The sequence below is a fragment of the Pseudomonas sp. GW821-FHT09C08 genome (assembly GCF_059418125.1).
In genome coordinates this window covers 332,573-447,915 of record NZ_JBWKPG010000005.1, presented here as the reverse complement: position 1 = coordinate 447,915, position 115,343 = coordinate 332,573, and the positions used below count along the sequence as shown (strand labels likewise).

At 60.3% G+C, this 115,343-nt stretch carries 92 protein-coding genes, 2 tRNA genes and 4 pseudogenes (2 of these 98 running past the window's edge); 55 read left to right on the top strand and 43 right to left on the bottom strand.

Annotation, left to right across the window (positions count from 1 at the left end; genetic code table 11):
• The 6 genes in view from AC07OJ_RS19975 to pelG are tightly spaced (at most 26 nt apart) and all read left to right on the top strand, a layout consistent with a single transcriptional unit that may run on beyond the window.
• Positions 1 to 1,535: the end of a tetratricopeptide repeat protein gene (locus AC07OJ_RS19975; RefSeq protein ID WP_495095030.1), read on the top strand. Its footprint begins 2,074 nt before the window's first position; only the last 1,535 of its 3,609 coding nucleotides appear in the window; its start codon lies beyond the left edge, outside the window; it ends in the stop codon at positions 1,533 to 1,535.
• Between the two features lie 26 nt (positions 1,536 to 1,561).
• Positions 1,562 to 2,080 carry a penicillin-binding protein activator LpoB gene (locus tag AC07OJ_RS19970; RefSeq protein WP_065899648.1) on the top strand — a complete coding sequence of 173 codons (519 nt, stop codon included), beginning with the start codon at positions 1,562 to 1,564 and terminating at the stop codon, positions 2,078 to 2,080.
• 5 nt (positions 2,081 to 2,085) lie between these two features.
• A complete protein-coding gene (locus AC07OJ_RS19965) occupies positions 2,086 to 3,453 on the top strand; it encodes a PelD GGDEF domain-containing protein (RefSeq protein ID WP_065899653.1) in 1,368 nt (455 codons plus the stop codon).
• Positions 3,431 to 4,426, top strand: coding sequence for a HEAT repeat domain-containing protein (locus AC07OJ_RS19960; RefSeq protein WP_065899654.1), 996 nt, complete (start codon positions 3,431 to 3,433; stop codon positions 4,424 to 4,426). Before AC07OJ_RS19965 ends, AC07OJ_RS19960 begins: the two co-directional genes overlap by 23 nt.
• The gene (pelF, locus tag AC07OJ_RS19955; RefSeq protein WP_065899655.1) at positions 4,416 to 5,930 is read left to right on the top strand and encodes a GT4 family glycosyltransferase PelF; all 1,515 of its coding nucleotides are present in this window, start codon (positions 4,416 to 4,418) and stop codon (positions 5,928 to 5,930) included. The genes AC07OJ_RS19960 and pelF overlap by 11 nt, the downstream gene beginning before the upstream one ends.
• Entirely contained in the window at positions 5,931 to 7,301 is a 1,371-nt protein-coding gene (pelG, locus tag AC07OJ_RS19950; protein ID WP_065899656.1) for an exopolysaccharide Pel transporter PelG, read from the top strand.
• A 161-nt stretch (positions 7,302 to 7,462) separates the two neighbouring features.
• Here the strand turns inward: pelG and AC07OJ_RS19945 are convergent, their stop codons facing one another.
• The 6 genes and pseudogenes from AC07OJ_RS19945 to AC07OJ_RS19920 all read right to left on the bottom strand — a co-directional run bounded on the left by AC07OJ_RS19945 (position 7,463) and on the right by AC07OJ_RS19920 (position 20,113).
• Entirely contained in the window at positions 7,463 to 9,772 is a 2,310-nt protein-coding gene (locus tag AC07OJ_RS19945) for a TonB-dependent siderophore receptor (protein ID WP_495095029.1), read from the bottom strand.
• A 190-nt stretch (positions 9,773 to 9,962) separates the two neighbouring features.
• Positions 9,963 to 10,184 (bottom strand): hypothetical protein, encoded by a 222-nt coding sequence (locus AC07OJ_RS19940; RefSeq protein ID WP_495095028.1) that lies wholly within the window; start codon positions 10,182 to 10,184, stop codon positions 9,963 to 9,965.
• 6 nt (positions 10,185 to 10,190) lie between these two features.
• A complete protein-coding gene (locus tag AC07OJ_RS19935; RefSeq protein ID WP_495095027.1) occupies positions 10,191 to 10,598 on the bottom strand; it encodes a FecR domain-containing protein in 408 nt (135 codons plus the stop codon).
• 555 nt (positions 10,599 to 11,153) lie between these two features.
• A complete protein-coding gene (locus AC07OJ_RS19930) occupies positions 11,154 to 18,191 on the bottom strand; it encodes a toprim domain-containing protein (protein ID WP_495095093.1) in 7,038 nt (2,345 codons plus the stop codon).
• A gap of 171 nt (positions 18,192 to 18,362) precedes the next feature.
• Positions 18,363 to 18,626 (bottom strand): annotated as a pseudogene (locus AC07OJ_RS19925) (CHC2 zinc finger domain-containing protein); the annotation flags it as partial.
• 508 nt (positions 18,627 to 19,134) lie between these two features.
• Positions 19,135 to 20,113: pseudogene (locus AC07OJ_RS19920) on the bottom strand (site-specific integrase).
• An 876-nt stretch (positions 20,114 to 20,989) separates the two neighbouring features.
• On the opposite strand from AC07OJ_RS19920, the gene AC07OJ_RS19915 reads away from it, so the two are divergent.
• Positions 20,990 to 21,631 (top strand): BRCT domain-containing protein, encoded by a 642-nt coding sequence (locus AC07OJ_RS19915; RefSeq protein ID WP_495095026.1) that lies wholly within the window; start codon positions 20,990 to 20,992, stop codon positions 21,629 to 21,631.
• Between the two features lie 272 nt (positions 21,632 to 21,903).
• Here the strand turns inward: AC07OJ_RS19915 and AC07OJ_RS19910 are convergent.
• Positions 21,904 to 21,979 (bottom strand) — tRNA-Thr (locus AC07OJ_RS19910).
• 418 nt (positions 21,980 to 22,397) lie between these two features.
• Between AC07OJ_RS19910 and bcsQ the strand changes: the two genes are divergently transcribed.
• Positions 22,398 to 23,333: a cellulose biosynthesis protein BcsQ gene (bcsQ, locus tag AC07OJ_RS19905; RefSeq protein WP_201143357.1), complete on the top strand. Its 936-nt coding sequence runs from the start codon at positions 22,398 to 22,400 to the stop codon at positions 23,331 to 23,333.
• A 241-nt stretch (positions 23,334 to 23,574) separates the two neighbouring features.
• Here the strand turns inward: bcsQ and AC07OJ_RS19900 are convergent, their stop codons facing one another.
• The 5 genes from AC07OJ_RS19900 to AC07OJ_RS19880 form a co-directional block, all read right to left on the bottom strand.
• Positions 23,575 to 24,762 (bottom strand): methyltransferase, encoded by a 1,188-nt coding sequence (locus AC07OJ_RS19900; protein ID WP_495095025.1) that lies wholly within the window; start codon positions 24,760 to 24,762, stop codon positions 23,575 to 23,577.
• The gene (locus AC07OJ_RS19895) at positions 24,743 to 25,432 is read right to left on the bottom strand and encodes an ABC transporter permease (RefSeq protein WP_058422651.1); all 690 of its coding nucleotides are present in this window, start codon (positions 25,430 to 25,432) and stop codon (positions 24,743 to 24,745) included. Before AC07OJ_RS19895 ends, AC07OJ_RS19900 begins: the two co-directional genes overlap by 20 nt.
• Positions 25,433 to 25,470: 38 nt before the next feature.
• Positions 25,471 to 26,166, bottom strand: coding sequence for an ABC transporter permease (locus tag AC07OJ_RS19890; protein ID WP_053253867.1), 696 nt, complete (start codon positions 26,164 to 26,166; stop codon positions 25,471 to 25,473).
• Between the two features lie 74 nt (positions 26,167 to 26,240).
• Positions 26,241 to 26,993 carry an ABC transporter substrate-binding protein gene (locus tag AC07OJ_RS19885; protein ID WP_065899767.1) on the bottom strand — a complete coding sequence of 251 codons (753 nt, stop codon included), beginning with the start codon at positions 26,991 to 26,993 and terminating at the stop codon, positions 26,241 to 26,243.
• Between the two features lie 13 nt (positions 26,994 to 27,006).
• Positions 27,007 to 27,780: an ABC transporter ATP-binding protein gene (locus AC07OJ_RS19880; RefSeq protein ID WP_017138656.1), complete on the bottom strand. Its 774-nt coding sequence runs from the start codon at positions 27,778 to 27,780 to the stop codon at positions 27,007 to 27,009.
• A 554-nt stretch (positions 27,781 to 28,334) separates the two neighbouring features.
• Between AC07OJ_RS19880 and gabP the strand changes: the two genes are divergently transcribed.
• Positions 28,335 to 29,726, top strand: coding sequence for a GABA permease (gene gabP, locus AC07OJ_RS19875; protein ID WP_065899768.1), 1,392 nt, complete (start codon positions 28,335 to 28,337; stop codon positions 29,724 to 29,726).
• 83 nt (positions 29,727 to 29,809) lie between these two features.
• Here gabP and AC07OJ_RS19870 read toward each other — a convergent pair whose 3' ends face one another.
• Together AC07OJ_RS19870 and AC07OJ_RS19865 are read right to left on the bottom strand one after the other, a co-directional pair.
• Positions 29,810 to 30,217: a hypothetical protein gene (locus AC07OJ_RS19870; RefSeq protein WP_495095024.1), complete on the bottom strand. Its 408-nt coding sequence runs from the start codon at positions 30,215 to 30,217 to the stop codon at positions 29,810 to 29,812.
• Between the two features lie 4 nt (positions 30,218 to 30,221).
• Complete coding sequence (locus AC07OJ_RS19865; protein ID WP_106805408.1) at positions 30,222 to 31,169, bottom strand: alpha/beta hydrolase family protein; 948 nt, start codon at positions 31,167 to 31,169, stop codon at positions 30,222 to 30,224.
• Between the two features lie 170 nt (positions 31,170 to 31,339).
• Here AC07OJ_RS19865 and AC07OJ_RS19860 point away from each other — a divergent pair, with 170 nt between their 5' ends.
• Both AC07OJ_RS19860 and AC07OJ_RS19855 read left to right on the top strand, forming a co-directional pair.
• Positions 31,340 to 32,305, top strand: a complete 966-nt coding sequence (locus AC07OJ_RS19860; protein ID WP_495095023.1) for an arsenic resistance protein — start codon at positions 31,340 to 31,342, stop codon at positions 32,303 to 32,305.
• An 87-nt stretch (positions 32,306 to 32,392) separates the two neighbouring features.
• Positions 32,393 to 33,997 carry an ArnT family glycosyltransferase gene (locus AC07OJ_RS19855; RefSeq protein WP_495095022.1) on the top strand — a complete coding sequence of 535 codons (1,605 nt, stop codon included), beginning with the start codon at positions 32,393 to 32,395 and terminating at the stop codon, positions 33,995 to 33,997.
• Positions 33,998 to 34,204: 207 nt separating this feature from the next.
• Here AC07OJ_RS19855 and AC07OJ_RS19850 read toward each other — a convergent pair.
• From AC07OJ_RS19850 to AC07OJ_RS19835, 4 genes are all read right to left on the bottom strand, one after another.
• Positions 34,205 to 34,280: transfer RNA gene (locus AC07OJ_RS19850), tRNA-Phe, on the bottom strand.
• A 103-nt stretch (positions 34,281 to 34,383) separates the two neighbouring features.
• Complete coding sequence (locus AC07OJ_RS19845) at positions 34,384 to 34,656, bottom strand: oxidative damage protection protein (protein ID WP_065899778.1); 273 nt, start codon at positions 34,654 to 34,656, stop codon at positions 34,384 to 34,386.
• Positions 34,653 to 35,720 carry an A/G-specific adenine glycosylase gene (gene mutY, locus AC07OJ_RS19840; protein ID WP_065899780.1) on the bottom strand — a complete coding sequence of 356 codons (1,068 nt, stop codon included), beginning with the start codon at positions 35,718 to 35,720 and terminating at the stop codon, positions 34,653 to 34,655. The genes AC07OJ_RS19845 and mutY overlap by 4 nt, the downstream gene beginning before the upstream one ends.
• Positions 35,717 to 37,927, bottom strand: coding sequence for an AsmA family protein (locus AC07OJ_RS19835; RefSeq protein ID WP_065899782.1), 2,211 nt, complete (start codon positions 37,925 to 37,927; stop codon positions 35,717 to 35,719). Before AC07OJ_RS19835 ends, mutY begins: the two co-directional genes overlap by 4 nt.
• Before the next feature lie 326 nt (positions 37,928 to 38,253).
• Between AC07OJ_RS19835 and AC07OJ_RS19830 the strand changes: the two genes are divergently transcribed.
• Complete coding sequence (locus tag AC07OJ_RS19830; protein ID WP_065899784.1) at positions 38,254 to 39,915, top strand: OFA family MFS transporter; 1,662 nt, start codon at positions 38,254 to 38,256, stop codon at positions 39,913 to 39,915.
• Between the two features lie 59 nt (positions 39,916 to 39,974).
• Here the strand turns inward: AC07OJ_RS19830 and AC07OJ_RS19825 are convergent, their stop codons facing one another.
• Together AC07OJ_RS19825 and AC07OJ_RS19820 are read right to left on the bottom strand one after the other, a co-directional pair.
• Positions 39,975 to 41,312: an HdeD family acid-resistance protein gene (locus AC07OJ_RS19825; protein ID WP_065899786.1), complete on the bottom strand. Its 1,338-nt coding sequence runs from the start codon at positions 41,310 to 41,312 to the stop codon at positions 39,975 to 39,977.
• A 45-nt stretch (positions 41,313 to 41,357) separates the two neighbouring features.
• Positions 41,358 to 42,572, bottom strand: coding sequence for an MASE1 domain-containing protein (locus AC07OJ_RS19820; protein WP_157955107.1), 1,215 nt, complete (start codon positions 42,570 to 42,572; stop codon positions 41,358 to 41,360).
• A 261-nt stretch (positions 42,573 to 42,833) separates the two neighbouring features.
• Here AC07OJ_RS19820 and hisB point away from each other — a divergent pair, with 261 nt between their 5' ends.
• The 6 genes from hisB to AC07OJ_RS19790 all read left to right on the top strand — a co-directional run bounded on the left by hisB (position 42,834) and on the right by AC07OJ_RS19790 (position 46,840).
• Positions 42,834 to 43,427: an imidazoleglycerol-phosphate dehydratase HisB gene (gene hisB, locus AC07OJ_RS19815; RefSeq protein WP_017849940.1), complete on the top strand. Its 594-nt coding sequence runs from the start codon at positions 42,834 to 42,836 to the stop codon at positions 43,425 to 43,427.
• Positions 43,427 to 44,065, top strand: coding sequence for an imidazole glycerol phosphate synthase subunit HisH (gene hisH, locus AC07OJ_RS19810; RefSeq protein ID WP_065899790.1), 639 nt, complete (start codon positions 43,427 to 43,429; stop codon positions 44,063 to 44,065). The genes hisB and hisH overlap by 1 nt, the downstream gene beginning before the upstream one ends.
• Positions 44,066 to 44,326 carry a DUF2164 domain-containing protein gene (locus tag AC07OJ_RS19805; RefSeq protein WP_065899797.1) on the top strand — a complete coding sequence of 87 codons (261 nt, stop codon included), beginning with the start codon at positions 44,066 to 44,068 and terminating at the stop codon, positions 44,324 to 44,326. It abuts the gene before it with no gap.
• A 92-nt stretch (positions 44,327 to 44,418) separates the two neighbouring features.
• Entirely contained in the window at positions 44,419 to 45,168 is a 750-nt protein-coding gene (hisA, locus tag AC07OJ_RS19800) for a 1-(5-phosphoribosyl)-5-[(5-phosphoribosylamino)methylideneamino]imidazole-4-carboxamide isomerase (RefSeq protein WP_065899799.1), read from the top strand.
• Between the two features lie 79 nt (positions 45,169 to 45,247).
• Positions 45,248 to 46,018, top strand: a complete 771-nt coding sequence (gene hisF / locus AC07OJ_RS19795; RefSeq protein WP_065899801.1) for an imidazole glycerol phosphate synthase subunit HisF — start codon at positions 45,248 to 45,250, stop codon at positions 46,016 to 46,018.
• A 66-nt stretch (positions 46,019 to 46,084) separates the two neighbouring features.
• Positions 46,085 to 46,840, top strand: coding sequence for a substrate-binding periplasmic protein (locus AC07OJ_RS19790; RefSeq protein WP_106805404.1), 756 nt, complete (start codon positions 46,085 to 46,087; stop codon positions 46,838 to 46,840).
• Positions 46,841 to 47,417: 577 nt separating this feature from the next.
• Here AC07OJ_RS19790 and AC07OJ_RS19785 read toward each other — a convergent pair.
• The 4 genes from AC07OJ_RS19785 to gpmI all read right to left on the bottom strand — a co-directional run bounded on the left by AC07OJ_RS19785 (position 47,418) and on the right by gpmI (position 52,622).
• Positions 47,418 to 48,191, bottom strand: coding sequence for a divergent polysaccharide deacetylase family protein (locus AC07OJ_RS19785; RefSeq protein ID WP_495095021.1), 774 nt, complete (start codon positions 48,189 to 48,191; stop codon positions 47,418 to 47,420).
• Position 48,192: 1 nt separating this feature from the next.
• Complete coding sequence (locus tag AC07OJ_RS19780; RefSeq protein ID WP_065899807.1) at positions 48,193 to 49,509, bottom strand: S41 family peptidase; 1,317 nt, start codon at positions 49,507 to 49,509, stop codon at positions 48,193 to 48,195.
• 31 nt (positions 49,510 to 49,540) lie between these two features.
• Positions 49,541 to 50,836, bottom strand: a complete 1,296-nt coding sequence (locus AC07OJ_RS19775) for a murein hydrolase activator EnvC family protein (protein WP_495095020.1) — start codon at positions 50,834 to 50,836, stop codon at positions 49,541 to 49,543.
• A gap of 259 nt (positions 50,837 to 51,095) precedes the next feature.
• A complete protein-coding gene (gene gpmI / locus AC07OJ_RS19770; protein WP_106805400.1) occupies positions 51,096 to 52,622 on the bottom strand; it encodes a 2,3-bisphosphoglycerate-independent phosphoglycerate mutase in 1,527 nt (508 codons plus the stop codon).
• Between the two features lie 151 nt (positions 52,623 to 52,773).
• Here gpmI and AC07OJ_RS19765 point away from each other — a divergent pair, with 151 nt between their 5' ends.
• From AC07OJ_RS19765 to secB, 3 genes are read left to right on the top strand one after another with little or no spacing between them, the layout of a single operon-like run.
• Positions 52,774 to 53,187: a rhodanese-like domain-containing protein gene (locus AC07OJ_RS19765; protein ID WP_065899812.1), complete on the top strand. Its 414-nt coding sequence runs from the start codon at positions 52,774 to 52,776 to the stop codon at positions 53,185 to 53,187.
• Between the two features lies 1 nt (position 53,188).
• Entirely contained in the window at positions 53,189 to 53,443 is a 255-nt protein-coding gene (gene grxC / locus AC07OJ_RS19760; RefSeq protein WP_065899814.1) for a glutaredoxin 3, read from the top strand.
• Between the two features lie 39 nt (positions 53,444 to 53,482).
• Positions 53,483 to 53,962: a protein-export chaperone SecB gene (gene secB / locus AC07OJ_RS19755; RefSeq protein ID WP_065899817.1), complete on the top strand. Its 480-nt coding sequence runs from the start codon at positions 53,483 to 53,485 to the stop codon at positions 53,960 to 53,962.
• A 131-nt stretch (positions 53,963 to 54,093) separates the two neighbouring features.
• On the opposite strand, the gene AC07OJ_RS19750 is transcribed toward secB, so the two are convergent.
• The gene (locus AC07OJ_RS19750; RefSeq protein WP_010563141.1) at positions 54,094 to 54,549 is read right to left on the bottom strand and encodes a tRNA (cytidine(34)-2'-O)-methyltransferase; all 456 of its coding nucleotides are present in this window, start codon (positions 54,547 to 54,549) and stop codon (positions 54,094 to 54,096) included.
• Between AC07OJ_RS19750 and AC07OJ_RS19745 the strand changes: the two genes are divergently transcribed.
• Positions 54,548 to 54,988, top strand: a complete 441-nt coding sequence (locus tag AC07OJ_RS19745) for a hypothetical protein (protein ID WP_213550275.1) — start codon at positions 54,548 to 54,550, stop codon at positions 54,986 to 54,988. The genes AC07OJ_RS19750 and AC07OJ_RS19745 overlap by 2 nt on opposite strands.
• A 625-nt stretch (positions 54,989 to 55,613) precedes the next feature.
• On the opposite strand, the gene ntrC is transcribed toward AC07OJ_RS19745, so the two are convergent.
• From ntrC to glnA, 4 genes are all read right to left on the bottom strand, one after another.
• On the bottom strand, positions 55,614 to 57,050 hold the full coding sequence (gene ntrC / locus AC07OJ_RS19740) for a nitrogen regulation protein NR(I) (protein ID WP_008435682.1): 1,437 nt from the start codon (positions 57,048 to 57,050) through the stop codon (positions 55,614 to 55,616).
• A complete protein-coding gene (glnL, locus tag AC07OJ_RS19735; RefSeq protein WP_016979130.1) occupies positions 57,047 to 58,132 on the bottom strand; it encodes a nitrogen regulation protein NR(II) in 1,086 nt (361 codons plus the stop codon). The genes ntrC and glnL overlap by 4 nt, the downstream gene beginning before the upstream one ends.
• Positions 58,133 to 58,496: 364 nt before the next feature.
• On the bottom strand, positions 58,497 to 59,033 hold the full coding sequence (locus tag AC07OJ_RS19730; RefSeq protein ID WP_315412204.1) for a chorismate mutase: 537 nt from the start codon (positions 59,031 to 59,033) through the stop codon (positions 58,497 to 58,499).
• A gap of 179 nt (positions 59,034 to 59,212) precedes the next feature.
• Positions 59,213 to 60,619, bottom strand: coding sequence for a type I glutamate--ammonia ligase (glnA, locus tag AC07OJ_RS19725; RefSeq protein ID WP_065899824.1), 1,407 nt, complete (start codon positions 60,617 to 60,619; stop codon positions 59,213 to 59,215).
• A gap of 334 nt (positions 60,620 to 60,953) precedes the next feature.
• Between glnA and thiI the strand changes: the two genes are divergently transcribed.
• Both thiI and typA read left to right on the top strand, forming a co-directional pair.
• On the top strand, positions 60,954 to 62,408 hold the full coding sequence (gene thiI / locus AC07OJ_RS19720) for a tRNA uracil 4-sulfurtransferase ThiI (protein ID WP_106805397.1): 1,455 nt from the start codon (positions 60,954 to 60,956) through the stop codon (positions 62,406 to 62,408).
• 139 nt (positions 62,409 to 62,547) lie between these two features.
• Positions 62,548 to 64,368 (top strand): translational GTPase TypA, encoded by a 1,821-nt coding sequence (gene typA / locus AC07OJ_RS19715; RefSeq protein ID WP_058423717.1) that lies wholly within the window; start codon positions 62,548 to 62,550, stop codon positions 64,366 to 64,368.
• Positions 64,369 to 64,642: 274 nt separating this feature from the next.
• Here the strand turns inward: typA and AC07OJ_RS19710 are convergent, their stop codons facing one another.
• Positions 64,643 to 65,077, bottom strand: a complete 435-nt coding sequence (locus AC07OJ_RS19710; protein ID WP_017529542.1) for a YkgJ family cysteine cluster protein — start codon at positions 65,075 to 65,077, stop codon at positions 64,643 to 64,645.
• 237 nt (positions 65,078 to 65,314) lie between these two features.
• On the opposite strand from AC07OJ_RS19710, the gene AC07OJ_RS19705 reads away from it, so the two are divergent.
• From AC07OJ_RS19705 to AC07OJ_RS19680, 6 genes are all read left to right on the top strand, one after another.
• On the top strand, positions 65,315 to 67,765 hold the full coding sequence (locus AC07OJ_RS19705; protein ID WP_065899830.1) for a glycogen/starch/alpha-glucan phosphorylase: 2,451 nt from the start codon (positions 65,315 to 65,317) through the stop codon (positions 67,763 to 67,765).
• A gap of 200 nt (positions 67,766 to 67,965) precedes the next feature.
• Positions 67,966 to 71,490, top strand: coding sequence for a DUF2339 domain-containing protein (locus tag AC07OJ_RS19700; protein WP_495095019.1), 3,525 nt, complete (start codon positions 67,966 to 67,968; stop codon positions 71,488 to 71,490).
• A complete protein-coding gene (locus AC07OJ_RS19695) occupies positions 71,490 to 72,842 on the top strand; it encodes a DUF3999 domain-containing protein (protein WP_495095092.1) in 1,353 nt (450 codons plus the stop codon). The genes AC07OJ_RS19700 and AC07OJ_RS19695 overlap by 1 nt, the downstream gene beginning before the upstream one ends.
• A gap of 109 nt (positions 72,843 to 72,951) precedes the next feature.
• Positions 72,952 to 73,962, top strand: a complete 1,011-nt coding sequence (locus AC07OJ_RS19690; RefSeq protein ID WP_065899834.1) for a class 1 fructose-bisphosphatase — start codon at positions 72,952 to 72,954, stop codon at positions 73,960 to 73,962.
• Between the two features lie 176 nt (positions 73,963 to 74,138).
• On the top strand, positions 74,139 to 74,393 hold the full coding sequence (locus AC07OJ_RS19685) for a hypothetical protein (protein ID WP_017849914.1): 255 nt from the start codon (positions 74,139 to 74,141) through the stop codon (positions 74,391 to 74,393).
• A gap of 30 nt (positions 74,394 to 74,423) precedes the next feature.
• Positions 74,424 to 74,993: a lipocalin family protein gene (locus AC07OJ_RS19680; protein WP_106805393.1), complete on the top strand. Its 570-nt coding sequence runs from the start codon at positions 74,424 to 74,426 to the stop codon at positions 74,991 to 74,993.
• Between the two features lie 66 nt (positions 74,994 to 75,059).
• On the opposite strand, the gene AC07OJ_RS19675 is transcribed toward AC07OJ_RS19680, so the two are convergent.
• Positions 75,060 to 76,424: a formimidoylglutamate deiminase gene (locus AC07OJ_RS19675; RefSeq protein WP_495095018.1), complete on the bottom strand. Its 1,365-nt coding sequence runs from the start codon at positions 76,422 to 76,424 to the stop codon at positions 75,060 to 75,062.
• Positions 76,425 to 76,571: 147 nt separating this feature from the next.
• Between AC07OJ_RS19675 and hutC the strand changes: the two genes are divergently transcribed.
• The 22 genes and pseudogenes from hutC to AC07OJ_RS19565 all read left to right on the top strand — a co-directional run bounded on the left by hutC (position 76,572) and on the right by AC07OJ_RS19565 (position 103,301).
• Positions 76,572 to 77,282 (top strand): histidine utilization transcriptional repressor HutC, encoded by a 711-nt coding sequence (gene hutC / locus AC07OJ_RS19670; protein ID WP_017738808.1) that lies wholly within the window; start codon positions 76,572 to 76,574, stop codon positions 77,280 to 77,282.
• On the top strand, positions 77,279 to 77,839 hold the full coding sequence (locus AC07OJ_RS19665) for a HutD/Ves family protein (protein ID WP_495095017.1): 561 nt from the start codon (positions 77,279 to 77,281) through the stop codon (positions 77,837 to 77,839). The genes hutC and AC07OJ_RS19665 overlap by 4 nt, the downstream gene beginning before the upstream one ends.
• Positions 77,840 to 78,241: 402 nt before the next feature.
• Positions 78,242 to 79,927 (top strand): urocanate hydratase, encoded by a 1,686-nt coding sequence (hutU, locus tag AC07OJ_RS19660; RefSeq protein WP_495095016.1) that lies wholly within the window; start codon positions 78,242 to 78,244, stop codon positions 79,925 to 79,927.
• A gap of 145 nt (positions 79,928 to 80,072) precedes the next feature.
• Positions 80,073 to 81,533, top strand: coding sequence for a purine-cytosine permease family protein (locus AC07OJ_RS19655; RefSeq protein WP_065899840.1), 1,461 nt, complete (start codon positions 80,073 to 80,075; stop codon positions 81,531 to 81,533).
• 69 nt (positions 81,534 to 81,602) lie between these two features.
• Positions 81,603 to 82,568 (top strand): ABC transporter substrate-binding protein, encoded by a 966-nt coding sequence (locus tag AC07OJ_RS19650; protein WP_065899842.1) that lies wholly within the window; start codon positions 81,603 to 81,605, stop codon positions 82,566 to 82,568.
• Between the two features lie 71 nt (positions 82,569 to 82,639).
• Positions 82,640 to 83,491: an ABC transporter permease gene (locus tag AC07OJ_RS19645; RefSeq protein ID WP_012721776.1), complete on the top strand. Its 852-nt coding sequence runs from the start codon at positions 82,640 to 82,642 to the stop codon at positions 83,489 to 83,491.
• Entirely contained in the window at positions 83,488 to 84,312 is an 825-nt protein-coding gene (locus AC07OJ_RS19640) for a quaternary amine ABC transporter ATP-binding protein (RefSeq protein WP_065899844.1), read from the top strand. The genes AC07OJ_RS19645 and AC07OJ_RS19640 overlap by 4 nt, the downstream gene beginning before the upstream one ends.
• A 132-nt stretch (positions 84,313 to 84,444) precedes the next feature.
• Complete coding sequence (locus AC07OJ_RS19635) at positions 84,445 to 85,968, top strand: HAL/PAL/TAL family ammonia-lyase (RefSeq protein ID WP_106805390.1); 1,524 nt, start codon at positions 84,445 to 84,447, stop codon at positions 85,966 to 85,968.
• Positions 85,969 to 85,986: 18 nt separating this feature from the next.
• On the top strand, positions 85,987 to 87,525 hold the full coding sequence (hutH, locus tag AC07OJ_RS19630) for a histidine ammonia-lyase (protein ID WP_495095015.1): 1,539 nt from the start codon (positions 85,987 to 85,989) through the stop codon (positions 87,523 to 87,525).
• Between the two features lie 146 nt (positions 87,526 to 87,671).
• Positions 87,672 to 89,081, top strand: coding sequence for an amino acid permease (locus tag AC07OJ_RS19625; RefSeq protein WP_495095014.1), 1,410 nt, complete (start codon positions 87,672 to 87,674; stop codon positions 89,079 to 89,081).
• A 15-nt stretch (positions 89,082 to 89,096) separates the two neighbouring features.
• Positions 89,097 to 90,302, top strand: coding sequence for an imidazolonepropionase (gene hutI, locus AC07OJ_RS19620; RefSeq protein WP_495095013.1), 1,206 nt, complete (start codon positions 89,097 to 89,099; stop codon positions 90,300 to 90,302).
• An 11-nt stretch (positions 90,303 to 90,313) separates the two neighbouring features.
• Positions 90,314 to 91,114 (top strand): N-formylglutamate deformylase, encoded by an 801-nt coding sequence (gene hutG, locus AC07OJ_RS19615; protein ID WP_065899855.1) that lies wholly within the window; start codon positions 90,314 to 90,316, stop codon positions 91,112 to 91,114.
• A 242-nt stretch (positions 91,115 to 91,356) separates the two neighbouring features.
• Complete coding sequence (gene choX / locus AC07OJ_RS19610; RefSeq protein WP_065899857.1) at positions 91,357 to 92,304, top strand: choline ABC transporter substrate-binding protein; 948 nt, start codon at positions 91,357 to 91,359, stop codon at positions 92,302 to 92,304.
• Between the two features lie 155 nt (positions 92,305 to 92,459).
• Positions 92,460 to 93,389, top strand: coding sequence for an alpha/beta hydrolase (locus AC07OJ_RS19605; protein WP_495095012.1), 930 nt, complete (start codon positions 92,460 to 92,462; stop codon positions 93,387 to 93,389).
• Positions 93,390 to 93,492: 103 nt separating this feature from the next.
• A complete protein-coding gene (pip, locus tag AC07OJ_RS19600; RefSeq protein ID WP_065899862.1) occupies positions 93,493 to 94,464 on the top strand; it encodes a prolyl aminopeptidase in 972 nt (323 codons plus the stop codon).
• Entirely contained in the window at positions 94,461 to 94,898 is a 438-nt protein-coding gene (dtd, locus tag AC07OJ_RS19595) for a D-aminoacyl-tRNA deacylase (protein WP_106805386.1), read from the top strand. The genes pip and dtd overlap by 4 nt, the downstream gene beginning before the upstream one ends.
• A 323-nt stretch (positions 94,899 to 95,221) precedes the next feature.
• A complete protein-coding gene (locus AC07OJ_RS19590) occupies positions 95,222 to 96,901 on the top strand; it encodes a glucan biosynthesis protein G (RefSeq protein WP_207200698.1) in 1,680 nt (559 codons plus the stop codon).
• Positions 96,894 to 99,466: pseudogene (mdoH, locus tag AC07OJ_RS19585) on the top strand (glucans biosynthesis glucosyltransferase MdoH); the annotation flags it as partial. The gene AC07OJ_RS19590 and the pseudogene mdoH, both read left to right, overlap by 8 nt.
• Positions 99,467 to 99,649: 183 nt before the next feature.
• On the top strand, positions 99,650 to 100,450 hold the full coding sequence (locus AC07OJ_RS19580; RefSeq protein WP_495095011.1) for a transporter substrate-binding domain-containing protein: 801 nt from the start codon (positions 99,650 to 99,652) through the stop codon (positions 100,448 to 100,450).
• 219 nt (positions 100,451 to 100,669) lie between these two features.
• A complete protein-coding gene (locus AC07OJ_RS19575; protein ID WP_065899930.1) occupies positions 100,670 to 101,467 on the top strand; it encodes a transporter substrate-binding domain-containing protein in 798 nt (265 codons plus the stop codon).
• A gap of 147 nt (positions 101,468 to 101,614) precedes the next feature.
• Positions 101,615 to 102,574, top strand: coding sequence for an amino acid ABC transporter permease (locus tag AC07OJ_RS19570; RefSeq protein ID WP_065899870.1), 960 nt, complete (start codon positions 101,615 to 101,617; stop codon positions 102,572 to 102,574).
• Positions 102,567 to 103,301 carry an amino acid ABC transporter ATP-binding protein gene (locus AC07OJ_RS19565; protein WP_058423697.1) on the top strand — a complete coding sequence of 245 codons (735 nt, stop codon included), beginning with the start codon at positions 102,567 to 102,569 and terminating at the stop codon, positions 103,299 to 103,301. Before AC07OJ_RS19570 ends, AC07OJ_RS19565 begins: the two co-directional genes overlap by 8 nt.
• A 14-nt stretch (positions 103,302 to 103,315) precedes the next feature.
• On the opposite strand, the gene AC07OJ_RS19560 is transcribed toward AC07OJ_RS19565, so the two are convergent.
• The 12 genes and pseudogenes from AC07OJ_RS19560 to ubiE form a co-directional block, all read right to left on the bottom strand.
• Entirely contained in the window at positions 103,316 to 105,223 is a 1,908-nt protein-coding gene (locus AC07OJ_RS19560) for a methyl-accepting chemotaxis protein (protein WP_495095010.1), read from the bottom strand.
• A 165-nt stretch (positions 105,224 to 105,388) separates the two neighbouring features.
• Positions 105,389 to 106,093 carry a methyl-accepting chemotaxis protein gene (locus tag AC07OJ_RS19555; protein WP_371920716.1) on the bottom strand — a complete coding sequence of 235 codons (705 nt, stop codon included), beginning with the start codon at positions 106,091 to 106,093 and terminating at the stop codon, positions 105,389 to 105,391.
• 201 nt (positions 106,094 to 106,294) lie between these two features.
• Positions 106,295 to 107,305 (bottom strand): annotated as a pseudogene (locus AC07OJ_RS19550) (methyl-accepting chemotaxis protein); the annotation flags it as partial.
• Between the two features lie 307 nt (positions 107,306 to 107,612).
• Positions 107,613 to 108,320 carry a 16S rRNA (uracil(1498)-N(3))-methyltransferase gene (locus tag AC07OJ_RS19545; protein ID WP_495095009.1) on the bottom strand — a complete coding sequence of 236 codons (708 nt, stop codon included), beginning with the start codon at positions 108,318 to 108,320 and terminating at the stop codon, positions 107,613 to 107,615.
• Positions 108,317 to 109,108, bottom strand: a complete 792-nt coding sequence (tatC, locus tag AC07OJ_RS19540) for a twin-arginine translocase subunit TatC (RefSeq protein WP_065899881.1) — start codon at positions 109,106 to 109,108, stop codon at positions 108,317 to 108,319. The genes AC07OJ_RS19545 and tatC overlap by 4 nt, the downstream gene beginning before the upstream one ends.
• Positions 109,105 to 109,536 (bottom strand): Sec-independent protein translocase protein TatB, encoded by a 432-nt coding sequence (tatB, locus tag AC07OJ_RS19535; RefSeq protein WP_106805383.1) that lies wholly within the window; start codon positions 109,534 to 109,536, stop codon positions 109,105 to 109,107. Before tatB ends, tatC begins: the two co-directional genes overlap by 4 nt.
• A gap of 10 nt (positions 109,537 to 109,546) precedes the next feature.
• On the bottom strand, positions 109,547 to 109,825 hold the full coding sequence (locus tag AC07OJ_RS19530; RefSeq protein ID WP_012721795.1) for a twin-arginine translocase TatA/TatE family subunit: 279 nt from the start codon (positions 109,823 to 109,825) through the stop codon (positions 109,547 to 109,549).
• A gap of 25 nt (positions 109,826 to 109,850) precedes the next feature.
• A complete protein-coding gene (locus AC07OJ_RS19525) occupies positions 109,851 to 110,183 on the bottom strand; it encodes a phosphoribosyl-ATP diphosphatase (RefSeq protein WP_065899885.1) in 333 nt (110 codons plus the stop codon).
• A gap of 2 nt (positions 110,184 to 110,185) precedes the next feature.
• Positions 110,186 to 110,578: a phosphoribosyl-AMP cyclohydrolase gene (gene hisI / locus AC07OJ_RS19520; RefSeq protein WP_065899886.1), complete on the bottom strand. Its 393-nt coding sequence runs from the start codon at positions 110,576 to 110,578 to the stop codon at positions 110,186 to 110,188.
• Between the two features lie 41 nt (positions 110,579 to 110,619).
• Positions 110,620 to 112,224: a ubiquinone biosynthesis regulatory protein kinase UbiB gene (gene ubiB / locus AC07OJ_RS19515; RefSeq protein WP_065899888.1), complete on the bottom strand. Its 1,605-nt coding sequence runs from the start codon at positions 112,222 to 112,224 to the stop codon at positions 110,620 to 110,622.
• Entirely contained in the window at positions 112,221 to 112,844 is a 624-nt protein-coding gene (locus AC07OJ_RS19510; RefSeq protein ID WP_201143378.1) for a ubiquinone biosynthesis accessory factor UbiJ, read from the bottom strand. Before AC07OJ_RS19510 ends, ubiB begins: the two co-directional genes overlap by 4 nt.
• A complete protein-coding gene (ubiE, locus tag AC07OJ_RS19505; protein ID WP_003171186.1) occupies positions 112,844 to 113,614 on the bottom strand; it encodes a bifunctional demethylmenaquinone methyltransferase/2-methoxy-6-polyprenyl-1,4-benzoquinol methylase UbiE in 771 nt (256 codons plus the stop codon). The genes AC07OJ_RS19510 and ubiE overlap by 1 nt, the downstream gene beginning before the upstream one ends.
• Positions 113,615 to 113,758: 144 nt before the next feature.
• On the opposite strand from ubiE, the gene AC07OJ_RS19500 reads away from it, so the two are divergent.
• From AC07OJ_RS19500 to AC07OJ_RS19490, 3 genes are all read left to right on the top strand, one after another.
• Positions 113,759 to 114,034 (top strand): polyhydroxyalkanoic acid system family protein, encoded by a 276-nt coding sequence (locus AC07OJ_RS19500; protein WP_065899890.1) that lies wholly within the window; start codon positions 113,759 to 113,761, stop codon positions 114,032 to 114,034.
• A 105-nt stretch (positions 114,035 to 114,139) separates the two neighbouring features.
• Entirely contained in the window at positions 114,140 to 114,562 is a 423-nt protein-coding gene (locus AC07OJ_RS19495; protein WP_065899891.1) for a phasin family protein, read from the top strand.
• Positions 114,563 to 114,574: 12 nt separating this feature from the next.
• A protein-coding gene (locus tag AC07OJ_RS19490) for a phasin family protein (RefSeq protein ID WP_120447436.1) crosses the window boundary here: on the top strand, positions 114,575 to 115,343 show its 5' portion. It continues 254 nt past the right edge of the window; 769 of the gene's 1,023 nt are visible here — the first part of the coding sequence; the start codon lies at positions 114,575 to 114,577; its stop codon lies beyond the right edge, outside the window.

The window sequence follows — 115,343 nt, the reverse complement described above, 5'->3', positions numbered from 1 at the left end:
CCTACGCCGACGCACTGGACACCGCCGGTTACCAGGACGCCGCCCAGCGCCTGCGCTTGAAGCTGCTGCGTAACCCTGAGGCCGACAACCTGCAACCCTCGTCCCAGCGTTATGCGATCTGGCTGCGGTTGATGTCCAGCAGCTACTCGCCTCGCAAGGCGCAGCAGGAATTGTTGAAGTGGAAGGACGGTTCGCCGTCGATGAAGCAGATGTGGTTCGAGCGTCTGCTGGCCCGCCTGGACGCGACCAACCAGGAAGCGCAGAAAGACCAGTGGTTGGAGTGGGCGCGCAGCCAAGGCTTGAAAGTCGATCGCTACGAGCAGATCCAGGAAGCCCTGCGCAGCCGCAACAAGGCCCAGGTTGAAACCCTGCTGGCCAGCAGCGACTTGAACCCGGCCCAGCGCTCCCAAGCGCTGAGCCGTCTGGGGCGCACCAACGAAGCCCTGGACACGAGCCTGTCCGCCCTCGGCGACGACCAGCCGTCTTCAGTGAACGAGCAACTGCGTCGCCAGGCCGTGGAAATTCACGAAAGCACCCCGCAAGGCGCGTTGCTGTCCTATCAGAAGCAGGATTTCGGTGGCCTGTCGTTTGACTCGCCGCGCCTGGAAATCGCGCATAACCTGGGCGACAACTGGTACGCCGACCTTGAAGCCGAGCACGGTAACTACAAGGGCGACGACATCATCTCGTCCCGGATCGGTGATGAGAGCAATGCCGCCCTGACCCTGGTTCGCTCGGTGGAAAACGGCAGTTGGAAGCTCTTCGCCGACACCAGCCAGCGCAAGGACGATGACCGTAACGGCCTGGGCCTGTCGCGTATGTGGCAATTGGGTAACAGCCACCAGATCGAGACCGGCCTGGACTGGCATCGCAAGAGTGACGACAGCGGCCTGATGCGTGCTTTCGGCCAGCAGGACCGCGCCTGGGTGGGTGGCCGTCACGGCCTGACCGCACGCGATCAGTTGAGCTGGGAAGTGGCGCAGCGGTCGTTCTCGACCCGCGCGGGTGACTCGCTGGGGACTGGTCAGGCGTTGAAGCTGGAACTCAACCACACGCTGGAATTCGCCGGGCCTAACTGGACGGTGCGCAGCGGCCTGGATTACCAGAAAAACAACGTGAAGGATCGCAACCTGGACTACCTGTCCAGCCGCAATGGCGGCGCCGTCAAGATCACGCCTCAGTCGACCGACCCTGACACCGGCCAGCTTGATCCTCTCGATGTCGACACCGTGACCGGCGCCGACCTGCTGCAAAGCCGCTATGGCCAGCTCTACGTCGGCACTTCGTGGCGTCGTGGCATACCCGGCGCACTGGTGCGCAGCAAGCCGCAGTACACCTGGCTGGTGGACATGACGGCGGGCTGGCAATGGACCGATCAGACTTTCAACTACGGCATCAACACGGGCATCGGGTTTGAAGTGCTGGGTGATGACGAACTGGCCCTGACCTTCGGTTACCAATCTGCCCCACAGGGCGGGGATGGCAAGTCCGGCGGCACACTGGGCATGAGCTACGGCGTGCGTTTCGGGCGCTGATTACAGAATCTACGGGAGAAAAACCTATGCAAGCAATTCGTACACTGAGCCTGGCCCTGACAGTACTGTTCGTCGCCGGTTGCTCGAGCTTCACCAGTGAAAACAGCCCGAACCTGTCGCGCAGTGCGAAATGGGGCATCGTGCCGATGGTCAACTATTCCCAGACCCCGCAAGCCGGTGAGCGCAGCGAGCAGATCCTGCTCAGCGTCCTCAGCAGCCACGGTCTGCAGCCTCGCGTTTATCCGACCACTACCCAGGGTGAACAAGCGCTGATGGATGACAACGAGCGCCTCACCGGCGCCCTCGAGTGGGCCCGCGACCAGAAGCTCGACTACGTCGTTGCAGGCAGCGTCGAAGAGTGGCAATACAAGAACGGCCTGGACGGCGAGCCAGCGGTCGGCATCAGCCTGCGCGTGCTGGACGCCAAGGACGGTACCGTGCTCTGGAGCAAGAGCGGCGCGCGCGCCGGCTGGTCCCGTGAAAGCCTGGCGGGCAATGCTCAGACGGTAATCGACAAACTTGTTGGCGCCCTTCGGTTCGAGTGAACGCAATGAATTCTCCACACATGGATTACAGCCTGGCGCCCCGCGCCAGCGGGCCGGTGTCTTGGCTGGAAACGCTGATAGTGACGGGTGCCGCGATTGGCCTCGGCCTCTGGCTGACTCCCGAAGACCCGTTGCAGATGCACGGTGGTTTCCCTTGGGTAATCCTGGCGCCGCTGCTGTTAGGTGTGCGTTACGGTTTTGTACGCGGCTTGTTCAGCGCAGGTCTGCTGGTGGTGGCGTTGTTTGTGCTGCGCTACACCGGGCATGCAGGCTACACCGAGCTTGAGCCGTCGTTTATCGTCGGCGTGCTGGTGTGCGGGATGCTCGTGGGTGAAGTTCGCGACCTGTGGGTGCGCCGCCTGGAGCGTCTGCAGATGGCCAACGAGTACCGTCAGTACCGTCTTGATGAGTTCACCCGCGCTCACCAGATCCTGCGGGTTTCCCATGACTTGCTGGAGCAGCGCGTCGCTGGCAGCGATCAGAGCCTGCGCAGTTCTTTGCTGGGCCTGCGCGAGAAGCTGCGCAGCATGCCGATCGAAGGCGATGCCTTGAGCGACCTGGCCGAGCCGATCGTGGCGATGCTGGGCCAGTACGGTGCCCTGCGCGTTGCCGGGCTGTACCGTGTCGATGAAAGCGAAAAAAATGTGCTGCCCGAGGCCTTGGCCATGATCGGCGTGATGGGCCCGTTGGGCACCGACGACGGTCTGATCACCCTGTGCCTGGAGCGTGGCGAGCTGGTCAGCGTGCGTCAGGACCTGATCGACTCCGGCAACTCCGCGCAGTTCTCATCGCTGCAGGCATGCATCCCGCTGATCGACGCCGAAGGTCGCCTGCTGGCGATCCTGGCGGTCCGGCAGATGCCGTTCTTCGCGTTCCAGGACCGCACGCTGAGCCTCCTGTCGTTGCTCGCCGGCCACATCGCTGACCTGTTGCGCCGCGATCCGCAAGTGCTGCGCCTGCCCGATGCCGACGCGCAGCAATTCACCTTGCAGCTCAAGCGCTCGCTGGTGGATGCGGAGCAGCACACGTTGCCGGCCGGCCTGTTCGCGTTTGAAATGACGCGCCCCAACGACGAGTTGACGCGTTTGATGGAGCGCAGCCAGCGTGGTCTCGACCTGCACCTGCCGGTTCGCAACAACCGCGATCATCCTTTGCTGTTGGTCCTGTTGCCGCTGACCAGCCCGGAAGGCACCCAAGGCTACCTGGCGCGTATCGGCCTGTTGCTGCACGAGCACTTCGGCATCGACACCGATTTTGACAGCCTGGGTGTGCGGGTAATGCCTTTCAACCTGGAGCCTGGCTGTGACCGCAACGGGCTGCGTAACTTTCTTCACAACGAGTGTGGCCTGAATGATCAGCAAGTGGCTGTTTAGCGGAGCCTTGTTGTTAGAGGCGGGCAGCTGGGCCAGTTTGTGGCTCAATGCGCCGGAGTTGCATCAACTGCTGGTGTTTATCTTCAGCCACGGCCTCGCCTGCCTGATGCTGTGCGCTGCCGTGTGGCGGATGCTGCCGGCGCGCTACCGTGCACCGCTTCCCTGGAGCCCGCTGTTCATTTTCTGCCTGGCATTCTTCGTGCCGGTCATCGGTACCCTGGGCGTGGTGGCGGCAATCTTCCCGGCGCTGTACCTGCCGCGCAAACGCGACCGTCAGGCCTGGCAGGCTGTCGGCATTCCGGGCCTGCCGTTCCGTGCGCAGGCACAGACACGCACGCCGATTTTTGCCGATGGCGGCCTGCAGGATGTGTTGCGTCACGCGCCCGACCCGGACCAGCGCCTGGCAGCCTTGCTGGCGACGCGGCGCATGCCCGGCAAGGACGCGGTGCCCATCCTCAAATTGGCCCTGGGGGATCCGAGTGACGACGTGCGCCTGCTGGCGTACTCGATGCTCGACAAGCAGGAAAGCGACATCAACCTGCACATCCAGATGGCCCTGGAGCAATTGGCCGGCGTGAGCCCACGCATGGCAGGCCCGGTGCACAGCATGCTGGCGCGCTGGTATTGGGAGCTGGCCTACCTCGGCCTGGCCCAGGGCAGTGTGCTCGAACACGTCCTCAATCAAGCCAGCGAACACGCCGAGCAAGGTTTGGCCGCGGGCGAGGGCGGCGAGCTGCTGCTGTTGGCGGGACGTATTGCGTTGGAGCGCGGCGAGAACGAGCGGGCTGAAGCGCTGTTGCACGAGGCCGAGCGAAATGGCCTGGGCGCCGCGCAATTGCTGCCGTTTCATGCTGAGCTGGCGTTCGAAGCCGGTCGTTATCACGAAATCCCTGGGTTGCTCGCCAGCCTTCCCGAGAAAACCCGCCAGCGTCCACCGTTCGCTGAGCTGGTGAGGAGCTGGAATGAATCATAAGGAAGCGACACCCACCGCTGATATCTGTCTGTTGCTGGAAGGCACCTGGCCGTACGTGCGCGGCGGGGTATCGAGCTGGATTCACCAGATGATCCTCGGCCTGCCGGAGCTGACCTTTTCGGTCATGTTCATCGGCGGCCAGCGCTCGGCGTACTCCTCGCGACGCTATGAAGTGCCGACAAACGTGGTGCACATCGAAGAAGTCTTCCTTGAGGATGCCACCCATCCCGCCAACCAGCGCGGTAAGCCGCGCGAGGCCGACCCGCAGCAGTTGGCCGACCTGTATCGCTTCTTGCACCACCCGGACGCGCCCCCGCGCGAGCTGGGCGAGCGCATGCTCAATTGCATCGCCGAAGGGCACATGACCCTCGACGATGTACTGCGCAGCCGCGCCAGTTGGGAGACCCTCAGCGAAGGCTATCGCCAGCATTGCGCCGACCCCTCCTTCGTCAATTATTTCTGGACCCTGCGCTCCCTGCAGTCGCCGTTGCTGATGCTCGCCGAAGCTTCGCGCAAGATGCCGCGTGCACGGGTGCTGCACTCGATCTCCACCGGTTACGCAGGGCTCCTGGGCTGCATCCTCAAGCATCGCTGGGGATGTCCTTACCTGCTCAGCGAGCACGGCATCTACACCAAGGAGCGCAAGATCGACCTGGCCCAGGCCACGTGGATCGCCGAAAGCTCCGGCCAGGCGCTCAACCGCAGCCTCGATGGCGGCTCGGGGTATATCCGCACGCTGTGGGTACGCTATTTCGAACGCATCGGCCAGTTGGCCTACAACAGCGCCGACAACATCATTGCCTTGTATGACGGCAACCGTCAGCGCCAGATCAAGGACGGCGCCGACCCGAGCCGCACGCAGTTGATCGCCAATGGCATCGACCTGTCGCAGTGGGCAAAGGCCTTGGAATCCCGCGAGCCGGGCATTGCGCCGGTGGTGGGGCTGATTGGGCGGGTGGTCCCGATCAAGGACGTCAAGACCTTCCTGCGGGCCATGCGCGGTGTGATCAGCGCCATGCCACAGGCCGAGGGCTGGATTGTCGGCCCTGAAGAGGAAGACCCCGAGTACGTCAGCGAATGCCGCAGTTTGATGGCCAGTCTGGGGCTTGAAGGCAAGGTGCACTTCCTGGGCTTCCAGCGCATCCAGGACATCCTGCCCAAACTGGGCCTGATGGTGCTGACTTCGATCAGCGAGGCCCAGCCGTTGGTGATCCTCGAAGCCTGGGCCGCCGGCACACCGGTGATCAGCAGCGACGTCGGTTCGTGTCGAGAATTGATCGAAGGCGGCAGCGCCGAAGACCGTGACCTTGGCCTCGCCGGCAAAGTGGTGGCGATCGCCGACCCACAAGCCACCTCGGCGGCGATCCTCGAACTGCTGCGCAGCCCGGAACGCTGGAAGGCCGCACAGGCCAGCGGGCTCTTGCGGGTCCACCGTTACTACACCGAAGCCTTGATGCTGCAGCGCTACCGCGACCTGTACCAGGCAGCCATGGAGAACAATTAAATGGCCGGTATTGGCTTCGAACTGCGCAAGATTCTTTCGCGCGACTCATACACCGCAACCCTGCACGCCTACGTGTATGCGGGCTTGATCAGCTCCGGGCCGTGGGTGTTGTCGATCATCAGCGTGATGCTGGTGGGGATCATCAGCCTCGGCCTGTTATTGCCCAACTCACTGGTCGGGCAGTTCCTGGTGACGGTGACCTACCTGATGGCCAGCTCGCTGATCCTCACGGGTGGGCTGCAGTTGTTCTTCACCCGCTTTGTGTCCGACCAATTGTTCGAGCAACGCTACGAGCAAATCCTGCCGAACCTGTTGGGCATCCTGTTGATGGTCACCGTCGGCGCCGGCGTACTGGGTGTCATCGTGCTGGCGCTGCTGTTCGATCAGCCCCTGATCTACCGCGTGCTGGTACTGTCGAACTTCGTGGTGCTGTGCAACCTGTGGCTGGTGATCATCTTCCTCTCGGGGATGAAAAAATATAACCGCATCCTGTTGGTGATGGTGGTGGGTTACGCGCTGATGGTGGCGAGTGCCTGGTTGCTGAGCTTCCTGAAGATGCCCGGCCTGTTGCTGGCGTTGTTGATCGGGCACGGCAGCCTGCTGTTCCTGTACCTCTACGACATCCTGCGCGAATACCGTGCCGAGAAAATGATTGCCTTCGATTTCCTCAATCGTCGCAACGTGTTCCTCAGCCTGCTGGTCACCGGGTTCTTCTACAACTTCGGCATCTGGGTCGACAAGATCCTGTTCTGGTTCAACCCCGGCACTTCCAACGCCGTCATCGGCCCGCTGCGCGCCTCGATCCTGTATGACATGCCGATTTTCATCGCGTACCTGGCGATCATCCCTGGCATGGCGGTTTTCCTTGTGCGCATCGAAACCGACTTCGCCGAATGGTACGACCGGCTATTCCGCGCCATCCGCGACGGCGAGACCTTGCAGCACATCGGTTCGCTGAAAACCGAAATGACCCTGTCCATTCGCCAGGGCCTGCTGGAAATCTGCAAGGTCCAGGGCCTCACCGTGGTCCTGCTGTTTCTCTTCGCGCCGCGCTTGCTCGAGTGGATCGGCATCTCCAGCTACTACCTGCCGCTGTTCTACATCGACCTGATCGGTGTGAGCATCCAGGTGGTGTTCATGGCGCTGCTCAACGTGTTCTTCTACCTCGACAAACGTCGCGTGGTACTGGAATTGTGCGTACTGTTCGCCGTGTTGAACGCCGGCTTGACCCTCCTCAGCATGCACCTGGGCCCGAGCTTCTTCGGCTACGGGTTCACGCTGTCGTTGCTGGTGTGTGTCCTGCTGGGGCTGGCGCGCCTGTCGTCGGCGCTGGAAGACCTGGAATATGAGACGTTCATGCTGGCGCGTTAAGCGCTTTTGCGGGTGATAAAAAAGGGCACTTGGCGGTTAGGCAAGTGCCCTTTTTGTTGCCTGCGGCTTATTGCTCGGCGCTGCCGGGGTGTACAGCGCCTGAGTGCATCTTGCGGCGCGCACCTGCCCAAGCAGGATGTTGTCATCTCGGAAGATGTAGCTTACATGCTCCACTTCATGGTCACGGCCACGTTACGCGGGTCGCCGAAGATGTTTGCGCCCGCCGGGTTACTGATGCTCTGGTAGTAGTGCTTGTCGAACACATTGTTCAGGTTGGCTTGGACCTTGAGGTTTTTGTTCACGTTGTAGCCGGTCATCAGGTCGACGATGCTGTAGCCGCCCTGCGATACGCCGTAGGTTGTGTATGTGCTGCTCTGGCTGCGGAATGAACCGCCGATCGACCATTTTTCGAGGTCGCCCGGCAATTGATAGGTGGTGGACAGCTTGAGCAGGTTGTATGGCGTGTCGCTGTCGAAGCGACCGCTGCTGCCCTTGACGTTCTTGGCGCCGGCGTAGGTGTAGCCGGCGGAGGCCTGCCAGCCACGGGCAAGCATGCCTTGCAGTTCAAGGTCGACGCCTTTGGTTTCCACTTCACCGGAGGCCACGGAGCAGGAAGCAACACCCGGTGCACAGGCATCAAGCCCTTGGGCGAGATTTTCCTGGTTCAACTGGAAGTAGGCCAGGCTAGCGTTCAGCGCCCCGTCAAAGTACTCGCCCTTGATCCCGACTTCACGGTTGGTACCCGTGACCGGCGGCAGTAGGCTGCCCTGGAAGTCCACGTTGGCTTGCGGCTGGAAGATTCTGGTCCAGCTGGTGTACACCGAGTAGGTATCGTTTATGTCGTAGATCAGGCCGGCATAGGGGGTGTATTCGCGCGTAGCCTTGTAGTCGGCGCCGAATGTGTAGTCGCCGGAAATAGTGTTCTGTTCGTATTCATACCAATCCAGGCGTGAACCGAGGATCAGTTTCAGGTCGTCGCGCAGATGGAAGCGCACGGTGGCGTAGGTGCTGTATTGATCGACCTTGCCCTTACGAGACCAGTTGTAGTTGATGGCCGGTTTTTCTACGCCGTGATAGTCGAAGTTTGATGGGTCGAGCACGATGTTTGGGTCATTGAGGAAACCACCGCCGGGGCCATCGTCGGTTTTATCATTGCGATAGCTGCCACCAAGTACCAGTTCGTGGCTCGCACCAAACAGGGTGAAGGGCCCGGAAACGTAGCCGTCGACGCTTTTTTGTGTGTGCTGGTAGGTGTAGCGGCCCACGTTCAGGTTCAACTGATCTGCACTGGGGTCCAGTCGATAGAAACTGGTGCCCAGCATGTCAAGGTCGCCTCGCAGCCACGTGGTATTCAGGCGCAGTTTCCAGTCGTTGTCGAAGCGGTGCTCAATTTCGGCAAATGCGCTGGTGTTTTTCTTGTTCCAGTAGGTCCAGTTCGGGCTCATGCGCGTCGAGCGGGATATCGGCAGGAACGTGCCATTGGCCCTGGTCGGGATGCCCGACCAGTCGGCTCCCGGGTTGTCTTCACGGTTGTAGTACGCACCGAGGGTCAGGGTCGTGGCTTCACTCAGGTCAAATTCGGTGATGCCGTACAACAACTGGCGCTTGCTGCTGTAGCCATCGGTAAAGCTGTCTTTGTCCTGAAAGGCACCGACCACGCGGCCTCTGATCGAACCGACAGAATTGAGTGCGCTGCTGGCATCGATTTCGGTGCGGTAGTTGTCCCACGAGCCGACGCCCAAGGTGACTGAAACTTGCGGCTCGACGGTGGGGCGCTTGCGGATCAGGTTGAGGGTGCCGGAGGGGTTGCCGGCGCCGAGCATCAGGCCCGACGCACCGCGCACGACTTCAACCCGGTCGAACATCGCCAGGGTCGACGTACCAAGGGTGTCGCTGTCATACGCGACTGGCAGTCCGTCAATCATGATGTTGTCGATGGCGGAACCGCGGGAATAGAACTCTGGGCGCTCACCACCGGTTTTGCGCATGGTCAGGCCTGGGGTGTAAGTCGAAATGTCCTCCAGAGACTGCATGTTCTGGTCATCCATGCGTTGGCGAGTGATTACCGTGACCGACTGCGGCGTCTCGCGCATGGAGGTGGCCAGTTTGGTCGCGGTACTCATGGAGCCGGTGGTGTAGGATCCGCTCCCCTCTGTCGTCGCTCCCAGCGATTGGCCCGTGACACTCGTTGCGCCAAGCACCACCGTGGTTCCGTTATTGGCAGGGATCAACACGTAGCCACCATTGCTCTGACGCTGCGCTTGTAACCCGCTGTTCGCCAGCAAGCGCGCCAGTCCCTCCTCGACGCTGTACACGCCAGTCAGGCCCGCCGTAGTCAGACGGCGGGTTTGCTCGGTATCAAATGAAATAGTCACGCCCGCCTGCACTCCGAACTGGGTCAGGGCAGTGCCAAGCAGGCCTGAGGCGATCTGGTAGGACGTCTGGCTTTGCGCCAAAACTGGCGTGGACATTAGCGCCAGCCCCGACAGACTCGCGAGGCTCAGTCCAAAGAGGGCCAAGCGAACCGGGCGGGTCATTGAAGTCTTCGCATAGAGGGGAAGCAGGGGCATTCGTTGATCCTTCCGTTGTCATGGCAGAAAGTCGCCGTCATCGCGGCTTGTGTCATTGACGGATGAGAATCAAAATCAGCAAGGTGACTCGTTAAACATTTTCAAATCGAACTCGTGCCGGTTCGATGCTAGCCCAATAGCGCGTCAGGTAGTGCACTCTCACCGGTAAGGCCTTGCTCAGGTTTTCCAGCAAGGTATCCGTATCATCGATGCGGAACGCGCCTGAGATGCCCAGCCCCTGAACCGATGCAGCGCAGTACGCCAGGGCGATAGCGTTCCAGCTCTTCGATGAAAGCGCCCAGCCGCCAGTCATCCACGCTCAGCATGCCCTGTACGGGGTTAAAGGGCTGGCTCCATCGACTGCATCGCGGTCAAAGGTGCCTTGCTCTCCAGCATTGAGGCGCAGAGTGCGTTCAACATGCTGGTGCGGATTTACTTCAACAGCGGCTTGCAGTACTCCAACACGCGTTTGTTCGGTCAGATGACGGACGCTAAACCCGCTGCCGAGCGCACGTACCCGACTTTCGCCGGTCTGAACGATAAATGGGCGCTGGGTGGGATCCTGGGCGGTCTTAACAAGCATTTCGCCACGGTACAACTGGATCAACCCCTGTTTTGAGTCGAAGCGGATATCCAATGCAGTATCCGCGTTCAGTGCCAGTTGTGAGCCATCGTCTAGGCGCAGCGAGCGACGCTCACGGATACTCGTACGCTGTTGAGCGAGCATTGAGCGATACTGGACTTGCTCGGTTGATGCATCGTTATTCGCAGGCGACTCCAGTAGGGAGATTTAATGGGTGGATTAAATGTGCCTGACTGGGAGCTGTAACGACGTTCGTGGCTGTTGTTGCTCGATTGCTTGAGATCGCTATCGCGAGCAAGCTCGGCTCCTACGGAGTGAGGTAGGTCCGGGGTTTGTTTTTCTTGTGTTGGATGACGCCTTCCCAGCTTTTGGGAGATCCTACAAAAATCGAGAGCGCACAAAAAAGGCCCACCTTTCGGTGAGCCTTTTCTGGTACTGCGTATGGTGGGGCACCAGGAGTCGATGTAGATCGTAATCATCTGTTTATTATATATTTTTTACCGAGGACAGAGTTTTCTACCTCTAAAATTATCTTTATACATATTTGCATCGTAAACGGCTTCTCCAAGTAATTTGAAACTGGCAGCGGGCCGAATTGTACTTCTTCGAGTTTGATCGCAGATGATGACGATGCTTGGGTTTCTGATCTGCGTTTGATGCTTCGAACTTCAAACGCAGACCTCGAAGGTGTTATCAGTTTTATAGTGGGGGAGCCCACATAGGGACCGATATTAACGGCAGCTTTTCATCTTTGCTTAGTGATAGATCTATATCAAGCCAATCATATAGCGCCGGGCCGCTTAAAAGCCCCTTGGATGTTGATGATGCATTTGGCTGCTGAAGGCCGTGGTTCCAAAGAGACTCTGCCCTACTTTGCAAGACTTTTGGATTGGAGAAGTAATCACACAGTCTCGAAAAATTTGCCTTAGGGTCCCTATCGACCAGATTGACATCGGCCCAAAATTTGCTCGCGTTTTTTAGCTTGTGGTCGTCACTATCATAGCCAAATGGTGCGTTATCTTGATCGGTTATGGGGAGGTTTATATATAGCTGGTGGCTAAGGTTTTCTGTATCCGCTATTTCCGCAATGGGCAAGTACGCTACCAACTGTAGCGGTATAGGAAGCATCTGTGGACGAGGCTTGCCTTCTATCATGTGATATGGATCAATATCAGCAATCACCATAGCTTGATCAGTGGGGCTCAAAGGATCATTTTTGCTATTATAATAAATGCCTTTCGACCAACCACAATATGGGGTGCTTGTACTTATGTAACCCACAACAGCGCTAGCGTCTTTCCAGCTTTCTCGGCCTATGAAGCAACTACCGCCATGGAGTTCGTTTCCAGTACCATTGCAGAATACAGTAGTTATACCTGATGAAAGTAGTCCGGCTTGCCCCGCGATCCAGTAGTCAGCTGTACGGGTAGTTGCCGAAGGAACAATTAGGATAGATCTGCGCTGCCCAAGATGGCCATCACCATTGATTGCAAGTGCATCCGCTATCCTCTCAATATCCTTAAGTGTTTCATCATCAGACGCTGGCTCTGAAAAACGCCTTCTCATTGCTTTGTAGTCACTTGCCATTTGAAGGTAATTTGAAGGGCTGGTAACTAAAAAAATCTCTGAGCAGATTAATTCCATGAAATGCTTAAGCGGCAGGGCGGTGCTTGCTAGTAACTTAACGATATCTCTCGTGCTAAGTGTCCGCTTATATTGGTCCTTCATTACGTCAAAAATTTCATCCGGTGAGAACAGCGGCTTAAGTAATCCAGTGCTAGGGCGGATAAATTCATTTAAACCAACCGATCGATATTTTTTCTGCCGAGACCAGTTTAGTACGTAACCTTTTTGAGCTTCATCGCTCGCAGACTGAATAGTCTGATTCCGAGGTGTTGAAAATTCCTCAATATCTTGTATTGCATCTTTGGGGAATGGCCATAGAAGATTTAGCTTTGCGCTTAGAAGGGATTTTGAGTTTTTGGTCTCAAATTCTTTGTACGTTCCAGCTAAAACTGCGACAGATTTGCCCATTAATACAGTCTTTAACCATTCGACGGTCTCAGCTCTCACCGAATACTCAGGAAGGACTAACAGATCAACGCCAAATTTATCGCAGCAATTTATAGCACTGCTTAATATCTTCCGGCGTCGATATTCCGCCCAGCTGGCAAGTTTTTCACCATCGATAGTCCAGTTATGCTCAACGCCAGATTTTTCTGTGGATTTAATGAGGAGCTTGTATGTCTTATTAGAAGAATTTTGCAAGAAGGATATAGCAGCTTTTTTTGCTTTAGAATTGAGCGGCCATAGTCTAGGGCACACCTCTACCATCGGGTGCGCATAGCTCATGTCTAATTTCCATTGGAGGAGTGCAACTCGAACATGGCCATGATTTTTTGTTTCCTTACGTTTGTTCCACTCATCCATTTGTCTTAAGTGAAATGCGCGCGGCGTTAGTTGATCATGAGGAGTTGATGGCTCCTTGGTATTACTGCTGGTCAATGCTGCAGTGGGTACTGCCTCTGCTTGAGGAGCATTTTGTATAGGATCATTCGAGACGGTATCTTGCAATACGTGAGCCGGGACTTGAGTGTCGAATGCTAGTGATGCTGGTGATGCAGGGTTATCTATCTTAGATACAGAAGTTTGTAAATCAGAGTTTAAGCTATCGAGAATCTGTACATTATTCTTGAACGCAATTGATGCAAATGGCTCGCCCAACGAAGATATTGAAAGCAGCCGATCAGTGCTGTTGTCATAAACCTCTGACCAAACACGAAGGACGCGACCTCCATCTTTTATTTCTTCAAGATGCCTAGTGCGCATTGGGAATTGTGAAAACATCCACTGTTGGATATCCCATGTTCTACTTTTTGAATCGGTAAATCGCCTCTCTGGTAAGTTAAGGCCATATGACTGATCTTGCACAAGGATTACGGTTAATCCAAGTTCGCGGTCTAGCCTAGTCATTAGAGATTTGGTTTTTTCAACTAGGTTTATATTGAGAGTGTTTAGGGATGTTTTTGTAATATTTAAGAAGGGCCAAGGAGTGTCCTCGTTTTCTTCGATATGAGGAACTTCTGACTTGTACAGTGCAATAGAAAGATCCTTAAGTATTCCGATTGTCTCCTCGGATAATATAGGGTCGCCATTTTCAGGAATCCGTATGCGATGCCCCAAGCAAGATACTAATCGGCGAGTTAGTTCTAATAGACTAAGTTTGTCGCTTGCCGTCCATGCTTCGCTCTCAGTCTCCTTCAGCTTGCCTACATCAGCGAGGACATCTGCGTGGTCTGAAGTGGGGATCCCCCATTCGGGTGGGAAGTCATTACCGTAATACTCGGAGAAATCGCCATGGCTTCTTAAGCTAGCAATCATGCCTAACAATGCGACAGATATTGCGCTGCACATTACACCTGAACAGAAGGAGTTCCACGCAAGAGACTGCGCATCTGGAAACTCCGAATTCATGGCCCAGATGGTTTTTGAAAAAGTAAATACACCGGCGAAATCCCGACGAAGATCATTAGTGTCGAGGGGATGGCTCGATAATTTGCTGCCAATGCTCAATGGTATTTTAGTAATTACACTATTTGCTATATTTCTAAGGAAAATAGTCGCAGGTATATTTCTCCCTTCCTCGGCGTATCTAATACGCATTGCGACCGTTTCTGATTCAGTAGCGAGCAAATGCTTCAGTTGAATAGCCGAGTCATTTTGGTCTGCAGGAAATTGTTCTAGTAGCTCTAGCGCGCGCTCGACGCTTGCGGGGAGACTGCTGAAACCAGATACACGACGCCCAATTTGAGAGTCTGCGAAGGCCCCTCGAAGCTTACGAAGCTGGCTTCGGAGAATATACCTTGCAGGATCGGAGTATGTTGAATCGTCCGATGGAACCTCAGCTTCTGAGGAGCTAAATTTAGCGATATCGTCATAAAAGCCGAAGTAGTCAGTTAGTGCAATGCCTATTCGCCAAAGATATGCTTCATATATTGGTATTTCTATGCTTCTTAAAGCACGCTCTCCATCTCTAACAAATGCTCTGTTTGCTACCGTGCCCTTTGGTACGCCTTCACAGAGTAGAACTATTTCTGAGCTATTCTTTGTCGTGGCTATATAGGGCCAGGCTGGGACTAATTCTAGTCCCTCATGCTGTGATTCGTACCCCATCATAACGCGAGCAAGAGATCGATATAAAAAAGCTACTTCTTTTAGAAGCTTTGCTGTGACATTCAACGTTTTAAAAGGGGGCTTTGCTTTGATCTGAAGATCTAGTCCGATCGGTACGCTTGCTCTAAGCTTTTCTAAACTAGCACTTGGTGTACTTTCTGCTACCCAATTTAGAGCTACCTGTGAAACATGTCCAGAGCTTTCCCCGAAAATAATTGGTTGGCTATTTTCTTTCTGGGTGAATATGCCATAAGCCTGTAGGTCATGGATGCTGATAAGATTGTCTTCGCTTGACTCTATTTTCGTACAGACTAGCATCCTTTGCTGCGCTATACCTGGTAAGGGAGGGATTACAATGATCTCTTGCCCTTTTAGATCTCCCAGGAGATGTTGACGCGTTGATAAAATCTCAATGATTTTTGATTTGGGTGTCGCGGCTGCTAAGGTTTGGACTGCCCTGCCTATTAGGTCTGTATCAAGCTCCCGAGATAAAACTGGTGCTTCTATGGATTGGGAGGTAGATGCTCTATTATTTGATGGAAGTAAGTTTCTGAAGAAGGCCTTTGAGATCGATAGCTGGTTAGACTTTGAGCTGCGGATATACTGATATGGTTGAATATAAATGCTGAGAGGGTCAGTGTCGGAGAATAGATCTGCTAGTGCTAGTCGCTCTATAGCCCCATGCAACCATTCAAAAGGCATCCACTCTTGTACATGGGAGGGGCTTTCGGCGAACATTCTTATGTCTGTGGCTGTGCTGTCTGTTGCTTTTTCAGCTTTCCAGATAAGCAGGTCTAGACGTCGTGATATTTGACGCTTTAAATTGCCACCTTTTTTTAATGCGTAACTTTTGAACTCAGGGTTTAAAATTGCTTTTGCGAGACAGGTAATTCGCTCCCGTCTCTGTAAATTTTCTTTCTTTAAATGTCCGGAAATATCACTATTTTTATAGTCTATAAGCTTTTCTAATCCCTCCAGAGCGAAAAGTATAGGTGACTCCCATGAGTTAACTTCTCCGTCAAGACTCCAGCCTGCGGTACTAACGCAATTATCCCAGGACTTTTCAAAGCGTAACCACGCGTCTTCTCCATCCAGAACTCTGCCGGAATCTTCATTGCAGTATTCCGCTGCAGCCGCATACCATATTAACCTTGCACCTTTCGGTAACTCTGAGGCTCTCAAATCCACTGCAAGAAACGCAGTTTTAACAGTCCTGAGAATAATATCTGGACTTTGCCTATATAGATCAGAATTTGATAGTAGTTGGAGAGCTGATTGCCTATCTGTTAATGGTGCGTTTGACCAAAGCTCCCAGCTAGAATCATCGTCTCCTAGAATTGGAGGCTCCCAAGCAGGCCCTGAGCCTTCTAGTGCTCTACCTTGGTTTGCGTAGTCAGAAAATTCTTTTGCCGACATTGGTGGGATGTCTTCTGCCTTGGCAACCAAAGTCAGTTCGAGACTACGTGTCGTTCGATCAATCGCTTCTCTGATTTCTTCCAGCAAGGATGCTGAGTCCGCAAGTAGCACAATGTCATCTACGTATCGGGCGTACCCAACACGTATTTGGCCATTACAGTTGTAATGGTCCATAAGTTTTTTTGCTTCTTGATCAACCGGGAATAGCGCGATAGAACCAATCCAGGCCGAAACAACGGGGCCCTGAGGAATGCCCCTTAAAGAATCGCTAGTTTCAATACTTGAATTTCCTGGGTTAAAGTATGGATATCCAAATATTAAGTTGCTAAGTGCTTCTACTATAGCGGTAGATTTGTGTGCGGCACTTTGATCTGTATTGGTCAGTTTTAATAGTTCTGCAAACTCAGGTGTATCATCGGGGATTGACTCTAGTGCCCTCCTGAGAAAAGGCTGGATACTATCTCTTACAGTGTGCCGACGTAAACGGTCATAGTAGCGTGCAACGTCTAGTCTAATGGTATAGACGTATCCGATAGCTGCGGCCTGTTTCTTCGTTGACTGCATAAAGTCACGCCAGCACTCATGGAATGGACGGAACATTCCTTGATCGGTAGCTGGTTGTCTCCCTTCAATAATATCCATATCTAACTGATATGCGTAGCTTAGAGTTTCACTATCGAGTACTACCGAAGGTGAGTTGCTAGAGTCGGAGTAAAACCCGGTTGTAATTGTCTTCCGTCCCTCGCGGTAGTATCTCACTGCGGGAATGAATTGGCTAAATTGAATCCCCTTTGCAGATTTATTGTCCCAGCGCTCGGTTAAAATTTCGTTGAGAATGTATTGTTGTACAATAAGGTCCTCGGGCTGGGGCATTACTTTTAATCGATACTCTTTACCGCCGAATGACCTCGGCACCCATACTGCCTCATAAGCCCCTATGGGAGATCTTATTCCTGATGCTAGACGCTCTTGCAAAAGCAGATTGAACGCTGTAGCAGCAATGTCGAGCCTCTCCCACCTTGGCTCATCGCAAGGAAGCTCACCTCTCCGAGAACCCATGTAGCCAAGAAGCCTCGAGTGGTTTAATCGTGCTTCTGTATTAGTCAGAAATGTCTCGAATGAATAATCTTTTTCATTCGATAGCGATTCAATAAAACTCAACCACTCTTGGGCTGCAGGATCGTCATAATTTCCTGCGCTGTTAGAGAGAAGCTTTTTCAGCTCCACTGAGTCTATTTCAGATACTTTGGCGAGCTCGCGTCGAGCTTTGTCGAACGATCTATATTTTCTAGAGCTAGTTGCCTGTGCCCAGCTTTCGCTTTCCAGGAGCTCGTCAGCGTTTATGCTGAATTGGTTGGCTAATACAGCTATTGCCGGGCCATGCTCAGACTCTATAAGTAGTTCTACAGCTTTTTCTCGGGTTAATTTTGACAGGTACTCATCAGGGTCTTTTGTCTTCTCTATGGAGGCTGCTGACCTCATTAGTCTACTTAGCGTTGGCCAGACAAAAATAGGATCTAGGTGTGCCGTAAGCAAGCGAAGAATAGTGTCTGACGCACCCTTTAACCCCGCTTCGTCTCGATCAAAGCATACGCAGACTTTTAGGGAGGATTGTTTGGGCAGGGAATCATTTAATGTTTTTATTAAATCAATTTGCTCTTTGCTGATGGAGCTTCCCATAGCGCCGACTGCTGCGAATCCGAGGCTCTCAAGCCGTAACGTATCAAGAAAACCTTCGCAGATGTAGAGCCGTAGTTCACTTTCATGTTGTTTGGCGAGGGCTTTTATTTTTGCAAAAGCCCGGTCGGCACGATAAAAAACTTTAGACTTTGGGAAGTTTTTAGAAAATAAATATTTTGCGCCTTGGTCGCTTGTCGCGCGACCAACTATCCCGACTACTTTTTTTTGCTGGTCTCGGATAGGGAAGACAATGCGGTCGCCAACGAAGAAATCTGTATACCTAGGGTCTTCACTAAGTGCTAGATGGAAACTGCTGCTTCCGATATCAGGTACAACCTTTCGAATTAAGTGTGCATCCTCTAATTCCCCGATAATCTCTCGGCTAGTTGAAAATGGCATCGTGGATAAAGTTTTGGATATCGCAAGCTTTGGGGCATAAGTGAAGCCAGCATCTTTTAATACTTCCACCGGGTAGTTTCTTGCTTTGGCCCATGATTTTAGGCGTTCTAAATCATTGCATGATTGGTAAAGCTTAAGCCCTTGATCCAGTCCTGACGTGTTGTCCTTTGTGCTTGCGGCAGATCTAGTTTTATCCGTGGTGCGGGATGAGCTTTTATAGGCGTCAGGGTCTAACCAGTCGACGGCCTGCTTGAAATCTACTTGTAAACTACCTTTGATCAAATCTATTACGTCGCCGTGTGCTCCGCAAGCGTAGCAGTGGTAATGTTGGCGTCCATGACTTCTACTTGTGTCAATTTGTAATGAGGGGGATTTGTCATCATGAAAAGGGCAAAGCGTGGTTTTGATTGTGCTCGATTGATTGCGTAACTCCATTCCAAGGCGTTCTGCGATTTTGTCAATTTCAACGCTTTGCAGTAGCTTTTCAATATTTACCCCTGCCATTCCACTTCCCTTTTATGCCAAGTTACTGAAGCGCTGGAGATGAGATTCTTAGCTTTCTTCCAGCGTTAGGTGTCTAGCTGTTTCGGGCAGCGATCGCCCAGCCACCGATGAATCTAGGATTGGCTGAGCTAAGCTTAATCTAAGTTTGAGGCAAGGTCTGTTATGTTTCGAGTATCTACTTTTCGCTGAGGTGGATTAGCAAGGTGCCTGCTTGCTCCAGATCTAAATTGGTCAATCTGAGGTGCGGCCACCCAAGCATGTCCTAAGCGGCGACAGATCAGGCGCGCTGTCAGCAGGTAACGGTAGCGGGTCACTGGAGCACACTCTGCTAGGTAGCAGTTTAGAAACCAATGCAGGTCTTTCGACTTCCAATTCCATGGGGAGGAGCGTCTCCAGCGCTCATCAATTCGAGCTTGAATTATTCTGGCCTGCCGTAAATGCCTGTTGCGAGTACATTGAGAACCTTTGCCGGCACCGCTTAGGAAAAGCTCCATATCGAAAGGCTTGCTCATTTTCGGCCTCCTATGTAAGCCGACACCACATCGATACGACGGTGTCCCAACTCATTAGTGATTTTTGCTCTTGCCTCTTGGTCTAGGTGCTGGTCGAGTTGGTAGCATCTTCCTCCGTTGATGGGCGCTAGGTGGTTTGTGATCTGCAAATAGCGTTCGCAAGCGTATGCTGCGCGCAATTCATGGAACCCTTTCAGACCTAGTGCTTGAAGGATGTCACGTGTGGGGAGAACGATTTTTTGTTGAAAACTGAAGTAGCTTTCGTCTGGTGCGAGCAGGTTGCGGCTACCTATGGGGGATACCTGTTTGGCAAACTTGAGCGCAGCGCTTACGTGTTTTTCTACCTCGACCCAGCGAGGTGCTGATGCCCCCTGAGCGGCCACCTTTGATGCCATCCTGGATGTTGATTTTGCCGTAGCATTCAGCCTCACGATTTAGGCGCGGAAGATCAGCCAAGATAGCTTCGCGCATACGCATTCCGGCAGCTCGTGCCAAATACGTAATTGCGGCGGCCCGTGGATACCGCTCGCAGAGCGTGTGGACGATCCGTATAACTTCTTCCCAATCCTGACCTTGCGGAGCTGCTATTCGTACGCTGGTGCGCTGCAATCCCCACGCCTTGCTCGGACTCGGCACCTTTACATGCTGATCTCCGCGAAGCGCCGCCATGGTTCGGTTTACGCTAGACAATCGGTTTTGTGCGGTGGCGATGGCCAGATCGCCGCAGTCAACGAGGTGACGCAGATACTTGGCATAGTCGAGCAACGTTTTCTGATCTATCTGACGCGCATCGTTGAAGCCTGGCCCTTTGTCTGAACGACACCACCGCACGAACGCCCGCCATCGATCACTGTGCCCTTTGACCGTGCCGTAATGCCCGCCGCCAAATAGATCATGTAGCTCTTGCGGCCCGGCGTAACTTAACTGCAGGCAATAGCGAAAATTCCGGCCATCTCGTTTACCCACCAACACCATCATCAAACTCCTCTCGTAGCCAAGCCCCTTTAAGCCTTCCCCCCACGTCATCCCGCCAAGAATGTTGAGTGTTATCAGGGATTAAGGCCCCTGCGATCTGTGAGGGTTATCCACTAACGCGGAACTGGCGGCTCTTTACGAGCGGGAGCTTGGGCATCTCATGATCTGGCCTCCTGAACACTTCTGAAGAAGTGGGCGGGTGGAGGCCGCACTGGCTGACGAGACCGGCGCCACGAGATCCTGAGTCGCGTGAAGGCAGTGATGCGATTACCGGGGCATGCCTGACTGTCAGTCAGGTGCAGTCCATTCCGTAGGCTGCGGCACCAGCATCTGCATCGCTGTTGCGGGTGACTTCGGTGTTTGTCACGCCGATTGTCACGAGGGGGAATGCCGCAAAGCCTTCTACGAGTTGGGTTGCAGCAGCAGTATGAGCGCTCGTCTCTTTCCAGGAGAGAGAGACGGGCGCAGGTTGGCGCAAGAAATGGCCAAGCGGATAAATTGCTACAGGGCAGCTATAAAGGGGTATGAGTTGCCGCATTGGGCACACTGGTAAAAGTAGGCATCTATCACATCGCTGTGACCGTGCGAGCAATGATCATGCGGTTTTCTATTATGCCTAGGTGGTTGTTTCACGGGCAGGACGGATCGCCGCTTTCTCACTCCATAGGCTGTGTTTGCTTTGTGGTATGACCGGGGAGGGTGGAGGGATGAGTCGGCATCCATCACCCAGAGAATTCTGAATGTTCAGAAGTTGCACCAGGCCATGGTGATGATTGAAGGCGCGTCGTCGTTACAACGGCCTTTCAGTGGGTGATGTCTCTAGCCTAGTATCGATCGAGTCACCAACCGTATGACGCTCATAAGGAAGGGTTAGTAATGGATCTACATAACGAGTTCGAAAAAAGTAAATTCTTTCATAGCGCGCGAATCGACCGCCGCTCTGCCGATGCACTGGTCGGCTTAGCCGCTGGTTTGACAGCTGACGGTTCGGTAACCACTGGCGAGGCCTTGTTTCTAAAGCAGTGGCTGGACACCAATCTGGTTCATCTTGATGATCCGGTGATAAATCTTCTGTACTCCCGGTTATCGAGAATGCTTCAAGACAACGTTTTGGACGCTGACGAATCCCAAGAGCTGCTTAGTCTTTTGCACAGTTTCTCTGGCTTGCCGATAGAAAAACCGGAGGGTGTTGATCTGGGTTTTGTCGCGCCTAACGATTTGCCTTTCAACGCACCTGCGCCTGATCTGATCTGGGACGGCAAGATGTTCGTTTTCACAGGGATCATGGCGTATGGGCCTCGCAAGGATTGCCAGGCGTTGATAGAGGCGCGTGGGGCGCTGATTGGTGGAGGGGTTAGTAAGAAAGTGCATTATTTGGTCGTTGGTAGCGTCGGCAACGAGCAATGGCGTCACAGCACTTACGGCACCAAGATCATGAAGGCGGTGGAGCTCCGCGATGCGGGAGCGCCGATAGCCATTGTGGGTGAAAACCATTGGCAGCGCATGCTGTTCGGTTGATGCGTCGCTGCTCGCAGGCGACTCCAGTAGTGAGATTTAACGGATGGATTAAATGCGCCTGACTGGAAGCTGTAACGACGTTCATGCCTGTTGTTGCTCGATTGCTTGAGATCGCTATCGCGAGCAAGCCCGGCTCCTACGGAGTGAAGTAGGTCCGGGGGCTTGTTGTTCTTGTGTTGGATGACGCCTTCCCAGCTTTCGGCAGCTCCTACAAAAATCTAGCGCGCACAAAAAAGGCCCACCTTTCGGTGAGCCTTTTCTGGTACTGCGTATGGTGCCGGCACCAGGAGTCGAACCCGGGACCTACTGATTACAAGTCAGTTGCTCTACCAACTGAGCTATACCGGCGTGTTAGGGCGACGATTATAGCGATTGGAGGGGTTCTGTAAACCCCTGAATTCTGACTATTTTTGCGCAATTGCAGTTTTTTTGCCTGGCTGGTTATTTTGCCCACTGCAATGGCTTCTATTTGCACAGTCAGCAAGGAATTATCTATGCCCCCGCACTGGAATCTGGTTATGGGGCCCGTCCTCGTCTAATGCAGCAAATCGATTGAAAACCCCTATGACAGGCGCGTTGACGGTCATTAAATTGACGACTTGCCGTTTGTCTAAAAAATAGCCAGCCAGGGCATCAAAATAATGACACTTTTATGCGCTTGAAGCAGACTGCACGGACTAGGGCGACCAGAAAAAGACCTGCGGTAAGCAGTCGTATCAGCTGACCTTTTCACGTCTTTAAACTTCGCCGTGACGAGGAACGCGCTATGAGTTTTACCGATGGTCTTCTTGCCTTGCTTGGCAAAGATGTCAGTCGCGACGCCCGTGGGCTGAATGCGCGGCTGCACTTTTTCGGCAGCATCCCCGTGGATGATGGCACCCCGTTTCCCCCTCAGACTCCCAGCGCCAATGAGCATTGCCTGCCGGTGGACAAGGCCGAGCGGCGTCCGTGTGTGGTGGCGTTGGTTTCGGTCAATGGCGGCGTGGGGCGAAGCACCCTGGCCACGGCGTTGAGCAGCGGTTTGCAGCGCCTGGGTGAGTCAGTGGTGGCGGTGGATCTGGACCCCCAGGATGCATTGCGACTGCACTTCGGTGTCAGCCGCGCCTCGCCCGGGATTGGTCGCGCCAGCCTGCGCAACGCACGTTGGGAAACCCTCCAGCAGCCGGGTTTTGTCGGCAGTCGCGTGATCACCTTTGGCGACACCGATATTCGCCAGCAGGACGACCTCCAGCGCTGGCTCAAGCATGAGCCGCAATGGCTGGCTCAGCGCCTGGCAGCGCTGGACCTGAGTGCCCGCGACACGGTGATCATCGATACCCCTGCCGGCAATAACGTCTATTTTCATCAAGCCTTGAGTGTCGCCGATGTGGTGTTGGTGATTACCCAGGCCGATGCCGCTTCCTTGGGCACCCTGGATCAACTCGATGCCTTGATGGCGCCGCACCTTGAGCGCGAGCGGCCACCGCATGTTCACTTTGTGATCAATCAGCTCGATGAGGACAATGCCTTCAGCCTGGATATGGTTGAGGCATTCAGGCAGCGCCTCGGTACGAAGGAGCCATTGGAGGTGCACCACGATTTAGCGATCAGTGAGGCGCTGGCGTTTGGCACGGATCCCTTGGACAGCCAGGCGTTGAGCCTCGCGGGTGACGATATCGATGCGCTTTGCCGGCTGCTGATCGCACGCAGAAAACACCTGTGAATAGCGGTTTATACGCGTAACAGCAGATGCTTATGCACAATCGGTTGGACTGAGTTGTCACGAAACAGCCATTTTGTGGAGCCGTTCTCATCACGCCGCAACTGCCTGTTTTACGTGTGTTTTATTTTGTGAACAAAAAATGACCAGCGCGGCTTTCGGCCTGTAGCGCAGATGGCTACGGGCTCCGTAAAGAATTCATCAACAGAGTTATCCACAGGTTGGGGTGCGACAATTTCGCCCCTTAATCGCGCTCGGCGAGCACCATCAAGTTGCGCGGCGTCAGGGTCGGTTCGCAGAAGCTGCCTACTTCGACCGTGTAGCCGTTTTCACTTAGAAACAATGCCCGATCCAGCACCAGCCAGACCTCCAGCGGGCGCCGAAACAGACCACGTACCAATTCCAGGTTCCTGACCTCGGCCAGACGGCGCCAGCCATATGCCTCCAACGCCACCCAATCCTGCTCACCTGTGGATAACCCTTTGCGGCTTGCCAGCTCCCGGCAATAGTCCGCGAAGGGTTTGTCCAGCCAACTGGCGGGCAGGGACGGCGTGGGCAGGTAGTCGTCGTGGCCTCGTAGCTCGCGTTGCAAGTGATCGAACCCCAGGCGTCGGGCCATGGACGTGTCCCGCTGCAAGCGCACGCGTTTGCCTGCGGTAACGGTTTCGCTCAGCGGCAGGCCAAGGTCATCGATCGACAGCCGCAGGCGCGATGCACGGCCTGCGGTGGACAGCGGTTGGTAGGTGTCGGCGTTGATGCGGTTGTAGCAACACGGCGCCAGCGCCAGCTGTTTGCAGCCGGCGGCGCTGGCCAGGTGCAGCAGGCGCACATGCAGGTCGCCACAGGCGTGCAGGGCGACGGGCGTGTGTTCGGGGCCGATAGCCACGTCGGCCATCACATCTTGCAGGCGATGGGTGACCGGCAAGCGGTGATGCTCGCTCAAGGCTTGGCCGGCGGCGATCAGTGCCGGGTTGTATTCCAGGCAGGTCAATGTTTGGCCTGTTTGCAGCAGGCGACGACCCAGGTGGCCCTTGCCTGCACACCAGTCCAGCCAGTGCCGGGGTGTTTGTGCAAACGGCAGCGCAGCGCCGAAGGCTTCGATTTGTTCCCACTTGCGGCCCGGCACGTCGACGTTCAGGCGCTGGCGGGCGGGGTGCAGGGGCTGCGTCGGCAACTTATCCACAGCGCTGAGTTGCAGGGCTTGCTCGGCGAACTGTGGAAAAGGCGCAGGCGCGGCCAGGTCGTGGGGATGGTTGTGACTGGCTTCGGCATCGGCCAGCGAACGTTGACGCAGCCACTGGGCGAGGTCGGGATGCCGGGTTTCCCAGGCTAGCTGGCGATGCGTGAAGGGGCGTGGTTTCCACAGCCCCTGGTGCTCGATCAGAAACGCATCCAGCGCCGCGAAGCGTGTCTCAACGTCCCTGGCAAGCATCGACGCGCAGCCAGCGTTCGAGCAGCTTGAAGCCCCGTACCAGGATGTAGGCCATCAGCAGGTAGAACAGGCCGGCAGCGAAGAAGATTTCCACCGGCAAGTACGTGCGGGCAATGATGGTGCGTGCCATGCCGGTCAGTTCCAGCAGGGTCACGGTGCTGGCCAGGGCGCTGGCCTTGAGCATCAGGATCACTTCGTTGCTGTAGGCCGGCAGGCCGATGCGCGAGGCGCGGGGCAGGATGATGTAGAACAGCGTCTTCGGCTTGGACATGCCCAGGGCGCGCGCGGCTTCGATCTCGCCGGGCGGGATGGCCTGGATCGCGCCGCGCAGGATCTCGGCGATATAGGCGGCGGTGTGCAGGGTCATGGTCGCCGTGGCGCACCAGAACGGATCGCGCAGGTACGGCCACATGAAGCTGTTGCGCACCGCGTCGAACTGCGCCAGGCCGTAGTAGACCAGGAACAGCTGCACCAGCAATGGCGTGCCACGGAAGAAGAAAATATAGGCGTAGGGCAGGGCGCTGACATACCAGCGGCGCGAGGAACGGGCGATCCCCAGGGGGATCGCCAGCAGCAGGCCGGCGATCACGGCAATGGCCACCAGCTCCAGAGTCAGGGTCGCGCCCTGGGCCAATTTGGGCAGCCACTTGATGATCACGGCCCAGTTCAGGCCCAGGTCGAAATGCGCCAGCCAGCTGTAGTCGCCGCTCATTGGGTGCTCCTTGCAAAGCCGCGGGCGGCGCGTTTTTCCAGGAAGTGCATGCCGGTCATGGCCAGGACGGTGAGGCCCAGGTACATGAAGGCAGCCACCATGAAGAAGGTGAATGGCTGCTTGGTCACGGTCACGCCGATCTGCGCGTGGCGCATGATTTCTTCAAGGCCGATCACCGACACAAGCGCGGTGTCCTTCATCAGGATCATGAACAGGTTGCCCAGGCCCGGCAAAGCGATGCGCCACATCTGCGGCATGATCAGGCGAGTGAAGATGCGAAACTTCGACAGCCCCAATGCCACACCGGCTTCGCGGTGGCCCTTGGGAATGGCGAGGATCGCGCCACGGAATACTTCCGTGGCGTAGGCACCAAAGCACAGGCCCAGGGCAATGACCCCGGCAGCAAAGGCACTTAAAGAAAGGTCGGGGTTGCCAAAGAACTCCCCCAGGGCACGCATCAGGTTGACCGTGCCGAAATAAATCAGCAGTACCCACAACAACTCGGGAATACCGCGAACGATGGTCGAGTAAGCACCGCCAAGCCATTGCAGCGGCTTGTACGGGGACGTCTTGGCCAAGGCGCCGGCGAGGCCGAGCACCAGCCCCAGGCACAGGGCCGTGAGCGCCAGTTTGACGGTCATCAGCGCGCCAGCGGCGAGCGCCGGGCCGAATCCGTAGAGATCGAAATTCATGGTGTTTTCATATCGCGGCAGGCATTGCTGAAAGCCGGCGCGCCCGAGGGGGCGCGCCGGTCAGGCCATTCAGATCATTCGATGCTGAACGGGAAGTACTTGTCGTTGATCTTCTTGTAGGTGCCGTCAGCCTTGATCTCGGCCAGGGCTTTGTTCAGGCGCTCGCGCAGCGGGTCGCCCTTGCGCACGGCGATACCGATCTTGTCGCTTTCTACCACCGGGTCGCCCTTGAACTCATAGGCGGAACCGTCTTTGCTCTTGAGCCATTCGTACTGCACGTACTTGTCGGCGAGCATCCCGTCGAGGCGGCCGGACGTCAGGTCGAGGTAGGCGTTTTCCTGGGTGTCATAGAGCTTGGCGGTGGTTTCCGGCAGTTTGTCTTCCAGGTAGGTACCGGCCAACGTCGCGCGTTGTGCACCGATGACCTTGCCCTTCAGGTAAGCGGCGTCGGTCTTGAAGTCCGTCGTGGCTTTAGGGGCGATGAACTGCAGCTTGTTGGAATAGTACGGGTCGGTGAAGTCGACGGCCTGCTTGCGCTCATCGGTGATCGACAGCGAGGACACCAGGAAGTCGAACTTCTTGGCGTTCAGGGCCGGGATGATGCCGTCCCAGTCGGACACATACACTTCGCACTTTTCGACTTTCATCTTGGCGCACAGGGCGTCGCCGATGTCTTTGTCGAAGCCGACCACGTTGCCGCTGGCGTCTTTATTGTTGAAGGGCGGGTAGGCCGCTTCGATCCCCATTTTCAAGGTTTCTGCCATGGCCGTGGCGCTGAACGCCATCGAGACGGCCGCGGCCAGAAGGAATTTTTTATAGTTCTGCATGCATGTTGCTCCGTTAGCGGTTGCTGGACATGAATTGTTTGCAGCGCGCCGAAAGCGGGTTTTCAAATACCTGCTGTGGCGATCCTTGCTCTTCGACCAGGCCCTGGTGCAGGAACACCACTTCACTGGACACCTGGCGGGCGAAGCCCATCTCATGGGTGACCAGCAGCATGGTGCGGCCTTCTTCGGCCAGCGCGCGGATCACATTAAGTACTTCCTGGACCATTTCCGGGTCAAGCGCGGATGTAGGCTCATCGAACAGGATGACTTTGGGCTGCATCGCCAGGGTGCGCGCGATGGCCGCCCGTTGTTGCTGGCCGCCGGACAATTGCGCGGGGTAGGCGTGGCGCTTGTCGCTGATGCCGACCTTGGCCAGCAAGGCTTCGGCGACTTCGATCGCCTCGGCCTTGCTTTGGCCGAGCACACGGCGGGGTGCCTCGATGATGTTGTCGAGGATGCTCATGTGCGGCCACAGGTTAAAGTTTTGAAACACAAAACCGATTTCGCTGCGCAGGCGATTGATCTGCTTGCCGTCGGCGGCCATCAGCTCGCCGTTTTTCGCGGCCTTGAGCTTGAGCTCTTCGCCGGCGACCAGGATTTGGCCCTGGTGCGGGTTTTCCAGCAGGTTGATGCAACGCAGGAACGTGGACTTGCCGGAACCGGAGGAACCCAGGATCGAGATCACGTCGCCGTCGCGAGCGGTCAGCGAGATACCTTTAAGTACCTCCAGCTCACCATAGCGTTTATGCAAGTTGCGGATTTCAAGCGCGGGCGCGGCCTCGGCCATGTGCGGTCCTCATTGTGTTCATTGCGTTCCTGCTGTTGGGCCGCCTTCCTGGCGAGGCGCCAAGCTAGCATAGCGCCTTGATGGCAGCCAACAGCGCGGCCAGCGGTAAACAGGCGGTGTGCGGCAGGGTGTCGCATCGGCACAGCAGCGTGTCGCGCCATCAACAACCGAACAACCGTTTGAACCTGTAAAACCGCAGGCTTCGCGTAAAAAAGGGCGCGATGGTGCCAGCTTTGGGCGGGTGTTGGAAGGGTTAACCGGGCAAACGGTGCTTATCAGCCCTTTTATGGAGCGTCACGTACTTTTTGTGTGTGTTTTTGGTGCGCTGGGTGGCCTTGGAAGTGAGTCGCACGGTAACGCTATAGCGGAATGCCATTGTTCTCAATGACTTGCGATTGCTGTTGAATCGTCCTACAGCCCGCGTCAACCGCGGCCTTGTAACATTTTGGCGCAAATCTTGCGTAAAAAATAAAGAACGCCCTGTTGGTTTCTTTTCACGAGAAAGATTTCAGGCCGGGCGGACCGTTTTCGCAATTCCTCGTAAAGGTGTGTCAATGAGTAGTACGCAAAGCTCCAATGACCTCGAACAGGGGCTCAAACCGCGTCACGTCACCATGCTGTCGATTGCCGGCGTCATCGGTGCCGGTTTGTTTGTCGGCTCCGGCCACGCGATTGCTGCCGCCGGCCCTGCTGTACTGCTGGCCTACGCCGCTGCGGGGACGCTGGTGGTATTGGTGATGCGCATGCTCGCCGAAATGGCCGTGGCCTCGCCTGACACCGGTTCGTTCTCCACCTACGCCGACCGCGCGATCGGCCATTGGGCCGGTTTCACCATCGGCTGGCTGTACTGGTGGTTCTGGGTATTGGTCATCCCCTTGGAGGCCAACGCCGCCGCGACCATCCTGCATGCATGGTTCCCGGATGTGGCCATCTGGGCCTTTACGCTGATCATCACTTTGCTGCTGACGGCGACCAACCTGTTCAGCGTGAAGAACTACGGTGAGTTCGAGTTCTGGTTTGCGTTGATTAAAGTCGTGGCGATCGTGGGCTTTGTGATCCTCGGCCTCGCGGCGATTTTCGGCTTCCTGCCGACCAGCCAGGTCAGCGGCGTTTCACACCTGTTCGACACCCAAGGCTTTATGCCCAACGGCATGGGCGCTGTCCTGGCTGCGATCCTGACCACCATGTTCTCCTTCATGGGCACCGAGATCGTTACCATCGCCGCCGCCGAATCGAAGAACCCAGGCCAGCAAATCACCAAGGCCACCAACTCGGTCATCTGGCGGATTGGTTTGTTCTACCTGTTGTCGATCTTCATCGTAGTGTCGCTGGTGCCATGGAACGATCCGACCCTGGCTGCCGTAGGTTCCTACCAGACCGTGCTGGAACGCATGGGCATCCCGAATGCCAAGCTGATCGTCGACCTGGTGGTCTTGGTCGCTGTGACCAGTTGCCTGAACTCGGCGCTGTACACCGCTTCGCGCATGCTGTTCTCGCTGGGTCGTCGCGGTGATGCACCGGCAGTCGCCAAGCGCACCAACAAGAGCGGCACGCCTTACTGGGCAGTGTTGCTGTCGACCGGCGCGGCGTTCCTGGCAGTGTTTGCCAACTACGTGGCCCCGGCAGCGGTGTTCGAATTCCTGCTGGCCAGTTCCGGTGCCATCGCGTTGCTGGTGTACCTGGTGATTGCGGTATCGCAACTGCGCATGCGCCAGAAGCGCACGGCGGCGGGCGAGAAGATTGTGTTCAAGATGTGGCTGTTCCCAGGCCTGACCTACGCAGTGATGGTCTTCATCGTGGGCACGCTGACCATCATGCTGTTCCAGGAAGCGCACCGGGTCGAGATCATCGCGACTGGTATCCTCAGCTTGCTGGTGGTCGTGGCGGGGCTGTTTGTGTCGAGCCGTCGCAAGGCCCAGCGGGTAGGCGCTGCAGCACTTAGCTAGGTTGCACGAATGCCTGTAGGAGCCGGCTTGCCGGCGATGGCGTCTTCAAGGGCCCCATCGCCGGCAAGCCGGCTTCTACAGCGTCAGAGTTGGGTCAGTGCCCGCGAGGCCGCGAGGTAATCTGCCTGGAACTGCGGCGATTCGATCCACGCCAGCGCAGCCGCTTCATCATCGGTATCCGTGGCCCACTGCCGATATTCGATCAGTGCCGCCAGGATGAAGTCGGTGGCTTCCTCTTCGCCTTCCTGCTCCAGCACCAGCGCCAGCAACGGGTGCGCCAGGAACACGGCACACAATGCCTGCTGGCTGATCTCGCCGGCTGTGCGCATCTCGACGAACAGCGCGGTCAAATCCACCGATTCAAGGTCAATGCGGCTGTCATCGCCGGCAAACGCATCCGGCTTGCTCGCGACGGCGCGCTGGGTACGGTTCTGCTTGGCCTTGGCCTTTGCCCGTTGGGCGCGTTTTTGCTGCTTGTTTGGCGAGGCCATGGGCTCAACGTCCTGAGGATCTGGGATGAGTATTGAAGCGCAGGTTGGGGGAAATCCCAAGGGTATCTGCGGTTAATTCGCCGTTTTGCAGCCACGCCAATGCAATCGGCCACAGCCGATCCTGATACTCGCTGCGAAAGAACGCGAAATGTCCGACCTGTTTTTCGCCGATATCTTCAGGCGCAATCCGCAGGTGAGTGCGTTCACTGCCGTCGAAATAGCCCAGTAATCGCTCAATCGCCGGCACTGTGCCAAACGGATCATCGGTGATGCTGATCGCCAGGATCTGCGCGCTCACACGACTGAACGGCAAGCCCGCCAGCGCGCGACCGCTGGGCCGCTTTTCGTATCTCGGTGTCGGCGTGCTCCAGTCGCGTACCACGCCTGCCGGCGTGTCCTCCAGCCAGCCCAGTCGCTTGCCCGGGAAGTACCCGCACAGCGCCGTGACCAGTGGCATCACTACATGCCACTTGGCAAACATCCGCCAGCGCCCGCTCGCCTGGTAATCGCGCCAGTAGGCGAACTGCGCGCCCACCGTGACGATCCGCCGGATCACCGCCCCTGAGGCGGCGAGCCCTGCCGCACAACCGCCGAAGCTGTGGCCGACCACATCAATCGGCTGGCCCGGAAACTCCCGCTGCGCCCGCCGCAGGATCGCCTCGAAATCCAGCGCGCCCCAATCCGACCACGAGGCCTTGAAGCCGCGCAATGAACCGCTGCGGGATTCGCCGATGCCTCGGTAGTCGTAGGTAATCACGTCGAAGCCGTGGGCAAACAGGTAGTCGGCGAAGCGTGAGTAATGGCGGCAGCGCACCGAGGTGGCGGCGTTGATGATCACGGCGGGGCGCGCCAGGTCGGTTCGGACGTGGCGCCAGCTGAAGCCGCCGAGAGGGTAACCGTCGGCAGCGGGCTCGCGGAATGCTTCTGGGGCAGGTCGGGTGGGCAGGTTCATAGGTCGACTCGATCCTTGCGCTTCGATGTGGGCTGGAAGGCCCATGCGCTTTTATAGTCAGCCGAAATTAACAAATTTTTCCCGGCGCAGGCGCAGGAATTATTGCGATGCTCGACCTTATCCCCTGGGGTGCTTAGGCTTACGAACTTTTGATCAACCGGAGTCAGTCCATGACCCGCGACACCCTCGAGCACAACCAGATCCCGGTCTACTTCGTCGCCGTCATTCTGGCCGTCGCCTTCGGCCTGCTTGCGCCGTCCTGGGGGCATGGGTTGGGTGCGTTGGTCACGCCTGCCATCGCGGTCTTGATGTACGCCATGTTCCTGCAAATCCCTTTTCTGGATCTGCGCCAGGGCCTGGGCAACAGGCGCTTCCTCGCGGCGCTGCTGCTGGCCAATTTCATCCTGGTGCCGTTGCTGGTGTGGGCGTTGACGCGTGGCCTGGTGGAGCGCCCGGCGTTGCTGGTGGGCGCCTTGCTGGTGTTGCTCACGCCGTGTATCGACTACGTGGTGGTGTTCACCCACATCGGCAAAGGTGATGCGCGATTGATGCTGGCGGCGACGCCGGTGCTGTTGCTGCTGCAGTTGCTGCTGTTGCCGCTGTACCTGGGTTTCATGCTGGGCGCGCAGTCCGAGGTCGTGGTGGCGGCGGGGCCGTTTATCGAGGCGTTCCTGTGGTTGATTGTGCTGCCGATGGTGCTCGCGGTGATCACGACGTCGCTGGCGCGCAGGTCGGCGCTCATCAATGCCTGGAACAGCGCCTGGGCGTGGCTGCCGGTGCCGGCGATGGCAGCGGTGCTGTTTGTGGTGATCGGTTCGCAAATCACCTCGGTGGTGCGCGACATCAGCCTGCTGCTGCCGGTGATCCCGGTGTATATCGGCTTCCTGGTACTGGCCCCGCTGATGGGCGCGCTGGCGGCGCGGCTGTTCGCGCTGCCGGCGGCAACGGCGCGGGCGGTGACCTTCAGTGCATCGACGCGTAATTCGCTGGTGGTGCTGCCGCTGGCGCTGGCCTTGCCGGAAGACGTAAGAGGGCTGGCGGCGACGGCGGTCATCCTGCAAACCCTGGTCGAACTGGTGGGTGAGCTGATTTACGTTAGGCTGATTCCCAAAGCGGTGTGGCCCGCAGGTCGGTAAAAGCGCAAATGTTCAGGTTTGTTCAGGCGCTATTCAGGGGCTCGCTCGGCAACATAGGTTGGCGCTCCCTACCTGACAGGTCTACTGATGGATCATCGCAACCGTTTTCGCATGGAATCCCTGGGCATTTTCCTGCTTGCCTTGTTGCTGTTTACCCTGGGCATCTGGGATCAGCAGCCGCAAGGGTTTGACGGACGTTGGGCGCTTTTCCTGCAGGAAATGTTTCGCCATGGCGCGAGTCTTTTCCCCACGACCTACGGGCAGCCCTACGCGGACTATCCCGGCACCGCGACGTTCTTTAGTTTTGTCTTCGCCCGGTTGTTCGGCGCGCCTAACCATCTGGCGAATATCCTGCCGACCGCGCTGGCCTCGGCCGGGGTGGTGGCGCTGATCTATCGCCTGCTGGTGCCGTATGGTCGCAGCTGGGCGCTGCTTACCGTGCTGTTGACCCTGCTGACGACCCAGTTGCTGGAAAAGTCGCGCTCGGTGTGCCTGGACCAAATGGTCGCGCTGTTGTGCCTGGGCAGTTTCTACCTGCTGCACAGCGGCGAGCGCCTCGGCTCGCGGTGGCGCCAACTCGCCGTGTTCCCGTTGTTCATCCTCGGCTTTGCGATTCGCGGCCCGCTGGGCTTGATCGAAGTCTGTGGCGTGGTGTGCGTGTACTGGGCACTGGCCCGGCCTGGAGAGCGGGTCAAGCAGGTGTTGATTCACGGCATCGTCGGGCTGGTGTTGCTGGCGGCCTGTTGGTGGCTGCTGGTCAAGCTCGCGCGCTTGAGTGGCGGCGATGCGTTTGCCGATGAGGTGTTCAAGATGCAGGTGGGTGGGCGCCTCGATGAAACCGGTGAGCCGTTCTATTTTTACTTCCAGCTGAGCCTGTACCGCTATTTCCCCGTGGTGCCCCTGGCGCTGGCCACACTGGTTGCCCTGCGCCAGCGCTGGGCGCATTGCTTCGACGATGATGTGCAATTGGTCGTGCGGCTCGGCGCCTGCGGCTTGATGATCCTGCTCGGGTTGTCGGTGCCGCACTTCAAGCGCGCTTATTACATCCTGCCAATGGTGCCGATGTTTGCCGCTGTCGCCGCCTATGGGCTGCTCCAGGCGCAAGGATGGCTGATTGGCGTGCGCCGATGCTACGAGGGGCTTTTCGCGGCGCTGCCGGCGTTGTGCGTGGTTGTCGTGTTTGTCTGTCGGCATAGTTGGCAGAAACACGGTTACTGGCCTGGTGTCTCGCTGCCGTTGTTGATCGGTGGGTTGGTGATCCTGCAAGTCGCGGCGCTGCTTGCCTGGCGGCGAGCAGGCCGGCTGGTGTGGCTCAGCGTGTTCGCACTGGCGGCGCAGTGGCTGGTGCTGGTGACGGTAGTGGAGCCCGCCAAGGACTTGCAATTCGACACCCGCCAGTTTGTCAGCCAGGTGGAAGCCCTGCGCGTGGCGCAACCGGGGCCGCTGGTATTTGTGAATCTCGGCCGGGACACCTGGGCGGTGCGCTACATGATGAATCTGGAGCATGACGAGCAGCCATTGTTTGTCGGTGGCGCCGACGTCGCGCGGCTGGACACTCTGCCCCGCCCGGCGTGGGTCATCGTCGCGCGCAAAGAAACCGCGCTGCTCAAGGGCACGCCCCTGGAGCATCTGGCGCCAAGCTTTGAGGGGCGCTTGAACGACAATCCCCTGATGGTGTTTTTGTTGGAGTGAGTCAGTGACGGGCTATGCGTCTGCCGGTCGAGTGGCTGGCCGGTCATGTGAGGGGCGGAAGGCGCTGATGTGGAGGAGGGTGATCGATGCTTTGGGGCGATGTTGAATCGCCTCGGTAGACCGAAAAATCGCAGGCAACAAAAAACCCGCACTAGGCGGGTTTCTTGTGTGTTTCAGATGATATTTGCACCACCTGAAACTTAATAGTGGTGCCCAGAGACGGAATCGAACCGCCGACACGGGGATTTTCAATCCCCTGCTCTACCGACTGAGCTATCTGGGCAACGGGGCGCATTAAACGGGTTTTTCAGGGGGTCGTCAAGCAAGTTTTCAAAAAATATTTAATTATTACCGTCGCTTACGTGCCGACCCCGGTTTTTGATCAATTATTGAGCAGGCGGCACGTAGCCGTCGGCCTTGGCGTAATCCTCGCCGGAAAAGAACTTGTCCATTTCGCCTGACAGGTATTTACGATCTTCGGCGTTCATCATGTTCAGGCGTTTTTCATTGATCAGCAGCGTCTGGTGTTTCAGCCAGTCGCCCCATGCCTGGGCGGAGATGTGATCGAAAATGTCCTGGCCTTTCGCACCTGGGTACGGAGGGCGTTCCAGGCCGGGCAATTGTTCTTTGTACTTGCGGCACATTACGGTGCGGGTCATGACGACACTCCTGCATTCAATACGTCGGCCGCGCGCTTCAGCAGTTTCTTGACCGGGGCGGCAAGGCCCAGGCGCGGCGGGGTGGCGAGGTTATACCAGAGCCAGTCGGCCTCGGCCACGTGATGGGCGGATTCCTCGACCTGGACCAGCCAGGGTTCGATGGCCAGCTGGAAGTGGCTGAAGGTGTGGATCAGCCCCGGCAGTTCCTGCTGTTTGCCCAGTGCCAGCGCGTGCTGGTGGGCGAGGTGTTCCAGGTCGGTGAGGTCGTCCAGCTCCGGCAAGCTCCACAAACCGCCCCACAGGCCGGTGGATGGGCGCCGGTAAAGCAGGATTTCGCCTTCGGCATTGGCCAGCAAGGGCATCAGCGTGCGCTTCTGCGGGATGCTCTTGCGCGGCTTGGGGATCGGGTAGCGCGTCTCCAGGCCGAGCATGTGGGCTTCGCAGCCTTTTTCCAGCGGGCACAGCAGGCAACTGGGCTTGCTGCGGGTGCAGAGGGTGGCGCCCATGTCCATCATCGCCTGGGTGTAGGCGTTGACGCGGTCATGCGGGGTGAAGCGTTCTGCGGTGGCCCACAGCTGCTTCGCCACCTTGGGCTCGCCCGGATAGCCTTCCTGCGCGGTAAAGCGTGCCAGTACGCGCTTGACGTTGCCGTCGAGGATCGGCGCGCGCAGACCCATGCTCAGGCTGGCGATTGCGCCGGCGGTAGACAGGCCGATGCCCGGCAGTTCGGTGAGCTTTTCGACATCCCGGGGAAACTCGCCGCCGTACTCGGCCACGACGATCTTCGCGGTCTTTTGCAGGTTGCGCGCCCGGGTGTAGTACCCCAGGCCGGTCCACAGGTGCAGCACTTCATCTTCCGGCGCGGCAGCCAGGGCCTCGACCGTTGGCAACGAAGCCATGAAGCGGTCGAAGTAGTTGAGCACGGTGCTCACCTGGGTCTGCTGCAGCATGATCTCCGAGACCCACACCCGGTAAGGCGTGATGCCCTGTTGCCAGGGCAGGTCATGGCGACCGTGGCGGTCGTACCAGTTGAGTACGGCCTCTGAAAACTGCTCGTTTCTCATCGTTTGAACAGGCCTTTCAACGCGTCTTTCAACTGCGGGTTTACCTTGTCGAGTTTCTCTTCCAGCTTCTCGCTGAGCTTGTTGCCGGCTGCCTTGATCGCGACCTGGCTCAGGCCGTCCTTGTCCAGGCGGCAGGCCTTGGCGCCCAGTTCCAGCGGGCCACGGCAACGCAGCGGCACTTCGATGTTCTGGAAGTTGGAGCCGACCTGGCAGGCCGGGTCCGGCGTATCGCGCTGGTCGCCTTCGACGATGATGCCGACGCGGTAATCCATGCCGAGTACGCGCAAGTCGACGTCGCCGTTGCCGTTGACCGTCAACCCTGGAATGCGCACTTTCAGGTCGGGGTTGCTGGCCACGCCGTTACGGAATGTCAGGTTGCCGCGCAGTTCCTGGAAGGGCGTGTCCTTGCCCTGGGGCGTGGTGCTCAGGGTCTTGCGGTTGAGCAGGGCGATGCCGGTGCACAGTTGCTGTTCGAGGTTGGCGTTGAGCAGCACACCGTTGTTGATCACAAAGCTGGCGGTGCCGTTGAGGCTGTCGATCAGCGCCTTCTGGCTGTTGCCACGGCCGTTGAGGTTGCTGTCGAGGGTGATCTGGCCCTTGACCGGCGGGTTCTGCCCCTGGGCCTGCAGGATGCGTTCAACCGGCACCTGCTTGATATGCGTCTGCAGCGCGAGGACCGGGATGTCCTGGCGCACATCGAGGTTGCCGTTGGCCTGGAACGTGCCGTTGTAGAGACCGCCGCTGAGGGTGTCCAGCTTGAGTTGGCCGTCGACGCCGGAGGCTTTCAGTGCCGCGTTCTGGATCGGCAGCTTGCTCAGCGTCAGCTGGCCGAAGGCGAGGTCGGCGTCTATGTCCAGGGTGCGCAGGTGCGTCAGCGGCAGCAGCTTGTCGGTGCTCCAGGCGCCTTTGGTGGGCGCGTCCGGCAGCGGTGTAGTGCCACCGGCGGCCATGGCCCCGGCTTCGCTGTTCTGCACCTCGGCCTGGCGGGCGGCGCTCGCGCCTTTGGCGGAGTCGGACTTGGCCGGCAGGTAGTTGTCAGCGTTGAAGGTGTCGCCCTTGAGCTGAACCCGCAGCGACTGCTTGGCGAAATCGTCCACGGCAACGCGGCCGGTGAAGGTGCTGCCGTCGAGTTTCAGGTTCAGGTCTTCCAGCGCCAGGCTGTTTGGCGTGCCCTTGAGGCGGCTGACCAGCTCGACCTTGCTCAGGCTGCCGTCCGCCATCGGCGGCAACGGGTGGCCGACACTGTCGAGGAACTTGGCCAGGTCAAACTGGGCAATGGACAGCGCGCCGCTGAATTGCGGGGTCTTGTCCAGGTCATTGACCTTCAGCTCGCCCAAGGCGCGCAGTTGGTTGGCCGACAGCTTCAGGTTGGTCCACTCGGCGATATTCGCCGCCTGGTCCACCAGCAACTGACCCTGGGTGGAGAAGGTCACTGTCTTGCCTTGCAGCGGCTCGCCCGTGGCTTCGCCGGTGATTTTCATGTCCTCGAACTGGTAGCGCTTGAGGGCGCGCTGGATGCGCAGGTTGCCGTTGAGCTCGGTCTTGACGCGCATCACCGGCTGGTTGCTGCCGAAGAAGGCGGTGAGCTTCACCGGAATGCTCGCGCCTTCGTGCACGGCACCGGCGCTCAATTGGATGCTTTCGGCGCTGAACTGCTTGCCGGTCTGTTCATCGTTGTATTCGATGCGGGCGTTGTTGACCGTCAGGCTGTCGATATCCAGGCGGATCGGCTTTGACGGTTTTTCCGGCTCGGTCTCGGCAGGTTGCTCGGTCGGAGCGGGTGCGCCGGTGCTGGCCGACGACACGTTCTTGCCGATGTCTTCCCAGTTGCCGTGGCCTTGCTTGTCGCGGGTCAGGCGCAGGTTGAGGCCTTCGACACGCACGTCGCTCATCTGCACTTCGCGGCGCAGCAGCGGCAGCACGCGCACCGACAGGCCCAGCATCTGCAGGTCGGCGAACGGCTGAGTCGGGTTGGTCAGGGTCGCGACGCTGGCTTCGTGCAGTTCAAGGCCGAGCCAGGGGAACAAGCTCCAGCCGATATCGCCATTGAGCGTCAGCTCGATGTGGGCCTTGTCGCGGGCTATCTGGCGAATCTCGTCTTTATAGTCGTTGGGATCGAAGAGATGGGTCAGGGCAAAGCCCAGAGCCACAATGATCAGCAACAGCCCGAGAAGTACCAGACCCAGGATTTTGCCGAACGCTTTCATGGGCGAGTCCTTGTATGTCGATTTCAAAATTTAGCCGCAGAGTATAACGCCCGACGGCCCGCGTCAGTTCGCGGATCGTTACATTGTATCCAGGGGCGCGGGAACGGGTTTCTGGCGTCAAACAAAACAGATTTCCTGAAAAAGGTGATATCAGTTTGGTTTTTCTGTCATCCACAGGTGCTAATCTGCGCAGGTTCGTCTGCCTTCTGCGACACAGCGTCGCGCTTAAAAGGAGCTTTACTCAACAACAACGGCCAACGCTTTGCGTGCAAGGCCGAGGGAGAGAGCGCCTGACGGACACATACTAACAACTGGGGGAAACACCAATGAGCACTAGCACTGCAGCAGGTCATACTGCCGCACAGCCTGCGTTCCTGTCCAAGGAGCGCATTATCGCCAAGCCCGGGTTCAACCGCTGGCTGGTTCCACCGGCCGCCCTGGCCATCCACTTGTGCATCGGCATGGCCTACGGTTTCTCGGTGTTCTGGCTGCCACTGTCCAAGGCACTGGGCATCACCAAGCCGGTCGCCTGTGCGCCGGACATGGGGTTCATCGCCCAAGTCTTCTCGTCCCAATGCGACTGGCCCATCTCCATGCTGGGCTGGATCTACACCCTGTTCTTCATTTTCCTCGGCTGCTCGGCAGCGATCTGGGGCGGCTGGCTGGAACATGCCGGGCCTCGTAAAGCCGGGGTTGTATCGGCCCTGTGCTGGTGTGGCGGCCTGTTGATCTCGGCGCTGGGTATCTATACCCACCAGATCTGGCTGATGTGGATCGGCTCCGGGGTCATTGGCGGTATCGGCCTGGGCCTGGGCTATATCTCGCCGGTGTCGACCCTGATCAAGTGGTTCCCGGACAAGCGCGGCATGGCCACCGGCATGGCGATCATGGGCTTCGGCGGCGGCGCAATGGTTGGCGCTCCCCTGGCAGCAGCGCTGATGGGTCACTTTGCCACGCCGACCAGCGTGGGCGTGTGGCAGAGCTTTGTGGTCATGGCGGCGATTTACTTCGTGTTCATGATCGCCGGCGCGCTGCTGTACCGCGTTCCGCCGACCGGCTGGAAGCCTGAGGGCTGGACCGCACCGGCGAAAAAAGCCAGCAACGCGATGATCACCCACCGTCACGTGCACGTGAATGTGGCGTGGAAAACCCCGCAATTTCGCCTGGTGTGGCTGGTGCTGTGCCTGAACGTGTCCGCCGGTATCGGCATCCTCGGCATGGCTTCGCCGCTGCTGCAGGAAGTCTTCGGCGGCAAGTTGCTGGGTGTGGACGTGCCATTCGGCCAGCTTGATGCCGGTCAGTTGGCTTCAATTGCGGCAATTGCCGCAGGCTTCACCGGCCTGTTGAGCCTGTTCAACATCGGTGGCCGGTTCTTCTGGGCGTCGTTCTCCGACTACCTGGGGCGTAAAAATACCTACTTCGTGTTCTTCGCCCTGGGCTTTGCCCTGTACGCGCTGATCCCGAACCTGGGGCACCTGGGCAACGTGGCGCTGTTCGTGGCCGCGTTCTGCATCATCCTGTCGATGTACGGCGGTGGTTTTGCGACCGTCCCGGCTTACCTGGCCGACCTGTTCGGCACCCAGATGGTCGGCGCGATCCACGGTCGCCTGCTGACCGCCTGGGCCGCTGCGGGCGTACTCGGCCCGGTGTTGGTGAACTACCTGCGTGAGTACCAGTTGAGCATCGGCGTGGATCGCGCTGCGGCCTACGACATCACCTTGTACATCCTCGCGGGCCTGCTGGTGCTGGGTTTCCTCTGCAACCTGCTGGTGCGTCCGGTGGCCGACAAGTACTTCATGACCGATGCCGAACTGGCCGCCGAACAGGCGCTGGGTCATGACAAAGGTACCGATGCCTCTACGTCGCTGGAGTGGAAGGCGTCTGCGGGCAGCAAGCCGTTGGCGATCGCCGCCTGGCTGGTGGTGGGTATTCCGTTGGCGTGGGGTGTGTGGGTGACCCTGCAAAAGACCGCGGTACTGTTCCACTGATACGCGGTTTCCCGGCGCCCTTTCACGCAAGGTGAGTGGGGGCCGGGCATCCGGCCGTGCTAGTCCTGTTTCTTGTCAGGTGCGGCCTTGGCCGCAGTGCCGCGCCATGGAATCCGTTGAAACCATGGCTGCGGCACCGGATGCACAATCACTCGCAACGCGCGGGCATAGTCCATTACCAATCCGGGTGTCCACGCCATCGTCATGGCGCGCTTGCGTACTTGCGCGGCAATCCACAGCTCGGGCATCAGCAAGGTCTGCAGTACCGAGCGCCAACGCCGGGACCGCTCCGACAGCACGCCATCCATCGAGGCTTCCAACGCAAATGCCACGCTGCTCGAGCAGTTGCGATAGGTCAGGTTGTAGGTGGCCTGTTGCCGATAGTGGGTCGAGAACTCAATCAGCGCCTTGCGGCTGTACCGATGAAACACGATCTTGCGGTCTGAGTCGCACCAGTTGGCGACTTCGGTGGCGTAGTCCGGCTGGAATGTGCCGGGCACGTCGTTGTTGCGCGTGGCCTTGAGGATGCGGAAAAACTCTGACGGCGAGCGATCGATGTCGGCGACCGGGTACAGGCTCAGGTACACCGAGGGCGACAGTTCAAGGGCCGCATGCCCGGTGGAAATCACGCCTTGCGCATCCACCGCTGCGATGTAGCGGTTGATGATCGGGCGCGGGATCGTCGTGGCGCTCGCGGTGCCTTCCGGTGTCCAGATATGCACCACCAGCGGATCGTTGCAGGCAGGTTCGGGCTCCTGCTGTTCGAGCGGTGCTTGCGGCGGCAACTTCTTGAAGTCCGACAGCAGGTCCCTGGGCGCGAGCAACTCGAACGTCGAGGTGCCGTGGCGCAGGCGCCGGACGCGACGCGCGATCCGTACGGTGTTCAAGCCGCTGACGATCATCAATGCGCCGAGGAAAAACGACACCGTTGCACTGTTGGCAATCGGATAGGGACTGACCAGCAACCCCGCAAACACCACCTGCGCGCCGCCGCTGATCAGTGATGTGCGCCAATGCGGGAACCTCACTACCCAGGCCGAGGTGATGGTCAGCAGGCCGATCACGAAGTAGGTGAAGCCGAAGATGATCGCCAGCAGCAGGTTGCTGTAGACCTTGTCGGCCAGAATCAGCACCGCGACGAAGAAGCAGATGCCGCCCTTGAAATACAGCACGGCCCGCTGAGTGCCCACGCCGCTGGCGGCCACGCTCAGGGTGACAATGCTTTCGAGCAGCAACATCAACCCGAACGCGCGCAGCGGGAAATACAGCTCGCCATCCAGCCCATCAATCATCACGCCAAGGCCCAGCGCGCCCCAGACGATACCGACCAGGCCGAGAAACCAGAACTTGGAACGGACGAATTCTGCGCCGAACAGCAGTAAAGCAATCTGGATCATGAAGGTACTCGTACAGGTAGGCGCGGGTCGGCAATAGTCATGGGGTCAGTCATAACGACTCGGTTGCCAGTTGCCGACAATCACTTGGCCGTGGGCATCACGCAGGGCGCCGGGGCTCTGGTCATAAAGGGTCAGCCAGTCACCGTTGCCCTTGTCGATGCGAAACGCCAATGAGGCGGCGCGCGCGTGGGTGGCCGGTGTCCAGTGGCGCTTGAGCTGGTCGCGATCCTCGGGATGCACGCGTTCCAGGACCTGTTGCACGGTGCCCAGTGGCAGGGTGCTCACATCCAGGAGCGTTGCAAGGTTGTCGTCCCAGAGGATTTCCCCCGTGCCGGGGTGCAGTTGGTACATCACGCCATCACCCGCCAGGCGGCCGCTTTGCGGGTCATAAGGCTTGGCTGCCTGGGTCATCAGGCGTATCGCGACCACCAGCAAGGCAGTGATCGACAGGTAGCTTTGCGCAAGCAGCAAGGGTTCACCTTCCAGCAGGCCGGGCACATAAAACGGGCCTGTCTGCTGATCGGTGTAATTGACCACGATACTGCCCAGGACCAGCAGCGCGAGCGAGCCACCGGGGCTGCGCCATGTCACGCAGACGGCGAGGGTGAGGGCGATGGGCAGGCAGGCGAGGATGAAATACAGCGCAGCACCGGCGTCGGTGTCCAGCATGTCGGTGAGCCAGTGCGGCGTCGTGCCGAACACGTACCAGGTCATCACGGCCAGCAGCGCCACGCACACGGCGCCGGCCCATTTCTCGCGCGCGCTGAGGGCGACGTCGCGCAGGTTGCGGGTCAGTACGTTCATCACCACGACGGTCGCGAAGAATACGCCGTTGACGCCGGCCATCCAGTTGCTCATCAGCGTATGCGACGAGGCCTCCCCGGCCAGTATCAGCCAGGCTTTCCTCAGCAATGCCTCGGCGCCACACACGGCCACGGTTGCCAGCAGCCATAGCACGATGGCGTGCAGGTCGTCGCCACGCCGGGCGAAGCGCCGAACCAGCCAGGCAATCGCCACCGAGCCCGCCAGCGCCTGGGCCGAAAGTGCCACGGCGACCGGTAAGTGTTGCCAGCCTGGCTCATCCAGCAACACTCGCGCGGCCAGCAACACCAGGAACAGCAGCGGCCAGTGTGCGCGTTTCGAACTGAGGAAGGCTGATACCGAAACACCCGCCGGGAACCAGATGATCGCCATGCCCGAGACAGGATCAGCAAAGGCCAGCGAGGCGACGCCGGTCACGTAGTAGGTGAGTGCCCACAAGAGGAGAATGCCGCTGCGCCTTAAGACTCTGGGTATTGTCACTGTTCAGTTCATCAGGTTTTAAACGTTGCGTTCATGTTACAGCGAAGCCGCCGACGGCATTCGAGTAAATACCTCGGGTGCACCATGTTGGGGCGCCTGCTTGTATGCACATGTCTATCGTCGACACTCCATCAGTCTTATCCCCTCCGATGTTTCTGTTTAGCGCCCGCGCCCCTATAATGGCTGCCTTTTTCGCCCAATGATTTTGCGGAGCTGGTGATGGCCGAACGTAAGGCGTCCGTCGAGCGCGACACTCTGGAAACCCAGATCAAAGCCTCGATCAACCTGGATGGCACCGGAAAGGCCCGATTTGATATCGGTGTACCTTTTCTTGAGCACATGCTGGACCAGATCGCCCGTCACGGGCTGATCGACCTGGATATCGTCAGCAAGGGCGACCTGCATATCGACGACCACCATACGGTGGAAGACGTAGGCATCACCCTGGGCCAGGCATTTGCCAAGGCCATCGGCGACAAGAAAGGCATCCGTCGCTACGGCCACGCCTATGTCCCGCTGGACGAAGCGTTGTCGCGCGTGGTCATCGACTTCTCCGGCCGCCCAGGCCTGCAGATGCATGTGCCCTACACCCGCGCCACCGTAGGCGGGTTTGACGTTGACCTGTTCCAGGAATTCTTCCAGGGCTTCGTCAACCACGCACTGGTTAGCCTGCACATCGACAACCTGCGCGGCACCAACACCCACCACCAGATCGAAACCGTGTTCAAGGCCTTCGGCCGCGCGCTGCGCATGGCTGTCGAGCTTGATGAGCGCATGGCCGGGCAAATGCCATCGACCAAGGGCGTCCTGTAATGCAGACGGTCGCGGTTATCGATTACGGCATGGGTAACCTGCACTCGGTGGCCAAGGCCCTCGAGCACGTCGGTGCCGGCAAGGTGCTGATCACCAGCGATGCCAACGTGATTCGCGAAGCCGATCGCGTGGTGTTCCCGGGCGTCGGTGCGATTCGCGATTGCATGGCCGAGATCCGTCGCCTGGGCTTTGACAGCCTGGTGCGCGAAGTCAGCCAGGATCGCCCGTTCCTCGGCATCTGCGTGGGCATGCAAGCCTTGCTCGACAGCAGTGAAGAGAACGACGGCGTCGACTGCATCGGCCTGTTCCCAGGCCAGGTGAAGTTCTTCGGCAAAGACCTGTATGAAGACGGCGAACACCTGAAGGTCCCGCACATGGGCTGGAACGAAGTGCGTCGCACCGTCGACCACCCGTTGTGGCACGAAATCCCTGACATGGCGCGTTTCTACTTCGTGCACAGCTACTACATCGCCGCCGGTAACCCGCGCCAGGTGGTGGGTGGCGGGCATTATGGCGTCGACTTCGCCGCCGCGCTGGCCGAGGGCTCGCGGTTTGCCGTGCAGTTCCACCCGGAGAAGAGCCATACCCATGGCCTGCAGTTGCTGCAGAACTTCGCCGCCTGGGACGGTCGCTGGTAAATGGCCAAGAAGCCGAAGCTGCCGGTGCTCAACCTCACGCCTGAGCAGGAGGGTGAGGCGATCCTCAAGATCAAGCGCTTCATGGAAGACCGTTTCGAGCTCAAGCTGGGCTCGTTCGAGGTCGCCGAGATCCTTGAGTTGTTCACCACCGAAGTGGCTCCGCACTATTACAACAGGGCGATTTTCGACACGCAGACGCTCCTTAAAGAAAGGTTCGAAAGCATCGAAAGCGACCTGTGGTCGCTTGAAAAGAGCAGCTGAGAGCGTCAGGCGCCAAGCTGCAAGAATTGATACGCGTGCTTGCTTGCAGCTTATAGCTCGCAACTCGCAACTCTTTTGACGAAGGAAAAAGCATGCTGATTATCCCCGCTATCGATCTCAAGGACGGCGCTTGTGTACGCCTGCGCCAGGGCCGCATGGAAGACTCCACCGTGTTCTCCGATGACCCGGTGAGCATGGCTGCCAAATGGGTGGAAGGTGGCTGCCGTCGTCTGCATCTGGTGGACTTGAACGGCGCCTTCGAAGGCCAGCCCGTCAATGGCGAAGTCGTGACCGCGATCGCCAAGCGCTACCCGAACCTGCCGATCCAGATCGGCGGCGGTATCCGCTCCCTGGAAACCATCGAGCACTACGTCAAGGCGGGCGTGAGCTACGTGATCATCGGCACCAAGGCCGTGAAGGATCCGGCGTTCGTCGCCGAAGCTTGCCGCGCGTTCCCGGGCAAGGTGATCGTGGGCCTGGACGCCAAGGACGGTTTCGTCGCCACCGACGGCTGGGCTGAAATCAGCACCGTGCAGGTGATCGACCTGGCCAAGCAGTTCGAAGCCGACGGCGTGTCCGCCATCGTTTATACCGACATCGCCAAAGACGGCATGATGCAGGGCTGCAACGTGCCGTTCACTGCGGCACTGGCTGCGGCGACGAAAATCCCGGTGATCGCTTCCGGCGGCATCCACAACCTGGGCGACATCAAGTCGCTGCTGGACGCCAAGGCTCCCGGGATCATCGGCGCCATCACCGGCCGCGCGATCTACGAAGGTACCCTGGACGTCGCCGAAGCCCAGGCTTACTGCGATGCCTACGCGAACAGCTCCAAGTCGTAAGCTGAAAGCTGCAAGTCAAAGCACACCTGCTCCAGCTTGCCGCTTGTAGCTTGAAGCTTCTTAATCGGAGATTAAGTCAATGGCTTTAGCCAGACGCATCATCCCTTGCCTGGACGTCGACAACGGTCGCGTGGTCAAGGGCGTCAAGTTCGAGAACATCCGTGATGCCGGCGACCCGGTGGAAATCGCGCGTCGCTATGACGAGCAAGGTGCCGACGAGATTACCTTCCTCGACATCACCGCCAGCGTCGACGGCCGCGACACCACGCTGCATACCGTCGAGCGCATGGCCAGCCAGGTGTTCATCCCGCTGACCGTGGGCGGCGGCGTGCGCACCGTGCAAGACATCCGCAACCTGCTCAATGCGGGCGCGGACAAGGTCTCGATCAACACTGCTGCGGTGTTCAACCCGGAGTTCGTCGGCGAAGCCGCGCAGCACTTCGGCTCGCAGTGCATCGTGGTCGCCATTGATGCGAAGAAAGTCTCCGCCCCGGGCGAAACCCCGCGCTGGGAGATCTTCACTCACGGCGGTCGAAAGCCGACCGGCCTGGACGCGGTGGAGTGGGCGATGAAAATGGAAGGCCTGGGCGCCGGTGAAATCCTGCTGACCAGCATGGACCAGGACGGCATGAAAAATGGCTTCGACCTGGGCGTGACGCGCGCCATCAGCGACGCGCTGGGTATCCCGGTGATCGCTTCCGGCGGCGTCGGCAACCTGCAGCACCTGGCTGACGGCGTGATCGAAGGCCACGCCAGCGCGGTGCTGGCGGCGAGTATTTTCCACTTTGGCGAATACACCGTTCCCGAGGCCAAGGCCTACATGGCAGCGCGCGGTATCGTCGTTCGCTAAACGTTGCTGGACACCATGGCGGGCGCGCGGCACTCTCTGCGCTTGCCATGGATTCCGGTAGCCTTCATGTTCAAGACCCTGCTGCTCGCCCTCGCCAGTACTTCCCTTTTGTTGGCAGGCTCGGCCCACGCCGAAGAACCGTCTGACGCCGCCCTGGTGTTGCTGACGGAAAATTTCCCGCCCTACAACATGGCCAAGAACGGCAAGAACTTCGCCAAGGAAGAAAACATCGAAGGCATCGCCGTGGACATCGTCCGCGAGACCTTCAAGCGCGCCGGCATATCCTACAACCTCACGCTGCGTTTCCCTTGGGAGCGAATCTACAAACTCGCCCTGGAAAAGCCTGGCTACGGCGTATTCGTGATGGCGCGACTGCCGGACCGCGAGGCGCTGTTCAAGTGGGTCGGCCCGATCGGCCCGGATGATTGGGTGATGCTGGCCAAGGCTGACAGCAAGATCCAACTGTCCGACCTGGAGCACGCGCGCCGCTACAAGATCGGCGCCTACAAGGGTGATGCGATCGCCGAGACCCTTGAGAAACAGGGGCTCAACCCGCTGGTGGTACTGCGCGACCAGGACAACGCGCAAAAGCTCATGGATGGCCAGATCGACCTCTGGGCCACCGGTGATCCTGCCGGGCGTTACCTGGCGCGTCAGGTCGGTGTGACCGGGCTCAAGACCGTGCTGCGGTTCAACAGTGCGCAGCTTTACCTCGCGTTGAACAAGGAGGTCCCTGACGAACTGGTGGCCAAGCTGCAGGCCGCGCTGGACCAGTTGCGTAAAGACGGCGTCGTCGACCAGATCATGGCGAACTATCTTTAACTGGCGAGCACTTCTATGGGAGCAGGCAAGCCAGTCTCCCACCGACTGCACTGCACAATCAGCGGCCTAAACACGCCCAAAAAATGTGGGAGCGGGCTTGCCCGCGAAAGCGCCAGGTCAGTCACTGAAGCTACTGACTGATGCCCCGCCATCGCTGGCAAACCAGGCTCCTACCGACTGCGCTACACAATCAGCAGCCTAAACACGCCCAAAAAATGTGGGAGCGGGCTTGCCCGCGAAAGCGCCGGGTCAGTCACTGAAGCTGCTGACTGATGCCCCGCCATCGCTGGCAAGCCAGGCTCCCACAAATTGCGCTACACAATCAGCAGGCTAAACACGCCCAAAAAATGTGGGAGCGGGCTTGCCCGCGAAAGCGCCAGGTCAGTCACTGAAGCTGCTGACTGATGCACCGCGACCTCAGGCAAGCCAGCTCCCACAGATTGCGCTACCCAATCAGCGGCCTAAACACGCCCAAAAAATGTGGGAGCGGGCTTGCCCGCGAAAGCGCTGGGTCAGTCACTGAAGCAGCTGAATGATGCCCCGCTATCACTGGCAAGCCAGCCCCCACAGTGGTTCGTCAGCGGTAAATACCATTCTTGCCGTGCCCGGCCATCGCCTGGTTGCCGCGCACGCTGATCATCAGCTTGATATCAATCCAGTCGACCCCCTGGGCCTTGAGCTTGGGTAGCTCGCGCTCCAGCACCGCCAGGGTCTGTGGATAAGGGTGGCCGATCATCACCGCCGAACCCTGTTTGTGCGCCAGCTTGATCGCGGTTTGCAGTTGCGTGGTGATTGCTGCTTCGGTGCGTTCATCGTCGAGGAACACGTCTCGCGAGACATGCGCCAGGCCGATCTTCTGTGCTTCGGCGGCGGCGACGGTTTGTGCGCTGGTGCGGCTGTCGACGAAGAATTTGTTGCGCCGCTGCAGCTCGGCCATCAACCAGGCCATGGCGGCCGGCTGGGCGGTCATGCGGCTGCCCATGTGGTTGTTGATACCGGCGGTGTAGGGCACGGCCTTGAAGGCGGCGTCCAGGCGCTTGCCGAGTTCTTCGATGGGCAGCTCGGGGTGCCAGGCGAACGGGCCGGTGGCCGGGTCCATGGGCATGTGCAGGATCACGATCTTGCCAGCCTTGTGCGCTTCACGGGCGAATTCGGCAGCGTGGGGCGTGTCGGGCATGATCGCGGTGGTGACCGGCCCAGGCAGGGCCAGCACGCGACGATCCCGGGCCAGGTTTTGCCCGAGGTCGTCGATGATGAGGGTCAGGTAGGCTTTGTGGGGCTCGCTGGCGGGGGCCGCGTGAGCGACTCCCGCCAGGCTGCACAGCACAGCGAGGATCAGGGCAAAGCGCATATCAACGGCTGCGTGTGATGCTCAGGCCCTTGAGCAGGCTCAGCGCCTGGGCCAACTGGTAATCGTCGTCCTGCGGCATCGGCTTGGCTTTGGTGCCGCTGCCGGTTGGCTGGTCGGCGCCGCCGTTGCCATTGCCCAGGTGACCTTGCAGGTCAGCCTCTTTGTAGTACTCGCTGTCGATCTCGTTGGTGATCTTGGCCTTGCGCACTTCGATGTCGGGCACGATGCCCTGGGCCTGGATCGAACGACCATTCGGCGTGTAGTACAGCGCGGTGGTGATTTTCAGCGCGCGGTCATTGTTCAGCGGCAGCACGGTTTGCACCGAGCCTTTGCCGAAGCTGGTGGTGCCCATCAGCACGCCGCGCTTCTGGTCCTGCAGGGCGCCGGCGACGATTTCCGATGCCGAGGCGCTGCCGCCGTTGATCAGCACGGCCAGTGGCACGTTTTCGCTGAGGTCGTTGCCGGTCGCCGAGAAGCGCAACTCGGAGTTGGCGATACGGCCCTTGGTGTAGACGATCAGGCCTTTGGTGATGAAATGGTCGACCACTTCCACCGCCGACTGCAGCACGCCGCCGGGGTTGTTGCGCAGGTCGAGCACGATACCGCTGAGTTTCTTGCCGTTGTCCTTGCGCAGCTTGGCCAGGGCCTTGGCCACTTCGTCGCCGGTCTTGACCTGGAACTGGGTGATACGGATGTAGCCGTAGCCCGACTCCAGCAGCTGGCTCTTCACGCTCTTGACCACGATGGTGGCGCGGGTAAGGGTCACGTCGAACGGGTTGCCGCCGTCGCGCACCAGGGTCAGGGTGATTTTCTGGCCGATCTTGCCGCGCATCTTGTCGACGGCTTCGGTCATGGTCTGGCCGCGGGTCGGCTGGCCGTTGATCTTGACGATAAAGTCGCCGGCCTGGATGCCGGCCTTGGAGGCCGGGGTGTCATCGATCGGCGAGACGACCTTGATATTGCCGTCTTCGGAGCCGACTTCAATGCCCAGGCCGCCGAATTCACCGCTGGTGCTTTCCTGCAGCTCGGCGAAATCTTCCGGGCCCAGGTAAGCGGAGTGCGGATCGAGGTTGCTGAGCATGCCCTTGATGGCATTTTCCAGCAGGGTCTTGTCGTCTACGGGTTCGACATAAGCGGCCTTGATCCGGTCCATGACCTCGGCAAAGGTGCGCAATTCGTCCAGTGGCAACGGTGCCTTGGTGGTCGCGGCCGAGGCGGCGGGTGCAGCCGGGGCAGCCTGGTCGGCGAAAGCCAGGGGCGCGCCGATCACCAGGGCGATCGTCAGGGCCAGCGAAGTGAGGCGGGACAAATGCAGCATGTCGAACGAACTCCTAATGTAGATGCAACCCTTATCCTTGGGTTCTGCACCATTGTGCAGGGTCGCTCGGGCGGCCCTGCTGACGAATAGCGAAGTACAGCGCCGGGGTGTCCTGGCCACCACTGTTACCCACAGTGGAGATGGATTCACCGGCTTTTACAACATCACCTGCCGACTTGAGTAAAGTCTGATTGTGGCCGTAAAGGCTCAAATAGCCATTACCGTGGTCAAGAATCACCAACAAACCGGCGCCCCGCAGCCAATCGGCGAACACCACGCGCCCACCGTGAACGGCATGCACCTGGCTGCCGGCGGAGGCGCTGATCATCACCCCATCCCACTTGGCGCGGGTGTCATCGCCACGGGTTTCACCGAAGCGTGCCAGTAATCGACCATCAACTGGCCATGGAAGTTTGCCGCGAGCTGAAGCAAAAGGGCCACCGAACGACTCACCGGCGCTGGAAACCAGCGGCCCGGGCGCCGCATGTGCCGGTTTACGCGGCGCGGGAGCGTCCGAGGTGGCAGCCAGTTCGGCCTCACGCTGACGCTTTTTTTCGGCTTCCTGCTGGGCGATCAACGCCTTTTGCCGCGCTTCTTCGGCCTCGCGTGCCTGGCGCGCCAGGGTTTCTTCGATGGTCTTGAGGACTTTGGCCAGGTCGGCCTGGTCTTGCTCGCGGGCCTGCAGCTTGGCGTCACGGGCCTTCACGTCGTCATTGAGCTTGGCCAGGGCCAGCTGGCGTTCCTTGCGGACCTTGTCGAGTTCGTCGCGCTGGGTGTCGAGGGCGTTTTTCTGGTCCTGCAACTGCGACTGCTGGTTGGCGATCTCCTGTTCGACATTGACCAATTGGCGCAGGGTCTCGTTGAAGCTTTTCAACTGCTCCAGGCGGGCCTTGCTCAGGTAGTCGTAGTAGGTCAGGGTGCGCGCGAATTTTTCCGGGTTCTGCTGGTTGAGCAGCAGCTTGAGGTATTCCTGGCGGCCGCTCTGATAGGCGGCGCGGGCCTGGATCGCGATCAGGCGTTGCTGTTCAACGCGTGCGCTCTGGAGTTTTTTTTTCTCAGCGTCGAGTCGCTCCAGTTCCGACTCGCTCTTCTTTAGTTCTTTTTGCAGCTCCTGGACCTGCTTCTCCAGCTTGCCCATCTCGGTTTCCGTGCCGCGCAGGTCTTTCTGTACCCCGGATTTTTCTTCCTGGAGCTTGCCGAGCAGCTTTTTCAGCTCGGTAATGTCCTGACGCGTAGCGTCCAACTGTTGTTGGGTTTGTGCGCGCTCATCGGCAAATGCCGGTTGGAGCAGGCAGACAAGAGCAAGGGTAATCAAGGCGCGAAGCATAGAGGCGGGCGACACCAGGGAAAGGGACGGCCTAGTATGCCCGCCAAGCGCCGCAAAAAAAACGCCCAATTCGGGCTGGAAGGCAAGATAGGTGCCGAGTGGCGCCGGTATGGCAAAACGACATCTTTGAAAACTCTGCAAAACCAATGTGGGAGCGGGCTTGCCCGCGATGGCGTTGGATCAGCCATATGAATATCTGCTGATCTACCGCTATCGCGGGCAAGCCCGCTCCCACACTGTTTTGGGGTGTATCCGAAACTTAAACCAGGATCGAAGTGCCGGTCATCTCTTTCGGTTTCTCCAGCCCCATCAGCTTCAGCATGGTCGGCGCCACGTCCGCCAGCACGCCGCCTTCGCGCACTTTCAGGTCGCGCTTGCCGACGTAGATGAACGGCACTGGCTCGGTGGTGTGGGCAGTGTGGGCTTGCCCTGTGGATTCATCGGACATCTGCTCGCAGTTGCCGTGGTCGGCAGTGATCAGTGCTTCGCCGCCGACTTTTTCCAGCGCGTCAACGATGCGGCCGACGCACAGGTCCAGGCATTCCACCGCCTTGGTGGCGGCTTCGAGGTTGCCGCTGTGGCCGACCATGTCACCGTTGGCGTAGTTGACCACGATCACGTCATAACGCTGGTTGTCGATGGCGTCGACGATCTTGTCGGTGACTTCCGGCGCGCTCATTTCCGGCTGCAAGTCGTAGGTGGCGACCTTTGGCGACGGGATCAGGATGCGCTCTTCGCCCGGGAACGGCTCTTCGCGCCCACCGGAGAAGAAGAAGGTCACGTGGGCATACTTCTCGGTTTCGGCGATCCGCAGCTGGGTCTTGCCGTTTTTCGCCAGGTAGTCGCCCAGCACGTTTTCCAGGCTGCCCGGGGCGAAAGCCGACGGGGCCGGGATGTTGGCGGCGTATTGGGTGAGCATCACGAACTCGACTTTCGGCTGGCGCGCGCGTTCGAAGTCCTTGAAACCGGCGTCGACGAAGACGTGGCTCAGCTCGCGGGCACGGTCGGCGCGAAAGTTCATGAACACCACGGCGTCGCCGTCTTCGACTTTCACCGGCTCGCCGATGGTGGTGGCCTTGACGAATTCATCGCTCTCGCCACGCGCGTAGGCGGCTTCCAGGCCTTCCTGGGCGGTGGCGGCGTTGAATTCGGCCTGGCCGTCGACGATCAGGTTGTAGGCCTGTGCCACGCGGTCCCAGCGGTTGTCGCGGTCCATGGCGAAGTAACGGCCGACCAGGCTGGCGATGCGGCCCTTGCCCAGGGCGGCGAAGGTGGCGTCGAGCAGCTCGATGGAGGATTGCGCGCTTTTCGGCGGAGTGTCGCGGCCGTCCAGGAAGGCGTGCAGGTAGATTTTGTCGGCGCCGCGCTTGAAAGCCAGCTCGGCCATCGCGATCAGGTGGTCCTGGTGGCTGTGCACGCCGCCGTCCGAGAGCAGGCCCATGAAGTGCACGGCCTTGCCGGCCGCGACGGCTTTATCGACTGCTGCGCAGATGGTCGGGTTCTCGAAGAAGTCGCCATCGCGGATCGATTTGGTCACGCGGGTGAAGTCCTGGTAGACCACTCGTCCGGCGCCGAGATTCATGTGGCCGACTTCCGAGTTGCCCATCTGGCCATCCGGCAGGCCCACGTCCATGCCGGAACCGGAGATCAGGCCGTTGGGAACGGTGGCGACCAGGCGGTCGAGCACGGGCTTCCTGGCCGCGTATACGGCGTTGTCGTGGTGGCTTTCACTGTGTCCAAAGCCATCGAGAATTATCAGGACCAAAGGTTTAGGCGTAGTAGTCATAGATCCTCTCGCGGCGTTAATAAAGGAAGACAATTGAAAAGGGAGTGGCAGTTTAAAGCGAAGTTCCGACCACGTCACCGCTTTACGGGGGTTGGCCCCCCTTGGCGGCTGTGTATACTTACCGCCATTTTAACGCCCTGGAACCTCCTTGATGGTTGATCACCTGATTGCATTTGCCACTGCCCACTACCTGCTCGCGGGTGCCTTCGTCATCCTGCTGGCGCTGCTGATCGCTCATGAATTGAGCCGCGGTGGCCGCAGCCTGAGCACGTCGGAGCTGACCGCGCTGGTCAACAAGGATGAGGCCGTTGTCGTGGATATCCGTGCGGCCAAGGAATTTGCCGCCGGTCATATCGTTGGCGCCCTGAACATTCCGCAGGACAAGTTGATCGCGCGCCTGGCCGAGCTGGAAAAATACAAGGCCAAGACCATCATCCTGGTCGACGCCCAAGGCCAGCACGCCGGCACCCACGCCCGCGAGATGCTCAAGAGCGGTTTTACCGCCGCCAAACTGTCCGGCGGTATCGGCAGCTGGAAGGCCGATAACCTGCCGCTGGTGAAGTGATATGAGCCAGGTTGTCGTGTATTCCAGCGATTGGTGCCCTTACTGCATGCGGGCCAAGGCCTTGCTGGAGAAAAAGGGTGTTGCCTTCGAAGAGATCAAGGTCGACGGCAAACCCCAGGTGCGCGCCGAAATGGCCCAGAAGGCGGGGCGCACATCCGTGCCGCAGATCTGGATCGGCGCCAAACATGTGGGTGGATGCGATGACCTGTTCGCCCTGGAGCGCGCGGGTAAACTCGATGCGCTGCTGCTCGTCTGACTCCCAACCCCTAAAAGACCCCAAGATCAAGGATCTGAGATGACTGACCAACAGAACACCGAAGCAGCAGAAGCTCAAGGCCCACAATTCTCGTTGCAGCGTATCTATGTGCGCGACCTGTCGTTCGAAGCGCCGAAAAGCCCGGCGATCTTCCGCCAGGAATGGACCCCAAGCGTTGCGCTGGACCTGAACACTCGCCAAAAGGCACTGGAAGGCGACTTTCACGAAGTCGTGCTGACCCTGTCGGTGACCGTCAAGAACGGCGAAGAAGTGGCCTTCATCGCTGAAGTGCAACAGGCCGGCATCTTCCTGATCCAGGGCCTGGACGAAGCGTCCATGAGCCACACCCTGGGCGCTTTCTGCCCGAACATCCTGTTCCCGTATGCCCGTGAGACCCTGGACAGCCTGGTCACCCGCGGCTCGTTCCCGGCACTGATGCTGGCGCCGGTGAACTTCGATGCCCTGTACGCCCAAGAGCTGCAGCGCATGCAACAGGAAGGCTCGCCAACGGTTCAGTAAGCTGTTCTGAGCAACGACGCGATCCAATGTGGGAGCGGGCTTGCTCGCGAATGCGGTACTTCAGTCGATATCTTTGTTGACTGGCACTCCGCTTTCGCGAGCAAGCCCGCTCCCACATTCGTTATGCAGTGTTACTTGAACCCCAATTGCCGCCAGCCTTCGTAAACCGCGACGGCCACGGTGTTGGACAGGTTCAGGCTGCGGCAGCCCTCGCGCATCGGCAAACGCAGGCGATGGCCGTCGGGCAGGGCGTCGAGCACCTCGGCCGGCAGGCCCCGGCTTTCCGGGCCGAACAGGAAGGCGTCGCCTTCGGCAAAGCTGGCGTCATGGAACGGCCGCGAACCCTTGGTGGTGAACGCGAACAGGCGTGGATGGCCCAGGCTTTCCAGGCAGCTGGCCAGGTCGGCGTGGCGCTGCAGGGTGGCATACTCGTGGTAGTCCAGGCCGGCGCGGCGCAGGCGCTTGTCGTCCATGTCGAAGCCCAGCGGCTCGATCAAATGCAGGTGGCAGCCACTGTTGGCGCACAGCCTGATAACGTTGCCGGTATTCGGCGGAATTTCTGGTTGAAAAAGGATGACGTGAAACATGCACGGCTCCGAAGGCAAAGATGCGCTGCATTCTACCCCTGAAGAAGACCCCAGGCCGAAGCTATTCCCGAAGGTCATGGGCTCGTTGGCGATTGTTGGCCTGATGATCGGCCTGATGATCGGCCGCCTGACCACCCCTGACCCGGTCGAATTGCAGCAGGTCGAGACAGTGGCAGACGGCGTGGTGGTGTGGTTCAACAGCGAACCCAAGCTGCACGGCGAGTTGGTTGATGGCACCGTGGCGCTGCTGTTTGATGCGCAAGGCAAGGCGGCCGGTGGGCAACTCAAGGTCAACGATAAGGATGTGAACTGGCGCGTGCGCAAGACCGATGGCGGCTTGCTGCTGAACCTGGTGGCGGCTCGGCCATTGCGCGGGGAGTGGAAAGGGGAGAAGGCCGATGGCCGCTGGCGGCTGGAGATCCATCTCCAAGAGCAATAAAAGAGGGAATCCCCGGCCTGCCTGTACCAAGGTCCCCAAAACGGGCTGGGGCTATGGGCGCTGTGCCACATAAGCCCCGGGTGTAAAGAAGGGAGTTCCCGGCCTGCCTGTACCAGGGCTCCCAAAACGGGGTGAAGCCATATCGGCTTCGGTGTTAAAGAGGGAATCCCCGGCCTGCCTGTACCGAGGTTCCCCAAAGCGGTGTGGAGCGCGACGCGATTCGCATCAAGCACCCCGGGTGTAAAGAGGGGATTCTCGGCCTGCCTGTACCAAGGTCCCCGAAACTGGGTAGTACAAGGGTTATTGCAGGGCGCGTGCCAGAGTTTGCAATGTGTGCCAAAAAAAATTGCCAGAAAGCGCAAAGCCCCGGAATACGGGGCTTTGGTGTTTTTGCGATTTGGTTTTTTCTTAATCAGACGGCTGTTTTGCGCTTGGGATACGTGCCCGATGCCGGTTCATGGTGCATTGAAGCGGTGCACGGTCGTTAGTCTGGTACAAAACAAATGTGGGAGCTGGCTTGCCTGCGATGGCGCTGTGTCAGTCGATACAACCAGTGACTGACACAGCGCCATCGCGGGCAAGCCCGGCTCCCACATTAGATCTTCAGTGGATCAGGGATGAGTGATCAGGCCTCATCACCTTCGTCATCATCCCCGCCATCGACCTTCATCCCCAACTCCTTGATCTTGCGCGTCAGGGTGTTGCGGCCCCAGCCCAGCAGCACGGCGGCATCGCGGCGGCGGCCGGCGGTGTGTTTCAGGGCGGTTTCGATCATGATCCGCTCGAAGGCCGGCACGGCACTGTCCAGCAGGTTCGACTGGCCGCGAGCCAGGGCCTGGTCGGCCCATTGGCGCAGCGCCTGTTCCCAGTTGGTCACCGGCGCCGAGTCCTGTGGCAGGCTCAACAGCTCCGGCGGCAGGTCGCTGATGTGCACTTCGCGCCCGGAAGCCATCACCGTGATCCAGCGGCAGGTGTTCTCCAGCTGGCGCACGTTGCCTGGCCACGGCAGGTTCTTCAGGTATTCCTCGGTCTCGCTCTTGAGCAGCTTCGGCTCGACGGCCAGCTCCTGGGCGGCGCGGCTGAGGAAGTGGCGGGCGAGGGTCGGGATGTCTTCACGACGGTCCGACATCCGCGGAATATGGATGCGGATCACGTTGAGGCGGTGGAACAAGTCCTCACGGAATTTGCCCGCGTGCACCAGGGTTTCCAGGTTCTGGTGCGTCGCGGCGATGATGCGCACGTCGACCTTGACCGGCGTGTGCCCACCGACGCGGTAGAACTCACCGTCTGCCAATACACGCAGCAGGCGGGTCTGGGTGTCGGCCGGCATGTCGCCGATTTCGTCGAGGAATAACGTGCCGCCGTCGGCCTGTTCAAAGCGTCCGCGACGCAGGTTGGCTGCGCCGGTGAAGGCACCTTTTTCATGGCCGAACAGCTCGGACTCCATCAGGTCCTTGGGGATCGCCGCCATGTTCAAGGCAATGAACGGCGACGCGGCCCGTGGGCTGTGACGGTGCAGGGCATGGGCCACCAATTCTTTACCAGTACCCGACTCGCCGTTGATCAGCACGGTGATGTTGGAGTGGCTCAAACGCCCGATGGCGCGAAACACTTCTTGCATCGCCGGCGCTTCGCCGATGATTTCCGGGGTGCGGGTCAGGGCGGGTGGCGCTTCCTGGTTCTGCTGTTCCTGGGCGTGCTGGTTGGCGCGCTTGACCAGCGCCACCGCCTCGTCCACATCGAACGGCTTGGGCAGGTATTCAAAAGCACCGCCCTGATAGGACGCGACAGCGCTGTCCAGGTCCGAGTGCGCAGTCATGATGATCACTGGCAGGCGCGGGTGCTGCTCGCGGATCCGTGCCAGCAGGTCCAGGCCACTGGCGCCGGGCATGCGGATGTCGGAGATGATCACATCCGGCTGCTGGCGAGCCAGGCGACTCATCACCCCGTCGGCGCTGTCGAAGCTCTGGGTGGTCATGCCTTCCTGTTGCAAGGCTTTCTCGAGGACCCAGCGGATAGAACGGTCGTCATCGACGATCCAGACAGTTTCACTACGGCTCATGTCGATGGGGCTCCTTGTTCCAGAGGCAGAAAGATCGAGAACGTGGTGTGGCCAGGATGGCTTTCACATTCGATCAGACCCTGGTGCTGGCTGATGATGTTCTGGGTGATGGCCAGGCCCAGCCCGGTACCGTCCGGACGGCCGCTGACCATGGGAAAGAAAATGGTTTCCTGCAGTTCCGCAGGAATGCCCGGGCCGTTGTCGATGATCTCGACCTTGGTCACCAGGCGATGGCGCACGTGGCCAATGGTGAATTGGCGCAGGGCACGGGTGCGCAGGCTGATGCGGCCCAGGCGCAGTTCGTTCTGGCTGCTGATCGCCTGCATGGCGTTGCGCACGATATTGAGCACCGCCTGGATCATCTGCTCGCGGTCGATCAAGACGTCGGGAATGCTCGGGTCGTAGTCGCGCACCAAGGTGATGCAACCCTGGCTTTCGGCTTCGACCAGTTGGCAGACACGCTCCAGCACCTCGTGCACGTTGGTCATCGCCAGCGACGGCAGCTTGTTGGAGCCGAGCATGCGGTCCACCAGGTTCCGCAGGCGGTCGGCTTCCTCGATGATGACGTTGGTGTAGTCCTTGAGGTTCTCGTCCGGCAGCTCACGGGCCAACAGCTGCGCCGCGCCGCGAATCCCGCCGAGGGGGTTCTTGATCTCGTGGGCCAGGCCGCGCACCAGCATCTTGCTGGTTTCCTGCTTGGACAACTGCGCTTCCTCCTTGGTAATGCGCAGCAGGCGATCGCGGGGGTGGACTTCGAGCAGCAGCAGGGTGGCGCCGTTGCTCAGGATCGGGGTCACGGCGTAGTCGACGGTCAGCGTCTGGCCGGTCAGGGCCGTGAGCATTGCCTCGCGCTTGGTAAACGGGTGTGCCTGCTCCACCGCCTGGCGCAACGAACTCAAGGCTTCGGCCGATTCGGTGAACAGCTCGCTGATGAACTGCCCATGGCTGCGCTGGCCGCTGATGGCCAGGAGCATCTCCGCCGCCGGGTTCATGTACTCAAGGCGCAGGTCGTCATTGAGCAGAATGGTCGCGGTGGTCAGGTTGTCGAGTAGCAAACGGTGCAGTGCATCGCTGATGGTCATCAGGACCTCTTTTGGAGCATGGCGCGGGCTTGAGGCACACGCTGATACAAGGAAAATGCAAAAACCAAACCAAGGCTCCGAAAAGAAGCGTTAAAGCCCTGAAATAGGGGTTTTAGGCGCGAAACTGTGGCGTTCTGCCAGCTTGATCGGGAAGAATCGAACCAAAATGGGCTGGACAGGTGGGAAGGGTGCAGCCTATCGCACCAATATAGTGCGGTTTTGTGAAGGTTGTTCAGGAAGTGAGGGGATGACTTGAAAGGTTGCGCGCATGGAGGCGCTGGCTTGGCTGCGCTATCGATGGTGAATGCACCGCCGCTATCGCAGGCAAGCCAGCTCCCACAGTTTTTGATGGGGTTGCAGCTTTTTAACCCTTGTTGATGCACAGCTCGGCGGTGGCGCGGATCATTGCCAGTTGGCGCAGCGGATCATTGAGTGGCTCGTGCACGGCTGAGGCGAGCCATTGCGGGCACTGCGCGTCGGTGCGCTGCGGGGTGAAGTCGGCGAGTTGCTGCAGCAGGCGTTTTTGCAGTTCATCCAGTTTCGGGCGGATCTGCTTGACCAGGTCCGGTCGCGGATCGTCCGGCGCCTTGCCCTGGAACTGCCAGTCGGACAGATGGGTGTACTGCACCAGTTTGTTCGCTTCGATCTGCGCCGAGAAAAACTGCTCGGCCGCGGCGGGCGCCAGCTTGTAGGTTGGCGCCTGGGCGATGACGCTGGCGATCACTTCTTGCTCGCGCTGCTTGTCTTCCACGGGCTTTTTGCTGTCCCACTTGCTCAGCGCGACCTGATCGGCAATCTCCAGGCGTTCGGCGATGCTGTTGAGCAAAGGCTCCAGGGTCGGTGGGGCGGCGAGTGCATTGGCGCTGATAAATAATAGGACAGAGGCAAGTCGAAGCTTCAAAGGCGATCTCCTGTGGGAGCGGGCTTGCCCGCGATGGCAGTGTCAGTCAATACAACAGGTACTGGATGCGGCGCAATCACGCGCGAGCCCGAGCCTGCATTTTTCATGATGTGCAGGCAAAAAAAAGACCTCCCGAAGGAGGTCTTTTTCATCACGCCGCGTTACGCAGCGCTACCGGATCAGCAGCTGTAGTACAGCTCGTATTCCAGTGGGTGTACGAAGGTGCGTACTTTGATTTCTTCTGCGCTTTTCAGCTCGATGTAGGCATCGATGAAGTCGTCGCTGAATACGCCGCCTTTGGTCAGGAACGCACGGCCCTTGTCCAGCTCTTCCAGGGCTTCTTTCAGGCTGCCGCACACTTGTGGGATCTCTTTGGCCTCTTCAGGCGGCAGGTCGTACAAGTTTTTGTCGGCGGCGTCGCCAGGGTGGATCTTGTTCTGGATACCGTCCAGGCCGGCCATTACCAGGGCAGCGAAGGCCAGGTACGGGTTGGCTGCTGGATCCGGGAAGCGTGCTTCGATACGGCGAGCGCGAGGGCTGGACACGTAAGGAATACGGATCGAGGCAGAACGGTTGCGAGCCGAGTAGGCCAGCATCACTGGTGCTTCGAAACCTGGGACCAGACGCTTGTAGGAGTTGGTCGACGGGTTGGTGAAGCCGTTCAGGGCCTTACCGTGCTTGATGATGCCGCCGATGAAGTACAGGGCGGTGTCGGACAGGCCGGCATAACCTTCGCCAGCGAAGGTGTTCTTGCCTTCTTTGGCGATGGACAGGTGAACGTGCATACCCGAACCGTTATCGCCGTACAGTGGCTTAGGCATGAAGGTAGCGGTACGGCCGTAGGCCACGGCAGTGTTGTGTACGCAGTACTTCAGGGTCTGAACTTCGTCAGCCTTGGCAACCAGGGTGTTGAACTTCACACCGATTTCGTTCTGGCCGGCAGTGGCCACTTCGTGGTGGTGCACTTCGATGACCAGGCCCATGTCTTCCATGGCGTTGCACATGGAGGTACGGATTTCGTGGTCGTGGTCGAACGGTGGAACCGGGAAGTAGCCGCCTTTGATGCCTGGACGGTGGCCATGGTTGCCGCCTTCCACGTCCTGGTCGGACATCCACGAACCTTGCTCTGAGTAGATCTTGAACATCGAGCCGGAGATGTCGGACTTGAACTTGACTTGGTCGAAGATGAAGAATTCTGGCTCTGGGCCTACGAATACGGTGTCACCGATACCGGTGGACTTCAGGTATTCCTCGGCACGCTTGGCGATCGCACGTGGGTCGCGGTCGTAGCCCTGCATGGTCGAAGGCTCGATCACGTCGCACACCAGGATCAGGGTGGCTTCTTCGGTGAACGGGTCCAGTACGGCAGTGCTGTCGTCCGGCATCAGGATCATGTCGGAAGCTTCGATGCCTTTCCAGCCGGCGATGGAGGAGCCGTCGAACATTTTGCCTTCTTCGAAGAAAGCATCATCCAGCGCGTCGCGAGCCGGCATGGTCACGTGGTGCTGAGTGCCTTTTGTGTCCGTGAAGCGCAGATCAATCCATTTAACGTCATGATCTTTGATGAGTTGAACCGACTTCGACATGGTGTCCTCCGGGTGGCTTCGGGCTGGGGTAGTGGAGTTAGCCCTTAGAATGTGGGTGATGCCGGCGCGGATACTCCGCCATGGCAACCTGCCTCACAAGAGAGCAAATTGCATGCCAGTGCGCCAACATGGCCTTTTTGCTTCAAAATGGCCCCTATAAAGGTGCAATCCGCTGAAACGGAATAAATAACGCACTGCAATGTAGCGTTAATTTCTATAAATGACCCGTTTTGGTGCGTGAAGCGGCTGATGCATATTAACTGGTTAAACCTTGAGCGATTTCCGCTATAATCCGCGCCCCCCTTTTTCGGCAGGCCCTGCGCGCGCTGTTTCCATGAAATTAATCGTTAAAGTCTTCCCCGAGATCACCATCAAGAGCCGACCGGTACGGACGCGTTTCATCCGTCAGTTGGCCAAGAACATCCGTGCCGTGCTCCGCGATCTGGACCCGGCTGTGGTGGTGAACGGCGTGTGGGACAACCTCGAGCTGGAAACCCGCGTAACCGACGCCAAAGCCTTGAAGGATATGACTGAGCGCCTGAGCTGCATGCCAGGCATCGCGCATTTCCTGCAGGTCGACGAGTACCCGCTGGGCGACTTCGACGACATCACCGAAAAGTGCAAGCAGCACTACGGCAGCGCGCTGGAAGGCAAGATTTTTTCGGTGCGCTGCAAGCGTGCCGGCAAGCACCCGTTCAGCTCCATGGATGTCGAAAAATACGTCGGCAGCAAGCTGCGTCGCGAGTGCGGCGCCGCCGGAATTTCCCTCAAGGCGCCGCAAATTGAAGTGCGCATGGAAATTCGCGACCAACGGTTGTTTGTGATCCACAGCCAGCACGACAGCATCGGCGGCTACCCGCTGGGCGCCCTGGAACAGACCCTGGTCCTGATGTCCGGCGGTTTCGATTCCACGGTGGCGGCCTACCAGATCATGCGCCGCGGCCTGATGAGCCACTTCTGCTTCTTTAACCTGGGCGGGCGTGCACACGAATTGGGCGTGATGGAAGTCGCGCACTTTATCTGGAAGAAGTACGGCAGCTCCCAGCGCGTGCTATTTGTGAGCGTACCGTTCGAGGAAGTGCTGGGCGAAATTCTCGGCAAAGTCGATAACAGTCATATGGGCGTAGTATTGAAGCGTATGATGTTGCGCGCTGCGTCCCGAATCGCCGATCAATTGCAGATCGACGCGCTGGTGACCGGTGAAGCGATCTCCCAGGTGTCCAGCCAGACGCTGCCGAACCTGTCGATCATCGATTGTGTCACCGAGAAGCTGGTCTTGCGCCCGCTGATCGCCAGCCACAAGCAGGACATCATCGACCTGGCAGAGCAGATCGGCACTGCCGACTTTGCCAAGCACATGCCCGAGTACTGCGGGGTCATCTCGGTGAACCCCAAGACCCACGCCAAGCGTCACCGCGTGGAGCATGAAGAAAAAGAATTCGACATGGCGATTCTGGAGCGTGCGCTCGAGAACGCCAAGCTGGTCCCGATCGATCGTGTCATCGATGAACTGGGCCAGGATGTGCAGATCGAAGAAGTCAGCGAAGCCCTGGCCGGCCAGATCGTCGTCGACATCCGTCACCCGGATGCCGCTGAAGATGAGCCGCTGGAGATCGCCGGCATCGACGTACAAACGCTGCCGTTCTATGCATTGAACGCGCGTTTCAAGGAACTGGATAACAGCCGTCAGTACCTGCTGTATTGCGACAAAGGCGTGATGAGTCGCCTGCATGCTCACCATTTGCTCAGTGAGGGGTATGCCAATGTGCGCGTTTATCGACCGAGCTAAGAGCCCGGGGCTGTTTGCCTGTGGCCTGCGTCACCGGCCCCCCGACTCTGCCGTCAAGCTGTAACGGCAAGGCCTGACTCTACTGTTAATCGCTGCCACGACCTGTCAGCACACCGAATCCTCTGATCGAGATACACAAGTGATCGAAAATCTACGTAACATCGCCATCATTGCTCACGTTGACCATGGTAAAACCACCCTGGTAGACAAACTCCTGCGTCAATCCGGCACCCTGGAGCGCAACGAGCTCAACGACGAGCGCGTGATGGACTCCAACGACCAGGAAAAAGAGCGCGGTATTACCATCCTGGCAAAAAACACCGCTATCAACTGGAACGGCTACCACATCAACATCGTGGATACCCCGGGCCACGCCGACTTCGGCGGCGAAGTAGAACGCGTAATGTCGATGGTTGACTCCGTTCTGCTGCTGGTTGACGCTCAAGACGGCCCTATGCCGCAAACCCGTTTCGTGACCAAGAAGGCGTTCGAAGCCGGCCTGCGTCCGATCGTGTGCATCAACAAGGTTGACCGTCCAGGCGCGCGTCCGGACTGGGTTCTGGACCAGATCTTCGACCTGTTCGACAACCTGGGTGCTACCGAAGAACAGCTGGACTTCAAAGTCGTCTACGCCTCGGCCCTGAACGGTATTGCCGGTCTGGACCACACCGACATGGCTGAAGACATGACCCCGCTGTACCAGTCGATCGTCGACAACGTACCTGCGCCGGCTGTTGACCGTGACGGTCCGTTCCAGATGCAAATCTCCGCACTGGACTACAACAGCTTCCTGGGTGTTATCGGCGTTGGCCGTATCGCTCGTGGTCGCGTCAAGCCGAACACCCCGGTTGTCGCTATCGGCGCCGACGGCAAGAAGCGCAACGGTCGTATCCTGAAGCTGATGGGTCACCACGGTCTGCATCGCATCGACGTTGAAGAAGCGGCTGCTGGCGACATCGTGTGCATCAGCGGTATGGACTCGCTGTTCATCTCCGACACCCTGTGCCACCCGGACGCTGTCGAGGCGATGAAGCCTCTGACCGTTGACGAGCCAACCGTTTCCATGACCTTCCAGGTAAACGACTCGCCATTCTGCGGTAAAGAAGGCAAGTTCGTGACCTCCCGTAACATCAAGGAGCGTCTGGACAAAGAGCTGCTGTACAACGTTGCTCTGCGCGTTGAAGAAGGCGACTCGGCTGACAAGTTCAAGGTTTCCGGCCGTGGTGAGCTGCACCTCTCGGTACTGATCGAAACCATGCGTCGCGAAGGCTTCGAAATGGGCGTTGGTCGTCCTGAAGTGATCATCCGTCAGGTTGACGGCGTGAAGCAGGAACCGTTCGAAAACGTGACCATCGACACCCCTGAAGAATCCCAGGGCAAGGTCATGGAAGAGATGGGCCTGCGTAAGGGCGACCTGACCAACATGGTGCCGGATGGCAAAGGCCGTGTACGTCTGGAATACAACATCCCTGCTCGTGGTCTGATCGGTTTCCGTAACCAGTTCCTGACCCTGACCAACGGTGCTGGCATCCTGACCTCGATCTTCGATCGCTACGACACCATGAAGTCCGGCGACATGTCCGGCCGTCAGAACGGTGTTCTGGTATCGGTTGAAACCGGCAAGGCACTGACCTACTCCCTGGAAACCCTGCAGGCGCGTGGCAAGCTGTTCGTTGAACACGGTCAAGAGATCTACAACGGCCAGATCGTTGGTCTGAACAGCCGTGACAACGACATGGGCGTCAACCCAACCAAAGGCAAGAAGCTCGACAACATGCGTGCTTCGGGTAAAGACGAAACCATCGCCCTGGTTCCACCTGTTCGCTTCACCCTGGAACAGGCCCTGGAATTCATCCAGGACGACGAGCTGTGCGAAGTGACGCCGAAGTCGATCCGCCTGCGTAAGAAGATCCTGGACGAAGGCGAGCGTACCCGCGCTGCCAAGAAAGCCAAGAACTGAGTTAACTCAGGCTGAATGAAAAACGCCCCCGGTCGAAAGGCCGGGGGCGTTTTTTTATGCCTGCTTATTGGGGGGTGTCGGCGGCTTTTGTGGTGAGCGGGCTTGCCCCGCGTCGGGCTGCGAAGCGGCCCCAAACCCATACACCTCGGTTTGCCTGAAACAACGCACCGATTCCTGGAGGGGCTGCTGCGCAGCCCAACGCGGGGCAAGCCCGCTCGCCACAACAGGCTCGTTCATCACAACAGGCCCGCTTGCCAAAGGGGTGGGTTTGGGATCAGAACTTGTCGAGGGTCTTGAACTTGGTTTCGCGCACCACTTCCTTCGGCTTGTACGCGCAATACCCTGGGCGCGGGCCGATCTTGGGGTGGTTGCGGCAGGTGTCCGGGCGCTTGTCATAAATAGTGCAGAAACGCGTCTTACGATCCAGGTACAGGCAATCGTTGTTGCTCATGCGCTGCAGGGTGAATATTTCCGACTTGGAATTGAAGCGCTCGACGATGCCTTCCTTCTGCAAACGCTTGGCGATGTTCTTCGGCGGGTCACCGCGCTCGAACTCATCGACGATGCCAATGCGGATCAGGTCCTTGATCTTCACCTCGACCGGCAGCGTGCAGCAGCTGGACACGCAGCCACCGCACATGTGGGCGGAATATTTCTGCCAGGTCTCGAGACGGTCGAGTTCCGCGGCGGCGATCAGTTGAGGCTTCATCAGGGTTCCAAGGTGGGGCGATATCCGGGCGCGCGATCATACCGGGATTGGTGATTTTTTGAACAGTATTTTGCAGATTTCATCTCCAACGGTGCGCCAGGGGAAAGCAGGCACGGCCCCTGCATCTAATTCCCGCAAAGGTGAATGAGTTAAAAAACTGCCGAACCAGAGCGTCTACCGTCTGTCAGACCGTCTAGGCTCTAGCAACTCCTTCTATCTCGCCCGAGGTCGCATTTGATGTCTCAGGAACCACTTGCACGAGAAGCAGAGGTAGCCGCATTTCGCGATGCCGTCTTGACCAAACTCACCTACGCGGTGGGCAAGGACCCGGATCACGCCTTCGACCATGACTGGTTCGAAGCCATTGCCCTGGCCGCCCGCGACCAGATGGTCGACCACTGGATGGACCACACGCGGCGGATCTACCGCAAGGGCCAGAAGCGGGTGTATTACCTCTCGCTGGAATTCCTCATCGGCCGCTTGCTCTACGACAGCCTGAGCAACCTTGGCGTGCTGGAAATTGCGCGCGAAGCCCTGTCCGAGCTGGGCGTGGACCTGGAGCGCATCCGCCTGCTGGAGCCCGACGCGGCGCTGGGCAACGGCGGTCTGGGCCGTCTCGCGGCCTGCTTCATGGAGAGCATGTCGACCCTGGGCATTGCCGGCCACGGCTATGGCATCCGCTATGAACACGGCCTGTTCCGCCAGGCGATTGTCGATGGCTGGCAGCAGGAGCAAACCGAACGCTGGCTGGATTTCGGCAACCCGTGGGAATTCGAACGCGCCGAAGTGATTTACCCGATCGGCTTTGGCGGCAGCGTCGAAACCCTGGCGGACGCTTCCGGCAAGATGATCCAGGTGTGGTCGCCCAACGAAACCGTGCGCGCCGTTGCCTACGACACCCCAGTGGTCGGCTGGCGCGGCGCCAGTGTGAATACCCTGCGGTTGTGGCGTGCGCGGGCGGTGGAAGACCTGCACCTGGAGCGCTTCAACGCCGGTGACCACCTGGGCGCGGTGGCCGAAGTGGCCCGCGCCGAGAGCATCTCGCGCGTGCTTTACCCGGCCGACAGCACCGAAGCGGGGCAGGAATTGCGCCTGCGCCAGGAATATTTCTTCGTCTCGGCCTCGCTGCAGGACCTGCTGCGCCGCCACAAGAACATGCACGGCTCGGTGCTGAGCCTGGGCGAGCACGCGGCGATCCAGCTCAACGACACCCACCCGTCCATCGCCGTCGCCGAGTTGATGCGCCAGTTGGTCGACCTGCACGACATTCCATGGGAAGCCGCCTGGGATGTCACCGTCGAAACCTTGTCGTACACCAACCACACGCTGCTGCCCGAAGCGCTGGAAACCTGGCCGGTCGGCCTGATGGAACGCATGTTGCCGCGGCATATGCAGATCATCTACCTGATCAACGCCCAGCACATCGACTCGCTGCGCGCCAAAGGCATCCACGATTTCGACGTGCTGCGCGCGGTGTCGCTGATCGAAGAAGACAACGGCCGCCGCGTGCGGATGGGTAACCTCGCGTTTCTCGGCTCCCACAGTGTCAACGGCGTGTCCGGCCTGCACACCCAGTTGATGCGCAGCACGGTGTTTTCCGAATTGCACAAGCTCTACCCGGAGCGCATCAACAACAAAACCAACGGCATCACCTTCCGCCGCTGGCTGTACCAGGCCAACCCCAAGCTCACCTCGATGCTGGTGGAGGCGCTGGGCCCGGACATTCTCGACAAGCCCGAAGAGCGGCTGGTGGAGCTTGAGCCCTTTGCCGAGAAGCAGACCTTTCGCAAGGCGTTTGCCGAGCAACGGCTGCACAGCAAGCGGGCGCTGGCCGACATCATTCATGAGCGGTTGGGAATCGCGATCAACCCGGCGGCGATGTTCGACGTGCAGGTCAAGCGCATCCACGAGTACAAGCGCCAACTGCTGAACCTGTTGCACACCGTGGCGCTGTACCAGGCGATCCGTGCCGAACCTGGCACCGACTGGGTGCCGCGCGTGAAGATCTTCGCGGGCAAGGCGGCGGCCAGTTATCACCAGGCCAAGTTGATCATCAAGCTGACCAACGACATTGCGCGCACCGTCAACAATGACCCGACCGTGCGCGGTTTGCTCAAGGTGGTGTTCCTGCCCAACTACAACGTCAGCCTGGCGGAAAGCATCATCCCGGCGGCGGACTTGTCGGAGCAGATTTCCACCGCCGGCTTTGAAGCCTCGGGCACCAGTAACATGAAGTTTGGCCTCAACGGCGCGCTGACCATCGGTACCATGGACGGCGCCAACGTGGAAATGCACGAGCGCGTGGGCGCCGAGCACATGTTTATCTTCGGCCTCAGCGCGCAGCAGGTGGAAGCCCGCAAGCACGCCGGTGAGTTCAACGCCGGGCCGGAGATTGCCGCATCGCATCGGCTCAACGATGTACTGCAGGCGATTCGCGGTGGGGTGTTCTCGCCGGATGACCCGGGCCGTTATGTCGGCCTGATCGACGGGCTGGTCGACTACGACCGCTTCCTGGTGTGTGCCGACTTTGATTCCTACTGGGACGCCCAGGCGCGGGTCGAAGCGCATTGGCACGACTCCAAGGCATGGTGGCGTTCGGCAGTGCTGAATACGGCGCGGATGGGTTGGTTCAGCTCGGACCGGACCATCAGGGAGTACGCGACCGAGATCTGGAAAGCCCTCGACTAACCATCGCTGACCTGAACATGTGTACGGGTTCATGTGGGCGCTGGCTTGCCTGCGATAGCATCACCTCGGTGTGACTGATACGCCGAGGTGTCTGCATCGCGGGCAAGCCCGGCGCCCGCATAAGCGTGCTTCCACATGGGGTCTGCGTCGATATACTAGGCGCCAGTTCGCCCGCCTCGGGCTGCTTAGGGATATCGACCATGCAATGGATTTTCATGCTGATTGGCCTGGTGCTCGGCTGGACGCTCGATGAGTCGTTCACCGATGCCGGTTTCGGTGCGCTGTTGGGGTTGGGCGTGGGTCAGGCGATTCGCCTGGCGAAGCTCTCGGCCCAGGCGGATCAGCAGGCACGTCAGTTGGAAACCACGCAGAAAGCGCTGATCGCGCTGGGTGAGCGCCTGCGGCAATTGGAAGTGCCCACGCCGGCCAGCCCTGTGAGTGTCGAACCGCTTATCCCCGAGCCGACGCCTGTCACCCAGGCTCCTGAGCTTGTGTGGGAGTTGCCGGCAGAAGCAGAAATAGCCCCCGCCGCTGCGGCTGTCGAAGCCAGCCAGCCGCTGCCGGATGACGTGTGGACCCCCGCGCCCACGCCGCGCGCCCAGGAACCTGCAATCCCTCGCGGGCCCAACCTGATCGAACGCGCGATCAGCGGCGCACGCAATTGGCTGTTTGGCGGCAATACCGTGCTGCGTGTCGGCGTGGTGCTGTTGTTTCTCGGCCTGGCGTTCCTGCTGCGCTACGCCACCGAAGGCATGGTGGTGCCGATCGAACTGCGTTACGCCGGCGTTGCCGCCGCCGCATTGGGCCTGCTGGGCCTGGGTTGGTGGCTGCGGCTGCGCAACAGCAACTACGGACTGATGCTGCAGGGGACCGGGATTGCGGTGCTGTACCTGACGGTGTTTGCCGCGATGCGCCTGCACCCCTTGATCGACCCGAGCGCGGCGCTGGGGCTGCTGGTGGCGGTCACGGTGTTCTCGGCGATCCTGGCGATTACCCAGGATGCACTGGGGCTGGCCTGTGCGGCGGCGCTGGGCGGCTTTGCGGCGCCGATCCTCACCTCAACCGGTGCCGGCAACCATGTGGCGCTGTTCAGTTATTTCGCCCTGCTCAACGCCGGCATCCTCGCCATCGCGTGGTTCAAGGCCTGGCGCCTGCTCAACCTGATCGGTTTTGTCGGCACCTTTGGCATCGGCTTCGCCTGGGGCATGCGCTCCTACACGCCCGAATTGCTGTGGAGCACCGAGCCGTTCCTGATCCTGTTTTTCCTGATGTACCTGGCCATCGGCCTGTTGTTCGCCCGGCGCACATTGCTGGAAATGCGTGACGCGCCCGACGATGACAGCCGGGCCGCACTGCTGCGTTGGTCGCTGGCCAAGGGGCACTATGTCGACGGCAGTATGCTGTTTGGCCCGCCGCTGGTGGGGTTCGGCCTGCAGTTCGCACTGGTGCAGCACCTGGAGTTTGCCGCTGCGTTCAGCGCGTTGGGCCTGGGGATCATCTACATGGGCCTGGCTCGCCTGTTGGGTGGTGGGCGCGCGTTGCTGCTGGCGGAGACCTGCCTGGCGTTGGGGGTGATCTTTGCCAGCCTGGCCATTCCGTTGGGTCTCGATGCGCGCTGGACTGCCGCCGCCTGGGCGGTCGAAGGCGCCGGGATCTTCTGGCTCGGCTTGCGTCAGGAGCGGCCATTGGCGCGAGCCTTCGGCTTGTTGCTGCAAGTGGGTTCGGCGTTGGCATTCCTCAGTGAGCTGCGCATCGGCGAGCACACCTTGCTCGACGGCGCCCCGCTGGGGGCGCTGCTGCTCGGCGCGGCGTTGCTGTTCAGCTTCGACCAGCTGCGCAAGGCCTCGGCGCAGCAGGCTGCAGCGTGGGAGCGCAAAGGCCTGCCCGTGCTGGCGAGCCTGGGCCTGGGCTTTTTGTACCTGCTTGCACCGTTCTTTTGGCTGACCCAAGGCACCGCGATCAGTTGGGCAATCGCCGGTCTGGTGACGCTGTTCGTCGGCCTGCGCATCGGCTCGCGCACCTTTCTGTTCACGGCATTCGCGGTGCAGTTGCTCGGCGGTGCTGTGTTCCTGCTGCGCTTGCAAGGCGGTGACGGCGCGGCGGTCTTCAATGCGGGCTGGAGCGGTTTGCTGACCGCCTCGCTGATCGGCCTGGCCTTGATCGGCGGCATGCTGCTGGCGGCCCGCGATGATAGCGTGCGCGGTGACGTGCGCTTGCTGCGCGGGCTTTCGGTGGTGCTGCTGGCCGGCTTGGTGCTGATCAACCTCGCGGTGCTGTTCGTGTTGCCGTGGGAAAGCGCCAGCGCGGTGTGGGCGGCCAGTGGCGTGCTGATCATCTGGCTGAGCCTGCACTTGCAGCAGCGCGTCAGTTTCGTCTTTGGCCTGCTGTTGCAGGTGATCGGAGGCAGTGCGTTCCTGCTGGCGGTGCCGCAACTGCTGGGGCCGTTGACCAGCGAGGGCTTGCGGCCGCTGGCCCACAGCGGGTTCTGGACACCGATGGTGCTGGGCCTGGCTGCCCTGGTCGGCGCCTGGCGTTTGCAACGTGAGCCGCATGCGCCGGTGTTCGCTGTGCTGAAGCTGCAGCGTCTGTCCGACCTGCTGCTGGTGTGGGGCGCGGCCTGGTGGACGCTGGCGTTGGTCGGTGAAGTGCTGCGGTTTCTTCCTGACGAGCTGCAGGGCCCGGCCTTGCTCGGCATCGCGGCGCTGAGCGTGGCGATCTGGGCGCTGCTGGCGGCGCGGCTGCACTGGGCGTCGCTCGGTGTGCTATGCGCCTTGCTGATGCCGGCGGCGGGCGTGGTGCTGCTGGTCTCGGCGCACAACTACTATCACCCGGCGGCGCACTACGGCTGGCTGGCTTGGCTGGCGGTGTTCGCGGTGCACTTCATCGCGTTGCGGCGTCTGGCGGCGAGTGTGCCGGCCAGGGTGCTGAGCGTGGCCCATGTGCTGGGCTGCTGGATGCTGATCGGCGTGCTGGCGCTGGAGCTGCGTTACGGCCTGTTGCGGCTCTCGAGTGAATACAACGCCTGGCGCTGGCTGGGCTGGGCGATGCTGCCCAGCCTGTATCTGGTGCTGGCCGCCGCGCCGCGCACCTGGCCATGGCCAGTGGCGGCGTACCCGCGTGAGTACCGTGTGCTGGCCGCCTTGCCGCTGGCGGTGCTGATGCTCGGCTGGTTCTGGCTGGCGAACAGCTTCAGTGACGGCACGGCGAACCCTTTGCCCTATGTGCCGCTGCTCAACCCGTTGGACCTGGGCCTGCTGTTTGCGCTGCTGGGTGTGTACCTGTGGTCGCGCAGCGTGGCGCCGCAACGTGGGCGGCGTGCCGAGTTGATCGCCCAGGGTGTCGCGGGCGTTTCGCTGTTTGCCTTCTTCACCGCGTTGGTGATGCGCACGGCCCACCATTGGGGCGGCGTGCCGTTCCATCTGGATGCGTTGCTGGCGTCGATGCTGGTACAGGCCGGCCTGTCGATCGTCTGGACCCTCATCGCCCTCGGGTTGATGATCGGTGGCCACCTGCGCCATCGTCGTGAAGTGTGGTTGATCGGGGCGGTGTTGATTGCGGTAGTGGTCGCCAAACTGTTCTTTGTCGAACTGAGCAACCGCGGCGGCCTGGCGCGGATCGTGTCGTTCATCGGCGTGGGCGGGCTGTTGCTGGTGGTGGGCTACTTTGCGCCGCTGCCGCCCAAGCGTGCCGAACCTGTATTGGAAACTGAAGGAGCAGCCTCTTGATCGGTAAGTTGAGCATGATTGCGGTGGGCTTGTGTACGACGTTGGCCGTGTGGGCGCAGGAAACCCCGGCCGATTTCACCACCCAGGTACCGCTGGCGGTGAGTGGCAACGGCCCTTGGTATCGCCTGGAGTTGCCCCTCGCCGTGCAGTTGGCCGCGCGCCAGGCTGACCTGAGCGATGTGCGCGTGTTCAACGCCGCCGGCGAGCCGCAAGCCTATGCGCTGTCGCGCCAGACGTCCGAGCGCACCGAAAGCCGCAACGTCACTGACGTGAAGTGGTTCCCGCTGTACGCCGCCGATACCCGTGACGCTTCGCCTGGCGTGACGATGAAAGCCACCACGACGGGCACGCTGGTGGAAATCAAACCCTCGAGCGGCGCGAAGCCCGGCAAGCAGGTATTGCGCGGCTGGGTGCTGGATGCCAGCGCGATCAAGGCGCCATTGCAGCAGTTGAGCCTCGACTGGAGCCGCGAGCACGAGGGCTTCCAGCGCTTTAGCATCGAAGCCAGCGATGACTTGCAGCACTGGGAGTCCTGGGGCGATGGGCAGGTGGCGCGCTTGTCGTTTGCCGATGAGCGAGTCGAGCAGCATGACGTCAGCTTGCCAGGGCAGTCGGCACGCTACCTGCGCCTGATGTGGCAAGGCCAGGCGGCGCCGCGCCTGACCTCGGCCAAGCTGGTGAGTGCATCGAGCAGCAGTCTGCCGCTGCCGTTGGTGTGGTCGCAGCCGTTGGCGGGGTCGCGGCTCAAGGCGGGGGAGTACAGTTGGCAGTTGCCGGTGGGACTGAATGTCGAGCGCTTGCGGGTTGAATTGAAGCAGCCCAACACCTTGGCGCCGGTGACCTTGGCAGGGCGGCGGGACAGCCAGCAGGCCTGGCAACCGTTGAGCAATGGCTTGCTGTACCGCCTGACCCAGAACGGCCAGGACGTGGTGCAGGATGAGCTGCGTTTGCCTGGCCAGGTGGTCAACCAGCTGAAATTGCAGGTGGATGAGCGCGGCGGTGGCCTGGGCGTTGAAGCACCGGCCCTGCGTTTTGCCGTGCGCGCCACGCAGTTGGTGTTCCTGGCGCGGGGTGAGCCGCCGTTCACGCTGGCGTTGGGCAATGCCGCGGTGAAGGCGGCGAACCTGCCGCTGTCGACGCTGATTCCCGATTACAGCGCCGCGCGCGTCAAGGCGCTGGGCCAGGCCACGTTGTCGACGGAGGTGGTGGTCAAATCGCCGGCCGTGGTGGCGCCGACCGAGGCCGGCACCGACTGGAAGAAGCTCGGCCTGTGGGCCGTACTCCTGGTGGGTGTGGCGGCGCTGGGAGGCATGGCCTACAGTTTGCTGCGCAAGCCGCCGGTGGCACGTTAAATAAAGTCCATGAACTCTATTGGGTTTAAATCCTCTGATAGGAGGAAATACGCCCCGACTCGCGTTAAACTGCGCGGGTTTTTAGCCCCCCCATTCTCCGGAGCCTTCCATGTCCCGCGTTACCTTGAGTCGCTATTTGATTGAGCAGACCCGCAGCAACAACACGCCTGCCGATCTGCGCTTCCTTATCGAAGTGGTGGCGCGTGCTTGCAAGGAAATCAGCCACGCCGTCTCCAAAGGCGCACTGGGTGGTGTCCTGGGCAGCATGGGCACTGAAAACGTGCAGGGCGAAGTACAGAAGAAGCTCGACGTACTCTCCAACGAGATCCTGCTCGAAGCCAACGAATGGGGCGGTCACCTGGCCGGCATGGCGTCCGAAGAAATGGACAATGCCTACCAGATTCCGGGCAAATACCCGAAAGGCGCCTACCTGTTGGTATTCGACCCGCTGGACGGTTCGTCGAACATCGACATCAACGCCCCGGTCGGCACCATCTTCTCGGTACTGCGTTGCCCGAACGAATACCTGAGCCAGAACGAAGCCTTGAACGAAAAGGCCTTCCTGCAGCCAGGCACCGAGCAGGTCGCTGCCGGCTACGCGATCTACGGCCCGCAGACCATGCTGGTGCTGACCCTGGGCGACGGCGTCAAGGGCTTCACCCTGGACCGTGAAATGGGCAGCTTCGTACTGACCCACGAAGACATCTCGATCCCTGCCTCGACCCAGGAATTCGCGATCAACATGTCCAACCAGCGTCACTGGGAAGCCCCGGTACAGCGCTACGTCAACGAGCTGATGGAAGGCGAGGAAGGCCCGTTGAAGAAGAACTTCAACATGCGCTGGGTGGCTGCGATGGTCGCTGACGTACACCGCATCCTGACCCGTGGTGGCCTGTTCATGTACCCACGCGACAGCCGCGAGCCGTCCAAGCCAGGCAAGCTGCGCCTGATGTACGAAGCCAACCCGATGTCGTTCCTGGTAGAGCAGGCGGGCGGTGCCTCCACCGACGGCCACCAGCGCATCCTCGACATCCAGCCTGAAGGCCTGCACCAGCGTGTAGCGGTGTTCCTGGGTTCCAAGGAAGAAGTTGAGCGCGTGACGGCCTATCACAAGGCATAACCCACGGCGATAAATTATCGGCCATGTTGTGAGCCGGTTCACCGTTAAAGAAGCCCCGAAACGTTTCAGCGTTTTCGGGGCTTTTTTGTTTTCGTTCGTCGGGAACCAGACACCTCTTTTCCCTTCTAAGCTTCTGGCAGATACCCAAGCTGCTTCGTCCCTCCAGGAGTTTTTCCATGTCGTTACGCCGTCTCGCTTTGCTGGCTTTTTGCGTGCTGTTGGCCGCTTGCAGCAAGGTCAACCAGGAAAATTACGCAAAGTTGTCGGCTGGCATGGCCAAGGCCGAGGTGGAGTCGCTGCTGGGTAAGCCGACCGATTGTTCTGGCGCACTGGGCATGTCCAGCTGCACGTGGGGCGATAAAAACAGCTTTATCAGCGTTCAATATGCCGGTGACAAAGTTCTGATGTTTTCCGGGCAAGGCCTGAAGTAAACCGGGGCGAGAGCCTGCGGGAGAAGAAGAATGATGCGTTTTGTTTTGTGCCTTTGTGCCAGCCTGTTTTTGGCGGGCTGCGCCAGTCATTCTGGCGATGATCTGCAACCCAAGACCGCGAGCAACGTCAATCTCAAGCGTTACCAGGGCACCTGGTATGAGTTGGCCCGATTGCCGATGTACTTCCAGCGCAACTGCGCGCAGTCCGAAGCCCGCTACACACTGCTGCCCGATGGCGATATGTCGGTGTTCAACCGCTGCCTGACCAGCGAGTGGAAGTGGGAAGAAGCCAAAGGCACGGCCACGCCGCAAGTGCCGGGCAAGACCGACAAGCTCTGGGTTGAATTCAATAACTGGTTTACCGCGCTGCTGCCCGGCGTCGCCAAGGGCGACTACTGGGTGCTGTACGTCAGCGATGACTACAAGACCGCCATCGTAGGCAGCCCGAGCCGGCGCTACATGTGGATCCTGTCGCGCACGCCGACGGTGAATGCCGACACCCGCGAAGACTTGCTCAGCAGGGCGCGGCAACAGGGGTATGACACCACACGGTTGATCTGGCGTACGTCGGACAAGCAGATGGCCAAGACCTCGCAGTAACTGAGGGAACCCTCAATCCAATAGGGGAGCTGGCTTGCCAGCTCCCCTATTTTTTTGTGTCGCCCGTCAGCCGAGCAAATCCCTCAAGACTTGCGTGAATGCCCGGCTGCTTTCTTCCTCGCCAGCATGGCGCCCATCCCGTACTACCCACTTACCGTTGACCAGCACGTCGCGCACTTGCCGATCACCACCGGCGAACAGCCAGCGATTCAGGATCCCGTCTTCACTCGCCGTGGCCAGGTACGGATCATTGCCGTCCAGCACGATCCAATCCGCACGCTTACCCACTTCCAGTCGACCAATCGGCTGCCCCAACGCCTGTGCGCCACCGTCCAGCGCGGCATCGAACAGTGTGCGGCCGACCATCGGCTGATCGCTGCGATACAAGCGATTGCGCCGCTGGTCGCGCAGGCGCTGGCCGTATTCCAGCCAGCGCAATTCTTCGACCACGCTCAGTGAGACGTGGCTGTCGGAGCCGATCCCAATGCGGCCGCCCTGTGCCAGAAAGTCCACGGCCGGGAAGATCCCGTCGCCCAGGTTGGCTTCGGTGGTCAGGCACAAACCGGCAATCGCGCGGCTCTTGGCCATGCGGGCCACTTCGTCGGTATCCGCGTGAGTGGCGTGCACCAGGCACCAGCGTTCATCCACCTCGACATTGTCATACAGCCATTGCAGCGGGCGTTTGCCGCTCCAGGCCAGGCAGTCGTCGACTTCCTTTTGCTGCTCGGCAATGTGGATATGCACCGGGCAAGCTTTGTCGCTGGCGGCCAGCACGTCATTGATTTGTTGCGGGGTCACCGCGCGCAGGGAGTGAAAGCACAACCCCAGCTGCTGCGCCGGTTGCGCGGCGAGGATCGGTTTCAGGCGCGCTTGCAGGTCCAGGTAGTTTTCCGTGCTGTTGATAAACCGGCGCTGGCCTTCATTGGGTGCCTGGCCGCCAAATCCCGAGTGGGTGTAGAGCACCGGCACCAATGTCAGCCCGATGCCGCTGCTGGCGGCCGCCTGGCTGATCTGCCGCGACAGCTCCGTGCGGTCAGCATAGGGCTGGCCACTGACGTCATGGTGCACGTAGTGGAACTCAGCCACCGAGGTGTAGCCGGCCTTGAGCATCTCGATGTACAGCTGTCGGGCGATGACCTGCAATTGCTCCGGGCTGATCTTGCCAACCATTCGGTACATCAGGTCGCGCCAGGTCCAGAAGCTGTCATTCGGGTTGCCGGCGACTTCCGCCAGGCCCGCCATGGCGCGCTGGAACGCGTGGGAGTGCAGGTTCGGCATGCCCGCCACTACCGGGCCCCTGAGCCGTTCGGCGCCGTCTGCACTGGCGTTGGGCTCAACGTGGGTCAGCAGGCCATCGGCGCTGACTTCAAAGCGTACATCGTTGGCCCATCCATTAGGCAGCAGTGCGCGTTCGGCAAAGAAAGCGGACATGATCATGTCACCCCGGTCGTGTGTTTATTTGTATATACATATACAGACGTTTGCCTGCTCGGTAAACTCCGGCAATCTATGCATCTTTTCCTCTTGCAAGGATTCCCTGTGCCGACTCCGCCCGCCAAGTCTTCACTGGCTGCCCACATGGACGAAAGTCCGGCGCCCTTGTACGCCCGCGTCAAACAGATGATCAGCCAGCAGATCCTCAACGGCAACTGGCCGCCCCATTACCGCGTGCCGTCGGAGAGCGAGCTGGTCAGCCAGCTGGGCTTCAGCCGCATGACCATCAACCGCGCCCTGCGCGAGCTGACCGCCGAAGGTTTGCTGGTGCGCATGCAAGGTGTCGGCACGTTCGTCGCCGAACCCAAGAGCCAGTCGGCGCTGTTCGAGGTGCACAACATCGCCGATGAGATCGCCTCCCGTGGGCATCGGCATACTTGCCAGGTCATTCACCTTGGTGAAGAAGCAGCCGGCTCCGAACGCGCCGTAGCGCTGGAAATGCGCGAAGGCGGACGGGTGTTCCATTCGCTGATCGTGCACTTCGAAAACGACATTCCGGTGCAAATCGAAGACCGTTTCGTCAACGCCCTGGTCGCGCCGGAGTACCTGCAGCAGGACTTCACCCAGCAAACCCCCTACGCCTATCTGAACCAGGTCGCACCGCTGACCGAAGGCGAGCACGTGGTCGAGGCGATTCTCGCCGACGCCGCCGAGTGCAAGTTGCTGCAGATCGAGCCGAGCGAGCCCTGCCTGTTGATTCGCCGACGCACCTGGTCGGGTCGCCAGCCGGTGACCGCCGCGCGTTTGATCCACCCCGGTTCCCGTCATAGCCTGGAAGGACGTTTCAGTAAATGAGTGCAGTGAAAATCTGGCGCGCCGCCGATTACGTGCGCATGCCGTGGAAAAACGGCGGTGGCAGCACCGAAGAAATCACCCGTGACGCCGGTACCGGCCTGGATGGCTTTGGCTGGCGCCTGTCGATTGCCGATATCGCCGAGTCGGGTGGGTTTTCCACCTTTGCCGGTTATCAGCGCGTAATCACCGTGATCAAGGGCGCCGGCATGGTGCTCACCGTGGATGGCGAGGAACAGCTGGGCCTGTTGCCGCTGCAACCCTTTGCGTTCAAGGGCGACAGCCACGTGTCGTGCCGCTTGATCACGGGGCCGATCCGCGATTTCAACCTGATCTACTCGCCCCAGCGCTACCACGCACGCTTGCAGTGGATTGACGGCGTGCAGCGCTTTTTCAGCACGGCGCACACGGTGCTGGTGTTCAGCGTGGCGGATGAAGTGAAGGTGCTGGACCACGTGCTTGGCCATCACGACTGCCTGCAAGTGGACGGTAACACTGGCCTGCTGGATATCTCGGTCAGCGGCCGCAGTTGCATCATCGAACTGTCTCAACACGATTAAAAAGCGGTGGGAGCAGGCTTGCCTGCGATAGCGGTGTATCAGCATGGGGTGTGCTGATCGACACACTGCTATCGCGGGCAAGCCTGCTCCCACAGTTGTTTTGTGGTGAGCAGAAAACTGTTTCCAGCCTGCGCACCAATTTGTTACCGAATGCCCCAGCGTGGCGCAAAACCACGCGTTGGTGACGAACCCCTCCCGTAGCAAAACTCCTTTGTAAGAAATTTCATCAAGCCTCGAAGCCTTATTTTCCAAGGCTCGCACACGCTTTCGAAAAAACTCCAAACGACTCGCGCAAAAAGTTGGCCGCTTGATTGCATATGCTTGTATGTACAAGTAAAGATGTGTGCGTAAGACTCTCCTTCGCACCATCCATGTTCGCGCATCATGTCGAGGAGTCCAGCCGTGACCGATTTTTCTAAAGCCAGGCCTACAAAATACCGTGACGTCGAAATCCGCGCGGCCCGCGGTAACAAGCTCACCGCCAAAAGCTGGCTGACTGAAGCGCCGCTGCGCATGTTGATGAACAACCTCGACCCGCAAGTGGCCGAGAACCCGAAGGAGCTGGTGGTGTACGGCGGTATTGGCCGTGCGGCGCGCAATTGGGAGTGCTACGACCAGATCGTTGAGAGCCTCACTCACCTGAACGACGACGAAACCCTGCTGGTGCAATCCGGCAAGCCGGTCGGCGTGTTCAAGACCCACAGCAACGCCCCGCGCGTGCTGATCGCCAACTCCAACCTGGTGCCGCACTGGGCCAGGTGGGAACACTTCAACGAACTGGATGCCAAGGGCCTGGCCATGTACGGCCAGATGACCGCCGGCAGCTGGATCTACATTGGTAGCCAAGGCATCGTGCAGGGCACCTACGAAACCTTCGTCGAAGCCGGCCGCCAGCACTACGATTCCAACCTCAAGGGCCGCTGGGTCCTCACCGCCGGCCTCGGTGGCATGGGCGGCGCCCAGCCGTTGGCCGCGACCCTGGCGGGTGCATGCTCGCTGAACATCGAGTGCCAGCAGGTCAGCATCGACTTCCGCCTGAACAGCCGTTATGTCGACGAACAAGCTACCGACCTCGACGACGCCCTGGCGCGTATCGCCAAGTACACCAAGGAAGGCAAGGCCATCTCCATTGCCCTGCTGGGTAACGCGGCGGAAATCCTGCCGGAACTGGTCAAGCGCGGCGTACGGCCGGACATGGTCACCGACCAGACCAGCGCCCACGACCCGCTCAATGGCTACCTGCCGGCCGGCTGGAGCTGGGACGAATACCGCGCCCGCGCCAAGACCGAGCCAGCCGCCGTGATCAAGGCCGCCAAACAGTCGATGGCCGTGCACGTCAAGGCGATGCTGGAATTCCAGAAGCAAGGCATCCCGACCTTCGACTACGGCAACAACATCCGCCAGATGGCCCAGGAAGAAGGCGTCGAGAACGCGTTCGACTTCCCAGGTTTCGTGCCGGCGTACATCCGCCCGCTGTTCTGCCGTGGCATCGGCCCGTTCCGTTGGGCAGCACTGTCCGGCGACCCGCAAGACATCTACAAGACCGACGCCAAAGTCAAAGAGCTGATCCCGGACGACGCGCACCTGCACAACTGGCTGGACATGGCGCGCGAGCGCATCAGCTTCCAGGGGCTGCCGGCGCGTATCTGCTGGGTTGGCCTGGGCCAGCGCGCCAAGCTCGGCCTGGCGTTCAACGAAATGGTACGCAGCGGTGAGCTGTCGGCACCTATCGTGATCGGCCGCGACCACCTCGACTCCGGCTCGGTCGCAAGCCCGAACCGCGAAACCGAAGCCATGCAGGACGGTTCCGACGCCGTGTCCGACTGGCCGCTGCTCAACGCCCTGCTCAACACCGCGAGCGGCGCGACCTGGGTCTCGTTGCACCACGGCGGCGGCGTGGGCATGGGCTTCTCGCAGCACTCCGGCATGGTGATCGTCTGCGACGGTACCGACGAAGCGGCCGAGCGCATCGCGCGCGTGCTGCACAACGACCCGGCCACCGGTGTGATGCGTCACGCGGATGCCGGCTACCAGATCGCGATCGACTGCGCCAAGGAGCAGGGGCTCAACCTCCCGATGATCAAGTAACTCCATGTGGGAGCTGGCTTGCCTGCGATGCGGGCGACTCGGTCTATCAGTAGAACCGAGGGGATGCCATCGCAGGCAAGCCAGCTCCCACAGAAATGCGGTTTTACCCAGGCTTTATGAACAATCCATCAGAGGTTGAACACACATGGCTGCAAATGACGTACGTGCAAGCACCACCCCGTTGATCGAAAGGCGTTCGATCGACTACATCCCGGAAGCGGAAAGACACGGTCGTCTATTGAGTCAGTTCACCCTGTGGCTGGGTGCCAACCTGCAGATTACTGCCATCGTCACCGGGGCCCTGGCCGTGGTGCTCGGCGGTGATGTGTTCTGGTCGTTGATCGGTTTGTTGATCGGGCAACTGCTGGGCGGCGGCGTCATGGCGTTGCATGCTGCGCAAGGCCCGCAACTGGGCTTGCCGCAAATGATCTCCAGCCGCGTGCAGTTCGGCGTATATGGCGCCGTGATCCCGTTGGTGCTGGTGTGCCTGATGTATATCGGCTTTTCGGCCAGCGGTTCATTGCTGGCGGGGCAGGCGGTAGCGCAGTTGCTGCACGTCGAAGACTGGGTCGGCATTGTGCTGTTTGCCGGGTTGATCATGGTGTTCACCGTCTTCGGCTACCGCGTCATCCACGGCATCGGTCGCGTGGCCAGTGTGTTGGGTGTGGTGGCCTTCATCTACCTGTTCTACAAGCTGCTGGCGGGCAACGACGTGGGTGCCCTGCTGGGCAACAAACATTTTTCCCTCAGCAGTTTCCTCTTGGCGATTTCGCTGTCGGCCTCCTGGCAGATCGCTTTTGGCCCGTATGTGGCGGACTACTCGCGCTACTTGCCGCGTAGCACGTCAGCGTCGAAAACCTTCTGGGCCGTGGGCCTGGGTTCGGTGATCGGGGCGCAGGCGTCGATGGTGTTCGGTGTGTTCGCGGCGGCCCTGGCCGGCTCGCAATTCGCCCATCATGAGGTGTCATTTATCGTCGGCCTGGGCGGCACCGGGATTGTCGCGGCGCTGCTGTATTTCAGCATCGCCTTCGGCAAGGTCACGGTGACCACCCTCAATGCCTACGGCAGCTTCATGTCCATCGCGACGATCATCAGCGGCTTTCGTGGCAGCCGGCACATCTCGAGTGCGGTGCGCCTGCTGTACATCTTCCTGATGGTATCGATTGCCGCCGCGCTGGCGTTGCTGGGCAAGGACTCGTTCCTCAAGGACTTCTCCGCGTTCATCCTGTTCCTGCTCGCATTCTTCACGCCGTGGAGCGCGATCAACCTGGTGGATTTCTACTGCATCACCAAGGAACGCTACGACATTCCGGCGCTGTCCAACCCCAATGGTCGTTATGGCCGCTGGAACCTGATGGGCATCGGCATCTACGTGTTCGGCGTGCTGATCCAGATGCCGTTCATCTCCACGCATTTCTATACCGGCCCACTGGTCGCCAGCCTTGGCGACACCGATATCTCCTGGATCATCGGCCTGGTGGTGCCTGCTGCGCTGTATTACTGGGCTGCGAAAAAGTGGCACAGCGCGATTCCTGAACACCTGATCCTGCCGATAGAGCAGGGCGCTGCACCGACGACGACAAACGGGCTGGCCGCACAAGCCTGATGGGACGTGGACAGGGCAGGATGCCTACTGACTGCCGTAATCCATTTCAAGATTGGGAGCGTCACAACAATGAAAATGCATAAAACCCTGTTGGCCACTCTGTTCTCTGCAGGCTTGCTGGCCACTGCCGGCGCCCAGGCGGCCGGTTGGTGCGAGTCCGGCAAACCGGTGAAATTCGCCGGCCTGAACTGGGAAAGCGGCATGTTGCTCACCGACATCCTGCAGACCGTGCTGGAAAAAGGCTACGACTGCAAAACCGACAGCCTGCCGGGCAACTCCATCACCATGGAAAACGCCCTGAGCAGCAACGACATCCAGGTCTTCGCCGAAGAATGGGTAGGCCGCAGTGAAGTGTGGAACAAGGCCGAGAAGGCCGGCAAAGTCGTCGGCGTCGGCGCCCCTGTGGTGGGCGCTGTCGAGGGCTGGTACGTGCCGCGCTACGTGATCGAAGGCGACGCCAAGCGCAAGCTTGAACCCAAGGCGCCGGACCTGAAAAACATCGCTGACCTGGCCAAGTACGCTTCGGTGTTCAAGGACCAGGAAGAGCCTTCCAAGGGCCGTTTCTACAACTGCCCGGCCGGCTGGACCTGCGAGCTGGACAACAGCGAAATGCTCAAGAGCTACGGCCTGGAAAGCACCTACACCAACTTCCGTCCAGGTACCGGCCCGGCGCTGGATGCGGCCGTGCTGTCGAGCTACAAGCGTGGCGAGCCGATCCTGTTCTACTACTGGTCGCCAACGCCGCTGATGGGCCAGGTCGACCTGGTCAAGCTTGAAGAAAAACCCGGCGTCGATAAAAGCGTGAGCATCAAGGTCGGCTTGTCCAAGACCTTCCACGAGCAGGCGCCGGAACTGGTGGCCGTGCTGGAAAAGGTCAACCTGCCGATCGACTTGCTGAACCAGAACCTGGGTCGCATGGCCAAGGAGCGAATTGAGTCGCCAAAACTGGCGAAAATTTTCCTCAAGGAACATCCTGAAGTCTGGCACGCCTGGGTGAGCGACGACGCAGCCAAGAAAATCGACGCGGCCTTGTAGGTCAAGTGTGCCCGGCTACCCTCAGGGGTGGCCGGGCGCCTGGCCACAACCCACTGGATCGAGAGCACGATATGTTTCCTGAGAGTTTTACGTTTTCCATTGCCGACTGGGTCAACGGTTGGGTGGATTCACTGGTCACCAACTACGGTGATGTGTTCCGGCACATCTCCGACACCCTGCTATGGGCCATCGTCAACCTGGAAGGGTTGCTGCGTGCGGCGCCCTGGTGGCTGATGCTGGCCATCGTCGGCGCAGTTGCCTGGCACGCCACCCGCAAGGTGGTGACCACGGCGGTGATCGTCGGCCTGCTGTTCCTGGTGGGTGCGGTCGGCCTGTGGGACAAGCTGATGCAGACGCTGGCGCTGATGATGGTCGCCACGGTGATCTCGGTGCTGATCGGCATCCCGCTGGGCATCCTGTCGGCGCGCAGCAATCGCCTGCGCTCGGTACTGATGCCGTTGCTCGACATCATGCAAACCATGCCCAGCTTCGTGTACCTGATCCCGGTGCTGATGCTGTTCGGCCTGGGCAAGGTCCCGGCGATCTTCGCTACGGTGATCTACGCCGCACCGCCGTTGATCCGCCTTACCGACCTGGGCATTCGCCAGGTCGACGGCGAAGTCATGGAAGCGATCAACGCCTTTGGTGCCAACCGTTGGCAACAACTGTTCGGCGTGCAACTGCCGCTGGCCCTGCCGAGCATCATGGCCGGGATCAACCAGACCACCATGATGGCGTTGTCGATGGTGGTGATCGCCTCGATGATCGGCGCCCGTGGGCTGGGTGAGGACGTCCTCGTCGGCATCCAGACCCTCAACGTCGGCCGTGGCCTCGAAGCCGGGCTGGCGATCGTGATTCTCGCAGTGGTCATCGACCGCATTACCCAGGCCTATGGTCGTCCACGGCATGAGGCGAGCAAATGACTACTGTCAGCAAAATCGAAGTCAAAAACGTCTTCAAGATCTTCGGCGCCCGTTCCAAGGATGCGCTGTCGCTGATCGGCCAAGGCAAGAGCAAAGACCAGGTCCTGGCCGAAACCGGTTGCGTGGTCGGGGTGAACGACTTGTCCCTGAGCATCGGCACCGGTGAGATCTTCGTGATCATGGGCCTGTCGGGTTCCGGCAAGTCCACGTTGGTGCGCCACTTCAATCGCCTGATCGACCCCACCAGCGGCGCGATCCTGGTCGACGGCGAAGACATCCTGCAACTGGACATGGAAGCGCTGCGTCAATTCCGTCGGCACAAGATCAGCATGGTGTTCCAGAGCTTCGGCCTGCTGCCCCACAAGAGTGTGCTGGACAACGTCGCCTACGGCCTCAAGGTGCGTGGCGAAACCAAGCAGGTCTGCGCCGAACGTGCGCTGCACTGGATCGAAACCGTGGGCCTCAAGGGCTACGAAAACAAATACCCGCACCAGCTCTCCGGCGGCATGCGCCAACGCGTCGGCCTCGCCCGTGCGCTCGCGGCCGACACCGACATCATCCTGATGGACGAAGCCTTCAGCGCCCTTGACCCGCTGATCCGCGCCGAAATGCAGGACCAGTTGCTCGAGCTGCAAAAGACCCTGCACAAGACCATCGTGTTCATCACCCACGATCTCGACGAGGCCGTGCGCATCGGCAACCGCATTGCGATCCTCAAGGACGGCAAGCTGATCCAGGTCGGCACCCCGCGCGAGATCCTGCATTCGCCGGCGGATGAGTACGTGGACCGGTTTGTCCAGCGGCGGGCGGCGGTGGTGTAGCTGATCATTCCCACGCTCTGCGTGGGAATGCATCCCGTGACGCTCTGCGTCACCTCTAACAGCGGGGCGCGGAGCGTCCCAGGTGGCATTCCCACGCAGAGCGTGGGAACGATAAACATGAAGAGGTCAACGATGTCCCAGGCTGCAAAAATTATCATCGCCGACGCCCCCTTGCGCTGGCAGGACGTCGTCGCCGTCGCTCGCCATGGCGCGGTCCTCGAACTCTCGGGCCAGGCCTGGGCGCGGATCGACAATGCCCAGGCCATCGTGCAGCGCATCGTCACCAGCGGCGAGCGCGCCTATGGCGTGAACACCGGCTTGGGCGCGCTGTGCAACGTGTCGCTCAAGGGCGAGCAACTCAGCCAGCTGTCGCGCAATACCCTGCTGAGCCACGCCTGCGGCGTCGGCCCGGTGCTGAGCGACGAGCAGACCCGCGCGATCATTTGCGCGGCCGTCATCAACTACAGCCACGGCAAATCCGGCCTGCATCCGCAGGTGGTGCATTCGCTGCTGGCGCTGCTCAACCACGGCATCACGCCGCAAGTGCCGTCCCAGGGTTCGGTGGGTTACCTGACCCATATGGCCCATGTCGGCGTGGCCTTGCTCGGTGTCGGCACTGTGAGCTACCGGGGCCGGATCGTCGCGGCGCAACAGGCCCTCAGCGAAGAAGGTTTGCAGCCGGTGGTGCTTGGCGCCAAGGACGGCCTGTGCCTGGTCAACGGCACACCGTGCATGACCGGCCTGAGCTGCCTGGCCCTGGCCGACGCGCATCATTTGCTGCAGTGGGCCGACGTGATCGGTGCCATGAGTTTTGAAGCCCAGCGCGGCCAGATCGATGCCTTCGATGCAGAAATCATCGCGCTCAAGCGGCACCCGGGCATGCAGCATGTCGGCATCAACCTGCGTGCGCTGCTCGACGGCAGTGAAGTGATCGCCAGCAGCAAAGGCATCCGCACCCAGGACGCGCTGAGCATCCGCTCGATCCCGCAGATCCATGGCGCGGCGCGCGACCAGGTGGAGCACGCGACCCGCCAGATCGAAACCGAACTCAACAGCGCCACCGACAACCCGCTGGTGCTCGGTACCCCGGACAATTACCGCGTAGTGTCCCAGGCCAACCCGCACGGGCAGTCCGTGGCACTGGCCGCCGACATGCTGGCGATCGCCATGGCCGAAATCGGCTCGGTGGCCGAGCGCCGCCTGGACCGCCTGATCAACCCGCACGTCAGCGGCCTGCCGGCGTTCCTGGTCAGCAACCCAGGGGTCAACTCCGGGATGATGATCGTGCAGTACGTCGCCGCTTCGCTGTGCGGGCAGAACCGCCAGCTGGCGCAACCGGCGGTGCTCGACAACTTCGTCACCTCGGGCCTGCAGGAAGACCACTTGAGCATGGGCACCAACGCCGCGCTGAAGCTGCACCAGGTGCTGGCCAACGTCACGCAGATCCTCGCCATCGAGTACCTGCTGGCCGCCCAGGCCTTCGAATTCCTCAAGGAGCAGCGCTTCGGCGCGGGCACCGACAGTGCCTGGCGCCTGCTGCGTGAAGTGGTGCCGGCCTATGAGCAGGACCGCTGGCTGGCACCGGACATTGCGGCCGCCGCTGCATTGCTTCAGGACACGGCCCTGCTGCACCAGACAATTCCCCATTTGCACTGAAAATAATTCAAAAGGAGCATGAATGTGACTGCGCTAAACCTGATTCCAGGCCAACTGAGCCTCGCCCAACTGCGGGCCATCTACCAGCAGCCGGTAACCCTCAGTCTGGATGACAGCGCCTCGGCCCAGATCGAAGCCAGTGTCGCCTGCGTGGAGCAGATTCTCGCCGAGAACCGCACCGCCTATGGCATCAACACCGGTTTCGGCCTGCTGGCTTCGACCCGCATCGCCAGCGAAGATCTGGAAAACCTCCAGCGTTCGCTGGTGCTGTCCCACGCCGCCGGCGTCGGTGAGCCGATCAGCGATGCGCTGGTGCGGCTGGTCATGGTGCTCAAGGTCAACAGCCTGAGCCGCGGGTTCTCCGGGATTCGTCGGCAAGTGATCGACGCGCTGATCGCGCTGATCAACGCCGAGGTGTACCCGCATATCCCACTCAAGGGTTCGGTCGGTGCTTCCGGCGATCTGGCGCCATTGGCGCATATGTCGCTGGTGCTGCTCGGCGAAGGCAAGGCGCGCTACAAGGGTGAATGGCTGGAGGCGACCGCCGCGCTGAAAGTCGCCGGCCTGACCCCGTTGACCCTGGCCGCCAAGGAAGGCCTGGCGCTGCTCAACGGCACCCAGGTGTCCACCGCGTATGCCCTGCGTGGCCTGTTCGAGGGTGAAGACCTGTTCGCCGGCGCGCTGGCGTGCGGTACGCTCACCGTGGAAGCCGTGCTGGGTTCGCGCTCGCCGTTCGACGCGCGCATTCACGCCGCCCGTGGCCAGCGTGGGCAGATCGACTCGGCAGCGGCTTATCGCGACCTGCTGGGTGAAAGCAGCCAGGTCTCCCAGTCGCACCAGAACTGCGACAAGGTGCAAGACCCATACTCCCTGCGTTGCCAGCCACAAGTCATGGGCGCGTGCCTGACCCAGTTCCGCCAGGCCGCCGAAGTGCTGGTGATCGAAGCCAACGCCGTGTCGGACAACCCCTTGGTATTTGCCGCTGAAGGCGATGTGATTTCCGGCGGTAACTTCCACGCTGAACCAGTGGCCATGGCCGCTGACAACATGGCGCTGGCCATCGCTGAAATCGGCTCGCTGAGCGAACGCCGTATCTCGCTGATGATGGACAAGCACATGTCGCAACTGCCGCCGTTCCTGGTGGGCAACGGCGGGGTCAACTCCGGCTTCATGATCGCCCAGGTGACTGCCGCCGCACTCGCCAGCGAGAACAAGGCGCTGGCGCATCCGCACAGCGTGGATAGCCTGCCGACGTCCGCCAACCAGGAAGACCACGTGTCGATGGCCCCCGCAGCCGGCAAGCGCCTGTGGGAAATGGCCGAAAACACCCGTGGCATCCTCGCCGTGGAATGGCTGGCAGCCGCCCAAGGCCTGGACCTGCGTGAAGGCTTGAAAACCTCGCCGAAGCTGGAAAAAGCGCGTGGCATCCTGCGCGACAAAGTGGCGTTCTACGACAAGGACCGCTTCTTCGCCCCGGACATCATCGCCGCCACCGACCTGCTCGCCAGCCGCTGCTTGAATGAACTGGTGCCAGCCAAGCTGTTGCCAAGTCTGTAACTGCTCGTTCCCACGCGCTGCGTGGGAATGCCGCCCTGGACGCTCTGCGTCTGCTTTTAGAGCCGTGACGCGGAGCGTCATAGGATGCGTTCCCACGCAGGGCGTGGGAACGATCTTCTCTTCATAAGAATAATTAGGGACGAGAAATGCACCAGCAAGAAAAAGGTTTGAAACGCGGGCTATCAGCCCGACATATTCGCTTCATGGCACTGGGGTCGGCGATCGGCACCGGGCTGTTCTACGGCTCCGCCTCTGCCATCCAGATGGCGGGCCCCGCCGTGCTGCTGGCCTACCTGATCGGCGGCGCCGCGGTGTTCATGGTCATGCGCGCCCTCGGTGAAATGGCTGTGCACAACCCCGTGGCCGGCTCCTTCGGCCAGTACGCCAGCACCTACCTGGGCCCCATGGCCGGTTTTATCCTCGGCTGGACCTACGCCTTTGAAATGATCATCGTCTGCCTCGCCGACGTCACCGCCTTCGGCATCTACATGGGCTTCTGGTTTCCCGAGGTTGCGCGCTGGGTCTGGGTGCTCGGCATCGTGTTTCTGATCGGCGGCCTGAACCTGTGCAACGTCAAAGTGTTTGGCGAGATGGAGTTCTGGCTGTCGTTGCTCAAGGTCGGCGCCATCGTGGCGATGATCCTCGGTGGCTTCGGCATCATGCTGTTCGGCATCCATTCGGCGGGCGAAACGCACGCCAGCGGGATCAGCAACCTGTGGGCCCACGGCGGTTTCATGCCCAACGGCATCGGCGGCCTGATCGCCTCGTTCGCGGTGGTGATGTTCGCGTTTGGCGGCATCGAAATCATCGGTATCACTGCCGGTGAAGCCAAGGACCCGCAGCGCGTGATCCCCAAGGCGATCAATGCCGTGCCGCTGCGCATCCTGTTGTTCTACGTGCTGACCTTGTTCGTGCTGATGGCGATCTACCCGTGGCCGCAGATCGGCAGCCAGGGCAGCCCGTTCGTGCAGATTTTCAGCAACCTGGGCATCGGTTCGGCGGCGACTATTCTCAATATCGTGGTGATCTCGGCGGCGGTGTCGGCGATCAACAGCGACATCTTCGGCGCCGGGCGCATGATGTACGGCCTGGCCCAGCAAGGGCAGGCGCCCAAGGGCTTTGCGCAATTGTCCAGGCACGGTGTGCCATGGATGACCGTGGTGGTGATGGGGGCGGCGCTGCTCGGCGGCGTGGTGCTCAACTACCTGATTCCCGAAAACGTGTTCCTGCTGATCGCCTCGATTGCCACCTTTGCCACCGTGTGGGTGTGGCTGATGATCCTGTTTACCCAAGTCGCCATGCGCCGCTCCATGACCCGGGAGCAGGTGGCCGACTTGAAATTTCCGGTACCGTTCTGGCCCTACGCGCCGGCCGCGGCCATCGTGTTCATGCTGTTCGTGTTTGGCGTGCTGGGTTATTTCCCGGACACCCAGGCAGCCTTGCTGGTCGGGGCGGTGTGGATCGTGTTGCTGGTCGTTGCCTACCTGCTGTGGGTCAAGCCCGCTGCCGGGCAGGCGGCCAAGGTCCATTACGACCCGGCTTTGTCTCATCGATAACTTAGGGAGGCGTTGATGAAAACGCTTTGGCAACACTGCCACGTCGCAACCATGGCCGGCGGCAAATACTCGATCATCGAGGATGCCGCCATGGTGACCGCCGATTCGCTCATCGAGTGGATCGGCCCCCGCAGCCAGGTGCCGAGCGCGGATTACGCGCAAGTGCATGACCTGCAAGGCGCGTGGGTCACCCCCGGGCTGATCGACTGCCACACCCATACCGTGTTCGGTGGCAATCGCAGCGGCGAGTTCGAGCAGCGCCTCCAAGGCGTGAGCTACGCCGAGATCGCGGCCCAGGGCGGCGGGATTGCCAGCACCGTGCGTGCCACGCGTGCTGCCAGCGAGGACGAGCTGTTTGCCAGCGCCGAAAAGCGCCTGCGCAGTCTGTTGCGCGATGGCGTCACCACGGTAGAGATCAAGTCCGGCTACGGGCTGGACCTGGTCAACGAACGCAAGATGCTGCGCGTGGCGCGGCGCCTCGGTGAAGCGCTGCCGGTCAGCGTGCGGGCCACGTGCCTGGCGGCTCATGCGTTGCCGCCGGAATACAAGGATCGCGCCGACGACTACATCGAACATATCTGCAGCGAGATGTTGCCGGCGCTGGCGGCGCAGGGGCTGGTGGATGCGGTCGACGCGTTCTGCGAATACCTGGCGTTTTCCCCGGCGCAGGTAGAGCGCGTGTTCAAGGTCGCCCAGCAACTCGGGCTGCCGGTGAAGCTGCACGCCGAGCAACTGTCCTCCTTGCATGGCTCCAGCCTGGCGGCGCGTTACCACGCGTTGTCGGCCGATCACCTGGAATTCATGACCGAAGCAGACGCCATCGCCATGGCCGCCGCCGGCACCGTCGCCGTGTTGCTGCCAGGGGCGTTCTACTTCCTGCGTGAAACCCAGTTGCCGCCGATGGAGGCGCTGCGCAAGCACGGTGTGAAAATCGCCATCGCCAGCGACCTCAACCCTGGCACCTCGCCGGCGTTGTCGGTGCGCCTGATGCTGAACATGGCCTGCACGCTGTTCCGCATGACCCCGGAAGAAGCCCTGGCCGGCGCCACCCAACATGCGGCCACCGCCCTCGGGATGGGCGACACCCATGGCTCGCTGGAGGTGGGCAAAGTCGCCGATTTCGTCGCCTGGCAGATCGATCGTCCCGCTGACCTGGCCTACTGGCTGGGCGGCGAGTTGGATAAACGCGTCGTGCGCCATGGCGTCGACGTCACCGTATGAGGAGTGCTGCTGTGGATAAGGTTCTCAATTTCAAACAAGGCCGTGTGCCGCTGCTGATCAGCATGCCCCACGCCGGCCTGCGCCTGACGCCTGCGGTGGAAGCGGGCCTGATCCCGGAGGCGCAAAGCCTGCCGGACACCGACTGGCATATCCCTACGCTGTATGACTTTGCCGAGGAACTGGGCGCCAGCACCTTGTCGGCCGAATACTCGCGATTTGTCATCGACTTGAACCGGCCTTCAGACGACAAACCCTTGTACGCCGGCGCCACCACTGGTCTGTACCCGGCGACCCTGTTCGATGGCGTGCCGTTGTTCCGCGAAGGCCTGGAGCCAAGCGAGGCCGAGCGTGCCAGCTATCTGCAGAAGATCTGGGGCCCGTATCACCGCGCCCTGCAAGAAGAACTGGCGCGGCTCAAGGCCGAGTTCGGCTACGCATTGCTGTTCGATGCGCACTCGATCCGTTCGGTGATCCCGCACCTGTTCGACGGCAAGCTGCCGGACTTCAACCTCGGCACCTTCAACGGCGCGGCCTGCGACCCTGAGCTGGCGAGCCGGTTGGAAGCCATCTGCGCCGCGCATCCGCAGTACACCCACGTGCTCAACGGGCGCTTCAAAGGCGGGCATATCACTCGGCACTACGGCGACCCGGCGCAGGATATCCACGCCGTGCAGCTGGAGTTGTGCCAGAGCGCCTATATGGAAGAGTTTGAGCCGTTCCGTTATCGGCCTGACCTGGCCGAGCCGACGCGGGTGGTATTGAAGCAGTTGCTGGAAGGGTTGTTGGCCTGGGGGCAGCAGCACTACCGGTAGTTTTCGCTGCTGCTGCAACAGCTTTCGCGAGCAAGCCCGCTCCCACGCTTGACCGAGTTCCAACATGAGCGTGCGGTCTGAATGTGGGCGCGGGCTTGCTCGCGAAGGGGTCCTCACAGTCGCCCCAGTGCAACTGCCGGTCGCCCCAGTTCGTGTGGACAGTGTTCTCGCTGGGTAAGGTTGTGGGTACGGCGCACCAGACGCCACTCCCCACAATAAAGCTGCCGAGTGAGACCTCTTTCATGAAAAGACTGTTCACCCGTTACCTGTTGACGCTTACCGGCGCCGCGCTGCTCAGTGCGCACGCCATGGCGGCTGAACCCGCCTCGTGCAAAACCGTGCGCATGGGCGTGGTCAGCTGGACCGACGTGGTCGCCACCTCGGGCATGGCCGATGTGCTGCTCAATGGCCTGGGCTACGACAGCAAACAGACCAGCGCCGTGCAGCAGATCATCTTTGCCGGCATCCGCGACAAACGCCTGGATATCTTCCTCGGCTACTGGAAGCCGGCGATGGACAACAATATCGCGCCGTTCCTGGCCGCCAAGCAGGTCAAGGTCTTCGACACGCCCAGCCTGGCCGACGCCCAGGCTACCTTGGCCGTGCCGCAATACGTGGCCGATGCCGGCTTGAAAACCTTCGCCGATATTGCCCGCTTCAAGGACCAGCTCGGCGGCAAGATCTATGGCATCGAGCCCGGCAGCGGCGCCAATACCGATATCCAGAAAATGATCGACACCAACCACTTCGGCCTGGGCGACTTCAAGCTGGTGGCTTCCGGTGAAGCTGGCATGCTCGCCGCCGTGCAGCGGGCGGTGAATCGCAAGGAGTTCGTGGTGTTTGTCGGCTGGACGCCGCACCCGATGAACATCAACATGAAAATGGCCTACCTCACCGGCAGCGAAGACGTGTTCGGCGCCAATGAGGGCCGTGCCACGGTGTCCACCGTCACCGCCCCGGATTTCGCCGAGCACTGCCCCAACGCCAACCACCTGCTGGAAAACCTGACCTTCACCGCCGCCCAGGAAAGCCAGTTGATGGTGCCGATCATGGCGCGCCAGTCGCCGCAGGACGTGGCCAAGCAGTGGTTGCGCGACCATCCGGAGGACTTGCAGCGCTGGCTGGCCGGGGTGACTGCATTTGATGGCAGCGATGGCGTGGCGTCCGTACAAGCCACGCTGAAACCCTGAGCCGGGCTCGGTAGATCAAACAATACACAGCAAATGTGGGAGCGGGCTTGCTCGCGAATGCGATAGGCCAGTCAACTCATCAGGCGACTGATACACCGCATGCGCGAGCAAGCCCGCTCCCACAGGTGGATCTCCATTGTCAGGGATATTTGCGCATGTACCCGATTTCTCCGCAGATGGCAGCCTTCGTCGCCAGGACTGAGTCCTTCACCAGCGACGATTCCTCCCTGGCTGGGCTGCGCCAAAACTACGACCGCATGTGCCAGGTGTTCACCCCACCCGTGCCTGAAGGGTTGACGGTCAAGGACTTCTCCCTCGGCGGCGTCGGTGTACGCAGCTACGTGCCGACGACGCCCACGCCGGCGCAGGGCTGGCCCTGTCTTCTATATATGCACGGCGGCGGCTGGGTGGTTGGCGGGCTGGATTCCCATGACTTCATCTGTTTCGAGCTGGCCAGCGCGTTGCAGGTGCTGGTGATCGCCATCGACTACCGCCTGGCGCCGGAACACCCGTTTCCGGCGGCCTATGAGGATTGCCGCGCGGTGTGGCAGGCGCTCCAGGCGAGGGCGGCACCGTATGCCATCGACCCCCAACGCCTGGCGGTGATCGGCGACAGTGCCGGCGGCAACCTGGCGGCGGCGCTGTGCCTGGGTTTGCGCGACGACGGGCAACCGCTGCCCCGGGCCCAGGTGTTGATCTACCCCGGCCTGGGTGGCCCGGCCGATTTGCCCTCGCGCCGCGATTGCATGGACGCGCCGCTGCTCAGCACCGCCGACACCGATTGCTACCTGGCACTTTACCTGCGCGGCGCGGGCAAGCCGTCGGCCTATGCGATGCCGCTGCTGGCCAGGGATTTCAGCGGCTTGCCCAAGGCACTGGTCGCCGTGGCCGAGTTCGACCCGCTGCGCGACGATGGCATGCTTTACGCCGAACGCCTGCAACAGTCAGGCGTGGCCGCCGTGCTGTACCCCGGCAAAGGCCTGGTCCATGGCTGTTTGCGCGCGCGTGGCCAGGTGCCGGAAGTCGACCGGCTGTACGGCTATCTGTTGGACTACCTCAGGAGCGAAGGGCTGACACAGGTCTAAGTGCTCAAGGACATGCTCATTGCACAATTCGGGTTTATAGTGCCAGACGGCAAAATAAAAGACGTCCCCCCAGGGATGAACCCGACCCCCTACGGAGCGCGCAATGCAGACTTGGTACCCGCAGATCAAACCCTACGCCCGGCACGATCTGGCCGTCGATGACACCCACACGCTGTACGTCGATGAAAGTGGCTCCCCCGAGGGCTTGCCCGTTGTCTTCATTCATGGCGGCCCCGGCGCCGGTTGCGACGCCCAGAGCCGCTGCTATTTTGACCCGAACCTGTACCGCATCGTCACCTTTGACCAGCGCGGCTGCGGGCGCTCCACGCCACGCGCCAGCCTGGAAAACAACACCACCTGGGACCTGGTCGCCGACCTCGAGCGCATCCGCGAACACCTGGGCATCGACAAATGGGTGCTGTTCGGCGGTTCCTGGGGGTCGACCCTGGCGCTGGCCTACGCGCAAACCCACCCCGAGCGTGTGCATGGCCTGATCGTGCGCGGCATCTTCCTGGCCCGCCCGCAGGATATCCACTGGTTCTACCAGGAGGGCGCGAGCCGCCTGTTCCCGGACTACTGGCAGGACTACATCGCGCCGATCCCGGCCGATGAGCGTCATGACATGATCACGGCCTACCACAAGCGCCTGACCGGCAACGACCAGATCGCCCAGATGCACGCGGCCAAGGCCTGGTCCGGCTGGGAAGGGCGCATGCTCGGCCTGTGCCCGAGCCCGCAGCATGTGGAGCGTTTTTCCGAGCCGCAGCGTGCGCTGTCGATTGCGCGCATCGAGTGCCACTACTTCACCAACAACTCCTTCCTGGAACCCAACCAGCTGATTCGCGACATGCACAAGATCGCCCATCTGCCTGGCGTAATCATTCATGGGCGCTACGATATGATCTGCCCGCTGGATAACGCCTGGGAGCTGCACCAGGCCTGGCCCAACAGCGAACTGCAGGTGATCCGCGAGGCGGGCCATGCCGCGTCCGAGCCGGGTATTACCGATGCGCTGGTGCGTGCGACCGCCGAAATGGCACGCCGCCTGCTTGATCTGCCGCCAGAAGAAGCATGAAGGGCCTGTTGCAACGGGTGCGTGGCGCCCGCGTCGAAGTAGACGGCGAAATCGTCGGGGCGATTGACCAGGGTTTGCTGGTGCTGGTGGCCGTCGAGCCGTCGGATACGCCCGAAAGTGCCGATAAGCTGCTGCACAAGCTGCTTAACTACCGTGTGTTCAGCGACGACGAGGGCAAGATGAACCTGTCGTTGAAGGACATCGGCGGTGGTTTGCTGCTGGTGTCGCAGTTCACGCTGGCGGCGGACACCAAAAGCGGGCTGCGGCCAAGCTTCTCCACGGCGGCACCGCCCGCCCTGGGAGCGGCGCTATTTGATCACTTGCTGTTACAAGCGCAACAATTGCATGGCAAGGTGGCGTCGGGGCGTTTTGGTGCCGATATGCAGGTGCATTTGGTCAATGATGGCCCTGTGACCTTCCTCTTACAGACATGAATGTATTAAAAACGACTTTAATGCCTAAAAACGCAGGGTTTCGCTACAAATACTTCGTTGTCCCTGATGCGTTGTCTCGCGGGCTACTAGATAATCGCGCGCTACGGGGATCAGCGTTGTTTGGTCCATTTTTGACTTAGGTAGAGACTTGTCCGATCGCCATTGGGGAATCATTTTGACCCAGGGGAGTCGGAACAATGCTCGCCAACCTGGCATATAGATAGCTGGCCGTTGGTTTTTTGATCTGTTTTCGGCGAGGGTTGCTCGTGATTGTTAGTCCCTGTAATGCACCAAAATTGTCTGCCAAACGGTTACGAAACGCACTGGTGACGGGCTCTGCCCTGTTTTGCCTGTTCGGCGCGGGTCAACTGTGGGCATTCAGTCTGGATGATGTGTCGGCCAAGGCAAAAGAGCTGGCCGGGCAGAAATACGAAGCTCCGCGCAGCAATCTGCCGAACGAATTCCGCGAAATGAAATTCGCTGACTACCAAAAGATTCGTTTCCGCAACGAAAAAGCCGAGTGGGCCGATCAGAACACCCCGTTCAAGCTGTCCTTCTATCACCAGGGTATGCATTTCGATACACCGGTGAAAATCAACGAAGTCACTGCCGACAGCGTCCAGGAAATCAAATACGACCCGACGCGCTTCGATTTCGGCGACGTCAAGTTTGATCCCAAGGCCACCGAACAGCTGGGTTATGCCGGTTTCCGCGTGCTGTACCCGATCAACAAGGGCGACAAGCAAGACGAAATCATGACCATGCTCGGCGCCAGCTACTTCCGCGTCGTGGGCAAGGACCAGGTCTACGGCCTGTCTGCCCGTGGCATGGCGATTGATACCGCGCTGCCGTCCGGTGAAGAATTCCCGCGTTTCACCGAGTTCTGGATCGAGCGCCCGAAGCCGGGTGACAAGCACCTGGTGATCTTCGCCCTGCTCGACTCGCCACGTGCCACCGGCGCCTACCGCTTGATCCTGCGTCCGGGTACCGACACCGTGGTCGACGTCAAATCCCAGATGTTCCTGCGCGACAAGGTCAGCAAGCTGGGCGTTGCCCCGTTGACCTCGATGTTCCTGTTCGGCGCCAACCAGCCGTCCAAGGTCCTCAACTACCGTCGCGAGCTGCACGATTCCAGCGGCCTGTCGATCCATGCCGGTAACGGCGAGTGGATCTGGCGCCCACTGAACAACCCTAAACACCTGTCGGTCAGCAACTTCACCGTCGAGAACCCGCGTGGGTTCGGCCTGCTGCAGCGTGGTCGCAACTTCAGCCACTACGAAGACCTGGACGACAACTACGACAAGCGCCCAAGCGCCTGGATCGAGCCTGAAGGCGACTGGGGCAAGGGTTCCGTCGACCTGGTAGAGATCCCGACCGCCGACGAGACCAACGACAACATCGTGGCGTTCTGGAGCCCGGCCGAATTGCCGGAAGTCGGCAAGCCGCTGGATGTTGCCTATCGCCTGCACTGGACGCTGGACGACGCCGCGTTCCACTCGCCGGACAGCGCCTGGGTCAAGCAGACCCTGCGTTCCACCGGTGATGTGAAGCAATCGAACCTGATCCGCCAGCCGGATGGCAGCGTTGCCTACCTGGTCGACTTCGAAGGTCCGTCCCTGAAAAAACTGCTGCCGGACGCCCCGGTGCGCAGCCAGGTGAGCGTGGGTGACAACGCTGAAATCGTGGAAAACAGCGTGCGTTACAACGAGCACACCAAAGGCTGGCGCCTGACCCTGCGCATGAAGATCAAGGACGCAGGCAAGCCGACCGAAATGCGCGCCGCACTGGTGCAAGACATCGTGCAGCCGGAGCCGGAGCAGGTTTCGACGCAAGTGCTCAAGGCTGACAAGGTCCTGGCCAAGCAGCACGAGAAACAGGCCAAGAAAGACGCGAAAGACAAGGAAGCCAAGCAGCCAGAAGCTGCCCCAGCCACGCCGGAGCCGATCAAGACCGAGCAAGTCCTGACCGAAACCTGGAGCTATCAGTTGCCTGCCGATGAGTAATTCTCAAGTCCAGCCAGAGACTCTCTCCGAGTATCTGGCGCATCTCCCGATGACCGCTGAGCAGCGCGCCGAACTGGCGGGCTGCACATCCTTCACCGAGCTGCACGAGCGCTTGTCGTCGTCGACGTTCGATGCGCCGGTCGATGCCGCCCAGGCGTCGGTCGGCCGCCGGCTGACCCTGAACACGGCCGAAGAGCTGCAAGACGCCGAAATGCTCGCGCTCGACGCCAACGGTCGCGTGTGCCTCAAGGCCACGCCGCCGATTCGCCGTACCAAGGTCGTGCCTGAGCCATGGCGCACCAATATCCTGGTACGTGGCTGGCGGCGCCTGACCGGTCGCACCAACCCGCCGAAGCCGCCGAAAGACGAGCGTGTGTTGCCGGCTGCGCGCTGGCGTACCGTCGGTTCGATCCGCCGCTACATCCTGCTGGTGCTGATGCTCGGCCAGACCATCGTCGCCGGCTGGTACATGAAAGGCATCATGCCGTACCAGGGCTGGTCGCTGGTCGACTTCGACGAGATCCGCAACCAGACCCTGCTGCAAACCGCCACCCAGGTACTGCCTTACGCCCTGCAAACCAGCATCCTGATCATGTTCGGGATCTTGTTCTGCTGGGTTTCGGCCGGTTTCTGGACTGCGCTGATGGGCTTCCTGGAGTTGCTCACCGGCCACGACAAATACCGGATCTCCGGTAAAAGTGCCGGCGACGAGCCGATCCCGAAAGATGCGCGCACCGCGTTGGTGATGCCGATCTGCAACGAAGACGTGCCGCGTGTGTTTGCGGGGCTGCGCGCGACGTTCGAGTCGGTGGCCGCCACCGGCGACCTGGATCGCTTCGACTTCTTCGTGCTCAGCGACAGTAATGACGCCGACATCTGCATCGCCGAGCAGCAAGCCTGGCTCGACGTGTGCCGCGAAGCCGGCGGCTTCGGCAAGATCTTCTATCGCCGCCGTCGCCGTCGCGTCAAACGCAAGAGCGGCAACCTCGACGACTTCTGCCGTCGTTGGGGCGGTGACTACAAGTACATGGTAGTCCTCGACGCCGACAGCGTGATGAGCGGCGAATGCCTGACCAGTCTGGTCCGCCTGATGGAAGCCACGCCGGATGCCGGGATTATCCAGACCGCGCCGCGTGCGTCGGGCATGGACACCCTGTATGCACGCATGCAGCAGTTTGCCACCCGCGTCTACGGCCCGCTGTTCACTGCCGGCCTGCACTTCTGGCAGCTGGGTGAATCCCACTACTGGGGTCACAACGCAATCATCCGCATGAAGCCGTTTATCGAGCACTGCGCCCTCGCGCCGTTGCCGGGCAAGGGTGCGTTTGCCGGTGCGATTCTCTCCCACGACTTCGTCGAAGCCGCGCTGATGCGCCGTGCCGGCTGGGGCGTGTGGATTGCCTACGACCTGCCGGGCAGCTACGAAGAGTTGCCGCCGAACCTGCTCGACGAACTCAAGCGTGACCGTCGCTGGTGCCACGGCAACCTGATGAACTTCCGCCTGTTCCTCGTCAAAGGCATGCACCCGGTGCACCGCGCGGTGTTCCTGACCGGTGTGATGTCTTATCTGTCGGCCCCGTTGTGGTTCTTCTTCCTGGTGTTGTCCACCGCGTTGCTGGCGGTCAACACCCTGATGGAGCCGCAGTACTTCATGGCGCCACGCCAGTTGTACCCGCTGTGGCCGCAATGGCATCCGGACAAGGCGGTGGCGCTGTTCTCCACCACCATCGTGCTGCTGTTCCTGCCCAAGTTGCTGAGCATCATCCTGATCTGGGCCAAGGGCGCGAAAGAGTTCGGCGGCAAGTTCAAGGTGACTTTGTCGATGCTGCTGGAGATGTTGTTCTCCATGCTGCTGGCCCCGGTGCGGATGATTTTCCACACGCGTTTCGTACTTGCCGCGTTCCTCGGCTGGGCCGCGACCTGGAATTCGCCGCAGCGTGACGACGACTCCACCCCCTGGAGCGAGGCGGTCAAGCGCCACGGCCCGCAAACCGTGCTCGGCTTCCTGTGGGCGCTGCTGGTGGTGTGGTTGAACCCAAGTTTCCTGTGGTGGCTGATCCCGATCGTCGGTTCGCTGATGCTGTCGATCCCGGTGTCGGTGATTTCCAGCCGGGTCAAGCTGGGCCTCAAGTCGCGTGACGAGAGCCTGTTCCTGATCCCTGAGGAATACAATCCGCCGCAAGCCCTGCTGTCGACCGAGAAGTACACCCACGAAAACCGTTGGCACGCACTCAACGACGGCTTCGTGCGTTCGGTGGTCGACCCGCAGCAGAACGCCCTGGCCTGCGCCCTGGCGACCTCGCGGCACCGTGAAGCGGAGCCGATCGAGTACGTGCGTGTCGAGCGTGTGCGTCATGCGTTGAAAGTCGGCCCTGCCGGCCTCAACAATGCCGAGCGCCTGGCCTTGCTCAGTGATCCGGTAGCCCTGGCCCGCCTGCACGAGCAGGTCTGGAGCGAAGGGCATCCCGAGTGGCTCGCCGCCTGGCGTGACTCGATCAAGGCCGATCCGCACGCGCCGTTGCTGCCGCTCCAACCGCTGTCGTCCCAGGCCCAACCGGCCTGATTCAGACGCCCCCGAGGGTTCTCCTCGGGGGTGTTCGAGACGCGTGTCCTACAGTATTTCGACCCTCTTCCGTATCTCTCTAACTCCTTGTTATTTCGAAACAAAAGACCCTCGCCCGAGGCGTATTGCCGTGCGCGCGGCTGGGTTAGCATCGCCCCGAATTTGACGTAGTCACAGGGGGATTCATGAGTAAACGGTATTGTTCGGCACTGCTGATAGTCGCTGTCGCGTGGCTGCACATCGGCCTGGTCCAGGCCGGGGCGATTGATGACGCCGTTCGGCGCGGCGTGCTCAAGGTGGGCACCACGCCCACTTACGTTCCGTTTGAAATGACCGACAAACAGGGACATATCGTCGGCTTTGAAATCGACCTGCTCAGGGTGATGAGCCAAGCCCTGGGGGTGGAGCTGGAGCTGGTCAGCGTGCCCTATACGGAGCTGATGCCGGGGTTGCTGGCGAAGAAGTTCGACCTGATCGGCAGCGGCATGACGGTCACCCAGGAGCGCAACCTGAAGCTGAATTTCAGCGACTCTTTCATCGTGGTCGGCCAGTCCGTGCTGCTGCACCCCAGCCTGCTCGGCAAGGTCGGCAGCGTTGAAGACCTCGACGACGCCAGCTACCGCATCGCCACCACCGAAGGCACCACCGGCGAGGCGGCGGCGCAACGCTTTCTCGGCGCGGCGCGATTAAGCAGTTTTGCCACGCCGGAGGAGGGTGTGCATCAGGTGGTGACCGGTGCGGCCGATGCCTTTATCCATGATGCGCCCTACAACCTGATCGCCCTGGGGCGTCCGGAAAACAGCGCGCTGCTGGCCCTGGAACAGCCGTTCACCTTCGAACCACTGGCGTTTGGGGTAAAAAAGGGCGATTTCGACAGCCTCAACTGGATCAACCATTTCCTCAATCAGATCGCCCAGGACGGCACCTATGATCGCTTGCACGACAAGTGGTTTAAAGACACAGCCTGGTTGAAGGAAATCCACTGAAAGTCATAACTTCTTACACATCAATCCGTTGGCGCTTTGCCGTGTGCATGCGTCTAGTCCTGCGCTTGGCTGCACCGTTGTGGGGCCTTTGCGACATACGCCGATAACAATTACCCGTGAAACCTTTGTGACGGGCATCGAGTGGGTTAGGATCGCACCCCGAAATGGTGCAGCCCGTTTGCGCGCCGACCTCATAAGAAACGTTCAGGGGACTTGATGATGAAAAAGTATCTTTCGATGCTACTGCTCGGCGTCACGGCGCTGGTTGCCGCCACTGCGGCCCAGGCCGGCGCCATCGACGATGCGGTCAAGCGCGGCACGCTGAAAGTCGGCATGGACCCGACCTACATGCCGTTCGAAATGACCGACAAGCGTGGCGAGATCATCGGCTTCGAAGTCGACATCCTCAAGGCCCTGGCCAAGTCCATGGGCGTCAAGCTGGAGCTGGTCTCCACCGGTTATGACGGGATCATCCCGGCGTTCCTGACCGGCAAGTTCGACATGATCGGCAGCGGCATGACCCTGACCCAGGAGCGCAACCTGCGCCTGAACTTCAGCGAACCCTTCATCGTCGTCGGCCAGACCCTGCTGATTCGCAAGGACCTGGAAGGCACCATCAAGTCCTACAAGGATTTGAACGACGAGAAATACCGCCTGACCTCCAAGCTCGGCACCACCGGTGAGATGGTCGCCAAGAAGCTGATCTCCAAGGCCAAGTACCACGGCTATGACAACGAGCAGGAAGGTGTGCTGGACGTGGTCAACGGCAAGGCCGACGCCTTTGTGTATGACGCCCCCTACAACGTGGTTGCCGAGAAAAAAGTCGGTAACGGCAAGCTGGTGTTCCTGGAAGAACCCTTCACCTTCGAACCGTTGGCGTTTGGCCTGAAAAAGGGTGACTACGACAGCATCAACTACATCAACAACTTCCTGCACCAGATCCGCAACGACGGCACCTACGATCGTATCCATGACAAGTGGTTCAAGAGCTCCGAGTGGCTCAAGGACATGGAATAAGTTCGGCTGAATACCGAGTCGCGTCCTTCGCGAGCAAGCCCGCTCCCACATTTTTGACCGCATTCTCAAGTTGGAACTCGGTCAAGTGTGGGAGCGGGCTTGCTCGCGAAAGCGGCCTGACAGGCGACATCAATCCCGGAACCTGAAATGAAACAGAAAAAAGCCCAATGGCCCTGGCACCTGCTGACCGTGGTCGTGCTGGTCGGCCTGGCCGGCGCGTTGTACTACGCCACGTCGTTGATGTCCTACGAATGGCGCTGGAACCGCGTACCGCAGTACTTCGCCTATCAGGCCGAAACGTCGCAGCGTGCCGCCGATATCTCCACCGTGGTCGAGTTGGTGCGCAAAGGCGATGTAGCCGAAGTGACCCTGCGCAACGATGCCGGCGTGGAGCAGAAGCTCAGCGTGGCCGACAACAGCCTGCAAGTGGCGCGCGGTGACGATGTGGCCGAGGGCGATGTGGTCGGTGTGACCCGGCATTGGGCATTGGGGCCACTGATGTGGGGCTTGTGGACCACGTTGTGGCTGTCGGTGGTGTCCGGCATTCTCGGTTTGGCGATTGGTTTGGCGACCGGGTTGTGCCGTCTGTCCACTAATCCGACCTTGCGCGATCTATCGACGATCTACGTCGAACTGGTGCGTGGTACACCGCTGTTGGTGCAGATCTTTATTTTCTATTTCTTTATCGGCACGGTACTCAACCTGTCCCGCGAGTTTGCCGGGATCGCCGCACTGTCGCTGTTCACCGGTGCCTATGTGGCCGAGATTGTTCGTGCCGGCGTGCAGTCCATCACCCGTGGCCAAAACGAAGCCGCGCGCTCCCTGGGCCTGAGTGCCAGCCAGTCGATGCGCCACGTGGTGTTGCCGCAGGCGTTCAAGCGCGTGCTGCCGCCGCTGGCCGGGCAATTTATCAGCCTGGTGAAAGACACCTCGCTGGTGTCGGTGATCGCGATTACCGAACTGCTCAAGAGTGGCCGCGAGGTGATCACCACCTCGTTCTCGCCGTTTGAAATCCTGTTCTGCGTGGCAGGCCTGTACCTGCTGATCAACCTGCCGCTGTCGAAAATGGCCAGCCGGCTTGAGCGGAGGCTCGCGCAAAGTGATTGAAGTCCGCGATCTGGTAAAAGTCTTCGACACCCGTGGCCATGTGGTGCGCGCGGTGGATAACGTCACCACTCAAGTCGCCAAGGGCGAAGTGCTGGTGGTCATTGGCCCGTCGGGCTCCGGCAAGTCGACGTTCCTGCGCTGCCTCAACGGCCTGGAGGAATTCGATTCGGGTTCTGTGAGCATCGACGGCCTGCAACTGGCCGACCCGAAGACCGACGTGAACGCCTATCGCCGTGAAGTCGGCATGGTGTTCCAGCATTTCAACCTGTTCCCGCACATGACCGTGCTGGAAAACCTGTGCCTGGCGCAAAAAGTCGTGCGCAAGCGCGGCAAGCAGGAGCGTGAGGCCAAGGCCCTGGCGCTGCTGGAAAAGGTCGGTATTGCGCAGAAAGCCAACGAGTTCCCGTCGCGACTGTCCGGCGGCCAGCAACAGCGCGTGGCGATTGCCCGGGCGCTGGCGATGGAACCCAAGGTGATGCTGTTCGACGAACCGACATCGGCGCTCGACCCGGAAATGGTCGGCGAAGTGCTGGACGTCATGAAGACCCTGGCCCTGGAAGGCATGACCATGGTCTGCGTGACCCACGAAATGGGCTTCGCCCGCGAAGTGGCGGACCGGGTGCTGTTCTTCGATCACGGTAAATTGCTCGAAGACGCGGCCCCGGCCGAGTTCTTCGACGCGCCGAAAGACCCACGGGCCCAGGCATTCCTACGTCAGGTCCTGTAATACGCGAGGGGCGCTCAGACTTTGAACCGCCCCACACACTGTTGCAGATCCGTTCCCAGCCGCGCCAGCTCGAGACTCGCCGCCGCCGTCTGCTCACTGGCGGTGGCGGTCTGTTCCGAGGCGTCGCGGACTTTCAAGACGCTGCGATTGATCTCCTCGGCGACTGCACTTTGCTCTTCGGCGGCTGCGGCGATCTGCGGGTTCATCTCCTGAATGACTGCCACGGTGCGGGCGATCTCGGTCAGGGCATCCCCGGCGTTGCGCGTCAGGGTGACGCTGTTGTCGGTCAGGGTGCGGCTGTAGTCCATGATGTCCGCCACTTGTTGCGTGCCGCTGTGCAAGCCCCCGATCAGCCCCTCGATTTCCTCGGCAGACTGTTGGGTCCGCTGCGCCAGGCTGCGGACCTCATCGGCAACCACCGCAAAGCCGCGGCCAGCTTCGCCAGCGCGTGCGGCTTCTATCGCGGCGTTGAGCGCCAGCAGGTTGGTCTGCTGTGACACGGACTTGATCACCTCCAGCACGCTGCCGATCTTCTGACTCTCGTGTTGCAGCGCCAGCATGGCCTGGCTCGAGCGCGCCATCTCATGGGCCAGGTGTTCAATCTGCGCGACGGCATCCGTCACCACCTGATCGCCCAATTCCGCTTGTTGATTGGCTTCGGCTGCGGCGATGGAAGCCTGCTCTGCGTGGCGCGCCACCTCCTGGGCAGTGGCCAGCATCTGGTTCATGGCTGTCGCGACCTGCTCGGTTTCATCGCGCTGATGACTGACCCCGGCACGGGTTTGCACGGTGATGGCCGCCAGCTCCTCGGCTGCACTGGCGATTTGCCGGGCGTTATCGCTGATATTGCCAATCAGCCCGCGCAGGTTCAGGGTCATTTGCGCCATGCTGCGTTGCAACTGGCCCAGTTCGTCCCGGCGCCTGGTCTGTATGTCGTGGCACAGGTCGCCCTCGGCAATGCGATGGGCGACGTCCAGTGCCTTGCGCAGCGGCTTGACGATTTGCCCGGCAATCACCCAGGCGGCCAGGACACCGAGGAGCAACGCCGCAGCGGTAACCCCCAGCATCTGGGTGCGGGCTTGCTCGGCCTCACTGTCGCGCCTGTGGGTCTGGTCCTGGCTCAATAGGTCGCTCTGCGCGAGCAGTTGATCCAGCTGTTGCTCCAGTTGGGTTTGCGTATTTTCCGTGGTCAGTTGGGTGTCCTTGAGACGCGTGAGGTAAGTGCGGGTGCCGAGCACGGTATTTTTCAGCAGGTTGCCGTCCACCGGCAGTTTCGCCACGGCGGCCTGGGCGGTTTCCAGGCTGCGCTCTGCGTCACCGATCGCCTGCGCGTAGGCCTCCAGCGAACTGGCGGCCCACGCGGGGCTCTGCGCGCGATCTTCGGCCTGCTCGATGGCCTGGCGCAGGTCTTCGATGGCATCCAGGGCTTTTGCGTCCTCCTGTTCAGGCAGGTCGCTGGCCAGTTGTGCCAGGACGTCGCCGGTTCGCGACGAGCTTTGTTTCAGCTGTTCACGGGCGCCCTCGCGTTTTTCAACCAGCAGGGGCACGTCCTTGAGAGTGGTTTTGAACGACGCTGAAATGCGCGTCATTTCCTGCAGGTATTCGATGGGTTTGGGTATTTTCAGTCGGCCGGAAAGCTCCACCAGCAGATCGTCGACTTTGCCCATGCTGACACTCAATTTATTCAGGCTGTTGGTATCGTCGAGGGTGCGATAAACAATTCTGTCGGCGCGCAGTTCCTCGCCAGTCACCGCCAGTTGCGCAAGTATCGTCAGCGTTTGTGATCGATAGAGCGAGGCGGCCAGGGCCTGCCAGCCGGTGACGGCAATCACCAGGCTCAGGGCCAGGACCAGCGAGAATCCCAGGACCAGCTTGAGGGTGACGCTGGCGTCACCCAACAGGTGCGTCATTCGAGCAAACATGATGACCCCTCCGACAAGAGAACAACGGGCGTTCTTGAGGTGCGCAAGCACATTGAACTGACTGAACGCTAGTTCTCGGGGGGCGAAGGCGGGGCTGATAAGTGCGTAGGAAATTTCACAGGGTATGCGCGGCGACCCAGGACAGGTCGCCACGTGGGGTGGGCGTCAGACGCGGAAGCGGCTGACCAGCGCTTGCAGGTGCGTGCCCAGGCGCGCCAGTTCGGTACTCGATGCAGCGGTTTCTTCGCTGGCCGCAGCGGTCTGTTCGGAGATGTCGCGCACATTGAGCACGCTGCGGTTGATCTCTTCGGCCACGGCGCTTTGCTGCTCGGCGGCGGTGGCGATCTGCGAGTTCATCGCCTGGATGGTCGATACCGTGCGGGTGATGCTGCCCAGGGCGCTGCCGGCGCGGCGAGTCAGCTCGACGCTGCTGTCGGTGAGGCCACGGCTGTTGTCCATAATGTTCGCTACCTGCTGGGTGCCGCTTTGCAGGCCGACAATCAGCTCCTCGATCTCCTCGGTGGACTTCTGGGTGCGCTGGGCCAGGCTGCGCACTTCATCGGCCACTACCGCGAAGCCGCGGCCGGCTTCACCGGCCCGCGCGGCCTCGATCGCCGCGTTGAGGGCCAGCAGGTTGGTTTGCTGGGCCACGGACTTGATCACATCAAGCACGCTGCCGATCTTGTCGCTTTCGCGCTGCAGATGGCCCATGGCCTCGGTGGAATTACCGACCTCGGTGGCCAGGCGTTCGATCTGGGCGATAGCTTCGCCGACGACCTTGTCGCCTTCACGGGCTTGCTGGTCGGCGGCTACAGCGGCCTCAGAAGCTTCCTCGGCGTTGCGCGCCACTTCCTGCACCGTGGCAGCCATTTCATTCATGGCGGTGGCGACTTGGTCGGTCTCGACTTTCTGGCTGTTGACGCCGGCACTGGTCTGCTCCGTCACGGCCGACAACTGCTCGGCGGCGCTGGCGATCTGGGTGACGCCGTCGCTGATGCCGCCGATCAGTTCGCGCAGGCCTACGGTCATGCTTTGCATGGCGCGTTGCAGCTGGCCCAGCTCGTCCTTGCGCAGGGAAGTGAGGTTATGGCTCAGGTCGCCGGAGGCTACGCGCTCGGCGACTTTGAGGGTCTGGTTCAGCGGAATGACGATCTGGCGCGTGATGGCCCAGGCCGCGACGACGCCGAAGATCAGCGCCAGTGCGGTGGCCAGCAGCAACAACTGTTTGGCTTGCGCTGCGTCGGTATCGCGCACCACTGTCTGGGAAGCCGTGAGTTTTTCGCTATGACCCAGCAGCACATCGCCCTGGGTGTTCATGATTGCCAGGGCCGCGGCACTGGCGACCTGGGAGTCACGGTACTGGCTGACGGCCGCGCGGTAGGCTTGCAGCGAAACGCTGGCCTCTTGCAGGTTGGCCTGGAACTCGGCCGGCAGTTGGCCTTCGAGTTCGGTGATTTTCTTCAGGGCGTTGTCGATGGCATCCAGCGCCGGCTGTTCGGCCTCGACTTTGCCGCTGTAGGTGTAGCCGCGCACCTGGAAGCGTGATTGCTGGATCAGCTTGCTCAGGTCGACCACACGATTGAACTGGGTGACGCTGTCCCCTTGCAGCAGGGTTTTTTCGACTTCGTTGATCTTGGCGACGGCGTTGTCGGCGGTGTCGCCGAGTTTGCTGCGAGCGCCTTCACGCTTTAGACCGGCCTGGACCATGGCGCCGAAGGCTTTTTTGTATTGGTTCAAGGCGTCCAGTTGTTGCTCGACCAGGGCCTTGTCGTCGGGTTGCTCGATCAGGGACTCGGCAGTTTTCAAGCCGTTTTCCAGCTGTGTGATCAGGTCATTGACCGCGCCGGTGCCCTGTTCGCCACGGCGGGTTTCGAAGTCCAGGCGCGCCAGGCGCAGGTCTTTGGTCAGCCCGGTGAGGCTGGAGATGAAGCCCAGCTTGTCACCACGGCTGATCACCTCGCCCAGCCCGGTCCAGCCGGTGAACGTGATCAACAGGGTCAGGATCAACACCAGGCCAAAACCTATGCCCAGCTTGCGGTTGACGCTCACATTCCCCAGCTTTTCGGCTAACCAACGATACATGCTGCGATCTCCCCTGGAACAAGGCTTGGACTTATCCAGGGGTTATCGGCAGGGCGGGAAGATTCTGTAGGCGGAAGGGGTTGTGGCGAGCGGGCTTGTCCCGCGTTGGACTGTGCAGCAGGGCCAATCCAGCAGAGTGCGGTGGGTCAGGTGTTCATGAGTGGTGGGTTTGGGGCCGCTTCGCAGCCCAACGCGGGGCAAGCCCGCTCGCCACAAAAAGCCTGGCAGCCATAAAAATTTTACCTGTCTCAGCTGGCAGGTTTGCCAGATCGCCCCTGAAACACCTTCATCCGCAACAAGTGGGGGATCAGAACAAGCGGGCGAGCAGGGCGGTGACGGCGGTTTCGACCCGCAGGATGCGCGCGCCCAGCTGGACTGGCTGCATTCCGGCCTTGCTCAGCAGGTCCACTTCATAGGGGATCCAGCCACCTTCCGGGCCAATGGCCAGGGTCACCGGTGTATCCAGCCCGCGCGGGCACGCCGGGTGATCGCCCGGATGGCCGATCAGGCCCAGGGTGCCCTCGGTCATGGCCGGCAGGCGGTCTTCGACGAAGGGTTTGAAGCGCTTCTCGATGATGATCTCGGGCAGCACGGTGTCGCGCGCCTGTTCAAGGCCGAGGATCAGTTGCTCGCGGATCGCCTCGGGTTCCAGGAACGGGGTTTGCCAGAAACTCTTTTCGACCCGATAGCTGTTGACCAGCACCACCTTGGGCACGCCCATGGCCGCTACGGTCTGCAGCACCCGACGCAGCATCTTCGGGCGCGGCAGGGCCAGCAGCAGGGTAAGCGGCAGTTTGGGCGGCGGCGGCAGGTCGAAGCTCACTTGCAGCTCGGCTTCGTGTGCTTCAAGGCGTTGCAGTTGCGCATTGCCCATCAGCCCGCCAATGCGGCCGACACGCAAGTTGTCGCCGACCGCCGCGCGGTGGACGTCCTGCATATGCACCAGGCGCCGATCACGCAAGATGACGCGGTCGGCCGCGATGAAGTCGGCCTCTTCGAGCAGCAGCAGGTTCACGGCTGGGTCGCTGGCGGCTGGTCGTCGTCGGCGGGTTGGTCATCCGGATGTTCGCCGCGCTTGCTGATCAGGGCGCTAAACAGGATGCCGATCTCGAACAGCATCCACATCGGCACGGCGAGCAGGGTCTGGGAGAAAATGTCCGGCGGCGTGAGGATCATGCCGACCACGAAGCAGCCGATGATCACGTACGGGCGGATTTTCTTCAGGTACTTCACGTCGACCACGCCGATCCACACCAGCAGCACCACCGCCACCGGGATTTCGAAGGCCACGCCGAAGGCGAAGAACAGCGTCATCACGAAGTCGAGGTAGCTGGTGATGTCGGTCATCATCTCCACGCCGGCCGGGGTGGCGGCAGCGAAGAACTTGAAGATCAGCGGGAACACCAGGAAGTAGGCGAACGCCATGCCGGTGTAGAACAGCAGGATGCTCGACACCAGCAGCGGCACGGCGATGCGTTTCTCATGCTTGTACAGCCCCGGCGCGATAAAGCCCCAGATCTGGTGCAGGATCACCGGGATGGCCAGGAACAGCGAGACCATCATGGTCAGCTTCAGCGGCGTGAGGAACGGCGACGATACGTCGGTGGCGATCATCGTCGCGCCGGCCGGCAGGTACTGGCGCAAGGGCGTGGAGACGAAGGTGTAGATCTGCTGGGTGAAGGCGAACAGCCCGGCAAAGATGATGAAGATGGCCGCTACGCAACGCAGCAGGCGGGTACGCAACTCGGTGAGGTGCGAGACCAGCGGCATGTGCTGGTCGTTTTCCGGTTTATCAGCGCTCATGGGGCTCGCGGCGGCAATGTAGGGTCATGGGGAGCGGGCGACGCAACGGGCGTCGGCGCTGGCTCTGTCGGGGCGGGAACGCTCGGTGCCGGGGTCGGTTCCACCACGGGTGCAGGCTCGGCCGCGGCGGGCGGCGCGATACTGTGTTCCACCACAGGCTCCGCCGGTTTGGCGGGTTCCTGCACCGGAGACAGGATTTTGCGCGCTTCCTGCTCCAACGACAGGATATGTTCGTTGTGCAGCTGGCGCCGGATTTCGTCGGCGCCGATTTCCCGTTCAACTTCCTGTTTGATGGCGTTGAAACTGCGTTTCAGGCGCCCGATCCACAGGCCCGCCGTGCGTGCGGCACCGGGCAGGCGTTCCGGCCCGAGTACCAGCAAGGCAACCAGGCCGACGAGGAGCAGTTCAGAGAAGCTGATACCAAACATTAGTCAGTGCTCACGAGTCTTTGCGGGTCGGCTCTTCGACTTTTTCAGCCTGCACGTCGAAGGTACGACGCTCGGTGATCGGCTGGGTGGCCTGTGGGTGCACAGGCTGGGCCGGAGGCACCGGGTTGACGACCGGGTCGGCCGGCTTCTCATCGTCGTTCATGGCTTTGCGAAAGCCCTTGATCGACTCGCCCACGTCGGTGCCGAGGTTTTTCAGTTTCTTGGTGCCGAACACCAGTACCACCACCACCAGAATGACGATCCAGTGTTTCCAGTCAAAAATGCCCATGCTGCAATTCCTCTGTAAAAGTTATTCAGGCGGACGGGCGCGAGGCCTTTTCGGCATGCCCGGACAAGCCGAAGCGACGGTCCAGTTCATCCAGCACTGCCTGTGGATGCTGCCCCAGTTGGGCGAGCATGACCAGGCTGTGGAACCACAAGTCGGCGGTTTCGTAGATCACATCACTGCAGTCGCCACTGACCTGGGCGTCCTTGGCGGCGATGATGGTCTCGATGGATTCTTCGCCGAGTTTTTCCAGAATCTTGTTCAAGCCCTTGTGGTACAGGCTGGCGACATAGGAGCTGTCGGCGTCCGCGCCTTTGCGGTCTTCCAGCACCTGGGCCACACGGTTCAGGGTATCGCTCATGTTCAGTGTCCTGCGGAGTAGATGGCGTGCGGGTCTTTGAGCACCGGCTCGACAACCTTCCATTCGCCGTTCTCGAACACGCGATAGAAGCAGCTGTGACGGCCGGTGTGGCAGGCGATGTCGCCGATCTGCTCGACCATCAGGATCACCACGTCGGCGTCGCAGTCGATGCGCATCTCGTGCAGGGTCTGCACATGCCCGGACTCTTCGCCCTTGCGCCACAGTTTGCCACGTGAGCGTGACCAGTAGATGGCACGCTGCTCAGCGGCAGTCAGGCTCAGCGCCTCGCGGTTCATCCAGGCCATCATCAGGACGCGCCCGGTCTTGTAGTCCTGGGCAATGGCCGGCACCAGGCCGTCACTGTCCCACTTGATCTCGTCCAGCCAGTCTTTCATGTTCGGCTCCGGCAATTTGCGACAGTGTATAACCGGATTGGCTATCGACGCACGATCAGATAAACACCCACGGCGACCATGATGCCGGCTGGCCAGTGGCCCAATTGGTTCAGCGGCCCGCCGATGGCCAGCATCACGCCACCCACCAGGTGCGCCGCGCCGAGCAGGCGCAGGAACCAGTCGTCCTTGCGCTTCTGCCATGGTGGCGCCGGGTCCTTGGCATGGGGCTGGGACATGCGCTCCAGCAGGTCGCGGGTCATGTTGGCCAGGTGCGGCAGCTGTTCCATCTGGCTGTGCAGGTTGCCCAGCAAGGTTTTCGGGCTGACGCGCTCGCGCATCCAGCGTTCGAGGAACGGCTGCGCGGTGTTCCACAAGTCGAGGTCCGGGTAGAGCTGGCGGCCCAGGCCTTCGATGTTCAGCAAGGTCTTCTGCAGCAGCACCAGTTGCGGCTGCACTTCCATATTGAAGCGGCGCGCGGTCTGGAACAGGCGCATCAGCACCTGGCCGAAGGAAATATCTTTTAATGGTTTTTCGAAGATCGGCTCGCACACGGTGCGGATCGCTGCTTCGAATTCATTCAGCTTGGTTTCTGCCGGCACCCAGCCTGAGTCGATGTGCAACTGCGCCACACGGCGGTAGTCACGCTTGAAGAATGCGAACAGGTTGCGCGCCAGGTAGTCCTGGTCTTCCGGGGTCAGGCTGCCGACGATGCCGCAGTCGATCGCAATGTATTGCGGGCTCCACGGGTTGACGGTGCTGACGAAGATATTGCCCGGGTGCATGTCGGCGTGGAAGAAGCTGTCACGGAACACCTGGGTGAAGAAGATCTCCACGCCGCGCTCGGCGAGCATCTTCATGTCGGTACGCTGGTCGGCGAGGGTGGCGAGGTCAGTGACCTGCACGCCGTAGATGCGCTCCATCACCAGCACTTTCGGGCGGCACCAGTCCCAATACACTTGTGGCACATAGAGCAACGGCGAGCCTTCGAAGTTGCGCTTGAGCTGGCTGGCGTTGGCCGCCTCGCGCAACAGGTCGAGTTCGTCGTAGATGGTTTTTTCGTAGTCGGCGACCACGTCCACCGGGTGCAGCAGGCGCGCATCCGCCGAGAAACGCTCGGCGGCGCGGGCGAGGATGAACAGCCACGCCAGGTCCTGGCCGATGATCGGCTTGAGGCCCGGACGAATTACCTTCACCACCACTTCTTCGCCGGTCTTGAGCTGCGCCGCGTGCACCTGCGCCACCGACGCCGAAGCCAGGGGCTCGACGTCGAAGCGGCTGAACACCTCGCTGATCTTCTTGCCCAGCTGGTCTTCGATGAGCTTCATCGACTGCTGGGAATCAAACGGCGGTACGCGGTCCTGCAACAGCATCAGTTCGTCGGCGATGTCTTCCGGCAGCAGGTCGCGGCGGGTCGACAGAATCTGCCCGAACTTGATGAAGATCGGCCCCAGGTCCTGCAGCGCCAGGCGCAGGCGCGCGCCACGGCTCAGCTCCAGCTGTTTGCGCGGGAACCAGCGCCACGGCAGCACATAGCGCACCGCGAGCAGGAACCAGGGCAGGGGCAGGGCGAACAGCAGGTCATCGAGGCGGTAGCGGATTACGACGCGCTGGATACGAAACAAACGGCGGACGGCGAGCAGCTTCATGCGTTATCGCTTGGATCAAGGGAACGGCTCAGGCGCTCGAAGCGGGCCTCGAGGCGTTCCAGGTCGATTTTGGCCTTGTCGAGTTCACGAAAGCGCGCTTGCGCTTCCCGTTCTCCGACCAGGGTGCGCGATTCTTCGCTCAGGTATTCGGCGAGGTTCTGATTGAGGCTGGCGAACCCTTGCTGGTACCAGCGCGAGCGGCTGCGCAGGTGTCCGCTGATCAGTTGGGTGGCCACGGGGCCGATCCAGCGGGACAGCTCGTATTCCCAGTCCAGCTCCAGGTCCTGCAGCACGGCGGCCAGGTCCATCAGCACCGCGCTGTCGCCTTCCAGCTCCACTTCGGGGCTATGCAGGATGGCGGTCTTGTTGCGACTGAGCGCCAGGTGCAACAGGCTCGAGGCCGGCGCACGCAGGGTGCAGTCGGCCTCGGCGGCCCATTGGGTCGCGAGCAGCAGGCCTTCATCGCTGGGCAGGATAAACAGCTGCAAGGCGGGGCTGCGGCAGTCGACGGCAATCACCTTGCCGGTCAAGTGCGCCAGCCGCGCCAGGGCGGTGCTGTCCAGGCGCAGCACACGGTTGAGGCCGTGCTCTACGCTGGCGAGGAGGCCCGCGAACAACATCAGGGCTTGATGCCGCGGTGCAGGGCGACGATGCCCGAGGTCATGTTGTGGTAGGTCACGCGGTCGAAACCGGCCTCTACCATCATCGACTTCAGGGTTTCCTGGTCGGGGTGCATGCGGATCGATTCGGCCAGGTAGCGGTAGCTCTCGGCGTCATTGGTGATCAGCTTGCCCATCAGCGGCATGAAGGCGAACGAGTAGGTGTCGTAGACCTTGGACATCAGCGCATTGGTCGGCTTGGAGAACTCCAGGACCAACAGGCGGCCGCCCGGCTTGAGGACGCGCAGCATCGAGCGGATCGCGTCTTCCTTGTGGGTCACGTTGCGCAGGCCGAAGGCGATGGTCACGCAGTCGAAATGGTTATCGGGGAACGGCAGTTTTTCCGCGTCGGCCTGGACGAATTCGATATTGCCGGCCACGCCCTTGTCGAGCAGGCGGTCACGGCCGACCTTGAGCATCGAACCGTTGATGTCCGCCAGGACCACCTGGCCGGTCGGGCCAACCAACTTGGAGAACTTGGCTGCCAGGTCGCCCGTGCCGCCGGCGATATCCAGCACGCGGTTGCCGGTGCGAACACCCGACAGCTCGATGGTGAAGCGTTTCCACAGGCGGTGCATGCCGCCGGAGAGCACGTCGTTCATCAGGTCGTACTTGGCCGCTACGGAGTGGAACACCTCAGCGACTTTTTCCGCTTTCTGGCTTTCCGGGACGTTCTTGAAGCCGAAGTGAGTGGTGGGTTCGGCATCGCTGCCTTTGCGCTGATCAGTCATATCGCTGTCACCAAAAGAGAATGCGGGACATGATAATCCCCAAGGCCTGCTTTGTCTTGGCAAGGCTGCAGGTAAGATGGGCGGTCACCGAGACCTTTTGCCGCATCGAAGGTATTCAAATCCCTATAAAGAGGAGTCATTGCAATGGCCCGTATAACCGTTGAACGTGCACATTCCCTGGGTAAAGAAGGCGCACGGGCAAAGGCCGACAAGTTGGCGCACAAACTCCAGGAGCAATATGGCCTCGAGCCGTCGTGGTCCGGCGATACCTTGAACCTCAAGCGTTCGGGGGTTAAAGGCACGGTAGTCGTCGCTGATGATTCACTGCGTATTGATGTGGAACTGGGGCTGTTGATGTCGGCCATGAGTGGCACGATCAAATCCGAAATCGAGAAAGCCCTGGATAAAGCCTTGGCCTGATCCGCGTGTACTTAGGGTGCCGATTCTAATTTTCCAGCCTACTTTGTGCCCACGCCCTCAACTCCTGTGGGCCGTTCCTCCCCCCTTTTTCGCGTGAGGTGCACCATGGCCAAAGTTATTCTGAAGAAAAAAATCGACGCCCAGACCACTGCCCTGAGTGACGTTAAAACCTATGCCCGCAAGATTTGGCTGGCGGGTCTTGGTGCTTACGCCAAGGTCGGAAGCGAGGGCAGCGACTACTTCAAAGAGCTGGTTAAGACTGGTCAACATGTTGAAAGTAAAGGCAAAAAAGTTGCAGTTGAACAACTTGATGCTGCCAACAGTCAGATTGATCAAGTAAAGAGTAATGTCTCCGCGGTCAAAGGTCTGGTAGAAGTTCAGCTGGATAAAGTTGAAAAAGCTTTTGATACTCGTGTCGCCAGTGCCTTGAATCGAATCGGCATTGCGTCTAAACATGACGTGGAGACACTCTCTGCTAAGCTCGAAGAGCTGACGGCATTGCTCGAACGTGTCGCGCGTAAACACTAAGGAGACATCGGGATGGCTGTTAAAAAGACTACTCAGAAAGAAGGCAGCTCGTGGGTCGGGAAAGTTGAAGAATATTCCCGCAAGATCTGGCTGGCTGGTTTAGGCGTTTACTCGAAGATCGACAGTGACGGCAGTAAACTCTTCGAGACTTTGGTCAAGGACGGCGAAAAGGCCGAGAAGTTGACCAAGAGCACAGTCGGTAAACAAGTTAATGCCGCCAAGGCGACTGCCGGTTCACGCATCAGTGATGCGAAGAAACAGGTATTGGGTACTTGGAGCGAGCTTGAAGGGGCACTGGATACTCGCCTCAACAAAGCCATCTCGCGACTGGGCGTGCCTAGCCGTACTGAAGTGAAGGCCCTGCACACCAAGGTCGATACCCTGACCAAGCAAATCGAAAAACTCACGGGCGCCAAAGTGGCTCCGGTTAAAACCGCTGCGGCGAAACCGGCTGCCAAGCCCGCGGCCAAAACCGCTGCTGCCAAACCGGCCGCCAAAACCGCTGCCAAGCCTCTGGTGAAAGCTGCTGCCAAGCCGGCTGCCAAACCTGCGGCCAAGGCCCCTGCAAAAGCCGCGGCGAAACCTGCCGCCAAGCCTGCAGCCAAGACCGCCGCGGCCAAACCGGCCGCCAAGCCTGCGGCTAAACCTGTAGCGGCTAAAGCTGCAGCCAAGCCAGCGGCCAAACCGGCTGCCAAGCCTGCCAAAGCAGCAGCAAAACCGGCCGCCAAGCCGGCAGCGAAAACTGCAGCAGCCAAACCTGCCGCCAAGCCAGCTGCCAAGC

Excerpts from the sequence above, each read along its gene's own strand:
- hutI (WP_495095013.1), top strand. The coding sequence starts at position 89,097 with ATGAAAACGCTTTGGCAACACTGCCACGTCGCAACCATGGCCGGCGGC.
- AC07OJ_RS19835 (WP_065899782.1), bottom strand. The coding sequence starts at position 37,927 with ATGAAAGCGTTCGGCAAAATCCTGGGTCTGGTACTTCTCGGGCTGTTG.
- AC07OJ_RS19675 (WP_495095018.1), bottom strand. The coding sequence starts at position 76,424 with ATGTCCGCTTTCTTTGCCGAACGCGCACTGCTGCCTAATGGATGGGCC.
- AC07OJ_RS19700 (WP_495095019.1), top strand. The coding sequence starts at position 67,966 with ATGCAATGGATTTTCATGCTGATTGGCCTGGTGCTCGGCTGGACGCTC.
- AC07OJ_RS19765 (WP_065899812.1), top strand. The coding sequence starts at position 52,774 with ATGGTTGATCACCTGATTGCATTTGCCACTGCCCACTACCTGCTCGCG.
- AC07OJ_RS19530 (WP_012721795.1), bottom strand. The coding sequence starts at position 109,825 with ATGGGCATTTTTGACTGGAAACACTGGATCGTCATTCTGGTGGTGGTG.
- ubiB (WP_065899888.1), bottom strand. The coding sequence starts at position 112,224 with ATGAAGCTGCTCGCCGTCCGCCGTTTGTTTCGTATCCAGCGCGTCGTA.
- AC07OJ_RS19625 (WP_495095014.1), top strand. The coding sequence starts at position 87,672 with ATGCACCAGCAAGAAAAAGGTTTGAAACGCGGGCTATCAGCCCGACAT.
- bcsQ (WP_201143357.1), top strand. The coding sequence starts at position 22,398 with ATGAGTTTTACCGATGGTCTTCTTGCCTTGCTTGGCAAAGATGTCAGT.
- AC07OJ_RS19555 (WP_371920716.1), bottom strand. The coding sequence starts at position 106,093 with ATGGCTGCCACGGTGCAGGAAGTGGCGCGCAACGCCGAGGAAGCTTCT.
- AC07OJ_RS19745 (WP_213550275.1), top strand. The coding sequence starts at position 54,548 with ATGCACGGCTCCGAAGGCAAAGATGCGCTGCATTCTACCCCTGAAGAA.
- AC07OJ_RS19890 (WP_053253867.1), bottom strand. The coding sequence starts at position 26,166 with ATGAATTTCGATCTCTACGGATTCGGCCCGGCGCTCGCCGCTGGCGCG.
- hutC (WP_017738808.1), top strand. The coding sequence starts at position 76,572 with ATGGACGAAAGTCCGGCGCCCTTGTACGCCCGCGTCAAACAGATGATC.
- hisH (WP_065899790.1), top strand. The coding sequence starts at position 43,427 with ATGCAGACGGTCGCGGTTATCGATTACGGCATGGGTAACCTGCACTCG.
- AC07OJ_RS19880 (WP_017138656.1), bottom strand. The coding sequence starts at position 27,780 with ATGGCCGAGGCCGCGCCCGCGCTTGAAATCCGCAACTTGCATAAACGC.
- AC07OJ_RS19970 (WP_065899648.1), top strand. The coding sequence starts at position 1,562 with ATGCAAGCAATTCGTACACTGAGCCTGGCCCTGACAGTACTGTTCGTC.
- pelG (WP_065899656.1), top strand. The coding sequence starts at position 5,931 with ATGGCCGGTATTGGCTTCGAACTGCGCAAGATTCTTTCGCGCGACTCA.
- ntrC (WP_008435682.1), bottom strand. The coding sequence starts at position 57,050 with ATGAGCCGTAGTGAAACTGTCTGGATCGTCGATGACGACCGTTCTATC.
- mutY (WP_065899780.1), bottom strand. The coding sequence starts at position 35,720 with ATGAGAAACGAGCAGTTTTCAGAGGCCGTACTCAACTGGTACGACCGC.
- glnA (WP_065899824.1), bottom strand. The coding sequence starts at position 60,619 with ATGTCGAAGTCGGTTCAACTCATCAAAGATCATGACGTTAAATGGATT.
- AC07OJ_RS19870 (WP_495095024.1), bottom strand. The coding sequence starts at position 30,217 with ATGGCCTCGCCAAACAAGCAGCAAAAACGCGCCCAACGGGCAAAGGCC.
- AC07OJ_RS19860 (WP_495095023.1), top strand. The coding sequence starts at position 31,340 with ATGACCCGCGACACCCTCGAGCACAACCAGATCCCGGTCTACTTCGTC.
- AC07OJ_RS19785 (WP_495095021.1), bottom strand. The coding sequence starts at position 48,191 with ATGCGCTTTGCCCTGATCCTCGCTGTGCTGTGCAGCCTGGCGGGAGTC.
- hisF (WP_065899801.1), top strand. The coding sequence starts at position 45,248 with ATGGCTTTAGCCAGACGCATCATCCCTTGCCTGGACGTCGACAACGGT.
- AC07OJ_RS19665 (WP_495095017.1), top strand. The coding sequence starts at position 77,279 with ATGAGTGCAGTGAAAATCTGGCGCGCCGCCGATTACGTGCGCATGCCG.
- AC07OJ_RS19775 (WP_495095020.1), bottom strand. The coding sequence starts at position 50,836 with ATGCTTCGCGCCTTGATTACCCTTGCTCTTGTCTGCCTGCTCCAACCG.
- AC07OJ_RS19960 (WP_065899654.1), top strand. The coding sequence starts at position 3,431 with ATGATCAGCAAGTGGCTGTTTAGCGGAGCCTTGTTGTTAGAGGCGGGC.
- AC07OJ_RS19945 (WP_495095029.1), bottom strand. The coding sequence starts at position 9,772 with ATGTCCACGCCAGTTTTGGCGCAAAGCCAGACGTCCTACCAGATCGCC.
- AC07OJ_RS19900 (WP_495095025.1), bottom strand. The coding sequence starts at position 24,762 with ATGCTTGCCAGGGACGTTGAGACACGCTTCGCGGCGCTGGATGCGTTT.
- AC07OJ_RS19575 (WP_065899930.1), top strand. The coding sequence starts at position 100,670 with ATGAAAAAGTATCTTTCGATGCTACTGCTCGGCGTCACGGCGCTGGTT.
- AC07OJ_RS19710 (WP_017529542.1), bottom strand. The coding sequence starts at position 65,077 with ATGAAGCCTCAACTGATCGCCGCCGCGGAACTCGACCGTCTCGAGACC.
- AC07OJ_RS19940 (WP_495095028.1), bottom strand. The coding sequence starts at position 10,184 with ATGACTGGCGGCTGGGCGCTTTCATCGAAGAGCTGGAACGCTATCGCC.
- glnL (WP_016979130.1), bottom strand. The coding sequence starts at position 58,132 with ATGACCATCAGCGATGCACTGCACCGTTTGCTACTCGACAACCTGACC.
- AC07OJ_RS19845 (WP_065899778.1), bottom strand. The coding sequence starts at position 34,656 with ATGACCCGCACCGTAATGTGCCGCAAGTACAAAGAACAATTGCCCGGC.
- AC07OJ_RS19605 (WP_495095012.1), top strand. The coding sequence starts at position 92,460 with ATGTACCCGATTTCTCCGCAGATGGCAGCCTTCGTCGCCAGGACTGAG.
- AC07OJ_RS19805 (WP_065899797.1), top strand. The coding sequence starts at position 44,066 with ATGGCCAAGAAGCCGAAGCTGCCGGTGCTCAACCTCACGCCTGAGCAG.
- AC07OJ_RS19705 (WP_065899830.1), top strand. The coding sequence starts at position 65,315 with ATGTCTCAGGAACCACTTGCACGAGAAGCAGAGGTAGCCGCATTTCGC.
- AC07OJ_RS19915 (WP_495095026.1), top strand. The coding sequence starts at position 20,990 with ATGGATCTACATAACGAGTTCGAAAAAAGTAAATTCTTTCATAGCGCG.
- AC07OJ_RS19685 (WP_017849914.1), top strand. The coding sequence starts at position 74,139 with ATGTCGTTACGCCGTCTCGCTTTGCTGGCTTTTTGCGTGCTGTTGGCC.
- hisB (WP_017849940.1), top strand. The coding sequence starts at position 42,834 with ATGGCCGAACGTAAGGCGTCCGTCGAGCGCGACACTCTGGAAACCCAG.
- AC07OJ_RS19635 (WP_106805390.1), top strand. The coding sequence starts at position 84,445 with ATGTCCCAGGCTGCAAAAATTATCATCGCCGACGCCCCCTTGCGCTGG.
- pelF (WP_065899655.1), top strand. The coding sequence starts at position 4,416 with ATGAATCATAAGGAAGCGACACCCACCGCTGATATCTGTCTGTTGCTG.
- AC07OJ_RS19680 (WP_106805393.1), top strand. The coding sequence starts at position 74,424 with ATGATGCGTTTTGTTTTGTGCCTTTGTGCCAGCCTGTTTTTGGCGGGC.
- gpmI (WP_106805400.1), bottom strand. The coding sequence starts at position 52,622 with ATGACTACTACGCCTAAACCTTTGGTCCTGATAATTCTCGATGGCTTT.
- AC07OJ_RS19885 (WP_065899767.1), bottom strand. The coding sequence starts at position 26,993 with ATGCAGAACTATAAAAAATTCCTTCTGGCCGCGGCCGTCTCGATGGCG.
- AC07OJ_RS19655 (WP_065899840.1), top strand. The coding sequence starts at position 80,073 with ATGGCTGCAAATGACGTACGTGCAAGCACCACCCCGTTGATCGAAAGG.
- AC07OJ_RS19855 (WP_495095022.1), top strand. The coding sequence starts at position 32,393 with ATGGATCATCGCAACCGTTTTCGCATGGAATCCCTGGGCATTTTCCTG.
- dtd (WP_106805386.1), top strand. The coding sequence starts at position 94,461 with ATGAAGGGCCTGTTGCAACGGGTGCGTGGCGCCCGCGTCGAAGTAGAC.
- AC07OJ_RS19935 (WP_495095027.1), bottom strand. The coding sequence starts at position 10,598 with ATGCTCGCTCAACAGCGTACGAGTATCCGTGAGCGTCGCTCGCTGCGC.
- AC07OJ_RS19830 (WP_065899784.1), top strand. The coding sequence starts at position 38,254 with ATGAGCACTAGCACTGCAGCAGGTCATACTGCCGCACAGCCTGCGTTC.
- gabP (WP_065899768.1), top strand. The coding sequence starts at position 28,335 with ATGAGTAGTACGCAAAGCTCCAATGACCTCGAACAGGGGCTCAAACCG.
- AC07OJ_RS19825 (WP_065899786.1), bottom strand. The coding sequence starts at position 41,312 with ATGATCCAGATTGCTTTACTGCTGTTCGGCGCAGAATTCGTCCGTTCC.
- AC07OJ_RS19495 (WP_065899891.1), top strand. The coding sequence starts at position 114,140 with ATGGCCAAAGTTATTCTGAAGAAAAAAATCGACGCCCAGACCACTGCC.
- AC07OJ_RS19780 (WP_065899807.1), bottom strand. The coding sequence starts at position 49,509 with ATGCTGCATTTGTCCCGCCTCACTTCGCTGGCCCTGACGATCGCCCTG.
- AC07OJ_RS19750 (WP_010563141.1), bottom strand. The coding sequence starts at position 54,549 with ATGTTTCACGTCATCCTTTTTCAACCAGAAATTCCGCCGAATACCGGC.
- hisI (WP_065899886.1), bottom strand. The coding sequence starts at position 110,578 with ATGAAAGACTGGCTGGACGAGATCAAGTGGGACAGTGACGGCCTGGTG.
- thiI (WP_106805397.1), top strand. The coding sequence starts at position 60,954 with ATGAAATTAATCGTTAAAGTCTTCCCCGAGATCACCATCAAGAGCCGA.
- AC07OJ_RS19525 (WP_065899885.1), bottom strand. The coding sequence starts at position 110,183 with ATGAGCGATACCCTGAACCGTGTGGCCCAGGTGCTGGAAGACCGCAAA.
- AC07OJ_RS19580 (WP_495095011.1), top strand. The coding sequence starts at position 99,650 with ATGAGTAAACGGTATTGTTCGGCACTGCTGATAGTCGCTGTCGCGTGG.
- AC07OJ_RS19645 (WP_012721776.1), top strand. The coding sequence starts at position 82,640 with ATGTTTCCTGAGAGTTTTACGTTTTCCATTGCCGACTGGGTCAACGGT.
- AC07OJ_RS19640 (WP_065899844.1), top strand. The coding sequence starts at position 83,488 with ATGACTACTGTCAGCAAAATCGAAGTCAAAAACGTCTTCAAGATCTTC.
- AC07OJ_RS19650 (WP_065899842.1), top strand. The coding sequence starts at position 81,603 with ATGAAAATGCATAAAACCCTGTTGGCCACTCTGTTCTCTGCAGGCTTG.
- grxC (WP_065899814.1), top strand. The coding sequence starts at position 53,189 with ATGAGCCAGGTTGTCGTGTATTCCAGCGATTGGTGCCCTTACTGCATG.
- tatB (WP_106805383.1), bottom strand. The coding sequence starts at position 109,536 with ATGTTTGGTATCAGCTTCTCTGAACTGCTCCTCGTCGGCCTGGTTGCC.
- ubiE (WP_003171186.1), bottom strand. The coding sequence starts at position 113,614 with ATGACTGATCAGCGCAAAGGCAGCGATGCCGAACCCACCACTCACTTC.
- AC07OJ_RS19965 (WP_065899653.1), top strand. The coding sequence starts at position 2,086 with ATGAATTCTCCACACATGGATTACAGCCTGGCGCCCCGCGCCAGCGGG.
- pip (WP_065899862.1), top strand. The coding sequence starts at position 93,493 with ATGCAGACTTGGTACCCGCAGATCAAACCCTACGCCCGGCACGATCTG.
- AC07OJ_RS19865 (WP_106805408.1), bottom strand. The coding sequence starts at position 31,169 with ATGAACCTGCCCACCCGACCTGCCCCAGAAGCATTCCGCGAGCCCGCT.
- choX (WP_065899857.1), top strand. The coding sequence starts at position 91,357 with ATGAAAAGACTGTTCACCCGTTACCTGTTGACGCTTACCGGCGCCGCG.
- AC07OJ_RS19560 (WP_495095010.1), bottom strand. The coding sequence starts at position 105,223 with ATGTTTGCTCGAATGACGCACCTGTTGGGTGACGCCAGCGTCACCCTC.
- AC07OJ_RS19570 (WP_065899870.1), top strand. The coding sequence starts at position 101,615 with ATGAAACAGAAAAAAGCCCAATGGCCCTGGCACCTGCTGACCGTGGTC.
- hisA (WP_065899799.1), top strand. The coding sequence starts at position 44,419 with ATGCTGATTATCCCCGCTATCGATCTCAAGGACGGCGCTTGTGTACGC.
- AC07OJ_RS19790 (WP_106805404.1), top strand. The coding sequence starts at position 46,085 with ATGTTCAAGACCCTGCTGCTCGCCCTCGCCAGTACTTCCCTTTTGTTG.
- AC07OJ_RS19510 (WP_201143378.1), bottom strand. The coding sequence starts at position 112,844 with ATGTTGTTCGCGGGCCTCCTCGCCAGCGTAGAGCACGGCCTCAACCGT.
- AC07OJ_RS19690 (WP_065899834.1), top strand. The coding sequence starts at position 72,952 with ATGTCCCGCGTTACCTTGAGTCGCTATTTGATTGAGCAGACCCGCAGC.
- tatC (WP_065899881.1), bottom strand. The coding sequence starts at position 109,108 with ATGAGCGCTGATAAACCGGAAAACGACCAGCACATGCCGCTGGTCTCG.
- hutH (WP_495095015.1), top strand. The coding sequence starts at position 85,987 with ATGAATGTGACTGCGCTAAACCTGATTCCAGGCCAACTGAGCCTCGCC.
- secB (WP_065899817.1), top strand. The coding sequence starts at position 53,483 with ATGACTGACCAACAGAACACCGAAGCAGCAGAAGCTCAAGGCCCACAA.
- AC07OJ_RS19500 (WP_065899890.1), top strand. The coding sequence starts at position 113,759 with ATGGCCCGTATAACCGTTGAACGTGCACATTCCCTGGGTAAAGAAGGC.